The organism is Catenovulum sp. 2E275 (assembly GCF_025515275.1).
GTDB lineage: Bacteria > Pseudomonadota > Gammaproteobacteria > Enterobacterales > Alteromonadaceae > Catenovulum.
Map to the genome: position 1 here is coordinate 173,015 of NZ_JAOPFU010000001.1, position 115,343 is coordinate 288,357.

At 38.0% G+C, this 115,343-nt stretch carries 70 protein-coding genes and 1 pseudogene (2 of these 71 running past the window's edge); 25 read left to right on the forward strand and 46 right to left on the reverse strand.

Annotated elements, in window-relative coordinates:
• From N7931_RS00580 to N7931_RS00600, 5 genes are all read right to left on the reverse strand, one after another.
• Positions 1 to 137 carry the start of a circularly permuted type 2 ATP-grasp protein gene (locus tag N7931_RS00580; protein WP_262791298.1) on the reverse strand. The gene continues 1,321 nt to the left of window position 1, outside the view, so the window shows 137 of its 1,458 coding nt (coding positions 1-137); its start codon is at positions 135 to 137; the stop codon falls past the left edge of the window.
• Between the two features lie 56 nt (positions 138 to 193).
• The gene (locus N7931_RS00585; RefSeq protein WP_262791299.1) at positions 194 to 1,075 is read right to left on the reverse strand and encodes a transglutaminase family protein; all 882 of its coding nucleotides are present in this window, start codon (positions 1,073 to 1,075) and stop codon (positions 194 to 196) included.
• Positions 1,065 to 3,599: a circularly permuted type 2 ATP-grasp protein gene (locus N7931_RS00590; RefSeq protein ID WP_262791300.1), complete on the reverse strand. Its 2,535-nt coding sequence runs from the start codon at positions 3,597 to 3,599 to the stop codon at positions 1,065 to 1,067. Before N7931_RS00590 ends, N7931_RS00585 begins: the two co-directional genes overlap by 11 nt.
• A gap of 78 nt (positions 3,600 to 3,677) precedes the next feature.
• Positions 3,678 to 7,037, reverse strand: coding sequence for a DUF2126 domain-containing protein (locus N7931_RS00595; protein WP_262791301.1), 3,360 nt, complete (start codon positions 7,035 to 7,037; stop codon positions 3,678 to 3,680).
• A 308-nt stretch (positions 7,038 to 7,345) separates the two neighbouring features.
• The gene (locus N7931_RS00600) at positions 7,346 to 10,768 is read right to left on the reverse strand and encodes a GDSL-type esterase/lipase family protein (RefSeq protein ID WP_262791302.1); all 3,423 of its coding nucleotides are present in this window, start codon (positions 10,766 to 10,768) and stop codon (positions 7,346 to 7,348) included.
• A gap of 295 nt (positions 10,769 to 11,063) precedes the next feature.
• Here N7931_RS00600 and N7931_RS00605 point away from each other — a divergent pair, with 295 nt between their 5' ends.
• Together N7931_RS00605 and N7931_RS00610 are read left to right on the forward strand one after the other, a co-directional pair.
• Entirely contained in the window at positions 11,064 to 12,626 is a 1,563-nt protein-coding gene (locus N7931_RS00605; RefSeq protein WP_262791303.1) for an alpha-N-arabinofuranosidase, read from the forward strand.
• A 112-nt stretch (positions 12,627 to 12,738) separates the two neighbouring features.
• Positions 12,739 to 14,658: an alpha/beta hydrolase family protein gene (locus N7931_RS00610; RefSeq protein WP_262791304.1), complete on the forward strand. Its 1,920-nt coding sequence runs from the start codon at positions 12,739 to 12,741 to the stop codon at positions 14,656 to 14,658.
• 67 nt (positions 14,659 to 14,725) lie between these two features.
• Here the strand turns inward: N7931_RS00610 and N7931_RS00615 are convergent, their stop codons facing one another.
• The 6 genes from N7931_RS00615 to N7931_RS00640 form a co-directional block, all read right to left on the reverse strand.
• Positions 14,726 to 15,511, reverse strand: a complete 786-nt coding sequence (locus tag N7931_RS00615) for a 4'-phosphopantetheinyl transferase (RefSeq protein ID WP_262791305.1) — start codon at positions 15,509 to 15,511, stop codon at positions 14,726 to 14,728.
• Positions 15,512 to 15,797: 286 nt separating this feature from the next.
• Complete coding sequence (locus N7931_RS00620; RefSeq protein ID WP_262791306.1) at positions 15,798 to 17,477, reverse strand: glycoside hydrolase family 28 protein; 1,680 nt, start codon at positions 17,475 to 17,477, stop codon at positions 15,798 to 15,800.
• Positions 17,478 to 17,546: 69 nt separating this feature from the next.
• Entirely contained in the window at positions 17,547 to 18,734 is a 1,188-nt protein-coding gene (locus tag N7931_RS00625) for an AGE family epimerase/isomerase (RefSeq protein WP_262791307.1), read from the reverse strand.
• A gap of 18 nt (positions 18,735 to 18,752) precedes the next feature.
• Positions 18,753 to 20,231, reverse strand: a complete 1,479-nt coding sequence (locus N7931_RS00630; RefSeq protein WP_262791308.1) for an MFS transporter — start codon at positions 20,229 to 20,231, stop codon at positions 18,753 to 18,755.
• Between the two features lie 139 nt (positions 20,232 to 20,370).
• Positions 20,371 to 21,456 carry a glycoside hydrolase family 105 protein gene (locus N7931_RS00635; protein ID WP_262791309.1) on the reverse strand — a complete coding sequence of 362 codons (1,086 nt, stop codon included), beginning with the start codon at positions 21,454 to 21,456 and terminating at the stop codon, positions 20,371 to 20,373.
• 16 nt (positions 21,457 to 21,472) lie between these two features.
• Complete coding sequence (locus N7931_RS00640) at positions 21,473 to 23,935, reverse strand: hypothetical protein (RefSeq protein WP_262791310.1); 2,463 nt, start codon at positions 23,933 to 23,935, stop codon at positions 21,473 to 21,475.
• A gap of 386 nt (positions 23,936 to 24,321) precedes the next feature.
• Here N7931_RS00640 and N7931_RS00645 point away from each other — a divergent pair, with 386 nt between their 5' ends.
• Positions 24,322 to 25,356 (forward strand): LacI family DNA-binding transcriptional regulator, encoded by a 1,035-nt coding sequence (locus N7931_RS00645; protein ID WP_262791311.1) that lies wholly within the window; start codon positions 24,322 to 24,324, stop codon positions 25,354 to 25,356.
• Positions 25,357 to 25,420: 64 nt separating this feature from the next.
• On the opposite strand, the gene N7931_RS00650 is transcribed toward N7931_RS00645, so the two are convergent.
• The 3 genes from N7931_RS00650 to N7931_RS00660 all read right to left on the reverse strand — a co-directional run bounded on the left by N7931_RS00650 (position 25,421) and on the right by N7931_RS00660 (position 28,640).
• Positions 25,421 to 26,107 carry an outer membrane beta-barrel protein gene (locus tag N7931_RS00650; RefSeq protein WP_262791312.1) on the reverse strand — a complete coding sequence of 229 codons (687 nt, stop codon included), beginning with the start codon at positions 26,105 to 26,107 and terminating at the stop codon, positions 25,421 to 25,423.
• Between the two features lie 40 nt (positions 26,108 to 26,147).
• Entirely contained in the window at positions 26,148 to 27,164 is a 1,017-nt protein-coding gene (locus N7931_RS00655; RefSeq protein WP_262791313.1) for a LacI family DNA-binding transcriptional regulator, read from the reverse strand.
• A gap of 69 nt (positions 27,165 to 27,233) precedes the next feature.
• Positions 27,234 to 28,640 carry an MFS transporter gene (locus tag N7931_RS00660; protein WP_262791314.1) on the reverse strand — a complete coding sequence of 469 codons (1,407 nt, stop codon included), beginning with the start codon at positions 28,638 to 28,640 and terminating at the stop codon, positions 27,234 to 27,236.
• Positions 28,641 to 29,068: 428 nt separating this feature from the next.
• On the opposite strand from N7931_RS00660, the gene N7931_RS00665 reads away from it, so the two are divergent.
• A complete protein-coding gene (locus N7931_RS00665) occupies positions 29,069 to 30,484 on the forward strand; it encodes a family 43 glycosylhydrolase (protein WP_262791315.1) in 1,416 nt (471 codons plus the stop codon).
• Between the two features lie 118 nt (positions 30,485 to 30,602).
• Here N7931_RS00665 and N7931_RS00670 read toward each other — a convergent pair whose 3' ends face one another.
• Positions 30,603 to 30,818 carry a DUF2798 domain-containing protein gene (locus N7931_RS00670; RefSeq protein ID WP_262791316.1) on the reverse strand — a complete coding sequence of 72 codons (216 nt, stop codon included), beginning with the start codon at positions 30,816 to 30,818 and terminating at the stop codon, positions 30,603 to 30,605.
• A gap of 101 nt (positions 30,819 to 30,919) precedes the next feature.
• On the opposite strand from N7931_RS00670, the gene N7931_RS00675 reads away from it, so the two are divergent.
• A complete protein-coding gene (locus N7931_RS00675; protein WP_262791317.1) occupies positions 30,920 to 31,801 on the forward strand; it encodes a LysR family transcriptional regulator in 882 nt (293 codons plus the stop codon).
• Positions 31,802 to 31,846: 45 nt separating this feature from the next.
• On the opposite strand, the gene N7931_RS00680 is transcribed toward N7931_RS00675, so the two are convergent.
• The 4 genes from N7931_RS00680 to fusA all read right to left on the reverse strand — a co-directional run bounded on the left by N7931_RS00680 (position 31,847) and on the right by fusA (position 42,772).
• Positions 31,847 to 34,486 carry a CIA30 family protein gene (locus N7931_RS00680; protein WP_262791318.1) on the reverse strand — a complete coding sequence of 880 codons (2,640 nt, stop codon included), beginning with the start codon at positions 34,484 to 34,486 and terminating at the stop codon, positions 31,847 to 31,849.
• 98 nt (positions 34,487 to 34,584) lie between these two features.
• Positions 34,585 to 36,957: a glycoside hydrolase family 2 TIM barrel-domain containing protein gene (locus N7931_RS00685; protein WP_262791319.1), complete on the reverse strand. Its 2,373-nt coding sequence runs from the start codon at positions 36,955 to 36,957 to the stop codon at positions 34,585 to 34,587.
• A 166-nt stretch (positions 36,958 to 37,123) separates the two neighbouring features.
• Entirely contained in the window at positions 37,124 to 39,958 is a 2,835-nt protein-coding gene (locus N7931_RS00690; RefSeq protein WP_262791320.1) for a TonB-dependent receptor, read from the reverse strand.
• Between the two features lie 717 nt (positions 39,959 to 40,675).
• A complete protein-coding gene (gene fusA / locus N7931_RS00695; RefSeq protein ID WP_262791321.1) occupies positions 40,676 to 42,772 on the reverse strand; it encodes an elongation factor G in 2,097 nt (698 codons plus the stop codon).
• Positions 42,773 to 43,210: 438 nt separating this feature from the next.
• Between fusA and N7931_RS00700 the strand changes: the two genes are divergently transcribed.
• Entirely contained in the window at positions 43,211 to 46,603 is a 3,393-nt protein-coding gene (locus N7931_RS00700) for a HEAT repeat domain-containing protein (RefSeq protein WP_262791322.1), read from the forward strand.
• Positions 46,604 to 46,653: 50 nt separating this feature from the next.
• Positions 46,654 to 47,568, forward strand: coding sequence for a sugar phosphate isomerase/epimerase family protein (locus N7931_RS00705; RefSeq protein ID WP_262791323.1), 915 nt, complete (start codon positions 46,654 to 46,656; stop codon positions 47,566 to 47,568).
• Between the two features lie 124 nt (positions 47,569 to 47,692).
• On the opposite strand, the gene N7931_RS00710 is transcribed toward N7931_RS00705, so the two are convergent.
• From N7931_RS00710 to N7931_RS00735, 6 genes are all read right to left on the reverse strand, one after another.
• Positions 47,693 to 49,180, reverse strand: a complete 1,488-nt coding sequence (locus N7931_RS00710; protein WP_262791324.1) for an FAD-dependent oxidoreductase — start codon at positions 49,178 to 49,180, stop codon at positions 47,693 to 47,695.
• A gap of 281 nt (positions 49,181 to 49,461) precedes the next feature.
• Positions 49,462 to 50,208, reverse strand: coding sequence for a substrate-binding periplasmic protein (locus tag N7931_RS00715; protein ID WP_262791325.1), 747 nt, complete (start codon positions 50,206 to 50,208; stop codon positions 49,462 to 49,464).
• A 139-nt stretch (positions 50,209 to 50,347) separates the two neighbouring features.
• Positions 50,348 to 51,115 carry a triose-phosphate isomerase gene (gene tpiA, locus N7931_RS00720; RefSeq protein WP_262791326.1) on the reverse strand — a complete coding sequence of 256 codons (768 nt, stop codon included), beginning with the start codon at positions 51,113 to 51,115 and terminating at the stop codon, positions 50,348 to 50,350.
• Complete coding sequence (locus N7931_RS00725; protein ID WP_262791327.1) at positions 51,105 to 52,031, reverse strand: hypothetical protein; 927 nt, start codon at positions 52,029 to 52,031, stop codon at positions 51,105 to 51,107. Before N7931_RS00725 ends, tpiA begins: the two co-directional genes overlap by 11 nt.
• 564 nt (positions 52,032 to 52,595) lie before the next feature.
• Positions 52,596 to 53,888 carry an L-rhamnose catabolism isomerase gene (gene rhaI / locus N7931_RS00730; protein WP_262791328.1) on the reverse strand — a complete coding sequence of 431 codons (1,293 nt, stop codon included), beginning with the start codon at positions 53,886 to 53,888 and terminating at the stop codon, positions 52,596 to 52,598.
• Positions 53,889 to 53,920: 32 nt separating this feature from the next.
• Positions 53,921 to 56,113 carry a bifunctional rhamnulose-1-phosphate aldolase/short-chain dehydrogenase gene (locus N7931_RS00735; protein ID WP_262791329.1) on the reverse strand — a complete coding sequence of 731 codons (2,193 nt, stop codon included), beginning with the start codon at positions 56,111 to 56,113 and terminating at the stop codon, positions 53,921 to 53,923.
• Positions 56,114 to 56,354: 241 nt separating this feature from the next.
• Between N7931_RS00735 and N7931_RS00740 the strand changes: the two genes are divergently transcribed.
• From N7931_RS00740 to N7931_RS00755, 4 genes are all read left to right on the forward strand, one after another.
• On the forward strand, positions 56,355 to 58,010 hold the full coding sequence (locus N7931_RS00740) for a nucleoside transporter (protein WP_262791330.1): 1,656 nt from the start codon (positions 56,355 to 56,357) through the stop codon (positions 58,008 to 58,010).
• The gene (locus N7931_RS00745; RefSeq protein ID WP_262791331.1) at positions 57,994 to 59,400 is read left to right on the forward strand and encodes an FGGY-family carbohydrate kinase; all 1,407 of its coding nucleotides are present in this window, start codon (positions 57,994 to 57,996) and stop codon (positions 59,398 to 59,400) included. The genes N7931_RS00740 and N7931_RS00745 overlap by 17 nt, the downstream gene beginning before the upstream one ends.
• Before the next feature lie 78 nt (positions 59,401 to 59,478).
• On the forward strand, positions 59,479 to 60,783 hold the full coding sequence (locus N7931_RS00750; RefSeq protein ID WP_262791332.1) for a rhamnogalacturonan acetylesterase: 1,305 nt from the start codon (positions 59,479 to 59,481) through the stop codon (positions 60,781 to 60,783).
• A gap of 302 nt (positions 60,784 to 61,085) precedes the next feature.
• Entirely contained in the window at positions 61,086 to 64,736 is a 3,651-nt protein-coding gene (locus N7931_RS00755) for a hypothetical protein (RefSeq protein ID WP_262791333.1), read from the forward strand.
• Between the two features lie 106 nt (positions 64,737 to 64,842).
• Here the strand turns inward: N7931_RS00755 and N7931_RS00760 are convergent, their stop codons facing one another.
• Positions 64,843 to 65,283 carry an RrF2 family transcriptional regulator gene (locus tag N7931_RS00760; protein WP_262791334.1) on the reverse strand — a complete coding sequence of 147 codons (441 nt, stop codon included), beginning with the start codon at positions 65,281 to 65,283 and terminating at the stop codon, positions 64,843 to 64,845.
• Positions 65,284 to 65,410: 127 nt separating this feature from the next.
• Here N7931_RS00760 and N7931_RS00765 point away from each other — a divergent pair, with 127 nt between their 5' ends.
• The gene (locus N7931_RS00765; RefSeq protein WP_262791335.1) at positions 65,411 to 66,358 is read left to right on the forward strand and encodes an NAD(P)/FAD-dependent oxidoreductase; all 948 of its coding nucleotides are present in this window, start codon (positions 65,411 to 65,413) and stop codon (positions 66,356 to 66,358) included.
• A gap of 149 nt (positions 66,359 to 66,507) precedes the next feature.
• Here N7931_RS00765 and N7931_RS00770 read toward each other — a convergent pair whose 3' ends face one another.
• On the reverse strand, positions 66,508 to 67,731 hold the full coding sequence (locus tag N7931_RS00770; RefSeq protein WP_262791336.1) for an ABC transporter permease: 1,224 nt from the start codon (positions 67,729 to 67,731) through the stop codon (positions 66,508 to 66,510).
• Positions 67,725 to 68,405 carry an ABC transporter ATP-binding protein gene (locus N7931_RS00775; protein WP_262791337.1) on the reverse strand — a complete coding sequence of 227 codons (681 nt, stop codon included), beginning with the start codon at positions 68,403 to 68,405 and terminating at the stop codon, positions 67,725 to 67,727. The genes N7931_RS00770 and N7931_RS00775 overlap by 7 nt, the downstream gene beginning before the upstream one ends.
• 73 nt (positions 68,406 to 68,478) lie before the next feature.
• Here N7931_RS00775 and N7931_RS00780 point away from each other — a divergent pair, with 73 nt between their 5' ends.
• Positions 68,479 to 69,060 carry a DUF3299 domain-containing protein gene (locus tag N7931_RS00780; RefSeq protein ID WP_262791338.1) on the forward strand — a complete coding sequence of 194 codons (582 nt, stop codon included), beginning with the start codon at positions 68,479 to 68,481 and terminating at the stop codon, positions 69,058 to 69,060.
• Between the two features lie 114 nt (positions 69,061 to 69,174).
• Here the strand turns inward: N7931_RS00780 and N7931_RS00785 are convergent, their stop codons facing one another.
• Complete coding sequence (locus tag N7931_RS00785; RefSeq protein ID WP_262791339.1) at positions 69,175 to 69,624, reverse strand: PACE efflux transporter; 450 nt, start codon at positions 69,622 to 69,624, stop codon at positions 69,175 to 69,177.
• 83 nt (positions 69,625 to 69,707) lie between these two features.
• Between N7931_RS00785 and N7931_RS00790 the strand changes: the two genes are divergently transcribed.
• On the forward strand, positions 69,708 to 70,598 hold the full coding sequence (locus N7931_RS00790) for a LysR family transcriptional regulator (protein WP_262791340.1): 891 nt from the start codon (positions 69,708 to 69,710) through the stop codon (positions 70,596 to 70,598).
• A gap of 108 nt (positions 70,599 to 70,706) precedes the next feature.
• On the opposite strand, the gene N7931_RS00795 is transcribed toward N7931_RS00790, so the two are convergent.
• Both N7931_RS00795 and yeiP read right to left on the reverse strand, forming a co-directional pair.
• Positions 70,707 to 71,660 carry a pectinesterase family protein gene (locus N7931_RS00795; RefSeq protein ID WP_262791341.1) on the reverse strand — a complete coding sequence of 318 codons (954 nt, stop codon included), beginning with the start codon at positions 71,658 to 71,660 and terminating at the stop codon, positions 70,707 to 70,709.
• Between the two features lie 377 nt (positions 71,661 to 72,037).
• Positions 72,038 to 72,604, reverse strand: coding sequence for an elongation factor P-like protein YeiP (yeiP, locus tag N7931_RS00800; RefSeq protein ID WP_262791342.1), 567 nt, complete (start codon positions 72,602 to 72,604; stop codon positions 72,038 to 72,040).
• Positions 72,605 to 72,765: 161 nt separating this feature from the next.
• Between yeiP and N7931_RS00805 the strand changes: the two are divergent.
• Positions 72,766 to 73,868: pseudogene (locus tag N7931_RS00805) on the forward strand (ISAs1 family transposase).
• Between the two features lie 13 nt (positions 73,869 to 73,881).
• Positions 73,882 to 74,061, forward strand: a complete 180-nt coding sequence (locus N7931_RS19600) for an LOG family protein (protein ID WP_410369317.1) — start codon at positions 73,882 to 73,884, stop codon at positions 74,059 to 74,061.
• Positions 74,062 to 74,240: 179 nt separating this feature from the next.
• On the opposite strand, the gene N7931_RS00810 is transcribed toward N7931_RS19600, so the two are convergent.
• The 3 genes from N7931_RS00810 to N7931_RS00820 form a co-directional block, all read right to left on the reverse strand.
• Positions 74,241 to 76,376, reverse strand: coding sequence for a TonB-dependent receptor (locus N7931_RS00810; protein ID WP_262791343.1), 2,136 nt, complete (start codon positions 76,374 to 76,376; stop codon positions 74,241 to 74,243).
• Between the two features lie 732 nt (positions 76,377 to 77,108).
• A complete protein-coding gene (locus N7931_RS00815) occupies positions 77,109 to 77,693 on the reverse strand; it encodes a hypothetical protein (RefSeq protein WP_262791344.1) in 585 nt (194 codons plus the stop codon).
• A gap of 37 nt (positions 77,694 to 77,730) precedes the next feature.
• The gene (locus N7931_RS00820; RefSeq protein ID WP_262791345.1) at positions 77,731 to 78,483 is read right to left on the reverse strand and encodes an SDR family oxidoreductase; all 753 of its coding nucleotides are present in this window, start codon (positions 78,481 to 78,483) and stop codon (positions 77,731 to 77,733) included.
• Between the two features lie 114 nt (positions 78,484 to 78,597).
• Between N7931_RS00820 and N7931_RS00825 the strand changes: the two genes are divergently transcribed.
• Complete coding sequence (locus N7931_RS00825) at positions 78,598 to 79,077, forward strand: NYN domain-containing protein (RefSeq protein ID WP_262791346.1); 480 nt, start codon at positions 78,598 to 78,600, stop codon at positions 79,075 to 79,077.
• Between the two features lie 90 nt (positions 79,078 to 79,167).
• On the opposite strand, the gene rhaM is transcribed toward N7931_RS00825, so the two are convergent.
• The 4 genes from rhaM to N7931_RS00845 all read right to left on the reverse strand — a co-directional run bounded on the left by rhaM (position 79,168) and on the right by N7931_RS00845 (position 84,304).
• On the reverse strand, positions 79,168 to 79,482 hold the full coding sequence (rhaM, locus tag N7931_RS00830; RefSeq protein WP_262791347.1) for an L-rhamnose mutarotase: 315 nt from the start codon (positions 79,480 to 79,482) through the stop codon (positions 79,168 to 79,170).
• A 21-nt stretch (positions 79,483 to 79,503) separates the two neighbouring features.
• A complete protein-coding gene (locus N7931_RS00835; RefSeq protein ID WP_262791348.1) occupies positions 79,504 to 81,630 on the reverse strand; it encodes a beta-galactosidase in 2,127 nt (708 codons plus the stop codon).
• 325 nt (positions 81,631 to 81,955) lie between these two features.
• A complete protein-coding gene (locus N7931_RS00840) occupies positions 81,956 to 82,588 on the reverse strand; it encodes an RpiB/LacA/LacB family sugar-phosphate isomerase (protein ID WP_262791349.1) in 633 nt (210 codons plus the stop codon).
• Positions 82,589 to 82,765: 177 nt separating this feature from the next.
• The gene (locus N7931_RS00845; protein ID WP_262791350.1) at positions 82,766 to 84,304 is read right to left on the reverse strand and encodes an EAL domain-containing protein; all 1,539 of its coding nucleotides are present in this window, start codon (positions 84,302 to 84,304) and stop codon (positions 82,766 to 82,768) included.
• Between the two features lie 474 nt (positions 84,305 to 84,778).
• On the opposite strand from N7931_RS00845, the gene N7931_RS00850 reads away from it, so the two are divergent.
• From N7931_RS00850 to N7931_RS00860, 3 genes are all read left to right on the forward strand, one after another.
• Positions 84,779 to 85,531: a ParA family protein gene (locus tag N7931_RS00850; protein WP_262791351.1), complete on the forward strand. Its 753-nt coding sequence runs from the start codon at positions 84,779 to 84,781 to the stop codon at positions 85,529 to 85,531.
• On the forward strand, positions 85,528 to 86,562 hold the full coding sequence (locus N7931_RS00855) for a ParB/RepB/Spo0J family partition protein (protein WP_262791352.1): 1,035 nt from the start codon (positions 85,528 to 85,530) through the stop codon (positions 86,560 to 86,562). The genes N7931_RS00850 and N7931_RS00855 overlap by 4 nt, the downstream gene beginning before the upstream one ends.
• A 2,253-nt stretch (positions 86,563 to 88,815) precedes the next feature.
• Positions 88,816 to 89,925 carry a hypothetical protein gene (locus tag N7931_RS00860; RefSeq protein ID WP_262791353.1) on the forward strand — a complete coding sequence of 370 codons (1,110 nt, stop codon included), beginning with the start codon at positions 88,816 to 88,818 and terminating at the stop codon, positions 89,923 to 89,925.
• Positions 89,926 to 90,403: 478 nt separating this feature from the next.
• Here N7931_RS00860 and N7931_RS00865 read toward each other — a convergent pair whose 3' ends face one another.
• Positions 90,404 to 91,384 carry an aldo/keto reductase gene (locus N7931_RS00865; RefSeq protein ID WP_262791354.1) on the reverse strand — a complete coding sequence of 327 codons (981 nt, stop codon included), beginning with the start codon at positions 91,382 to 91,384 and terminating at the stop codon, positions 90,404 to 90,406.
• A gap of 99 nt (positions 91,385 to 91,483) precedes the next feature.
• Between N7931_RS00865 and N7931_RS00870 the strand changes: the two genes are divergently transcribed.
• Positions 91,484 to 92,395, forward strand: a complete 912-nt coding sequence (locus tag N7931_RS00870) for a LysR family transcriptional regulator (protein ID WP_262791355.1) — start codon at positions 91,484 to 91,486, stop codon at positions 92,393 to 92,395.
• Here N7931_RS00870 and N7931_RS00875 read toward each other — a convergent pair.
• On the reverse strand, positions 92,317 to 92,955 hold the full coding sequence (locus N7931_RS00875; protein WP_262791356.1) for an ACP phosphodiesterase: 639 nt from the start codon (positions 92,953 to 92,955) through the stop codon (positions 92,317 to 92,319). The two genes, N7931_RS00870 and N7931_RS00875, sit on opposite strands and share 79 nt — an antisense overlap.
• A 342-nt stretch (positions 92,956 to 93,297) precedes the next feature.
• Complete coding sequence (locus N7931_RS00880) at positions 93,298 to 94,170, reverse strand: inositol monophosphatase family protein (RefSeq protein ID WP_262791357.1); 873 nt, start codon at positions 94,168 to 94,170, stop codon at positions 93,298 to 93,300.
• 178 nt (positions 94,171 to 94,348) lie between these two features.
• On the opposite strand from N7931_RS00880, the gene N7931_RS00885 reads away from it, so the two are divergent.
• Positions 94,349 to 94,912, forward strand: coding sequence for a sugar O-acetyltransferase (locus N7931_RS00885; RefSeq protein WP_316250554.1), 564 nt, complete (start codon positions 94,349 to 94,351; stop codon positions 94,910 to 94,912).
• A gap of 71 nt (positions 94,913 to 94,983) precedes the next feature.
• Here N7931_RS00885 and N7931_RS00890 read toward each other — a convergent pair whose 3' ends face one another.
• Complete coding sequence (locus N7931_RS00890) at positions 94,984 to 96,990, reverse strand: RICIN domain-containing protein (RefSeq protein WP_262791358.1); 2,007 nt, start codon at positions 96,988 to 96,990, stop codon at positions 94,984 to 94,986.
• A 519-nt stretch (positions 96,991 to 97,509) separates the two neighbouring features.
• A complete protein-coding gene (locus N7931_RS00895; RefSeq protein ID WP_262791359.1) occupies positions 97,510 to 99,429 on the reverse strand; it encodes a bifunctional metallophosphatase/5'-nucleotidase in 1,920 nt (639 codons plus the stop codon).
• A 269-nt stretch (positions 99,430 to 99,698) separates the two neighbouring features.
• On the opposite strand from N7931_RS00895, the gene N7931_RS00900 reads away from it, so the two are divergent.
• Positions 99,699 to 100,226 (forward strand): YqaA family protein, encoded by a 528-nt coding sequence (locus N7931_RS00900; RefSeq protein ID WP_410369318.1) that lies wholly within the window; start codon positions 99,699 to 99,701, stop codon positions 100,224 to 100,226.
• 83 nt (positions 100,227 to 100,309) lie between these two features.
• On the opposite strand, the gene N7931_RS00905 is transcribed toward N7931_RS00900, so the two are convergent.
• The 3 genes from N7931_RS00905 to N7931_RS00915 all read right to left on the reverse strand — a co-directional run bounded on the left by N7931_RS00905 (position 100,310) and on the right by N7931_RS00915 (position 110,682).
• Positions 100,310 to 104,317 (reverse strand): CBM35 domain-containing protein, encoded by a 4,008-nt coding sequence (locus N7931_RS00905; protein ID WP_262791360.1) that lies wholly within the window; start codon positions 104,315 to 104,317, stop codon positions 100,310 to 100,312.
• A 571-nt stretch (positions 104,318 to 104,888) separates the two neighbouring features.
• Positions 104,889 to 106,904 carry an alpha-amylase gene (locus tag N7931_RS00910; RefSeq protein ID WP_262791361.1) on the reverse strand — a complete coding sequence of 672 codons (2,016 nt, stop codon included), beginning with the start codon at positions 106,902 to 106,904 and terminating at the stop codon, positions 104,889 to 104,891.
• Positions 106,905 to 107,442: 538 nt separating this feature from the next.
• Entirely contained in the window at positions 107,443 to 110,682 is a 3,240-nt protein-coding gene (locus tag N7931_RS00915; RefSeq protein WP_262791362.1) for a pectate trisaccharide-lyase, read from the reverse strand.
• A 444-nt stretch (positions 110,683 to 111,126) separates the two neighbouring features.
• Between N7931_RS00915 and N7931_RS00920 the strand changes: the two genes are divergently transcribed.
• Together N7931_RS00920 and N7931_RS00925 are read left to right on the forward strand one after the other, a co-directional pair.
• Positions 111,127 to 114,246: a TonB-dependent receptor gene (locus tag N7931_RS00920; RefSeq protein ID WP_262791363.1), complete on the forward strand. Its 3,120-nt coding sequence runs from the start codon at positions 111,127 to 111,129 to the stop codon at positions 114,244 to 114,246.
• Between the two features lie 341 nt (positions 114,247 to 114,587).
• On the forward strand, positions 114,588 to 115,343 hold the 5' portion of the coding sequence (locus N7931_RS00925; protein ID WP_262791364.1) for a TonB-dependent receptor. Its footprint extends 1,968 nt past the window's final position; 756 of the gene's 2,724 nt are visible here — the first part of the coding sequence; its start codon is at positions 114,588 to 114,590; its stop codon lies beyond the right edge, outside the window.

The following is a 115,343-nucleotide window of genomic DNA, read 5'->3' on the forward strand; positions in this document are numbered from 1 at the left end:
GCTGAGGTTAATTCCTCATCGGACAATCCCGCAAGGTAGCCAGCTAAATTATGGCTATGGCTTCTTGGCTTGCCCGTCTGGCTAATCAACTCATCATAAAATGGCTGACTTTTATATTTTTGCCAATTAATGCTCACGGCGGTCTCCTTTTTCCATCAAACACTTGCTAATACAGCAAGCACCAAATTACCCGTTAATCCCCCTGACGATTCATATCAACTGCAACTAATAGTTGATGTGTTCCTCCTCCAAATACAATGCCTTTTAATGGTGTTACATCCGCAAAATCTCTGCCAACAGCCAGTGTAATATGCTGATCATTCGGTAACACATTGTTAGTTGGATCAAAATCTATCCAGCCTAAATCCGGCACATAAATCGCAAACCATGCATGGGTTGCATCCGCCCCTTCTAATTTTACCTGTCCTTCTGGGGGCAAAGTTTCAATATAGCCGCTCACATAACGTGCTGCTAACCCTAAACTGCGTAAACAAGCGAGTGCAAAATGCGCAAAATCCTGACAAACGCCCTTTTTGTGTGCAAAGACTTCACTTAAAGGGGTGCTAATTGTGGTAAAACCAGATTCGTACTGAAAGTCATTAAAAATTCGTGCCATTAAATCTTCAGTTGCCTGAATAATCGCTCGCCCTGGTGTAAATGACTCAAAGGCATATTGTCTGATTTGCGGATCAATCGGCGTAAATACCGATGGCAAAGTAAACTCAGCCGCCTGTAAAGCCAGCTCATTTACCGGAAACTGCAACGCAGCCACCACTGACTCCCAAGTGATTTGAGCATCAAATAAACTCGCCTGCTGACGGTTAAAAATTTCAACTTCGCTAATGGCTGTCACAATCAAGTTTTCGTGCTGAGTTGGAATATCAAATACCGTGACTTTATTGCCAAAATAATCAACAAAAGTATCTAAATAATCAGCTGCTGGCGTGGTGATAACCTGATTACTAATACAGCGCTGAAATTCATTACTTATCGGACTTAACCTCGCCTGATTCTGGCACAGGCTAACAGGTTCGCTGTAGCTGTATGTTGTGCTGTGTTTAACCTTATACTTCACGAGGCTCTATACTCCCCAAGTTAGCATTAAGCGATACCGCTGCCTTAGTATGAGAAAAATATTGCACCATTAATACGTCAGAAAAATGCTCCAGAGTTTGATGAATTTTTTGCATCAAATCTGACAATTCTTGCCTTTTACCATGTTCAGCAACCGCAAGTTGATTGCTTTCAGCCAAATGGCAAATCGTGCGCATTTTTAATAATAATTTATGATGCGTGCTGAGTTGACCACCACTCACTTTATCTGGTAATTGCTTACACAATACTTCTAGCTGCTCAATTTGATACAGCAAAGACCGAGGATATTCAGCATCTAAAATCAATAATTCCAAGCCGGTTTCAATACTCTGATACATCCGATATCTGCGTTTATGCGTGATTAAACTCACCTGACAAGTCAGCACTGCTTCAAGCATATTGAGCTGCTCAGTTTCTAACATTTCGTCGGTTAACAATGCCTGACAAACATGAATTAATTGAGTGCTGCGCTCAACTCTGCGCCCAATATCCAGCATAAACCAGCCATTACTGTTTGCCATACTGTCAGCCGTTGAGCCGTTAAACGCCATAATATAACCAATGACACGATCAGCTGTTGCTTGCATAACCCGTGTAGAAACCGCAGCCGGTAAACGTTCAATTCGCTTAATTTCATCGCTAATGTCATCCACAATTCGCCAACTGTCAGACGATAATAAATCGCGGATCTGTAATGCACTATTCACTAAAGCCTGCAATGTATTGAGCAAACTGCCCGGCAGTTGTTTATCAAATAAGGTATTAGCCGCAATTTCGCGCGGGATATAAGACATGGTTTCATTATCAACAAACTGATAAGGCTGATACGGATAAATCACCGCTTGATTCACCGCTGCATCCACTAATCGGGTGACTATTTTTTTGTTATTGCTGTCTGGATAAATCGAAAACTCGGTATAGCGATCAATTAACAGCCGTAACATCCTCACTGTATTTTCACCGCGCTCTAAATATCGCCCAAGCCAAAACAAGTTTTCTGCCGTACGTGACGGCACAACACCATCCAATAAAGCTAAATCTAACATTTCGCTATTGAGTTTGGGTAATAATGGTGGGCTATCTTGTTGTTGTGTTGTTCTAACCCAAGTATCTTTAATCCACTGGGTTTTGGTTTCAGTTTGTCTGGCGAAACACAAGGCAGAAGGCAAAACTTCAACCCCGTTTTCGGTTAATAATGCAAAACAGCGGATAATAATTGGCTGGGCGACTAACTCATGATCGTCCCAAAAAGGGGCGGTACTTAAATTCGCTTTTTGGCGAAAATAATACGCATGGTTGTTTTCAGTTAACTTTTGGGCTATTTCAGCCGCCTGAGTATCGCCATCTAAGTTAAATTCTGGCTCTAAATAGCTATGTAAAGTAAAACCAGCCGGCTGATTAATTAATGCCTGCGCATTGGGATCAGTTGCCGCAAAGGTACTTAATTCTTGCAAAATCAGCGGCTCGGTTAACAATTGCTGAGCAATCCGGCTAATATTCGTTTTTACAATCGGGCTTTCCAGTACACCGCAGCCAATTGGATTAATCAACCTAACACTTTGTTTACGCACAGCCTGTAATAAACCGGCAATGCCGTCGATTGAATAATTATTTTGCTCAAGTGAATCTAATTGAGGATCAGCCAGCCAACGCACAATCACATCCACTTTACGTAAGCCTTTTAACGATTTTAGCCATACCTTGCCTTTACGTACGGTTAAATCAGCACTGCGAACTAAAGTGTAACCTAAATAAGCGGCTAAAAAAGCCTGCTCTGAGTAATACGCATCGCTCGGACCTTTAGTTAAAATAACCACTCTGGGATCGCGTAAACTTGGGGTCGATTCACTAATTTTACGCTGGAATTTTTTGAAAAAAGTCGCAATGCGCTGCACATTACATTCAGAAAACTCATCGCCCATTACCCGCCGTGCAATAATCCGGTTTTCGAGCAATAAACCTAACCCTTGCGGACTTTGTAGATGATCATCCAATACTTTAAATTGACCATCAGCATCACGAAAAATATCCACTGCGGCCAATACAACTTTTGGCTCACCTTGCTCAAAGCTAAAACATTCTCGAATAAATCCCTCTGTTGCCTGTAATTGCTGGCATGGAATCGCGCCATTTAACAATAATTGGCGCGGGCCATATAAATCATCGGCAATCATGTTAAGTAATTGAATACGCTGAGCAATCCCTTGTTTTAGCGTTTGCCAGTCGTTTTCAGATAACATTAAAGGTAAGGGATCAAGTCGCCAATTAGGTTGCGACTGCGCCGTTTGAGTAACGCCACTGTCTTGTAGCAATCGCTTAATTTCGTTGGTTCTTAAATGAATATCTTTTTCAGATAAATTTGCCAACCTTGCAAATAACACATCCCAATGTTCGGTATCACCCCCACAATGATGCTCAACTTCATCGTGCTGATGCGATCCATTTAAATACAAAGCTAGCCAATTAGGCATTTCAAGCATGTTATGTGATTCGCTGTAGTACAAAATATTCCCTCAATTATACACCTAAAAATGACAAAGCAATTATCGGTAAAAACTAACCTCTCAATAACAACTCATATTTTATTTAAATTTTGGCAGTGTCCTTAAATCCAGCGTATGCGGATATTCGTTATTAACAGATTCTTCCGGCGGCAAGGTAAAATCAACAATCGCCTGATGATGCTCAAGCTGATATTGCATTTGGCTCGGATGCCAACTGTTATCTTTATGCTGATTAAGCTGATGCTGGGTATTCGGGCTATGACCATGATCCCAAAACCGGGCTAAACGACGACCTTCGGCCTCAAACGCATTGACCGGAAAAGTAGCAAAATTACGCCCGCCCGGATGCGATACATGATACGTAAAACCACCAATTGAACGCCCTTGCCAGCTATCATGCACATCAAACACTAATGGCGCGTGCACACCAATCGTTGGATGCAGCGCACTGGCTGGTTGCCACGCGCGGTAGCGAATGCCACCCACCATAGTGCTTTTTTCGCCTGCGCTACGCATAGGCACACGCCGACCATTACAGGTGACAATATAGCGGTCACCTACCAAGCCTTTTACTTTAATTTGCACCCGCTCAAGTGAAGAATCAACATAACGAGAAGTACCGCTTGAAGTCGACTCTTCACCCAATACATGCCAAGGTTCAATGGCTGTTCTGAGTTCCAGTTCAACTTGATCAATTTGCCTGATCCCGCAGCGCGGAAATCGAAATTCAAAAAAGGGTTCAAACCAGTTTAAATTAAAATTAAATCCGGCTTGTTGTAAATCGCGGCACACGGTTGATATATCTTGTTTAACAAATTCGGGCAGCAAAAATTTATCGTGTAATTCAGTGCCCCAACGCACTAACGGTTTATGGTAAGGCTGTTGCCAAAACCAAACTAATAAGGTGCGCAGTAATAACATTTGCATCATGCTCATGCGCTCGTGCGGTGGCATTTCAAAGCCACGAAACTCAACTAAACCTAAACGGCCACTGGCTGAATCCGGTGAATACAGTTTATCAATACAAAATTCGGCTCTGTGGGTATTACCGGTTAAATCTACCAATAAATTGCGTAATAACCGATCAACCAGCCAAGGTTGTGGCACTTCACCTGCTGGCATGTGCGAAAACGCAATTTCTAGTTCGTATAACAGCTCGTCTCGGGCTTCATCAACCCTTGGCGCTTGGCTGGTTGGGCCGATAAATAAACCAGAAAATAAATAAGACAATCCGGGGTGATGCTGCCAATAAGTAATAAAACTTCTCAGCACATCAGGTTTACGTAAAAACGGGCTATTCAACGGGGTTTTTGCACCCATTGTGACATGATTGCCACCCCCTGTGCCGGTGTGGCGACCATCAATCATAAATTTATCTGTACCTAATCGGCATTGTTTTGCCAGCTCATATAAAATTTGAGTACGCTCAACTAGCTCACCCCAGTTATTTGATGGGTGAATATTCACTTCAATCACACCCGGATCAGGTGTTACCGCAAATTTTTCAATCCGGCTATCGGTTGGTGGCGTATAACCCTCAAGCACCACCGGCATAGTTAACTGCTCTGCGGTTGCTTCAATGGCATTAACCAGTTTTAAATAATGCTCACTGTGGCTCAGCGGTGGCATAAATAAATAAAGTTTACCGTTTCGCACCTCAACTGTGAGCGCAGTTTTTAATAAATCATCGCCAACATAACCATGTTGTTTGGCAAGATATGGTTTTTCTTTGCTAGGTTGTTTATTTTGTTTATCTACCTGCTCAAAACGCTCTGGAATTGAAAACGGATCACGTTCAATAAAAGGTTCAGTTCCGGTTAAGCTGGCTAAAGGCAAACGATACCCCATAGGCGAATCACCCGGTAATAAAAAACAATAACCGCGTTTAAATTGCCAAATGCATGACTGCCAGCAATTTTGATTAAAATCCCATTGCACAGGCAAAATATAACCGACCGGATTTTCTATTCCCTGCTCCATTTTTGCCAAAAAACCTTTGCGACTCATTGCGTGCAATAAATCCGGTTCATCTGGGCTTGGATCAAGTGGCATACAGCCCTCTTGCCATAAGTGATATAAAATATCCTCATACGCTGTAGTCACAGCCTTATCAGTAAAACCTAAGTTTGCTGCAAGCTGAGCGGCAAATCGCTGTGCATCTTTTGGGCTAAACTGATAATTTTGATTAATATCCGCCAATAACGCATTGTTATGCCAAATGGCTTCGCCATCTTTACGCCAGTAACATGCATATTGCCAGCGTGGTAAAGCTTCGCCCGGATACCATTTACCCTGACCATAATGGCGCAAACTCCCAATAGAAAACGCCTCCTGCATTTTCAAAAATAAATGATGTGCCAAGCGGCGTTTGTCTGCACCGTCTGCGGCGGTATTCCACTGCGCGCTTTCCATATCATCAATTGAAATAAAAGTGGGTTCACCACCCATAGTTAGCTCAATGCCTAACTGGTTAAGTTTCTGATCAACATTTAAACCTAATTGATAAATTTCGGCCCACTGTACCTGCGAATAAGGCTTAGTTACTCTGGGCATTTCGTGCAGGCGTTTTACCTTATTGGCAAATTCAAAATTCACGGTTTTACAAGGTTCAAGCGCTCCGGTGACTGGCGCAGCCGTTGACGGTTCTGGCGTACACGCTAACGGGATATGGCCTTCGCCAGCAAATAAACCAGAAGTTGGATCTAACCCAACCCAACCCGCACCGGGAATATAAATCTCAGTCCAAGCATGTAAATCAGTAAAATCGGTTTCTGGCCCGCTTGGGCCATCGAGCGACTTTTGATCTGGCGTGAGCTGAACCAAATAACCGGAGACAAAACGCGCTGCTAAACCTAAATTTCGGCAAAGCTGTACCAATAACCAAGCTGAGTCACGGCACGATCCCGACTTTTTCTCTAAGGTTTCATCAACCGTCTGTACGCCCGGCTCCATCCGAATACCGTAAGCAATCATCTGATAAATTTTTTGATTCGCCGCCACAATAAAATCAACGGTAGACGTGGCTTGTTTAGGTTTAAGTGAATCAATTAATTGCTGAAAAGGTTTGGAGACGGGTAAAGTTTCTAAATACGGCGCTAAATCTAGTTTTAACTGCTTGGGATACTCAAACGGAATTTTTTCGGCATAACTTTCCACAAAAAAATCAAATGGGTTAATCACGGTCATTTCTGCAATTAAATCGACCGTAAACCAAAATTTATCGGTTTTTTCGGGGAAAACGACCCGCGCCAAATAATTACCAAAAGGGTCTTGCTGCCAGTTAATAAAATGATTTTCAGGATAAATTTTTAACGAATAACTTTTAATGGGAGTGCGACAATGTGGTGCGGGGCGTAAACGAAAAAGGTGCGGGTCAAGTGTAATCGCTTTGTCGTATTCATATTCCGTGTGATGCGTAATGCCTACCGTAATGGTCATATAATTATCCTCTGGCCTTGTTGATATAGTTTTATCAGCAAATCTTATGCCTAACAATAGACCAAAGTTAAAATTAAAAAAAACTTCTTATTCAGTTGGTTAAAGAAAAGTTTGATTTATTATGCGATCGTGAATAAAGGAAAAATACTCTCTTATAAATATATCTATAGTGATAATACAGGCATAAATATTGATACTTAATAAAAAATAACAAACAGCTTCACAGCCGTTTGTTAAATATATCAAAGTCTATAAAACCTGTACTAACTGTATAAATACAGTTAGTACCTTTTATGGTTACCTAGCTACTAAGGAACGGTAATTTCACCTTCAACGCCAGTATCCTTGGTTTTTAAATCTTTAGTTAGTTTAAACATATACCAGTAAGTTTCACCACTCACTGCACCGTCATCAACAAAACTACCGGTTAAATCAGAAGTTCTTAAAACAGAGGTTCGTCCTCCTGCTTCTGGTTTATTATTTCTCATTAACTCAACAGCTGTGCCTTCTTGAACATTTTCAAGATCCCAAGTCACAACCACTTTACCATCGTCATTTAAACTGGTTGCTATATTGCTCACAATCGGTTTCTCAAGATCAATTAATGGTCCAGGAATTAAACCTTCTTCTGGAGGTGTTAATACCGCATCCGCAGAAATTGAAATTTCGCCTTCATACCCTGTACCGCCGGTTACTCCACCTTGAATTATTTTAAAGGTATACCAGTAAGTTTTACCCGGCTCTACCGCATCATCAACTAAGGTACCGGTTAATGGAGCACCTGCTGCAACTCGGCTACGACCACCATCTTCAGGTTTATCGTTTCTAATTAGTTCAAGATAAGTTACCTCCGGATCAAAATATTGTAGATCCCAAGAAACCTCAATGAGTGAACCATAAACCACTTTAGTTGTTAAATTAGTTACAGGTACTTCATTAACAAATGGCTTTCTAATTTCGCCTTCTGGATCTGTATTAGTCGTCTCTGCACCATGTACTACTTTAAACATATACCAGTATGTCTTACCTTCTTCAGCGGTATCGTCTGTATATGTGCCGCTAGAAGTTGAACTAGAGAAAACTCTCACTCGATCAGAATTTATTTCAGCAACTTCATTGCGATATACCTCAACATAGGTAATTTCACCAGCAAAGTTTTCAAGCGACCAATTTAAAACAATATCTGTACCATCTAACTCAGTTGTTAAATTAGTCATAATACTCCCCAAACCTTCACTGTTATTAAATACAGCTTCGTATTTGGTTTCCATATCCTGTGTATCAAACTCGTATAAATAAGCAGTTGAAACTTCAGCTCGATTATCATCTAACCACTGAGTAAATTCATCAGCTTCATTAGCCAGCGCTTTTAACGTAAATGGTGTACCGGCCGGATATTCAAACGCAGTTGTATAAACACCAGCCGCAGGCGTAGGGGAAGAAACACTCATTGAATAGGTTGGTTTTAGTGCACTAATTAAAGGCGCAACTGTTGCTGTACCGTCTAATTCTTTAATACCTTCTGCTACTAAACGCGCCATTTCAACCGCGCCTTGTTTTTGAAAATGTACAGTATCATCTTCAGCGGTTGCATTACCATATTGATTTGCACCAAAGCCCATGTAGTAGAATTCATTAGCATAGTTTTCACCAACTAATTCTAATAACGCTTTATTTTTAGCATTTAAATCAATTAACGGAACATTTAAATCTGTCGCTAGCTGACGGGTAACAACTGGGTGTTCATGATACGCATCATAAGGAACCCCTGCTTGCCAATCATTACGACGCACTGTAGTGACAAAAATTGGTATTGCACCTAACTCGCGACTTTCTTCAACAAAGTTAGTCATGTAGAACTCAAAAAAGCCTTCGGTTTTACCACCTGTTGGAGCTTTACGATCTTCGTCACTTGCGCGGTCATTAATCCCAAACTGAATAAATACATAATCACCTTCTGTGATATTGGCTTTTACATCTGTCCAATGATCATTATAGAAACTCTTAGAGCTACGACCACCTAGAGCGCGGTTATCAACCGTAATTTTGGCATCGTCTAGATAATGTTGAAAAACTTGTCCCCAACCGGTTTGTGGGTAATAACCATCTGCATAATTGGCAACAGTTGAATCACCAATTAAATACGCGGTAGCCGCTGGTGGTGTATAAGTTGGTACAACACCATTAAATGCTGCAACCATTGCAAACTTACCAGCTGGCATAGTTGTTTGGTAAAGATTGGTATCACTTGCAACTGTACCTGCATTATACCAAGCATTAAATGTATCGCCTTCTCCCGCTCTTACTTTAAATGTTAACGGGATATCAGCAGGGTATGAATTGCCTTGAGTATATAAACTATTAGTAGCGCCTTCTTGCTCAACAGTCAATTGATATCTTGGTTCTAAGCCTTCGATTAAAGTTGTTAAATCTGTATTAGCATTTAATTGCTCTAAACCTTCAACCACTAAGCGCGCCATTTCAACAGCACCAGACTCTTGGAAATGGGTACCATCAGCGCTCCCATCAGGGTAATTAGCATATTCACCAGCATCTAAAATCAGATATAAATAATGAGACGCTTGCTCTTGCCCTAGTGAATTAACTAATTCCCAAGATTTCGCATTTAAATCAATATAAGCAGCATCCATATCGGCTGCAACTTTTGCCATTGATACTGCATAATCACTACCATCTTCGGTAAATACATTACGTAATACACCATTCCGATAAGCATTCATCACCATAGGGCTAACTAAAATCGGTGTAGCACCTTTTTCACGAGTTTCATTTACATATTGAGCAATGTAAGTTTCAAAATCAGCAGGAGGTGTATAACGTTCAGCTTTTGAACGATCCCTGTCGTTATGACCAAACTGGATCATCACATAATCGCCTTCACCAACCTCACTTAACACATCATTCCAGCGCTCTTCTTCAATAAAGCTTCTTGAACTTCTTCCACCAATTGCTTTATTAACAATTTCTATTTCATCTTCTTCAAAATAATACTGTAATACTTGCCCCCAACCAGCTTGCGGATAGCTAGAAGCATTATAATTAGCAACAGTTGAATCGCCTACAACAAAAAGCTGTACTTCAGTATCTGGGACTTCAACTACAGGCGGAGTATAGGTACAAGTACCAGCGCTTAAACCAACCCCTGTAATGGTAAATGAATCGATATTAGGCATACCTTCAGCAGTATTTGAGCTAATAACAATATCATTAGCACCGGCTTTTAATGATATTGTGCCAGTTTGCTCAGCCCAAACATCCCAAGCGGTAGAAGTCGTAAATGCTAATTCAACATCAGCACCATTACTATTGATTGTTCCGGCTCTGTCTGTTGGTGCGGCATAGATAATATTAATGTCATAATCGCCGTCAGCTTCCGCTACAACCTGCCAAGTTATTGATGAATCAACTGCATTTACAACATTTGAGAAGCCGTCGCCTTCAAAACCTTCGTGATTGCTTTCGATAAAACCATCAATATTACAAAAACCAGCTTCATTTTCCTCAATCGTTACTACAACTGGTTCTTCTACCTCTTCTTCTGGTTCTGCCGGTTCTTCCACTTCTTCTTCCGGTTCATCAGGTATAACCGGAGCAGCCGGTATTTTTGGTATCTCAACATTATCAGGAATCGATCCTGAACCTAAATCTTCTCCTTCGTTACACCCTGCTAGAATGCCCGAAAGTAGCATAAGCCAAATATATTTATTCATGTTATCTCTCGATTATCTTTATAAATTTAACACTTTTGAATAAATTGCTAACCACAAACCCCATTGATTAACAATAAATATAATAATACCCCATGAACAGCCAATTACAATCACAAATAATCAAATATTTTTTAACAATGCTATTTAAAAACAAATAAATCAATCAACAGTACTCAAAACCAGACAATTATTAAGTATAATAAAAACAAATATTCAACAAATAATTAAAAACTTGTTGTTATAATTACACTTTATGGGAAGATTAAAGAGATTTATCATATAAAAAGGAAGCGACATGAAAAGCTTAAAAAAAATAAGTTTAGCTTTATCAAGCATTTTATTATGTGCAGCTCTGCCAGCAAATGCAGAGCATCAAGTTTCACTCACCATCAATACCGATCAGCAAGGTGCTCAAATTAATAAAAACATTTATGGTCAATTTGTTGAGCACTTAGGCCGTGGTATTTATGAAGGTATTTGGGTGGGCAACAATTCAGATATCCCTAATACTAATGGCTTTCGTAATGATGTAGTAACGGCATTAAAAGAACTTAAAGTACCGTTAATGCGCTGGCCTGGAGGCTGTTTTGCCGATGAATATCATTGGCGTGACGGGATTGGCGATCCGGCTAAAAGACCAACTAAAGTTAATACTCATTGGGGTGGCGTTGAAGAAAATAACGAATTTGGTACCCACGAATTTTTCCAATTAGCCGAAATGGTCGGTTCAGAGACTTATGTTAATGGTAATTTAGGGACTGGCACGCCAAGAGAAATGGCTGAGTGGCTTGAATATATGACCTCAGACAAAAACTCAACGCTTGCCAATGAGAGACGTAAAAATGGCCGCGATAAACCTTTTAAAGTCGATTATTTTGCCATAGGTAATGAAGCATGGGGATGTGGCGGCCATATGCGTCCGGCTTACTACGCAGATTTATATATGCACTGGGCGACCTTTTTGAAAGCGCCAAAAGGCCATACGCCTAAATTTATCGCCAGTGGCGGCAGCGGTAATGTCAGAGGTTTAGAGTGGACTGATGTGTTAAGTAAAAACATTACCCGCAATATGGATGCAATTTCGTACCACTACTACACCCTGCCAACCAATAAATGGGATGTAAAAGGTAAAGCCATTGGTTTCCCTGAATCTGAGTGGAATTCAACCATAGTTAATACGTTAAAAATTGATGAGTTTATCGCCCAAAACCTTGAAGTATTAGAAAAGAATGATCCTAAAGGAAAAATTGGTTTTTATGTTGATGAATGGGGCACATGGTACGATGCCGAGCCCGGCCGCGAACCCGGATTTTTATATCAGCAAAATACAATACGTGACGCTGTAGTTGCCGCAGCTAACTTTAATATTTTCCATCATTATGCCGAACGAGTACGCATGACAAACATTGCTCAAATGGTTAATGTTTTACAGGCAATGATTTTAACCGACAAAGAAAAAATGCTACTGACACCAACTTATTATGCTTACCAAATGTATATACCATTTCAAGATTCAACTCACTTAACGGTTGATATTAACCAAATGGATTATGAAAAAGTAGGTGAAGACAAGTTCCCGGCAGTGAGTGTATCAGCAGCAAAAGGGCAAGATGGGAAAACCTATCTAGCGCTCGTTAATTTATCAGCAACAGAAAGTTCAGAAGTTAAAGTTGATTTAAAAGGGCAAACAGCCAACTCTGCTCAGGGGCAACAGTTAACAGCCAATACTCTGGATGCGCATAATACGTTTAATAAACCGAATCAGGTCAAACCAAAAGCGTATAAGATTAAAGCTAAGTCGGGTAAATTCAGCTTCGATTTACCTGCCCGTTCAGTTACAGTCGTTAAACTGGATTAATATTTAAGCAAATTTACAATGGGTTTACTCAGGTAAACCCATTAGTTTTTTAGTTATAAGCTAATAAATCAAAGGAAATTTATTCAAATAATAATAAAACAGGATTAGAAAAATGAAAAAAACATGGATTTATCTGTTATTTATTTTAGCAATCCCTCTAAATGGATTTGCCAAAATCACCCATATACCCACAGAGGCTTTTGCTACCAAACCGGATATTAGCAGTATCAGAATATCACCGGACGGTAAACAAGCGATTATGCTAGCCAAAATTAATCAAAAAAAAGCGAAAGGTACAGCAATTAAATATATCGACCTCGTTTCTATGGGTACATTTAACCTCGCCTTTGCTGAAGATAAAGACTTTATTATCAGTGATATAGAATGGGCTAATAATGACGATTTATTAGTTGAAGTATTATACAACGACACTTTAGGCGCTTTAAGGCTAAAAAAAACCAGACTACTCAAATTTAATATTTTTGAGAAAAAGTTTAAGCCGGTTTTATCTCTACACTATATGGAAAACTTAAGCTATATCTCAAATATTATGTCAACAGTAGTCGATTATTTACCAAATGATCCAGATCATATCTTAATGTCATTATCTGGAGTATCGACCTCGGCAGAATACTATTTGCCAAGTGTGGTTAAAGTCTCTATTCATGGTAAAAATTACAATAAAGTAATTCAACCAGCAATGAATGATGTCACCAGATGGATAACCGATCAGCAACACAATGTTAGGATCGCTATTGCCAGAGAGAAAACACAATACAAAATCCTTGAACGAAATAATGAAAACCAAGATTTTCGAACCTTATGGACATTTTCCGCTTTCGATGAAGCTGAAATATGGCCTTTAGGTTTTGATGATAAACCCAATATTCTCTATGTAAGTGCAAATAAAGATGGCCGCAGAGCCGTATTCACTGTTGATTTAAACGACCCAAAACTTGAACTCAAGCATGTTTTTAGTAGCAGTAAATATGATGTATCTACGTATCTAGTTCGCGCTCAATCAACTAAAAAAGTTATCGGGGTTGGCGACTATATTTGGGACAAAGACAGAAAAAAGCTGATCAAACAAATCAATCAAGTATTACCGGATACAGAAAACGACATTATTGAAATCAGTCGAGACGATAATATTTATTTTGTTTTATCTACCAGCTCAACTGAACCAGGCGTTTATTTTATGGGCAACAGAAAAACCAATAAAATTGCTTTTTTTGGTACCCGCTATGCAGAACTTGCTCCAGAGAATTTAGCTCAAAGGCAAAAAATACATTACCAAGCCAGAGATGGTCTTAAAATTGAAGGTTTTTTAACTCTGCCCAAGAGCGATAAACAAAATAAACTACCTACGATTATCCTACCTCACGGCGGGCCTATTTCAAACGATACTGATGGTTTTGATTATTGGGCACAATTTTTTGCTAACCGAGGGTATGTTGTTGTGCAAATGAATTTCAGAGGTTCCTATGGCTATGGACTTGAGTTTTTACAGCACGGGTTAAAAGGCTGGGGGCAAGCAATGCAGGATGATATAGAAGATGCAACCAATTGGGCTATTAAACAAGGTTATGCAGACCCCAAAAGAATTTGTATTGTTGGTGCCAGCTATGGCGGTTATGCAGCTTTGATGGGCGCAATTAAAACACCGGATTTATACCAATGTGCAATCAGCTTTGCAGGCGTCAGTGATTTAGAAGAATTAGTTGATGCATCAAAGTTTTTTTCCAGTCATGAAATTGTCAAAAAAATGATTGGCGAAGATAGTGACTTTTTAGCTAACTACTCACCAATCAATCAAGCTGAAAAAATCAATATTCCTGTCCTACTCATTCATGGAACACAAGATAAACGGGTTTTACCAGAACAGAGTCAGGAAATGTATAAAGTGATGAAAGCTCGAAAAAAAGATGTTCAATATATAGAGCTAGAAGGTGCTAACCACCACTTATCTAACAGTGAAGATAGGCTCACCACATTTAAAGCTATGGAAAAATTTTTAAAGAGTCATTTATAACCATTGACCATCCATTGACCATCACTCAGCAATAAGAGAACCAATTTTGTTTAAATTGGTTCTCTTATTACACTGGTAATTTACCTGCCAATACCCAACAACACACTATTTTATGTTTTAGATTTGATTTTCCGCCCTCAATAAATTGCCAGTTTACTTTGATAATTTCAGGAATAATATTTAATAAGTCAGGACGCGTTAAAGAGATGCTTTGTTTAAAGCTATTATTAATTTTAAACATTAAATCTATTTTATTAAAACCGATGATAGATATAGCATCAAAGCCAAAAAAGGAATTAATCATTGGGTGATACGCTTTGTAAACAGCTTCTTTTGCAGAAAAGACCAAAGTTGCAAACAAATTAAAATCTAATAAAGACTCATTACTGTTAAGGTGATTATGGTAAAAATTAACTTCATCTGGATTCATAAATTGAAGATATAACCGTTCAGCTTTTTCGGTTGCTAACAAAACTTCTATATCGACTCCTAAATGCTCATACTCGTGAGATTTTTTTTTAATGATAACAACAGCATGATTATTTGAATGAGATATACTACCGCATATTTTTGCAGGCCAAATTGGCGCATTATCAGAACTAACCCCAACAATACAATCAATACCCAATTTTTGTAATGCTAAAAAAGCAAGATAACGACCAGCAACAAAATCAGCACATCGCTTTTGACGCATCTGCGATATATCAATATTGAACTCAGACAAAAAAAGTTGCCAAAAATGTGGACGGCATAACGCTTTATCAAATATAGCCAGCCAAGCCTCAACCCCTTTGTAGCCAGTTAATTCGACTAGACTTGTATCTTTAATAAAATCTGGCGTATGAGTAAACATTAAGTAAGCCACCTTTTTGTTTCATACAATAATAAAACCGTAAAAGAATTTTCAAAGTAGTGATTAGCTTAACTTAACCTAACATTTCAATCATTAAATTAATTTTTCACCTATGGTCTGTTAAGCCTTTTGAGTAAAATTTTGTAGCGGTTTGTTGGTATTTATTAAAGCCTAAATGTCACGCGCTAGACAAATGAGCTACAAACATATTGTATACTTCAAAAATGACGTTACTCCACATCCATGTGAAGATACAGAGCTAAATAAAACTAAAGTATTATTAGCGTTACTTTAACGCTAATGAACGACTATCGTCACTAATTAGATAAGCCGCATGAGTTAGTTTTATTTTATCAGTGTTAGCCGCTTGCTTATAAATATTAGTAAATTCTGCATTATCAACAGCATTTAAAGCTATTTGAATCTCATTTTGTGATGATATTTCACTCCCATTTAGCTTTAACTGTTTGACGTCAGTAAAAACATAAGCGGGTCTAAAATCTGATTCCCGCACTGTGAGTTTAATATTTTTAAGCGTTAAACCTGTTACGTGGCGGACAAACAATCCCCAAGAGGGTAACTCACCAAACATAGTATATTCCGGGTATTCGGCTCGCTCTTGCGGTACCAGAGAAGGTTGATCTGCTGGCCGATAAGCAAAGCCTTTGTTTGCTCTGCCAGGGTAACTGATTTCGATATTTTCTAATTTAATATTTTCAATATGAGCATCTGGTAGACCCGTTATTGAAGCCGGTATAGGATTAAAAAAGTTGTTAAGAGCAGGACCTCGAACTTCATAGTCAGCATCGGCTCGCAAAAAAGAAACATGCGCTTTAACGTTTGTAATTTCAATATTTTTTAATGTACCAACAGGTGTATTAGCCGGAACATCTCGATTTCTCTGACCGCGCCGAATAAAAATAGCACAACCAACATTATATGCCTCAACTTGATTTATCTTTACATTTTCCAGCTTGGCGCCATCAACCGTTTCCAATGCAATAGCACTACGGTAAGTATCAAAGACTCGAATATTTTCAATCTCAACATTAGTGAATCCCCACATAGATTCAGTACCAAACTTAATGCCATTAGAGCTTGAACGTAAAACACAATCCGCAATATAGACATGATTATTATGGAATTGGCCGCCAGTTGTTGATTTTAAACAAATAGCATCATCAGCTGCATTAACAAAACAACCCGTAATTCTCACATTTTCACAGTCATTAATATCAATCCCATCATTATTCCAAAATGCATCACTCTCTACTTTCATATTATCGATAAGTAGATCGCGACATCCAGCATAATGCTGTACCCAACTTGCCCCATTTTTAATATTAATATCATAAAGTTTTATAGACTCACAGTGATGGAATGCAATAACACTGGGTCGATTACGAGAGCGGTTACGGCGGTAATTAAAGTCAGCTTCAACTCTTTTACCTGTATGATGCAAATGGTTTATGTTTAAAGCAAGTTCACGCCCTCTACCGTCAATTGTCCCGGGGCCAGAAATAGCAATATTATAACACTCATCAGCTTCAAGCAGAGAATGCACTTTCCCATTAGTAGATTGATAATCATAAATGTTTGTACTTCCCAACAAGATTGCATCTTTCTCTAAATGCAGGTGTACATTATTAGCTAACTTTAGAGCACCTGTATGATACTTTCCGGCTGGGAAAACAACCGTTGCCCCTGTTTTATATCCGGCTGCTTTATTAATGGCAGCTTGAATTGATTTAGTATCCAGAGTTATACCATTTGCTTTAGTACCAAAATCTTGAACGTTTAACTTTGCTGTTTGCAATATAGGCGTACGCTTTGGATTTGCACTTCGGCTTTGCTCAAATTTTTCAAGGTATGCTTCTAATTCCCTTGCCGCTAAGCTAAAAGGTGTAAATTGAAAAGCAGTAAAAGTAGCTAAAGTGCTTTTTAAAAAATGTCTTCTATTTATCATCCGATCACCTGTTTCATTTTAACCCCTTCCATAGTTAAACATTTATAGTAAGGGGTTTTGTTTTTTAGCTTAAAGTCTTTTTAATACTTCAAAACAGGCACCTAATGTATGGTAATCACATTTTGCACCCGCACTGCTTTTCTGGTTGGAATATTTTTGATTATTCCGAGTTAAAATTCTGAACCAAGCACCATATTGGTGATCTATCATATTATCCCAACTGTATTGCCATAGCTGATAATACTGGGTTAAAAATTCAGGGTTATCAGTTGTTTTATATAACATGGCGGCGGCGGCAAAACTCTCAGCTTGAACCCAAAAATATTTATCAGTGTCACACCAGTTACCATCGGGTGAAAAACCATAAATAAGGCCGCCAAATTCATTGTCCCATGCTGTTTTATAAGCCTGTTCAAATAACATTTGTGCACGCGAAACTAACTCAGGCTGTGGACTGAACTCATGAATTGCTAATAATAATTTAGTCCATTCCGTTTGATGACCCGGTTGAAACCCCCATGGACGATATAAATTTTTTGGATCATCTTTGTTGTAATCCCAATCAATTAAAAACTCTGGTGTAAAGTGCTCCCAAATTAACCCTTGAGTTTGAGCGGCTTGCCTAACCGTAATATTTTCAGCTAACAACTGTGCGCGTTGAAGATAAGTATTTTCGCCAGTTGCATCATATGCAGCAATTAAAGCTTCGCATAAATGCATATTTGAATTTTGTCCACGATAATCACTTAAAATGCCAGTTGCACTTAATTCATCGGCATATAATCCATAATTTGCTTGCCAAAAGCGTTTCTCGAGTAAATCAAACACATTTTTTATCTGTGCTTCGCAGTTTTTAATTCCGGCTTTATGAACCGATGCATAGGCTAATAATACAAAAGCATATCCATAAGCCTGTTGAGTCAAATCCTGTGGTTTATGATCCTGTAATGTCCAAGCATAAGTTTGGGTATTCGGTTGCCAATGTACTTCTTCTAAATAGGCTAAACCGTGCAGTGCATAATCCTTATATTTCTCTTCCTTTAGATAAAAACTTGCCAGTGCATAGTTAACAATAATTCGGGTACTACTCACCAATTGGCGAAAACCCGGCTCAAAATAATCACCGTTATCTAAATAATTCTGGAAATATCCGCCTGTATCATCAATAACAATTGGATCGTAAAAATCCAAAATAGAACGGATATGCTTTAATAAAAACGATTTACTGTAAAAATCTGGATATGTTTGACTATTCATGATGACCCTTTTATTGACTTAACCACGATTTTTTCTTGCGGCTTTATTGCCCCATATATACTCGTAATCCCAGCCTGTTAATTGCTCAACAACAGCTTTAGATTCTGCATCAACTTGTTGTTTACTACCGCCGCTTTTTAATCTGTGAACTTCTTGAACCAATACTTCATGGTTTTGTTTATTCAATTTAAATCTGAGAGCACCATACAAAGCAATCACAGCTAGACAAGATGGCGCAATTAAAAACAACCAATAAATACCATTAATCGTATCCAAAGTTTGAGTTTCAGCACCTGATTCATATCCGAAATATTGCAAGCCAGCACTAGCAATTAACATAGCAGTGGCTTGGCATACCTTTCTGCCAAGCGTCATAACACCAGAGAATATACCAGCACGACGTTTTCCTGTTAAAACTTCATCTACATCGGGTATTGAGTTAAATACCACCCAAGGGATAAGGTAAATACCACCTCTTGCCAACCCAATAATCACGGCACCAATTAAAACAATAGTCATAACATCACCATTGCTACTTGGTACAAAAGCAAAATAAACAATACTGACTAACATTAAAATAATCGCCATGGCAAATGCTTGTGCATTACCGAGTTTTAAAGCTGTCCAAGTAAAAATAGCAACACCAATAAATTGCATTGCAGTCATCACACTCAGCGCGGTTCCCCCTTGAGTTGGAGTAATACCAACCACAAGTGTCATATAATGCATAAATAAAGAACCAAATATATCTAATGCAACTGAACCACCGATGTACATCATTAAATGAAAGCGGAAAGATTTTAAATGAAAGGTGGTTGCCATTTCTTTATACAAATGAACCAATGTCTGACCAAATGTATCAAGCTTTTCCTGTGGCGGGAGATCCGCAGGATCTAACTCCCAAGTATATTTATAAATAAATACCCAAGGCAGAGTAAATAGCACCGCAAATAAAGCCCCAATATATAAAAATGCTTGTGATTGATCAGGTACATACGCCATGATTTGACCAGGAATAAAGGTCACGACAAAAGCCGTAATTTGACCAAAAATCATTCGGCAGCTACTCATTTTAGTACGTATCTGGTAATCCTCAGTCATTTCATTTGGCAACGTGCTATATGGCGTCATGACAATGGTATTCATAGTGTTGAATAACAAATACGTGACTAAGTAATAACCAAAATCAAACCCTGATACAAACATTAATCCAAACACTAATAAAAACGGTGCACCAAATAAGATGAAAACTCGGCGTCGACCAAATTTAGTTCGGATATTGTCCGTTACATAAGCAACAATGGGATCTGTAAACCCATCCCAGACTTTTGCAACAGCAAAAATCAAACCAGCTTCAATGGGGGAAAGTCCTGCCACCTGCGTATAAAAATACAGCATCCATAGACCAATAATGGTACTGGCACCACTACCAAAGATGTCGCCTGAGCCCCATGCAACGATATTCTTCCAGCCTACTTTTCGATTAGAATCTACCACTACTTTACCCTTTATTATTAATGAATTATGTAAACCTAACTTAAACTTAGTAAGTAGTTATCTTTAATACCCAACCAAGTCGGGTATAATAAATTCAAAGAATTAAGTTAGTTACTTATATGTATAAATGAGTCGGCTATCAGCCCCATTCACCTTGAATAACTTCGGTAATACTCATCATTGCTAATGCCTGACCATAAGGCACTGGAGTATTCGGAATATCAAAATAATATTGAATGTCATGACCCATCGCAGTGCCGTCCGAAGCTTCAAGTAAAATGCCATGTTCATCAATACGCTCTATAATTGCCTTGATACCAAGCAAAGCGCTATTTTTAACCTGCTCGAATTTATCAGCCTCAATGAGATTTAACCGACAAGCGCATAACATCCCATATGCAATACCTGCAACTGCTGAGGATTCTTGAGGTGAGGTGTCATCGTCTAAAACGGTATGCCACATCCCATTATCACTTTGTAACGTAAGCAAGGCATTGATCTGTAATTGGAGTAAAGCAACTAAATGCTGTCTAATTGCAGGATTAATAAAATCACCTACTAACTGAATCAATTCAGGAATTGCAACTGTTATCCAAGCATTACCACGAGCCCAAAATGCACCAGCAAAATTATGCTTATCAACAGCTGTCCACCCATGAAACCAAAGCCCTGTTTTTTTATCTGCCAAAAACTGTGCATGAGCTAAAAACTGTAACTCTGCTTCATGAATTAAATCATTGCGTCCCAATAACTTACCTGCTTTTGCTAAAAATAAACCTGTCATAAACAAAGTGTCATCCCATAATTGACCTTCGTTTAATCTCTCCTTCACGACATGCTGAAAACCACAACCATCAACTCTTGGTAATGAAGTTAATAAATAATCAGCCCAGTTTTCAATAAGCTGATGCCAGTCTGTTCTATTCTGCTGTTCAGCTACTAAAGCAAGTGTAATCATAGGTGCTGTTGTATTAATTTGTGCCTTAGGTAAGCCTTTATCTATTTGTTGGCTAAACCAGACCTCTAATGCAGAAATTAACTGTTTATGACCCGCATAATTCGCATATTGATAGAGTCCATACAAACCAACGCCTATTTCCCATTCCCATTCTTCAAACTCAATGGAAATAGTCCCTGAGGCAGTTGGGTCAAAATCTCCAATACCTTTAAGGCTACATAACCCTGAGCTTAATTTTTGCAGTACTTCAAGATAATTATGATTCATGATGTTTCCCCGTTTACTACTTAATTAATGGGTTAAGACCTGCTTGCTCAGGAAATGCCCAAGCATGATGATTAACTAAACAATCACCGCTCCAGTTTAAACTGAATGATTGATTATCTGGGGTAACAATCTGTGCATGTAATGACTCGGTATGCTGTAAAGACAAGTCCACATTGTGCCACAGTGAAATAAGATGCTTAAATGTAAAAGTATCATTCAAGTTCCCTACAGAAACATACCAAGCCGTGGTTAACCCATGAGCTCGAATTTCTCGGCCTCGAGTTACACCTTGAGTTACTCGCTCTATTTTTTCTGAACAGCCAATTACAGCATAAGCATGACCACTTTTTACAATGCACCAGTGGTCATTAATAAAGATTTCATCTAACGCTTCAGCAGGTAAGTAAATATGAGTAAATTTAACTCGAGTGTCTGGCTCCAATTTAAATATCATCATGGCACTATTTTTATGCTGCATGACTCTGGGTAAAATACCGTTCCCAGCCCAATAAGATGGACGGCCTTCTCCGCCAGGTGTGTCTTCACCAGGATGATTAATCCAAACCCGAGCTTTAGGGTTCTGTGCAAATTGAATATCCAATACATGTTGCTGGTGCCCTTGTTCCCCAGTTAAATGATCAACAACACTAGACAAGGTTACCCCTGATTGTTTCCATGCCATCACTTTTGCACATTTGTCCATGCCTTGGGTGTAATACGCTTCTACCGTTTCACGGTTTTCTAATCTGGCAACTTCATTAGTTAGTTGAGATGGCTGATAACTGCTTAGGCAAAACATAGGTAAAGATGCACACATACGTGTATGCCACCCATCTCCCCATGCGATATGTCCAAAACCAGCTAATTCAGTCATTTCATTAGCCATAAGCTCTTTTTCATAAACTCGCCCCATGGTTCCGCTGGCAACGCCTGACTGGAAATGCAAAGCCCCCATTAGCATCAAACGATCGATGACGGTTTTTGCTTTTTGCCTTAACGATTCACATTCAGCCAATTCATAAATTGCAAATAAACCAATATAGTCAATTGGATAGTAACAAGAAGAATTCCACTCAGTTAAACCATTGTGTAGGATATGATCAAACCATAAATTAAGTCGCTTGGTTGCAATTGCTTGTTGCTCACGGCCTGTTCTACCTGAGCAGATAAATGTATCGCGAGGAAAAGTTTGCCCAGCTAATAGCTGAGAAACATGAAAACACAATACATGGTTTTCACTCCAAAACCACATTGAGTCGTTACCTGGCTCATCTAACCAGTAACGATAACCCAAAATAGAAGATTTTGTACGCTGCCAGAGCTTGTCAGGTAATTGAGTATAGCTGGCCATATTCCATGCCCACAGCACAGAAACCATCCAAAAGTCAGAACAATCTTCACGTAAGCTTATTTTTTGTAAAGTACGGTTTAAAATAGATTCAGCTTGTTTTGAATTAGACTGAGTTGCTAATAAAGCCAGTAACTTACCCGGAATATTCATGCCTTGTTCAGCAATAAAATCAAGCCCAGCTTGCTTTCGTTCGCTCAGTGTCTTGGCTGAAATCGCTTTGCCTTGCGGTACAATATTTATATGGCAAATTCTTTTAAGGACAACGCCTTGGTATTCAAAAGCCAATTCCAACGCGTAATGTGCTGCTTTTAAGGATTTAGGTAACCCAATAACAAATTGTCCATCTACTATTTCTACAGTTTGTCGGGTAACCTGTTGATTGACTTCTTCTTCATTAGACATGCCCCAAACTAACCCGCTAACCACCAATTGATTTTCAAGTTGAATATCTGAGTTCAGTAAGAATTTATGATTGGTTATATTTAAGTCATAAGACAAACCACCAACAAAATATTCAAGCTCAGCTAAAATAGTTTCATCCAAGCCTTCCAGGTGAGCTTCTAACTCAGCATTATCTAACAGTGTCAGTTCAAAAAAGTATTGAGTATCACGCTCAAACAAATCTTCGGCATGTACTACAATTTGATTTGCGCCTTGCCCTAGTGGTAAGTGGATTGTAGTTTGGCTGACCGTATTTCTTTTAAACGGAGTAAATTGTGTTACTAACTGCCCGTTTACCCAAATCCTGATACCTCCACAAGTACTTAAGTTAAATTGGTAAGTTGCAGAATGCTCACTATATAGACAAGTTTTAGCCCAATGCTGTACATGTGTAGGTGTATAAATAAATCCAGAAAAATCAACTTTACGTTTACCATTAGCAAAATAAATATTGTCGCAACGACTTTGCGAAGACAACTCTACCGTTCGATTTGCCATTTGCTTCCAAAATACTTTTCGACAAGGTAAGTCGCCTACATCGACAAACCCATTCTGAAATTTATACTGTAATTTATCTTCCATTATTTCATGATCTTCAAATTGACCAAATCGTTTGGTTATAGGATCTGAAACTAAAAACCGGGTTAAGGTTTCTCCCTGTTTAATTTTGTAGTTTGCAAATGTCATAAAGTTACTCAATTACTGAATTGTTTTTTTATTGTATATAAAATGTTTTTCAATGCAAATTTATTTTATTTTGCACTATTTGCATTATAATATAAATGAGATTCGAAATGGTATGCTTAAAAACAATCTAAAAGTCAGGTTTAACAGAGCAATTTCTGGAAATATTTTTAAGGTGTTGAAGTATTAACTACAAAGAAAAAGCATTTTATGTCTTATTTTTAATAGGGGGAATAGTGTTTTGCGTTCAGAGCTTTCTGAATTATAAAGCGAGCCAAGTTTAAATAAAAAACAAAATGCAAAATTTGCATTAATTTCACTATCTTTGCAAAAACAACTTTTTTAGTGATAAACTAATGTTACAAGATTAAAATAAATGGAATGATTTAGTGACTTTAAAAGAAATTGCACAACGTGCAAATGTTTCAGTCAGTACAGTTTCACGAGTATTAAATGGTACCGCCAAAATTAGCCAGCCAGTTAAAACTAAAATACTCGCAATTGCTCGTGAAACGGGCTATCTAGATAAAATACAGCAAGCGGGAGGCTTAAACCAATCCGCTTTTAGTGGTAAACAAATTTTATTAGTTACTCCAAGAGATGCTGTACTTAACCAAAGTGGTAGTATAATTTCCTATACTTTAGTTGAATCACTTAAAAGCTTGTGTGACGAACAAAATATACAGTTGGTTTCTTTTTTAACACAAAATGATCAGTCATCAGTACAGAAGCTTGAACAAGCCTTAACTCAACAAACATTTGATGGGATTATTGTTGTATGGGCTGATGAGTCAGATTTACTCGAGAAAATTAGCCAATTCCAAATCCCAACCGTTTTAATTAATGGCGAAGACAGAAGCATGAATGTAGACTCTGTTGGCTTTAGTAATCGTTACGGAGCAATGATGGCTGTTGATTATCTACTCAATAAAGGACATCAGCAAATAGGTTTACTCAGCTACAAAGGTCGACAGACGATTTATTTACGAGAAAGCGGCTATAGAGACGGTTTATATAATGCAGGCCAACTGTTGAATCCAGATTTTCATATTCAATGCGATAATTACAGTGATCTAGCCGCCGAACAAGCAGTCGAAAACTGGCTTAACACACATAAAACTCTCCCTGTCACTGCATTATTTTGTGTTACTGATGGACTGGCTTTAGGCGCCATTTCAGCTTTACAAAAACACGGAATAAATGTACCACAAGATATTTCTGTTATTGGTATGGATGGTATTTTTTCATTAGATCTAATTGAGCCGAAATTAACGACAGTGAAGCTCCCATTTGATGCGCTTCCATCTGAAGCACTACGAATTTTAGAAGTTCAGCGAACTCAGTCAAAAACTAGAAGTTATCATCTTCATGTAGAGTTAAGCTGTGAGTTACTAGAGCGGGATAGTGTCAACAATATTGAGTAATTTATTGATATACCCAAAATAAATTGGGTATATCAATAAAATGATAACTTCTATATACCTTATTTTAAAAATTAAGCCCTAGAATAAAAGAGACATCCTGAATCTGATGCTTATATGAGCCTAAAATGGTTGAATACTGGGGTTTAAATTTAGTGGTTTGCTCTATTTCTAGCATAGAGTATTGAACACCCACATAAAAAGTTTGATTGATTTGATAACGAGCCCCCAACGAATAATACATATCCTGACCACTTTCACCTGTGGTAAAAACATCTTCATTAGTTAAACTTTGTGGAGTGTAATCGTCGTATTGCCACATTGCGACCCCAAAACCAAGGTTTAGGTACAGGTCAGATAAAAACTCACGCTCTGCTTTTATCCCTAACTTATAAGCTTTCACTGAGATAGGTCTTTTATAAGTTTGTAGAGTCGTAAACTCTTCAGTTTCCCCATTGGCATTTTCAGAGGTTGAACTGGTACTAAAAGTTTGCTCTTTTATGGGTGTGCCATAATCCTGATGGCTTAGCTCCACCGCAAAAGTGTCATTAAAATAATAACCCAGCTTTAAACCCGGGGCGCTTGTGGTCTCGCTATTAGAATAATGATCGCTTTTGGTGAGTGTGTCACCCTGAATTGAAGATTCAATTTTGTGAAAAGCCTGCCCTGCTAAAAGCTCAATATAAAAATTATCTTGCGCTAACACGTTGCCAGAAGCCGCTAATAATACTGCGCTAATCAAGCACTTTTTCATATATTTCCTTTTTAAAACTAATTGGTTTTGAAGATTCCGTTTAACAATTGTTATTTTTTGCGTTAATTACTGATGCCCGTTCAATAATATCAGATAAAAATAAATGAGTCCGGTTGGTAACAGGTTTACTGGTATCGCTTAAATTAATCGCAAGCTCGGCTGCATAATAAGCCATTTCTTCAACCGGGTAATGCATAGTAGTTAATTTAGGCCGGCAAGCTTTAGCGATCGCTAAATTATCAAAACCAATCACAGAAACATCTTCCGGCACACGTAAACCGGCGTCAAATAAAGCGTGCATAGCCCCAATTGCCATTAAATCGTTATAGGCCAATAACGCTGTAAATTTAATGCCTTTAGCCAATAATTCTTTAACAGCCTGCTCGCCGCCTTCCATATTTGCGGTGGCTTCTGCAATGGCGTCTTTATTGAGCGATAACTCGTTTAATTTAAGGGTTTGTTTAATCCCGTTTACCCTAAGCATAGGATCGTTATTTTGATAAATACTGGTCACTACAGCAAAATCTGTGTGGCCTTTATCAATTAAATACTGAGTTGCTTGTTTAGCTGCACTCTCGTTATCTAACCACACACAGCGATTGGCAATTTTAGGAATATAACGGTTAATCAGCACCAAACCGGGAATTTTATCGGCCAGATCAATTAAGGTTTTTTCATCTGAATATTCACTGTGCAAAATAATTGCATCACAGTGATGATCACGCAGTGAGTTAATTGCATCAATTTCCGACTGCGTCTCATACATTGAGTTACTCATTAACAGCTTATAGTTTTTTTCTTTAGCCGCTTTTTCAACACCACAAGCTAAAGTACCAAAAAACGACATAGACAATTTTGGAGTCACTACACCTATGGTATTCGTACTTTTTTTAACCAAGGCTTGAGCATTTGTATTGGGTCGGTAGCCTAATTCCTCGATCACTTTTTTAACCCGCGCCCGACATGCATCACCGACATGCCCACCATTATGCACAACCCGGGAAACGGTTGCTGTTGATACACCAGCAACTCTAGCAACGTCCTTGATAGTAACCATTAGTGACCTCTTTGAAATATTTTTTTCATTTTTGCAGATACTAGCTAAAAACAGCCAAGTGGTAAACGTTTAACGCTCTATTTTCAGAAAACGTAATAAAATTAAACAAACCAAAGCACAAATTACCGTGCCAAATACCAAAATGAGCCGCATCATAAGTAAGCTTTGTTCTGTCTGCTGCTCAGCAAATTGCGCATTAAAACCAATTAAATTTAAACTCAACCCAGCCAGCATCAAAGCGCCTGCCCCGCTAAAATTATTGACCCAATTGTATAAAGCCACAAAAATACCTTCGCGTTTTAATCCGGTTTTTTGGTGATCAATATCAGTTAAATCGGCCAACATCGCCGGAATAATAATGGTCATAGCACTCCATATAGGTGCACATAAAACCGCATCCAATAATACTAACCACGGCCAGTTAGGGTTAAAAATAAACCATTTGGCAAAGCCGCCAAGTACAGTGACCATAAATACCCAGTTTAATACCCGCTTTTTACCGTATTTTTGTGCCAAATACGAAATCACAGCCGCGCTGACAATACCAAATAAAGCATGCGCGCTAGACAAACCGCCTTTTAAAATAGAGCCTTGCGTTAAGTCGCCGTCATACAAATAATAAACAATTAAATAATAATCAAAACTCGCGGCGAAAGCTGCACCACATACCTGCATCACACAGATTAAAAATAGAATTAACAAAGGCTTATAACTTAGTGCAGCCTTTACGCTGGTTGTAAGTGAGGTTTTATTTTGTTGCAACGGAAAACTTTGTTGGCTGCTTTCAGCCGTGCTTTCTTTAATTTTCTCTTTAATATTTTCGTTAATAAAAAGCGCAGGCAACATGCCTAATAAACCAATTAAAAATAGCCCGACACCCCAACCAACAAATTGAATACCCACAAAAATACTACTAAAAATAGCCAGTTGGCTCAGTGGAAAAATCCAGTGGTAAATTAAAGAAGCAAATCGTAAAAAGTAAGTTGTTAGCCCCATAATCTGGGTTCTTTGTTTAGGGTTTGACGTTATTTCGTAAGATAAACAAGTAGTTGGAACAATTAAAAAGGTGGAAAAAATATTAAATAAAGCAGAAAAAACAAAAAAGTAACTCAATTGCGCGGTTTGTGACCAGCCTTGTGGCACCATCCAAATTAAGCCAAAACTCACGGCACTAAGCCAAGCGGCAATAAAAATAAATGGTCTGCGACGACCATAACGACTCTGAAAGTTATCGGATAAATGTCCAACCCAAGGACCAATAAAACTGGCAATTAATACCGGCAAAGTCATCGCTAAACTCAGCAAAAAAGGATCAATAGCCAATGTCATCTGATAAAAAGGAATTGCTAAAATACCAATCCCTTGATTAGCAAAAAACATCGCAAAAAAACCCAGCCCTAGCGAGTATTTTTGTTTTAAGCCGATAGCTTGATTTGTCGTTTTAATGTGGGCGGAAAAGTGCTTTGCTTGAGTCAAAAATAAAAATACCGCTGTTGAATTAATTTACTCCCGCACTACTTCAAGCATTTTGAGGTACAGGTGTAGCTAAATCAGTGTAAGAATTGAACTAGATTATAACCATACTCAAATTAAGTTAACAGCCGAATCTACCGAGTTAAAAAACAGATGGCCATCAAATAATCCAACAGAAAAACAACATAAAAAACGATTACATTAAAGTTGAGTTCCTAAAAACACAAAACAATTGACTAACGGACATTTAAAAACAATAAATAACTAATTATTGATCAATAAGATAAATCACAACCTTAAAAATAAAATCAAAAAAATTAAACATTTTTTGCATTATGCCTTCCAAAAATAAGTATTACTATAGTATAGTATTTAATGTAAAAAATAAGTTAACAAGTAAAACATAAAACTAACTTTAATAAGAGGCGACTATGTACTCAGCACGTAAAAGCATATTGGGGCTAACTTGTGGTGTTTTGTCACTTGTAAGCTGGCAAGCTTATTCACTAGATAATGGTGTTTATACCATCACTTCAAAACACAGCGGTCAGTTAGTAGAAGTTGGTAGCGCAGCATCTACCGATGGGGCAAATATTAATCAGTGGCCGGGAAATGGTCATGATACTCAAAAATGGTTAATCACAAACACCGATGATGGCTACTATTCACTGATCAATTTAAGCAGTGGTAAAGCAATGGAGGTTTATGATTTCAGCACAGCTAACGGAGCAAATGTCAGTCAATGGGAATATGGTGCCAGCGATACTCAAAAATGGAATATCAACGATTTAGGTAACGGCCAATATAATTTAATCAATAAAAACAGCGGTAAAGCTTTAGATTTATTAAATTTTTCAACAAATAATGGTGCCAATATCGGCCAGTGGGATTATTGGGGCGGCGATGCTCAAATCTGGACATTAACTAAAGTGGGTAATATTGAGTCTTCTCCTTGGGATCCTTCAACAACCAATGGAGCAGCCAACCACTGGCCACTTACCGGAAACCTAGTAACTCATGATCCAACCATAGGTTATGAAAATGGTACTTGGTGGATATTTCAAACTGGCCCGGGGATCTATGGTAAATATTCTTCTGATGGAATTAACTGGAATGGTGCCTCGCCTATCTTCCCAAATGGGTTAAGCTGGTGGCAAAACTATGTTCCTGAACACGATGGTATGGATGTATGGGCACCAGAGTTAAAACATTATAATGGTCGCGCTTGGTTATATTATTCTATTTCTACCTTTGGCTCTCGTGTATCCGCAATCGGCTTAACCTCAGCTTCAAGCGTAGCTAACGGTGACTGGCGAGATGATGGCTTAGTTATTAATACGACAAACAGTGATAATTATAATGCTATTGATCCTGATTTAATTGTTGATAAAAATGGCGCGCCTTGGCTGGTTTTTGGTTCTTGGAATTCTGGTATCAAGTTAAAACGTATCAACCCGATTACCATGAAGCCTTATGGCCCATTATATTCTCTTGCCAGCCGCTCTGGTGGAATTGAAGCGCCAACCATTATTTATCGTCAGGGATATTATTATTTGTTCGTTTCTGTTGGTATGTGTTGTTCAGGTACAGATAGTACCTACCGTATTGCTTATGGCCGCTCAGCTGATATTCGAGGTCCTTATTTAGACAAAAATGGGGTTAATATGCTAAACAGTGGCGGCTCGATTTTAGATGCAGGCAATAGCACTTGGGTAGGCCCGGGTGGACAAGATATTTTAAATACAGATGTAATTGTACGCCATGCTTATGATGCAACCGACAATGGCACACCTAAGTTACTAATTAGTACACTGAACTGGGACTCAAATGGCTGGCCACGCTATTAGTCATTCAACTTAGTAGACAAAGACCAATAGCTTATTAAATCGTTTTTACAAATCTACTTTGACACGGGTTTGTACAAAGGGCATTGATTTTTCAATGCCCTTTTTTCTTGGCATTGGCCTAATATATTTTCGCTAACTTGTGTGCAAAAGCATGAATTGCAGGCCCCGAGATAAATGAAATAATACCAGCAGCGGGCCACGCTAATAGCCATGCATGTATCCAATAATCAATAAAGTTACTTATAAAACCTATATTTAAATAAGTCACCCATGCGGACATTAATAGACTTAAAACAAATGACATTAAAAATGCAAAAATAATTCTGTGCTTCATGTTCTCTCCAATGTATGTAAAACTCAAAACAACTGTATATAATTTCACAAATCAACTATAGAGTTAATTTTGATAACCTCAATTGCACATTTGAGAAGCTAATGCTTGATAATTTAAGAATCTTTATTTCTGCTGCTGAAAAAGGCAGCATAACAGAAGCTGCTTTAGAACTCGGATTAACCATTCCGACAGCATCAAGACGACTTGGTGACCTTGAAAAAAGTTTAGGCGTTGAACTTTTCTTACGAAGTAATAAAGGCTTAACATTAACATCTGCTGGTAAAGCCTATTTTAACGAATGTGCAGCCTATATTAAGGAACTAGAACTGCGTTTATCTAATTTGGATGCATCTATCAATCAACTCAAAGGCGAGTTAAAAGTAGCAGCCCCAACTAATATAGGATGTGGTCCACTTGATACATTTTGGCACCAATTTGCCACAAATTACCCTGAAATAAATTTAAAAATTCATTTAATAAACCCAAATGAAGATATCACTCATAAACCAGTAGATATTGCAATTTGCTCAGGAGAACAACAAGATTCAACACTTATTCAAAAGTATTTAGGTTTTATTCGGGCTATTCTAGTAAGCTCACCTGAATTTGCTCTTGGCCAGCCTAAAACGATTAAAGATCTAGGCAATCTACCGACAATATCATCCACTCCGTTTAATGAGTGGACCTTTACTTATCAAAATGAAAAATATACTTTAAAAGAGCCTCATTATACTCAGTGTAACGATATGGCTTTATCTCTTAACTTTGTAAAATCTGGACATGGAATTGGACTTTTACCCAAAAGCTTAGTACAAGCGCAAATAGAAAAAGGAAATTTAATTCAGATTTTACCTCATTGGAAAGGACCAATCCGAAAACTATATTTAGTATGGCCTTACCAAAGAGCAATGTCGGTTAGGGCTCAAGTATTTAAATCTAATTTAATAGCTTTCTTATCCAAGCAAAGCTGGTTTGAATATTAAAGCTGATGCCAAAATAAGCACCAGCTTTAGCCTCTTCAACACATTTTATCGTTTAATTAAACTCACTGATTCAATTTCAACTGCATGCCAGTTGCTTAAGTTTTGATATGCGCTTGCATCAAACGAAAGTTGGAATCCTTGGATATCCGTTAAATCATCTGTGCTAAACGTTTGAGCTTTAACTTTATCAGCAGAGTAAACTGGTGGCATAAACATAGGGTAAGCTTGAGGTAAAATAGTATCGACTGGTTTTAGTTTATCCAGTGGAATTAATACATATTGCCAGTCTGTACCTACTTTTACGCTTGCGCCATAAGCTAAGCCATGCTTATTTAATAGTGCAAATTGCAGATGCTCAGTCGCACTTGCCGATTTCACCTTTAAAACCAGTGTATTATAACCCGCTAATTGTTTATTCTGCATTGAGTTATCTTCCGCTAAAGTCGCTCTTAGTAGCGGGTTATGTGTTTTATCTAAACCATCAATCGATAATTGAAAAGCTAAACCATTCCCCATTTGACCGCTCACATAATGCCACTGAGCTTTAGCTTTCGCTGGGTAGACAAACGCATTTTGAACCTGATTAGCATCAAATAAAGTGACAGGTGCATCTTTGAGTTTTAAATTGGTTTTGTAATAAAGTGGGAAGTTATTCGCATCTTGCTTAACCACAAAATCCCAATCAGACGGTTTACCTTTTATATAGCCCGGTAAAGTCGTGGTTTGATTAGCTTGTTTTACCACAAACATATATTCTAATTGGCCAGCTTTATTCCAGTCTTGAGTATTTGGCAAGTTTAACTGATACCAATTACCATCGGCCTGTTGCATAGGCAGCGCGGTAAAGTCTCTGTGACCTTTGTATTTAACCCAAAGTTCAACTGATTCAATGGCTTGCTCGCTACTTACTTGAACCTTAAATACTTTTTTATCTGCCTGATTCATCTCACGCTGAGGCTGATGAAATACCGTAATTGAATGATGATGTGGGGTATTGTTAAGCTGCTTTACAGTTAACTCTGGTAAATTAAAGTCAGTATCAATTTTTGCCGTAATATTTGAGTCAACGGACTGCTTTTTACTTAACAGATAAATACCGGGTTTAATCTTAAATTCAGCCGACTTAGCTTGCGTCTGAAAATCATTATTTTCATTTAACCCTTTGATATAAAATGAATTACCTAACCCAACTAGCTCTAGTTTCATATTTTGTTCGGTTTGAAATAAACGACGAACTTCACGATGTTCACTTGAGTTTTGGTAAGGATCTTCTATCAACTGCATATCTGGATACACTTCAAGCTGCCAAACACCACTATCCAGTTTATCTAAAAAATAAGCGCCGCTACCGCTGTATTGAACCGCTTTAGAATTACCTGTACCGGCAATATGTTGCAGTTTTTTCGGACTAACTGGTTGGCTTTGAGTCGAGTTAGAATAATAAAAATGTGTTTCGCTGTTAAGCTCGCTTAAGTTATTAACCGGATCAATATTAAATTCACCAAATTGGTTATTTTGAGGGTAACTGCCTGCATTGGCTAATCTTTGCTGACGAGTAAATACTTGTGCTGCAATCATTAAGCTAATCGCTTTTTTAGGTGTGTAAAGCAGGTTGAGATAATGGGTATTATATTCCGAATTAGTATGCGCAATTACACCCGGATCATAGGCAAACTGTGTCGCCCATTGAAATCCAGCTTCGCGAAAACTTCGAGCCATAACTGGATAGGTGTAAGCATTGTCAATATCCGCAGCATCAAACTCATACACCATTTTGGCTTTATTTTCACATGCTTTAATATCAGCAAATGGATTGGTATAACGGGTGACAATAGGCAGCACATTTGAGTTAAAACGGCTATTTTTAACTAATCCAGTTGGATACCACTGAAAAGCGACACCATCAATGCTGGTTTCACATAAGGCTTTGGCAAAGTCGGGATCATATCCTTGTTCACTGGTGTTATAAAATAAAGGTTTTGTCACACCGGCATCTTTTGCCGTTTTAATGAGCTTTTCAATATACGCTGCACTTTTTTGCGGTGAAGCTGTATGTTTTGGCTCGTTAAATAATTCAAATGCAATTATGTTTTCGTCTTGTTGATATGTTTTGCCTGTATATGGATTAACGTGATTTAAAAATTGAGTCAGGTATTTTTGCTGTGCTTTGATTGCCTCTGGGTTTTGATTCATTTGATATTTTTCATATAGGCTTGAAAAACCCGGCTCGGTTGGATCGGGTTCAGGCCAGCCACTACCCCACCACGAAATTGTGGTAATAATCACTTTTATATTTTTTTCAGCAAATTTTTTAACCGCATAATCAAATAAATCCAGATGATCGTTACCGTCTTTTAAGGTTAATAAATTACCCTGATGATCACTAATTTGTCTGTCCCAAATATGGATTCGATAAGCCGTTAACCCCAAGCGGGCAATATGATCAACATCCATATCAATCGCTGTTTTATGGTCTATTCCTGCGCGTTTAATCGCCCGATAACCATGTGCAAAAGGCACATTATAATTTACCCCAAACAAGGCGACTTCATCGCCGTTTGTCCATTTTAAAACGCCGTCTTCAACATAAGTTGGACTATTTGACGCCGCTACAGGCGCATTAAATACAAGCGCTGCCGCGCAAGCAAAAGAAAGCTTTAATTTAGAAAAAGTTTTTAATTTCATGTTGTAACCTCTGGTTGTTACAGTAAAGTCACGATAAAAAAAGCTGAATCCAGTTACCTAAATTCAGCTTTTTATTCAAGTTCTCAACAATAATTTACTTAAAACAAGTTATCAGCCGTTGATACATTAAACTGTTTACTGGTTGCGGTAATTTTAGCTTGTTTAAAATCGCTGCCCGTTTTAATCACCGCAGTGGCAATGCCCTGCTCGGTAAACGGAGTTTGCGGATTAATCAGCTCGATATCACCTTGTGTGCTAAATTCAATTTCAACGCCATTAGCCGGAACCAAATGACCTTTAGCATCCAACAACTTAGCGTATACAAATACAACATCATTAGCCGCCGCAGCAACAGTGCTGGTATCTAAACTCAACTCAACACTTGCAACTTTACCCGGTGTAGTCACCTGATGTGTTGCAACCTGTTTACCATCAATAAAGGCTTTTGCAGTTAAGCTGCCCGGTTTAAATTCCGCTAGCTCAAATTCAAACGGCGGATGTGGTAAATGAGTCGATAATTTATCGCTATTTGGCTGTTGTTTAGCAATTAATTTATCATTTAACCAAAGTTCAACTTCTTCTGCGTTACTGAATACTCGTACGTTAGTCGATGAGTTTTCTGTCCACTCACTGGCGATATGTACCATAGGACCAGACTGATAAGCATCAGACTGAATATCAGCATCACGCTGGCTTTGATAAAAGTAATAACTATATTTTGGCAACCGATAAATGCTCATAATACCCGAGGCTTCTAAATCGTCAGCGTAACCACGGTTATAATCAAACATCACCCAATAACCATCGGCAAAAGCTGGCACTTGCAAGTTATCGTTATGTGCTTCTTGCAAGTTAGTGGCTTGTTGCAATAATGGTTTTTCGCCGGCACTTAATAGCTGTCGGCTGGTACGTTCGCTTTCTTTTAGATCTGCCCAGCTATCCTGATTTAAACCAGCATTTTGCGCATAGTATTCCCAGTCACCGTATTCAGATACATTGTAAGGGTAAGTAGGGGTTTCGTAATGTTTCATTCTGTGCTGACGCGCTTGCAGATAAATATCGTATCCTAATTGCCAACCAGCTGAATAAGAGTTTGGATATTCATCATCCACCGCCTGATTAAACTTGGCAATTAACTCATCTTTCATCCAAGATTCGTTTAATGAGCATTCCCATGCTAATACACTGGCATGATTGCGATCACGACGGATCATATCGCGACAAGTTTGTACTACCTGAGCTTCAAATTCAGGTGTTTCATTAACGTACTGCCAACCTAAAATCGCATCAATTAATACCAAACCTAATTCATCAGCGGCTTGCATAAATGCAGGTGAATGTGGGTAGTGAGATAAACGCACATAATCAAAACCAGCTGATTTTATTTTCACCGCATCACGGTAATCTGCTTGTGGTGAAGTTGCATAACCTACATGCGGATATTCCTGATGACGGTTTACCCCACGCAAAAAGGTTTTTTCGCCATTAATTAACAGTTCATGTTTATCGTTAAATTTAAATTCACGAATACCAATTTGAGTTTGTTTGCTTTCAACTAACTTATCATCCTGCCAAATTTGAGTTTCTAACTGATATAAATTAGGGGAATTAGGCGACCAAAGCTGTGCATTTTTAACTAAAACTTGCTGATTAATATGCTCTTTTTGACCAGCAGTTAACTGTTTATTTTGTTTAACTTCAGCAACCACTTCACCTTGATAAACTAATCGCTGAACTAAATCAAAACTGGCTGCTTGCTGGCTATCATTGGCAATTTCAGTTTGTACATTTACTTTTGATTGCGCTTTAGCAACTTGCGGGAAAGTCACAAAAACGCCACCACCGGCTTGAGTAGCTGACAGCATTTCATCGGTAATATGGAGCGGGTTTTTAATCAATAAATTAACGTCACGGTATAAACCACCGTAAGTATTAAAATCTAAAATATCTAAAGGTTTAGGACCCGTAATATCACTGTCGGTATTATCCAACTTTACTAATAAGGTATTATCTGAACCTGCTTGTAATTTATCCGTTAAATCTAGCGTAAAGGGTAAATACCCCCCTTTGTGGTGGCCAATTTTTTCACCGTTTAAATAAATATCCGCAATATTCATAGCCGCTTCAAAACGGATTAATACCTTTTTATTTTGCCACTCTGGCTTAAATTCAAGATTTTTTTGATACCAGACATAACCCTGAAATTGATCATTAACCAATAGGGGTTCAATTTTTGGCGTATGTGGTAAACCCACAGTTTGCCAGTTAAGGGCTGCTAGCTTGTCATTCGCTAAATTTTCTTCACTTTTAGCAAATTGCCAATTTTGATTAAAGTTAATTTTGACAGCTTGATTTTGTATTTGCTGAACTTGAGTTGCATCACTGGTTTTAACAGAAGGCGTTGAATTAATACAACCAGTTAAACTTGCTACAACTGCGAGTGCTAAGCCATTATAAATAAGTTTATGCACAATCTATATCCTCATTACAACATTGCCAAATGGCAATCGGATTGTGTTAAAAACCTCAATAATATTAATTAAACTAAAAACAGGTTAATCAATTAAATCAATTGAGTGCGCTAGAAAGATTAAAAATAAGGGGGATAAATCCCCCTTTAGTTGAAACTCAGTTAAATTACATTGAATATTGGAAGCCAACTAAATAACGGCGACCCCATTCAACACTATAAGCTGGTTTTGAATAGTCATTATCCCAATAGTTTTCTGATGATTCATTGGTTAAGTTTTGAGCTTGTAAAGTCAGTTTTAAATTCTCGGTGACAAAATAACCAATACTTGCATCAGCTGTTGTTTCAGATGAATTTAAGTTAACTAGCTGAGGATCCCAACTGTTTACACCTGTATATTCGCTACGATAGTTGACAGAGAAACGTGCATCAAACCCGTTTTTGTCATACCAAAGTGTTGCACTACCAATATGTTTAGACAAGCCACCTAAATTGTATGGATTATTTTCTGGTTTGAACTCTTTAACATCACTATCTGTATATGAATAGTTAGCATAAATACCTAAACCATCAAATGGTTCTGGTAACATATCAAACGACTGTTGATATAAAACTTCAATACCTTGAATTACACCACCATCACCATTCATCGTACCGGTAAAGGCATAGTCTTCACCATTAAAACTTACATTGCCTTCGGTTAAACCAATATGTGACTGTAAATCTTTAAAGAAATAGTTTACAGAAGCCATTGAGTTATCGCCCCAATAATACTCGTAACCTAAATCAAGCTGATTAGCAACATACGGATCAAGTTTAGGGTTACCACCACTCGCTGTATATGGCACACTTTGCGTATTAAAGCTAAAGCCTGTGCGCATTTCTAGTAATGGCGGACGCGACATGGTACGTGCCAAACCAAAACGAATCTGTGAATCGTCGGTAATATTAAATATCATATTTAATGACGGTAAAATTTCATCGTATTCATGCTTAACTGCGGTAGGTGTAATCACGATTGCTTCATACCAGTTGCCATCATCACCTTCATACCAATAACTATCCATTTCATGACCAATTGAATCGACTTCCGTTTTGGCATAGCGCACACCAAAATTACCTGAGTAAGGGATACCCGCTAAATCACCAACCATTTCAAATTGAACATATAAGGCCGTATTTTTTTCTTTTAATTTCCAAGAAGCTAAATCATCAACTTCTGCATCTGCTGGCGTGCCAGTTCCGCCAAATGCTGCACTTGCAACTTTATCCCAGTTTTTAAAAGTATATAAATGAGGCTCAAGGTCGTCTGACGTAATCTGATATTTATCAACCAATGCCTGCCAAGCTGGATCATTACCAAATACAGATGGGTCAAACGCGTAATCAGAGCCAATTGAATACACTTCACCAAAATCGGTTAAACCATGATCAACATTAGCTGTTTTTGTCCAATTTGCTAATTGCACATTCTCTTTAGTTCGGTCTGTAACACGTGCACCAAATGCAAATTTACTTAACACACCAAAGTCTAAATCACGTTCAAAATCTAAATTGATATTGCCCATTTCATCAGTTAATTCTCTTTGACTGTCACCTGTCATGGTTGCATAAGTAGTTTCAATTGTTGGTTCCCAAACATCTGGCGAAGTTTCATACCAAACCTCCTGCTGTGCACTAAACGCATAATTGGCCGGATCATTAACTCCACCAACCATTAAAGGCTGAGCTTTATCACCAGAAGCATTAAAGCCAACTAAATAATCACCACCAACATATACAGGTTCAATATTTATCCAAACAGATTCAATACTTGCCTCTGAAACACCAACATCGAACTTGGTTGTCCAAGTATCACCCACATAGGTCATTTTGATACCTGCACTTAGCATTTCATTTTTCTGGAACCATTTTGGAATAGATAACTGAGCACCACCCCATTCTTGAACACCGGCAACAACTTGTTCAGAACCATCACCACTGTCTTCAATTACAGGATTTAAACCCGCATTATGGTATAAATCATAACCATATCCTCGTGGACCACTACCATCGTCAGCCCAGTTGCCTAAATCATTTGGACCTTGCTGATCATCACGCTCTTGAATATCAAATTGGGAATAAAATAAGTCGCCTTTAATATTTAATGCTTCGGTAGGTTGAAACTCTAAAATTAATAAACCACCGGTACGCTCGTTATTACCACGTTTACTTTTTGCCATTACACCCCAAGGTGCATCTTCAACTTTACCATTTTCGTTCATGTCACCACGGTTTACGCCATTATTGTAATCCCATGATTGAACACCTTTTTCAATTGAAGGTTGATCTTGATAGGTTAAACCAAATGCATAACCAAATTTTTCTGAAACTTGATCAACAATACTAAAATTAGCTTTATAGCCGCCGCCATCAGCATCCGGTAAATCATCAGCTAATGTATTGTACATATAGCTTGCACCAAAATTGATTAACCGTTTATCTTTTGATAGAGGGCTAACAAAGTTCATATTAACTAAACCCGAAATACCACCTTCGGCTTTACTTGCTAATGGGCTTTTATATACTTCAACCCCATCAATTAGCTCTGCCGGAAATTGCTCAAAGCGGACATCACGGCTTGGTTCAGCCGAGACAATTTCACGGTTATTCATAGTCGCTACATTTAATCTTGGACCCATACCACGAATTGAGATTCGGCTAGCGTTACCACGGTCACGAGAAGCGGCAATACCAGGTAAACGCACTAAAGAATCAGTAATACTAACATCTGGTAATGTACCTAAATCGTCAGATGAAATAATCTCAACGGTTGAAGGTGAAAATCGTTTTTCACGTAAAGCTTTACCTAACGCGCCGCCAAAACCTTTAACTGCGATAACTTCAATGTCTTGATCTTCTGCTGTATTTTCCTGTGCATCTTCAGCTGCCTGTGCCATTTGTACATTAAGCACTTGTGAAACAGCTAAAGCTAATAAGCTTAATTTGATTGAATTTTTCATTATATATCCCCAATCGTGTGTTAAGTGTGTGTATTTACAAGCTCAAAAACAGCCTAAAATTTAAGCTTGTCACCGTATTGTTAAAATATACACGTTAGTTAAACGTTTACCAAGTGTTTTTTAATCTTTTTTTGTAACATTTTTTGTTTAAATCCTATTTGATTTTAGCTAACCAAATAAAAGGTCAACTAATTAATACACTAAATCTATCATTTCATTATTAAAATAATTAAATCAAGTCTAGCCAACCGAAAAAATAAAACAAAAAAATAACAAATATTTTTTATTGGGAAAACGGTTAACTCATTGTATAGAGTTAATAATAGAAAGGGGTTAAATGACAATATCTGGATAGGTAGACTTAACTCTCACCACCATTACTCTGTTTTAGGCTTTTCTTAACGAACCAGAATATGGATTAATAACAGCAGGTCTTTTAGGCAACTTTGGTATGCACCTAATGTGGCTATCTCCACTCTGTCAAATAATCACTCGAAAATAGAAATAAATTTAAACCAATCAACTAAAGTTAATTTTATTTTGTGAGTTTAGGTTAATCATGCCTTGTGTAATTTTTTACGGAAGGTAAACATCAATCTGAAAAATGAGAGAATATTTTATATAACTATGATTAATAATAAATAAAAGCCAATAAACAAAAACCCCGTTCAAACTAGGTTTGAACGGGGTTTTAGATAAATAATTAACTAGCAGTTATTATTTATTTTTAGCAGCTTTTTTCTCTTTTTCAGCAGCAATTACTGCATCAGCAACGTTTTGAGGACATGCTGAGTAATGAGAGAATTCCATTGAGAACTGACCACGACCAGAAGTCATAGTACGTAAGTTACCAATGTAACCAAACATTTCTGATAAAGGAACGTCTGCTTTAACACGAACGCCTGTTGCGCCAGCTTCTTGGTCTTTAATCATACCACGACGACGGTTAAGGTCACCGATTACGTCACCAACGTTATCTTCTGGAGAGAAAACGTCAACTTTCATGATAGGCTCAAGTAATTGAGGACCTGCTTTTGGCATAGATTGACGGAATGCACCTTTAGCTGCAATTTCAAACGCGATTGCAGATGAGTCAACTGCGTGGAAACCACCGTCGAATAATTCAACTTCAACATCTAATGTAGGGAAACCAGCTAAAACACCAGTTTTCATCATTTCTTTGAAGCCTTTATCGATAGCTGGGAAATATTCTTTAGGAACGTTACCACCAACAACTGTTGAAATGAATTTGAAACCTGAGTTTGGCTCACCTGGCTTGATGCGGTAGTCAATTTTACCAAACTGACCAGAACCACCAGATTGTTTCTTATGCGTGTAGCTATCTTCAATTTCTTTAGTGATAGTTTCACGGTAAGCAACCTGAGGTTGACCTACGTTTAACTCAACACCGTAAGTACGTTTTAAGATATCAACTTTAATATCTAAGTGAAGCTCACCCATACCTTTAAGGATAGTTTCGCCAGACTCTTCATCTGTTTCAACTTGGAAAGATGGATCTTCAGATACTAATTTACCAATTGCGATACCCATTTTTTCAGTTGAACCTTTATCTTTAGGTGCAACCGCGATAGAGATTACCGGATCTGGGAAGATCATCGGCTCTAACGTACAAGGGTTCTTAGGATCACATAATGTGTGACCAGTTTGAACGTTCTTCATACCAACAACCGCGATGATGTCACCCGCTTGTGCAGCAGAGATTTCAGTACGGTCATTTGCGTGCATTTCAACCATACGGCCGATACGTTCAGTTTTACCTGTTGCAGCGTTAAGGATAGTATCGCCTTTGTTCATTTTACCTGAGTAAATACGAATAAAGGTTAAAGCACCGAATCTGTCATCCATAATTTTGAATGCTAACGCACGTAATGGCTCATCAGCAGAAACGATTGCTTTTTCGCCTGTAGGCTCACCAGTTTCTTCGTCAGTTAAGTCTTGAGGCTCAACTTCTGTAGGAGATGGTAAGTAATCAGTTACCGCATTCAATACTAATTGAATACCTTTGTTTTTGTATGCTGAACCACAGAAAGTTGGGAAGAAAGATAAGTTATGTGTACCTTTTTTGATACAAGCTTTTAACTGTTCCATAGACGGCTCTTCACCTTCTTCAAGGTATGCCATCATTAATTCTTCGTCTTGCTCTAAAGCAGTTTCAATTAATGCTTCACGATATTCTTGAGCTTTATCAACCATATCAGCAGGAATATCTTCAACTGTGAAGTTTTCTGGTAAACCTGAGTCATCCCAGATATACGCTTTTTGTTCTAATACATCTACAACACCACAGAACTCATCTTCAATACCAATTGGTAAAGTCATAACTAACGGAGTTGCAGCTAATACGTTACGAACCTGATCAACTACGCGGTAGAAATCAGCACCCATACGGTCTAATTTGTTTACGAAGATTAAACGAGATACTTCTGAATCGTTCGCATAACGCCAGTTAGTTTCAGACTGAGGCTCAACACCACCAGAACCACAGAATACACCAATACCACCGTCTAATACTTTTAATGAACGGTATACTTCAACTGTGAAGTCAACGTGTCCAGGGGTATCGATGATGTTTAAGCGGTGATCATTCCAAAAACAGGTAGTAGCCGCTGACTGGATTGTAATACCACGCTCAGCTTCTTGTTCCATGAAGTCAGTTGTAGTTGAACCGTCATGAGTATCACCAATTTTATGGATTTTACCGGTTAACTTAAGAATACGTTCGGTAGTGGTTGTTTTACCCGCATCAACGTGGGCAAAAATACCAATATTTCTATATTTAGATAAATCAGTCATTGCTTTACTCTACTAATTATGTGTCAAGAATTTACACCCTTCCCCCTGAGAAACAAATTCAGACAGGACTTGGATGAATAACGCGCGATAGGATACAGGATTTTCAAAAAAATGTTTGAAATTTTTTTGTTTCAGACGCAAATTTGTTTTTAAATTTATCCAAAAATCAAATAATGCCCGTTTAAAACGCCCTTCCTAAGAATTTCTTAATTAAATAACCCAAGGTTAAATAAATTTCGGCGCGAGTTTAGCACAATTCTGCACAACACAAAATGACTCTTATTATCAAGCTCAAAAATGTATCTGCTGATTTTAGATTATCGCCAGTAAAAAATAGCTTATAGTAGGTTTAAATTTATCCATTTTTAACCTAATATGATCAACTCAAGCGCAATTTAGTTAACAAATATTACAATAAACATAGGAAAACCAATATCCATGTCTTCAATTAGGATTATCTCTCTTATTGCGATTTATCTGGGCTCTTCAGCTACTGTATCTTATGCCTCTGATGCAGAAGATAAAATTAAAGCTGATGCACAAAGCAGATTAGAGAATATAGTTGTACCCAATAGTTTGAAAGTGGATGTGTGGGCAGATCAAACGCTTACCCAAAATCCGACCTATTTTAATTTTGATAGCCAAGGCCGCATGTTAATGGCCGAAGTAGACCGAATCTACAAAGGCGTTGATGATATTCGGGCTTATCCGGTTGATATGCTTATTCAAGACATTGAAATTAAAACCCTGCAAGACAGAGTTAGCATGTACCAAAAACATGCTGAACGTGTGCCAATGAGTTATTACCAAAGCGGCAGCGACCAAATAAAATTAATTGCCGATACCAACCAAGACGGTAAAGCCGACAGCAGTCAGATTTTTGCAGACGGATTTAATGATACTTTAGATGGCTTAGGTGTTGATGTTATTGAACGCGATGGCAAAGTTTATTACACCAATATCCCGAATTTATGGCAGTTAGAAGATACCAACAATGATGGTACTGTCGATAAAAAAACCATCATACAAACCGGATTCGGTACCCGCGTGAGTTTTATGGGACATGATATGCATGGCCTGATTTGGGGGCCAGACGGCAAACTTTACTGGTCGTTAGGTGACAGAGGGTACGATATAATCACTAAAGAAGGTAAACATTTATTTGGCCCAAACTTAGGTGCCGTTTTCCGTGCTAATCCGGATGGTAGTGAATTAGAGTTATTTTACACTGGCCTTCGTAACCCGCAAGAGCTGGTTTTTGACGAATACGGCAATTTATTTACTGCTGATAATGATGGTGATAAAAGCGATATTGAACGGATTAATCATTTAATTGAAGGCGGAGATTCGGGTTGGACAGCCGGCCATCAAAGCATAATGAGTTTTAGCAAGCAGCTTGAACTTCGTTCTTATAAGTATACTAACGATGTTGATGTGCCTGTTAGTTGGCTGGTTAATGATATGTCTCGCCCTAAAAACGAGCATCAGCCTGCTTTTATTTTACCCAGCATAGGTGAAATTTTTACAGGCCCCTCAGGATTTGCCTATAACCCAAGTAATTATTTGGGAGAAGAGTGGAGAAATACTTTTTTTGTTGCATTATATGGTGGTACTTCAGAAGGCTCGCGTATTAGCAGCTTTAAAGTTGATCAAAATGGTGCCTCATTTTTAACAACCCCGATTACCAAAACAATTTATGGGTTTAATGCTACAGATGTTGGTTTTGGTCCAGATGGCCGCTTATATATGACAGAGTTTAACTATGGCGGCTGGTCATCAAAAGGCGAAGGCACGGTTTATGTGGTTGATGCAAAAAACACATCAGCGCAAGATAAACAACTGCACGATAGCTATTATCAAATACTCACCAGTGATTTAACTCAAAAAACAGATGATGAATTAATCAGTTATCTGGCAATGGATCATCAGCAAGTTCGTCAAAAAGCTCAGTTTGAACTGGCTAAACGAGGATTAAACTCATACAGATTGTTTAAAACGGTCGCATTTGACAGTAACCAACATCTTTTTGCCCGTATCCATAGTATTTGGGGGATAGGCCAGCTAGCGAATCAGGGTGATATAGATAGTCAATCGCTAAAATCTTTATTGCCTTTGTTAACTGACAAAACAGCGCAAATTAGAATTCAAACCGCGCGGGTATTAGGTGATAACGCTTTTGCCCCAGCTAACCGGGCTTTAATTACAGCACTGACAGATTCAAACCCTCAAGTAAAAATGTACGCAGCTCAAGGGCTTGGAAAAATAGGCAATAAAGCATCAGTTAAACCATTAATAGATGCAATTGTCGCCAACAATAATCAAGACCTTTGGCTACGCCATGCTTTAGCTATGGGTTTAAAAGGCATAGCTAAAAAACACTGGCTAAATGAGTATAAAGATCATTCATCTGCGGCGGTCAGAATGGCTCAGGTACTGACTCTAAGAATGCTCAACGATCCCGACTTAGCCCTGTTTTTAAATGATTCAGAGCCAAGTATTGTTAATGAAGCCATTATCGCCATCAGCGATAAACAAATCATTAAAGCCCGCGCGCAGCTAGCCGCAAAACTGTCGGCAGATTTACCAGCTAAATCTGCTCAGCAGGCTTATATTCACCACAGATTAATTAATGCTAATTTTAATTTAGGGACAACAGAATCTGCCCGCCGGTTACTTGAGTATGCAGCACAAACTCAACTACCTGAGCGGTTAATTAGTGAAGCATTGGCGGCGATTGAGGGCTGGAATGAGTTAAACCCTATCGATACGATTACCGGCCAACCTAGTTCAGCTAACCAAGAGCGAGCAAATATTAAAGAGTTAGTAAAAGCTCACTTACCTAAAATATTAAACTCAGCAACAGGTCAAGCATCAGTGCAGGCGATGCGCTTAGCCGAACATTATGACTACCAAATTCCGGCCGAAATCTTGGTGAATATTGTCACCAATCCAGACGCCAGTAGTGATATCCGATTACAATCACTTAATAGTTTAAAATCACAGCAAAACAATCAAGTCATCAGCTTGAGCCAAACTCTACTGAAAGAAAATAGCTCAGAGTTGATAAAAGCGGGGTTAACAAATATTTTTGAAAATGATGTTAATCAAGGCTTAGCAATTGTTGAATCTTATTTAAATGGCGATTCACTTTTACATAAAAAAATTGGGTTAAGCTTTTTAGTTAAATACCAAAGCACCCAAACCGATGTGCAAATTACAAACTATATGCAGGATCTTATTAATAACCAAGCCCCAACAGGTTTGATTTTAGAATTATTAGATGCAGCACAAGTTAGCCAAAATGCACAAATAAAAGCGCTTTTACAAACCTACCAGAGCCAACTTGCTAAACAGGATTTAATGACCCAATACGCCAGTACATTAGAGGGTGGCGACATTAAAACCGGACGTGAAATTTTTCACGGTGGCGGCGCGGCACAATGTATGCGCTGTCACAGAGTTAATGGCGAAGGTCAGTCACGGGTTGGACCAGATTTAACCGGACTTGCCACCCGCTACAACAGTGAATATTTGTTGCAATCACTGATTGAGCCGAGTGCTGCAATCGCACCCAAATTTGGTCGTTTTACGCTCAGTTTAAAATCGGGCAACAGCCTAACCGGTTTATTAATAGAAGAGACCGAACAAGCTATAACCCTTGAAGATGATAACGGCAAACAAACCCGTTACCTTAAAACCGATATAAACGAGATAAAACGCCCTATGTCAGGTATGCCGCCAATGGGTTATATATTAAATAAACACCAGATCCGCGATTTAATTGCCTATTTAAAGACACTTACGCATGTAAAACGAGTATCTGGACATTAACTTTAACCACTAACAAATACCAATAAAAGCATAAAATAAGAGAGTTAAGCATGAATCAATATAAAAAGTTATTATCCGCACTTTGCATTAGCGCGGGTTTAATTGCCTGCCAACAGGCTGAAGCACCGAAACAAGCAGCAGCGGCTAGTACAGATAAACCAGTCGTTGAAGTTAGTCATTTTGATGAAAAAATTCCACCCATCAGTGTTCAACTCTGGTCGGTGAGAGACGATGTAAAAAGTGATTTTAAAGGCACTTTAACCCGTATCGCCGCAATGGGGTTTAAAGGAGTTGAGTTTGCTGGTGAATTTGGTCCTTTTAAAGACGACCCGCAAGGGCTAAAACAATTTTTAGCTGAGCTTAGTTTAAAGCCCAGTGGCGCGCATGTACCAATCAATCAACTACAAGGCGATAACTACCGTAAAACCATCGACTTTTTAACCGAAGTAGGTGTGAATTTATTTATTATTCCAATTGATGGCCGAGCGTGGGATCCAGAAAAAATAGCAGAGTTAACCAATGAGTTAACAGAGCTTACCCAAAAACTCAGTCAGGAAGATTTATATTTTGGTTACCATAACCATGCTGAAGAATTTGGTGATTTTAATGATCAGACATTCTGGGATTATATTGCCCAAAACACCCCAGAAAACATGGTATTACAAATGGACGTGGGTTGGGTAAATTTTGCGGGTAAAGATCCAATCCATTATGTAAAAGCTTACCCAGAACGAACTATGAGTACCCATATCAAAATTAGAACACCAAACAATACAGCTGAAAATGTTATTATCGGTCAAGATAGCTTTGACTGGGCTGAATTGGTTAAAACCGATATTTTACATGGCGGAATTCAATGGTTGGTTATTGAGCAAGAGGAATATCCACAAGGTTTAACCCCTATGAACTCAATTAAAGCCTCAAAAGCAGGATTAGAAAAACACTTAGAAAAACTGACCAAATAGCTTGGTATACATTGATTACGGTTCTGGATATCCAGAACCGTATCTTTTAACCGATGCGAACAATACAATCACTCTATATCTTCATATACCCATGCTCCTTGAGATCGCACGAGTTAAAATGTGTTTAAATTTTGAGAGCTAAATCTTGCGGGTACCCTCTTTGCTCGGCAATTTTGCAAGCCAGTTCAACTACATTTTTCAAGTCAATAGATTGAGTTTTCGGAAAATAATGCTGATTAATATGCGCGGATATCGGCTGTTGGATTACACCACCAGCGATTAAATTCTGTAAAATGGTATCGGCAGCCTGCAAAGCTGAAGGTGCTTTAACGATTTCTGTACGCGCATAAAAATCACCATAAAAAGAGACATCACTGGTTCTTAATTTAGGATCATCTCCCGGTATTTGCTGAGCACCAAATAAAGGGTTAGCAGCCGGTCTTGCGCTTGAAAAAGCCTGCAAAAACTTCGCAACATGCTGTATCGCGCCTTGTGTACGCTGCTTAACCACAGGCTCAGGCCAACCTTTATCAATTTTATCTATGTATAGTGATGGTAATTCTGGCTGCGCAGTTTGTGCATTGCTGCTCACTAAACCGTCTTTGAATAAAGTAATATCTTGCGTCATTCCATGTAACTGAAAATAGCCGTTTGGATAAGGGGTTAATTGTGCCATCCCATTAGGCGTACCCCGCTCTCCATGAAACAAAACTTCAGGCCAATGACCTTGACAATGTTGCCAATGCGCCACATAAGCGGCCTTAAATTCAACTAGTCTTTGTCGTGGTGCTTTGAGCATATTATCGAGCAAACCGGTTCTAAATCCACAGGCATTAATTAAATAATCAAACGACAAGACTTCTTGGGTTAAATTTGTTTGATTTTCAATCGTAAGCTGCCAATGTTTTGAGCCTGCTTGTTCTGATAATGCCACTAATTTAGAGTTTAATTTAACCTGACAGTTTGGCATTTGCTGCGCTGCTAAACTCACAGTGGCTGAAAATCTGAAACCGCTTAGTCCATATTCCTGCACTAAAATCAGCGGATATTTAACCGAATCTAAATCTAAATGTTTAGCTAGCGGAATCAGCCAGTCAGAATTATCGGTTATTTGCTCAGGTAAATCTTTTTGTGCTAATGCTTCCAGCTCTGAACGCTCAAAAGTACAATAATAATCAGCCGGTTCGCCCAACACCTGTTTATCTGGCTGCACTGTAATTAAATCAGCATAATTTTTTTGGAGTTTTTTTAATCTGGGCAAAATATCAAACGGTGAGCCAGAATCAGCAATCGGTACAGCAATAACAGTCGGCCGAACATTTACAGCTTGCGGAAATACCCGCATCATATCAATTGACTGGTTGAGTAAAGTTAAGCATTGTTCATCGGTAATTTCACGATAAAAGCTGCCACCTGCATGTAAATGGCAAATCGGCGGCCCGTTCACTAAACTTGGGCCTTGCTCAAATAAAGTGACATCCAAACCTAGTTCAGCTAGTCTTAACGCAATAGTTGAACCAGCAACCCCACCACCAATTACAGCAATTTTGCGAGGTTCGGTACCGCTAAAACCTAATTGTGTTTTTGATGATAGTGTTTGTGAACTGCTCAAAATTAACCCATAAAATAGCTGATAATATGTCAGCATTTTACTGTGCTATTTTAATGCATGCACCTATTGATTAAACAAAACCAGCCTAATTTGTATCAAAAAAATATTTTTTATATTTTTTATACAAATTATAAACTTAGAACAATAAAGATATTAATGAATTATATTTTCAGATAACTATAAAGTTATTTTAAATCCGTTGTTAACGAGAAAGTGGTTTAATGTAATAAATACTGACATTGCTCTATTACAATTATTGATAGAGCTAAATCGAGACAAATTTATTGGTCGCGCAAATATTTATTTATAATAACTTCTCTACTCCCTGCATTAATAATCTTATCTAGTGCAGTTTGTATTTTCGCGACAACCTCATCGGCAGTTTCTTGATTTACAGCTATATAATAACCGCCTATATCCGATAAAAGAAAAGCTTGCTCCAAATCGGAAAAATTATACTCTGAGTTTTGCATTTGATACGCTAAATCTAAAGGATCTCCAGGAATTAGATCCGCTCTTCCCTTCGCAAGAAGTTTTAATAATTGTTCAGAAGTAGCGGTTAAAAAGTAATCTTCTTTTTCCTGGAATCCATTCGTTTTAAAAAACTGTTCAACTGATCCACCTAATAAAGCGCCTGTTTGATATTTTTTGATGTCTTCGATACTAGAAATTTGAATATCTGTTCTTTTCTTCAATCTATATAAATAAACAACCCTGGGATGTAATGGACCAATCCATTTAAATTTTGTTTCAAGTTGGGGGATCCGAGCAACCGTAAAAAACATCGTATTAGGGGTTGTTTGTGCTGTATATAAGGCTCGTTTAAATGGGTATAGCTGAAGTTTGTATTTGAAACCAGTCATGTGCAGAGCAGATTCAACTAATTCTGTACTAATCCCTGTAATGATATCTTGTTCTTTAAAATTATAGGGAGCCCACTGATGAGTCAAAATTGTTAATTCTTGGGCTTTTATATTCGTTGTTATAATTACGAATATAATGATGTTTAGTGTTATAAATCGCTTCATATTCCCCTACAGCTTAATTTATCTACAAAACTTTATCCTTACAACTAACCGAATATAATTACTTAAACTAGAACAATCACCTACTATTTCATTGAGAACTAATTAATCAATAACATGGCCTTTTTACCCATCTAAACAATTAATCCGTTGCACAATTTTGGCTAGCAATTACACAAATTTCCGCAAAATGTTCAGGCTCTAAACTAGCACCGCCAACGAGTAATCCACTCACATGCGGGATATTTAAAAATTCCCCCGCATTATGTTTATTTACGCTACCGCCATATAAAATTTGTATTTTACCAGCTATATCGGCATCAAACATGCTGGTTAGTTCCTGATAAATAAAAGTATGAATGTCAGCAACCATTTCAGCCGATGCAGCTTTGCCTGAACCGATAGCCCAAATTGGCTCGTAAGCAATACAAACCCTACAACCAGTTAAATCCAAACCGCCAAAAGATTCATTAAGTTGGCGATATAAAATGTCTTTCGTTAAACCAAGTTGATGCTGCTGTAAGTTCTCACCAATACAAACCACCGGCATTAACCCTGCTTTTAGTGCTCTTTTAATTTTAGTTTTGCAAGAAGCATTATTTTCTAAAAAAACTTGTCGCCTTTCTGAGTGACCGATTATACAAAATTCACAACCGACTTCTTTAAGCATTTGTGCAGAAGTTTCCCCAGTAAACGCGCCAGATTCAAATTTACTGACATTCTGACTACCAATCATAATTTTTGAGTTGCGCAAAAAATTAGCCATGTCGCTAATATAAACATAAGGCGGTGCAATTCCGATTTGAGCACAAAAATCGTGTTGTAATACCGAAGCCACAGAGGCACAAATTAAATCTGTACCACCATTTAATTTCCAGTTTGCAATTACAAGTGGTTGATTATTTTTCATTTTTGCAATTTCCCAAGCTAACATTGCTGTTATCAGCCATTTGTTTTATTTGTTCAAGTAAATACGCTTTATCCTGTTGGTATAAATCACAACTAATATTTGAGTTAGTTAAATAAATTATTTTTATATCGGGCCAACTTAAATATTCGAGTGTTTTTGCATAATATTTTTTAAACAGTTTATCTGCTTCTCCTGTTTGATATGCTCTATTTAAACCATAGGTTAATCGTGACTGTAATGGCGAATTTTTGGCAACAAAAAAATACATAGGTAAATAAGTAAACACAGCAAAGTTTTTAACAACTTCCAATTCAGGCATCATAGGTTTATAAAAAGCATATTCGGCTTCTACCTCATAAACACTTCGCATTAATAAGTTAAAGCGTTTAGCTTTTAACATTTTAAATAATGAATCAAGCTTGGTACTAAACACAACCTGATAGCCATTATTAAGTAATAATTCACTAGTTGACCAGCCATTCCCTTGACCAATTAGTACTTGTTTTAACTGGTCATCTCGCTGAATATTACTCAGTAACTCTAATTCCTCTTGGTACGCAAAAAACAACCTATAGCTCGCTAGTCCCCTCATAATTGGAATTTGGATAATTTGAGCTTGAGTTAACCAGTCTTGGGTTGGCATTGATGTTGCCACCGACAAATGACCGGTTTGCAATTCATATAATTGCCGTTTAATAACGCTTTCTTTAGTTTGAATTCTAAGCTGATAAGGACCAAATTTATCTTCAGATAGCTTAAGGGCTAAGGCGAGTAATTCCCGCCCAAATAGTCGATGAGTTGCCGGTACGTCCATATAAGGTATGATCACGACATCCGGTTCTTTATTTGACTCTACAGCATTCAGCTTAGCTGATATCAACAAGCATATTATAGAGATAAAAAACCTTAATCTCATCACAGATAAACCTTGTCAAAATTGTGTAAAATAAACTCAACATCATACCATACCAAGTTTAAACAAATGAGTTTTTTCGTGAATTTATATCCAAATTATTTGAGTATGAATCTGTTTAAAATTGTGGAGTTTTCGCGTCTTTAAATAAACCTCTCCTCTAACACACTCCAATACAGATTGCTTTTTGATTATTAGATACAGTCTTTCTATCCGTATACCCTTCTGGGGGTCTAATGTTGTTAAATGTAGGAATATTCCTGGCTCCACGTTGAAGGCTCAATGGGTTGAGCCAAAACACTTACAAAGAATAAAAAAGCATTTAAGGTGAATCTAAAATAGAAGCGTTTGTTTGTAGATATACAGACTAAAAAAACTGATGCTTGCAGGAACAGCAAAGCATCAGCTAGCAAAAGAATCATCAAAGATGACTATGACTAAAAAGAGGACGAATAATAAAAGCTGCCCGGTTATCTGAGTTTTTAAAGTGCCCGCCCAGTAGGTATAGGCAAACACTTCAGACCACTCAAATCAAACTCCCGGGGCAGGGAGTTGGGTCAAATGACCCTATACAATGCCAGAGCCAGAATGACCAGAACTTGGTCTTTCTTTAGCAGCACTCGCACGGTATCCGCTTGCACGATAAACTGCGATTGGGTCAATTGCCCCGCCTTTACGTGCACGAGCCATTTGCAGAATAGGTGATACATCGGTAATAAACGCATTTTTTAACGTATTACTTGCCATAATTGCATCATTGCTATCCTGATAGCCGTATAAAGTTTCACGATTGATTAATAACGCAGCTACGTACGAACGTTGTACACTTGCCGCTGAGTTCATTAAGCTTTCAATCGGATCAGTTACGTTGTGTGATTGGTCTAATAAATAGCCCGGACCAAAACCTTCCTGATTACGGTATTCAGCATCCACTAATTCATTGAAAATCAAGAATTGTTGGTACGGATGTAAACTACCGCTGTCTAAATCATCATCACCGTATTTAGAATCATTGAAGTGGAAACCACCTAACTTCTTGAACTGAATTAAACGAGAAACAATCATTTCAATGTTTACATTTGGCGCGTGGTGACCTAAATCAACTAATGATTTCGCTTTATCACCTAATTCCATTGCCGCTAAAATGTTGCTGCCCCAATCTTGGATGACAGTTGAGTAAAACGCAGGCTCAAACATTTTGTGTTCAATATGCATTTCCCAGTCTGACGGTAATTCAGCATAGATTTTTTTCATGCTTTCTAAATAACGCTCAAACGCACGTTGGAAATGTGATTGACCTGGATGGTTTGAACCATCACCAACCCAAACTGTTAATACTTTAGAACCTAAAGCTTCACCCCATTTGATGCAGTCAAGGTTATGCGCAATTGCAAGCTCACGTGACGCTTCAGACGTATTGCTTAAGCTGCCGTATTTGAAGCTGTGCTCCTGACCTGGTTGGTCTTGGAATGTATTTGAGTTAATCGAATCCCACGTCAATTCTAAGTTATCAGAAAAACCTTTTAACTCAGTGAAATCGTCAACTTTATCCCACGGAAAATGTGGCGATACAGCTTGTGTACATTGTGACAAATCATTGATCACTGCACAGTCTTCTAACTTTTCAAAAATGTTTCTTGGTTCACCAGTACCAGGGAAACGCGCAAAACGTGTACCACCAGTTCCTGTACCCCAAGATGGAACAGCTACTTGGAACTCAGCTGCTTTTTGGGTAATTTGCTCAATATCAATGTCTTGACGCGCTAATTTACGTGCCAATGCATCATAATCTTCTTGCACACCCGGCATTAACTTTTCGTTTTGCTCAGCAATAAACGCTTTATCGATACGTTGTGTCATTTAAAAATCCTCTCGATTATCACACTTCGAGCTTAACGCAAGAAGGCTTCATGTAAACCACCGTCAACACTAATAATTTGACCTGTAGTTTTACTTAACTGACCTGAAACCATTAAATAAGCAGCTTCTGCTTGATCTTCTGGCGTAATAGGTTGTTTGGTTAATGTACGCTGTGCATAGAATAATGCCAGTTTGTCACGTAATTCATCATCAGAATCTGATTCAGTAAACTCAACATTGTATTTAGTTAAAGAGGCAATTACACGATCTCTTGGGAACATAGTGCTGCCTTTAACCACAGTCGCTGGTGCCAAACCATTTACGTTAACTAATGGTGATAATTCAACCGCTAATTCGCGTACTAAATGGTTCGCTGCTGCTTTACTGGTATCGTAAGCTAATGAGCCTTTTTTCGATACAGCTGCGTTAACGCTGGTTGTTAATACCATGGCACCATGTAATTTTTGAGCTTTCCAGATTTTGTTTGCTTCAGTACCTACGATATAACCGCCTTTAACGTTTACTGCAAAACTCACGTCAAATTGTTGATCGTCACTCATACCAGCCTGACCCGGCGCTAAAAATACACCAGCAGTTACAATAACTTTATCAATACCGCCGTAAGCAAGTGTTACTTGTTCAAACATTTTTTGTACGCTTTCACGTTTTGTAATGTCTACTTCTAACGCAATTGCCGGACCACAACCTGAAATACCAGAACCTGCAACGCCAATTCCCTGACCATAAATGGCAGTTAATTCGTCTGCTGTTTTTTGCGCAGCTTCTGCACGTAAATCGGCACAAACCACATGCGCGCCTTCTTCTGCAACACGGTGTGCAGTTGATTTACCAATACCGTCACCAGCACCAATCACCACGACCACATCACGCGCTAATGGTTTTTCTTTTGGCATACGCTGTAATTTAGCTTCTTCAAGCGCCCAATATTCAATATCAAACGCTTCTTGCTGAGGCAGTGCTGTATATTCACTAATCGCTTCTGCACCGCGCATTACTTCAATCGCACAGTTATAGAATTCAGTGGTTACGCGAGACTCTGATTTATTTTTACCCCAACCGATAATACCAACACCCGGAATTAAAATAACCGTTGGGCTTGGATCACGCATGGCTGGTGAATCAGGACGCTTACAATTGTTGTAATACTCAATGTAATCTAAACGGTATTGCTCGATACCTGCATTTAATTTTTCAATTAAAGTATCAAAATCATCTTGCTGAGGATTAAAGTCTACATATAAAGGCTGAATTTTAGTACGTAAGAAATGGTCAGGGCATGAAGTGCCTAACTTAGCCAAACGAGGCGCGTCCACACTGTTTACAAAACGTAGTGCGTTTTCGTCAGACTGAACAGTACCAATAAATTTAACTTTGTTAGATAAAATGCCACGTGCAACCGGTAAAAACTTAGCTAATAATTCAGTACGCTCTGCTTCAGATAAGCTTTGATATTTAGCACCACCAAAAGTCATTTCACCTTTGTCGTGCTCTTCAATATAACGAGCCGCAGTTTCAATTACCCATAATGAGGTTTCGTAACAGCTTTTACTTTCTGAGTTCCAGTTAGTATGCCCGTGCTGACCTAATAAAATACCTACAATACTTGGATCTTGTTCGTAAGCATCTTCACATACTTTAGCTGCTTCCCACCCTGGACGCATCCAAGGTACATACGCCATTTTGCCGCCCCAAATTACTTCTGTTAATTCTTTTTGATCTTTACATGAAGCAACTGCGATTACCGCATTTGGATGAAGATGGTCAACGTGTTTTTCATCAATCATTGAGTGTAATGGTGTATCAATTGATGATGCTCTTGGGTTTAAGCAAAAGTTACAGTGCTTGAACATACCAACCATGGCATCTTCACCGGCTGATTTATAACCTTTATCCGGAAAGCTTTGATATTTATCATCTAAAGCAGTTAATTTTGATTGATATAAAGAAGAGAAATTCTCAACTTTAGCAGTTCTTAAATCACCGCCAGAACCTTTTACCCATAAAACTTCAACATCTTCGCCAGTTAAAGGATCTTTTTCAACAATCTTTGCAGAAGTGTTACCACCACCAGTATTAGTGATGCGTTGGTCGTCGCCTAAAATGTTAGAACGATATACTAAACTCTCTAAAGGGCTTAAATCTTGGGCATATTCATCATCCCAAGAATAATTTACATGCTTAAACTCGTCTTTACGATTAGCCATTTTGATATCCTATAATTTGCGAATTAAAACCAAAATCACGCGTTTGCGAAAATAATGTTTCGCATTAGACCACTATAAACAATCATTTTCAATCACTTTCTTGCATTTATTTAAAATTTTGTATAGAGTCTTAACATAAATATAAATAAAAATTTATTTATCTCAAACAGATTGAATCATTTTCGGTCATTTTTAACAAACTTAAAAATAAAGTTATCTAAAAATAATAAAAGAGGCAAAAGTGAGCAGTGTAGAATTTGATCGTAACCCAGTTGCACCGCAGCAACTTAAACCAGCAAAATATTTTGCAGCTAGTTATGCAGGCGAGCACGTTGCCGGTACTGAGTTTGTGATTGGCGCTATGTTTGTATCTTGGGGTGTGGGTACTTTAGATTTATTACTGGGTTTAATTATCGGTAATTTATTAGCAGTATTAACTTGGGGTTTAATCTGCGCACCAATTGCGACCGACACTCGTCTGACTTTATATGCTTATTTAGAAAAAATTGCCGGTCCTGGCATTATTAAACTTTATTCGATTGTAAACGGCATTTTATTCTGTGTATTGGCTGGCGCTATGATCACAGTTTCAGCCTCTGCTGTACGCATCTTATTTAACTTACCCGCTCAGGTGAATTGGTATCCAACCGATATTGCTTTTGTCCTAGTCGCTCTGGCGGTTGGCGCCGTAGTGGTTTTTATCGCCGTTAAAGGATTTAAAAATATCGCCCAGTTTGCCGAGGTTTGTGCACCTTGGATGATCTTAATGTTTATAGCAGGTGCCCTAGCGATTGCACCAACCTTAATAGCCGCAACGCCAGACCTAAATTCAACAACGCTCAATAACTGGTTAACCGTTGCCGATACTTTTATTTGGCAAGCTAATGAGCAAGGTTTAGGTTGGTGGCATGTGGCGGCTTTTGCATGGGTTTGTAATATGGCGATGCATGGCGCGATGTCAGATATGACCATTTTACGTTTTGCACGTAAATCCTCTTATGGTTTTTTCTCTGCTTTAGGTATGTTTATCGGCCATTTTATTGCTTGGATTTGTGCCGGTATTATGGGTGCTGGCGCGGCACTTTTATTAAAAACCGATGTCACCCAACTAGATGCAGGGGCAGTTGCTTATCAGGCATTAGGTGCCGCCGGCATTATCGCCGTGATTATTGCCGGTTGGACAACCTCCAATCCAACCATTTACCGTGCGGGTTTAGCTTTTCAGTCATTAAATAAAAATTGGGACCGCACTAAAGTCACCTGTATTGTCGGCATTATTACCACGATTATTGCCTGCTTCCCGTTTGTTTTTACCAAGTTAATGGATTTTGTCAGCTTGATGGCATTATTACTTGCTCCGGTTGGTGCGGTGATAGTATGTGAGCATTGGGTATTACCTAAGTTAGGGTTAACCCGTTATTGGTCTAACTACAAACAACAATATATTAATAAAGCAGCACTGATTAGCTGGCTACTCACGCTACTTGCCTGTTATTTATTTAACAGCCTTGGCATGCACGTATTTTATTTACCGGTTGTTGCTTGGTTTTTTGCTTTATTTAGCTATTTATTATTAGCTAGTTTTATGGGGGCAAAAGCGAACTACCATAAACCAGCAAAGTTGGCGGAAATTGCTGAGCTAAAACGCAAAAAACAAGAGCAAAGCTATTTAGCCAATCAGCTTGAGCAAACCACCACGGCCAAAGCGCCAAAAGCATTCAGTTTTTATCTAGCAATTTTAAGTTTAGTGATTTGTTTTGGTTTAGCATTAGCGGTTAGTTTTGAGCTAATCATGCTGAATAACTTTAAACAAATCATGATTTGGCCAACACTCATCTACTTTATTAGCGCAACCTATTATTCTGTTAAAGTGGCTGATAGTGACAACATTAGTTAGCGACGGAGCTTTACCACCCATGTATACCTTTATTTTTGATATAGGCAAAACAAATATCAAAGGCAATGTATTAAATGATCAGGGCGAAACCGTTTGGAGCGAATCAGCTTTAAACCAGTCAATTCAAGGCCCAGATTATACTTATATCGATGTTGAAAACGTTGAAACTTGGTTACTGAGTTGCCTTAAAAAAGCAGCAGATCAATTCGATATTAATGCAATTAATATTACCACACACGGTGCCTGTGCAGTATTACTCGACAGCTCTGGCAAACTTGCGTTGCCGGTTATGGATTATGAATGCGAAGTGGTTGAAAGCTGTAATCAGGCTTATAACCAAATTCGCCCTGATTTTAACCAAACGTTATCGCCTAATTTATCAGCGGGTCTTAACTTAGGCAGACAATTATTCTGGCTAAAACAACACTTTGCCGAACAATTTTCTCAAGTACAAGCAGTGTTAATGTACCCACAATATTGGGTATGGCGCTTAACCGGAAAATTAGTTAACGAAGTCACTTCTCTAGGTTGCCATACCGATTTATGGCAACCGGAAATCGCCGATTATTCAAGTTTGGTTGATACACTTAATATTCGCCATGCTCTACCTGCTTTAGTCAATGCCGATGAGGTAGTAGGTAAAGTTACGCCGCAAGTAGCAAACCAAACCGGATTAAATACAAACTGCCAAGTATACGCCGGCATTCATGATTCTAACTCCAGCTTTTCCCGCTATTTAGGCCAAAATAATGGCAAGCCTTTTACTGTGGTTAGCACGGGTACTTGGGTTATCAGCATGGCAATGGGCGCAGATATTCACGCACTTAAAGAAGAAAAAGACATGCTGGCAAATGTCTGTGTTTTAAACCAGCCAATCGCCTGCGCCCGTTTTATGGGTGGCCGTGAATTTTCACAAATTTGTGAACAAACCGGCGCTAAAACGTCAGATCCAATCAGCGCGGAAGATTTGCAAACCATAGTCAACGACAAAATTTTTGCTTTACCAGCGTTTTCAGCCGGTAGCGGCCCCTTTGTTGGCAAACAAAGTAAAATTACCGCCCAGCCGCATAATGGTAATGCATTAGCCACACTGTATTTAGCCTTGATGATAGATCACGAGCTAACGCTGCTAAATGCCAAAGGCGATATTATTTTTGGCAGTACCTCAAAGAAAAACCCATTAATGTGTCGTTTAATTGCCCAGCTTAGACCCGAGCAAAACGTAGTTTTATCTGGCGATAGCGCCAGTACAGTAAAAGGCGCATGGGTTATGACCAAATGGCAGCAATGGCAAGATCAGCCTCAAACCAATATTGAAATTGCTGAACCAGCAGGTATTGAAAACCTTGAAGATTACAAAGCTTTATGGCTTGCCGCCGCGCAAGCTTAACTTTTACAGCGGGGCAGGTTTTATCTGTCCCTGCTCCGCTGCTTTTTCTTTTTGTAAAGACCAAACCAAGGGTTAATAATGACTTATAAAACATTCAGCACTGGCTTGCAAAAAACAACAACCAAGCCACTCAAATCAGCCTTAGCTGCTGGTATATTCGGCGCAGCTTTATTCAATCCGTTACATGCAAACGAGCAAAATACCATGCAAGAGCATTATCAGTTTGACTTTCAAACCCAAACTGAGCTGTTAACCCAAAGCTATAATCAAAAATTGGGTTATGGCAAAGATAACTTTAAAAATTCAACTGAAAATGCGTTTTCGGTAAAAGCGCCCGAAGGTCAGTATAAAGTTGAACTCACGGTTGAAGCTAAAAAATCAACTGACTTTTTAGTATTCAGTGAAGACCGACGTGTAATGACTTCTGTTCAGCACTTAAATGCAAACGATACCAAAAACTTCACGTTTTATGTAGATATGAAAACCCCTTATCTGGATAAAGCAGAGCAGGATAAAACCGAAGATGAGCGCACTGGGCCAAAAGTAGGATTGCGTGGCGATGAAGATATTTCACGCAACTGGGATGATAAATTAACCATAGCGCTATCCAATCAGGATGTTGAGTTTAGTGAATTAAAAATTACCCCAAGCAAAGTTAACCGAATTTTAATTGCCGGTGATTCAACCGTTGCTGATCAGGCCTCCAGCGACTATGCAAGCTGGGGACAATTTATGCCAGCTCTGGTTAACAACAAACTCGTCATCAACCACGCCAGAAGCGGCGAAACCATGAAATCTTTTATATTTTCACTGCGCTGGGACAAACTCATGAGCCAAACTCAGGCCGGTGATATTGTGCTGATTCAGTTCGCTCATAATGATGAGAAAAAACAGTGGCCAAGAACTTACTCCGCAGCTGATGGCGCTTATCCTGAGTATTTACGGGCATTAGTTGCCGATGTTCGCCAACGCGAAGCTTATCCTGTGATTATTACCCCGGTTGCACGTCGCCACTATAAAAACGGGCAACTCATTAATACCCATGAAGGATATGATGCCGCAGTCCGTAAAGTAGGACGCGATATTAATGTACCCGTGATCGATTTAACTGCACAAACAACCGCATTTTATCAACAACTCGGGCAAGATTCGCCAAAAGCATTTGCCGCTCAGGGTAAAGACAAAACCCACCATAATCACTACGGCGCATGGGTTATTGCTAATATGGTTGCCCAAAATCTTCAAACCATTCACCCTGATTTAGTGAAAACAGCGCCAGTTGAACTAGATTTAACGGATCCAGTAAAACCGGAGCAAAAAGACTTTCCACCCGCTTTATGGCCAGATATGCGCCCAGTAAAAGTAAAAATATCGGGTAATTAAAAACGTCGTACAGTCGTAATAAAACCATTAACTCAATTACAGCAGCTTGTATTTTTGCAAGCTGCCGTTGTGCATTAAAAATGCAAATATTACAGATGATAACCTCAACTATTGCGACTCATTTTAGTAAAACACCACTTATTAATTTTGTTAATTAACAGCCAATTAATTAAAATTCAAACAAATATAAATTTAACTTTGTTAGCAACCTAATAGTCGTGTTTAACTTGATTGACAATCCCTTTACCCAAGGTAAACTCCATAGTTTTTGACGGATAAAATAAATATAAAGAAGGACACCTATGTTTAAACCTGTACATTTAATGATCACCTGTGCCGCCATTTCAGTCTTGTCAGCATGTGGCAGTGGGGGCAGTGAATCAGACAGCCAAAGTATTATTGATAACCCTCAATCGCATAGCGAATCTCAATTAATTGCTGCCTATAAAGATAAAGTTAATTCCCTCTATTCTGGCAATAAACAATCTGCTGAATTAAACCTTTCCACGGCAAATGATGCGTTTCATGCTGTGTGGGGGGTAGATCAAACACCAATTCCATATATCCCTTTTGAGGATATTATGTATATGCAGCAACAAACGGTCCAAGCTAAATCTGCCAGGCCAATTAACACGGATGGCAATTTTAGCAAACATCAAGTTACGTCATTGCAAAGTTTGGTAGCCGCAAGCGAAAGTGGTACATTTAATTGTGCAGAATCGGGCACGATTAGTATTGTTGCTGATTTAGATGAAGACAATGTTGGCTTGATCCAATATAAATTGAATAATTGTCGTCATAATTACCTATCAATACTGTCGGGTAAAGGTACTATCTCGGCGACTAAAGGTATTAATGACAGGCTTAACTTTGTTTTATTTTTTGATAATGTGACAAGCCAAACTCTGGATTATTATACTGACGAAACGGTTAAAACTTATTCCACATCTGGATATTTAAAAATTACTACGACACAAAACTACCCTGAAATCAAATATGAAGAATATTTAATTAACAGCTTCAATGGTAGAGATGTTGTAACACAACTAAGCGACTCATTTACTAACCCGTCGGGTGATGTGTATATCTCGGATATTGGTCATTTTAAGGTTGATTCAGATCTTGAAGGCAATTCGCCATTTTACCCAAGTGAAGGCTCCATGTCTTTCAGTGGGGAACAAGATATCCAATTTGAATTTAGCTACAACAATACTAAATATATTGTTGATACAGATAATGACGGTGAATATGATAGCGGCGCTTATTTAAGCCCTTTTTATAATATAGATAAAAAACAAGATACAACTGGAATAGCACTTGTTACTTTGGATAAATTAAGCTTACCTCCAGTTATTTCAGAGCCTCGGCTTAATTATTGGGATGATTATTACACCACCACACCTATTACAGTTCAGCCCGGCTATATTAGTGATGTAGACACCGAGCAAGAAGAGCTGGAAATTAGCTTTAACTGGTATATTAATGATGTTCTTGTTGAAGGTTTAACAACAGATACTCTACCCGCTTACACTGCTATTTTTGGCGATGAAGTAAAAGTATCTATGCTGGTTTCTGATGGCATTAATAATGTAGAAAGTGATTTCATCTCTTTGACAATTTCCGATTCACCTTCAACATTTACCGTGTCAAATTTGCCTGATAATGTAAAAGCTGGTGATGTTGTCCAGTTCAATGTCAATGTTAGCGACCCCGATTACCCCAACGCTGATAACTCAGCGATTAACTTTGAAATGTCGGGGGCACCAGATGGTGCCGTAATGGATGAAACAGGCTTAATTAAATGGACTGTTAATTCTGATCTAATTTTCCCAGAGCAAACTTTCAATTTTTCTTTCGCTATGCTCGGAGAAACCTCAGAAACTTCCCCAACCAATACCTTACCCATTGCTGTAAATACAGGTGGAAAAATGCCTATTGCCCGTTCAGGGATGGAAGTCCCCTATCAAAATGATTCAATTTGGATTGGTGATTTTACTGGCGATGGTAATAACGAAATTTTATCCACTGATAGCCGTAATCGTGTATTTTTAATTTCAGAAAATAATGATAACTATCAACAATTTTGGATGTATCCGTTTCAGTTACCAACAACGGGGCAAATCGTACAAGTTATTGGTAAAAATATAGATCAAGATGCTGAGTTAGAAATTATCGTTGCAACGGAACAAGGCCTTACATTAATAGATAATCAAACCGCTATGGCGAGTGTATTGCTTGAAACTCAAAACGATATATCCAAATTCAATATAATAGACTTAAACAACAATGGTGAATTAGCACTTGTGTTATTAACCAGTAGTAACTCGAGTAATAAATCATTAAGAATTTATGCTTTAAATGATTTATCAACAGAAGTATTTAGCACCAATGTATCTTCTGCAACGGATATGACTTTTGGCAACGTGGATAATGACAGCCAGTTAGAAATTATCCTCAATAATGGCAGAGTCTATGATGGTCAGTCATTTGCCAATCAATGGTTAAGCGGTACAGCGTTCGGCTCTCAAGCAGTAAAAGCAGCTGATTTAGATAATGATGGTTTAGATGAAATTATTGGGGTCGATTCGTGGGGACGAGCAGCTGTTTTTTCTGCTCAGGCAAAAGCGCAATTATATTCATTCGATAACTTTAATACCTGCTCACTGGAAACCAAAAACATTGATCAAGATCCAGCGGCTGAAGTTCTAATTGGCGATTGCCAATGGGGTAATATTACCGCGTACGATTGGAATACTACAGAGCAAATATTAGAACAAAAGTGGGCAATAGACATGCAAGGGCATGGTTCTAAGTCGATTGCTGTTGGCGACTCAGATAACGATGGTTCATTAGAAGTTCATTGGGGATCAGACCAAAGCTCGAGTGGAGCTGACAGTTTTGTTATTGCAGACATAGAACAAGAGACTGTTAGCTTAAAATTGGGGGCCGACTCACCACAACTTGACTCATATTCGAGCGCGGGTTGGGTAGAAGTAGAGCCAGAACAAGAGAAAGCCGTGTTTTTTGTCCCAAGTTCAGGCAGTGGATATGATAGCAGCAGACTTGTGTTAATGGATGCAAACGGCAATATAGAGATCAGCGACGAAATTTCATCTAACTGGGATAACAGTCAACATGCAGCCGTGACTGATTATGACAATGACGGCTATGGTGAGTTATTTGGTCCTGCAACACAAACTTACGATGGTGTTTTCTCTGTAGTAGAAATAAGTAATATGACTGAACAATGGTCGATAGAAGGCGACTATGACAGCAACATAGGTGTTGTTTCAGCCTATAAAATTAATAATGATGATTATGTCGATGCTGTTTATGCCGATAGCTCAATATTAAATTTACTAGATGTAGAAAACCAATTAATTATTGCTAATCATGCTTTTGACAGCAGAATATCTGATTTTGATATAGCTAAGCTTAATGACCAAGCCACTTTTGCAGTCAGTACCTATGACAGACTGCACTTGTTGCAATATAACCAAAATAAACTAACAGAATTGAGTTACCTTGACAAAGCATGTTCAAGAGTTGTCTTTTTTAACCAAGATGATGATTTAACACCAGAAATATTATGTGTTGCTTCATCTAGTTATTACAACAAAGGTCAAATTACGATTTATAAATTTGTCAATTCAGAATTAATTGAAGCTGGTAATTATCAGTTAAACCAAATTGTACGAGATGTAGTAGTTGACACATCTAGCCGAACTCAACAAAATTTCTTTGCGATATTGAGTGATGAGGAATACTCCGGCTATTACGATACACCCGCATCTTACTTAGCCAAGTTTAATGCAGGCGTTCAACAAATATGGGCGAGTCCAGCTCTAATAGGAACAACAAATATAAGGGGTTTAAAACATAGGTATTCAACTGAAAAAGGACACCAGTTTATGTTGTCCACCCGCCAAGCTATGTATTTAATTAACCCTTAGAGCATAACATTTCAAATGAGTAACAAAGCACCTAAAAATAGGTGCTTTAAATTTTAAGCATTAACCCCATTTGGCAGTACGACATATATATTGTTTAATATTTAAATTAATCTGTATTGTTGAGTTTAAACTCTTGGGCTAATGATTGAATTGTAATCTGCTTAAATCGACTCAACATTAACGCTTCGGCTTCGTTTAATACTTGGCTGAGTGATGTATTCACTGCAATCTCAATCGGACAATTGTTATGTTCATCTGTTAGCCCGATTGTAAATACCGAATTTTCCCCAACCAAAATGTGAATATCAAATAAGGTTATTTTGCTCAGCTCTGTATTTAAAGACCACCCGCCACTATGCCCTTTAACTGACGTTACATACCCAACTTGCTTTAATAACCCCATAGTTCGTCTAACAACAACGGGATTAGTATTAATCATTTTACCTAATTCTTCAGAAGTTGCTGGCCGCTCTAAAAAATTAAGATGGATCAAAATATGTAAAATTCTAGATAACCGACTGTCTTTACGCATGTACTTTCTCAGCATTCAAATTTAGCTCAGTATATCACGAAACTTTTAAAGTTACGTGTATTGCTTTAACGCTGATTTCGTGCAATGCTAATGTAACTTTAAAAGTTACATTAGCATTAAGCAGAACCAAAGAGGAAATAAAATGAATACTGAAGTCGCCATTATTGGAGGGAGTTTTGCCGGGTTATCAGCCGCTATGCAATTAGTACGTGGCCACAGAAAAGTCGTTGTGATTGATGATCAGAAACCAAGAAATCGTTTTGCATCATATTCTCATGGTATTTTTTGTTTAGATGGCAAATCACCGTCTGAAATTAAGGAAACAGCTTTACATCAGTTAAACCAATATCCAACTTTTAGCTTAATAAATGGTCGAGCCACTCATGTTGAAAACCAAGCAGAAAACGGATTTAAAATATTTTTAAACAACACAGAAACGCCTGATATATCCAACCATAAATCTCAATTTTCTTCCAATGCCAAAATAGTTATCGCACAAAAATTAATTCTGGCCACAGGATTACGGGATGAATTACCCAATATACCCGGCGTTGCCGAACATTGGGGACAATCCGTTGTACATTGCCCCTACTGCCACGGTTATGAATTATCGCATAGGGCACTTGGCGTGCTTGCCAGTAATCCACTTTCAGCACATCAGGCGGCCATGTTACCGGATTGGGGTGTAACAACTTTATTTACGCAAAATCAATTTATTCCAGATGCTGATCAGCTGGCATTGTTAACAAAACGAGGGGTAAAGATAGAAAATACACCGGTAATTAAAATAAATGGTAATGGCAAAGATATATACTCAGTTACCTTGGCAAACGGAACCGAACGCTCAATAGAAGGTTTATATGTTGCACCTAAAATACATGCAGATAATTCAATTGTCTCCACGCTGGGCTGTGAGTTAACTGATTCCCCATTGGGTAAAATAATCAAAGTTGATGAATTTAAACAAACCTCAGTTGCCAATGTATATGCAGCTGGTGATAATTCTAATCCGATGCAAAATGGAACATTTGCAATTGCTTCTGGTGTAATGGCCGGTGTGAGTGTGCATCAATCACTTATGTTTGGCTAACACCAGAAACTTAAGAAAGGAGTAATATTAAGTTAGTCTATTTAATCCCAACTCTGGATAAGAAATTAGCTAATATCTTAATTTATTGGATTTGGATTTTGATTTAATTTCACTTTTTAGTGAGGGTTGTTCTTGTAACTGCGTTGAGGTCATTTAGCCTGCTGATAGGCCTCATACGCCGGCAGACAAGCAGTTACCAAGGTAGCACCAAAAATCAATGCGAGAATCTCAAAAGTGGACTGGTTAAGTATATTTGTAGATAAAAACAAACCAAATTCAGCCGACAACCATCCATTAAAATACCATAGGGTCAAACTAATCACCCCAATTGCAGCTATCACACTCAGAACCAATAATAAAAAAGCTTCAATTAAAATAAGTAAAAATAGGCTAGCAGGCCCAGCGCCAATAATACGCAGCACGGTAAATTCAGATGCTCTTTGCTGCATACTTGCCAATAACATAGTGCAAAGCCCTATTAGCGATGAAATTAAAACTAAAAAGCTAATTACTCTTAAAATGTTTTCAACTGTTCCCATAAGTAGCCATAGCTCAGTCATGGCAACTCCGGGTAAAATAGCCATTAGCCTATCATCTTGAGTTTGATTAATAGCACGTTGCAGAGTAAAAATGGAAAATTTTGATTTTAAACTCAGCATCACAGAAGTTATGGTTTTTGGATGAATTTGCTCTAACGGTACTTTATCTAAATGCACGATTAACTGCTTTAAATGTGCTGGCGGTAAATGAACTGCTTCGATCCCTGCTAAAGTTACATGTACAGTTTTATCTAACGGAGTTCCGGTCGGCGCTAAGATACCACTCACAACAAAAGGTGACAGTTGATGCTCACTAAAACTGCTAGAGCCAATACCATGAGCAATAATAATTTGATCACCCACATGATAATTGAGCTTTTTAGCAACCTCAGCCCCTAAAACAGCGTCGAATACTCCCCTAAAATGCTGACCTACTTTAAAAGCGAGCTTTTGCTTATCACCATACTGATAATAATTAAAATAATCATTATTAGTACCAAGTACTCTATACCCTTTATGTGAGTCCCCAAGCGCAATGGGGATAGCCCAATTTATATCCTTATGCTTTTTAAGATTAATAAAACTTTGATACTGAATTTCATTAACCGGTGAACCGAGTCGAAATACAGAATAAAGCAACAAGTTAAGCTGGCCGCTGGGAGCGCCCACAATCATATCTATGCCAGACACAGTTCGATTAAAACTCTCTTTTGCTTGTGAGCGAATATGCTCGACACTTAATAACACAGTTAAACTAATTAACAGTGAAATAAAAGTAAGCATAACGGTTTTTCTTCTCGCTTTTAAACTCTGCCATGCAATTGAAACTAACATAGAAAAGACTCGGGGTGCTGTAACGTTTTAATATTAAGACTTGTCGAAAAATAGTGTTGTAAGCTTAAATCATGACTCACAAAAATCAGAGTGGTCGAACATTGCTGACACATCGCTAATAAAATATCCATAAATGCATCTCGAGCATTAGCATCCAATGCAGAGGTTGGTTCATCAACCAATAAAATATCGGGCTGATTAATCAAAGCACGCGCTATTGCGACCCGCTGCTGCTGACCAATACTCAAGGCTGAAGCTGGCTTTTCGCTAACAGAGGCATCTAATTTTAACTGTGTCAGCATTTGGGAAATTAACGACTGCTGAATACGCCGCCCGGCAAAATGTACCGCCAGCTCAATATTTTTCTGTACACTTAAATAAGGAATTAGATTAAATTGCTGAAAAACAACCCCAATGTGATTGGCTCTAAATTTATCGCGTTTTCGCTCAGATAATTCAGAAAAACTTTGTTTTAATATCTTAATTTCACCAGAGTCAGGCACTAAAATACCGGATAACAAATTTAATAAGGTCGATTTTCCACTACCTGAATCACCATATAAAAAGATTTGCTCCCCTTTTTTAACCTGCCAATGATTAATATTTAATCCTGCCTGAGCTTTTGGATAACTAAATTTTAGATTTTCAATTTGAATTGCAAGCGGTAGTGTCATTTAAGTTAACTTCCCCATTTATTTATGTTACGTTATAACATAAATAAATTTATAAATTCAAATGTCACCAAAAATGAAATTCAAATTATTTTCGCTGCCAATTATCCTATTACCGATTTATTTCGTTTTATCTCAACCTATTTGGGCTGCTCAAAATTTTGACCCAGCCTTTAAAATGATTGAATGGCCCGAGCTTCTGCCAAAAGACGATTTAGATGCCTTAATGGATCCACCAGATTATTTAACACAAATAATGGATGGTAGTGAAAATGATACTTTAGAAGCATTTAAGCAAACAGAAAAGCTGGACGACAAAACCAAGCGCTACCAACAAGCGCTAAGTTCACACCGAGTGATAGCTGAGTTTAATAATAAAAAAATCCGTATTCCCGGATTTGTTGTACCTATTTTTGTTGACCAATCACAAAAAGCGATAAGCTTTTTTATTGTGCCTTATTTTGGCGCTTGTCTACACATGCCACCACCTCCGCCAAATCAAATTATTTATGTCGATTATGAGCAAGGCCTAACCGTTAACAATTTATATGACCCGTTTTGGTTTGAAGGCACAATCACAATAGAAAACACGACAAACGACATTGCAGCATCAGCTTACCAAATGAATATTAAGCGAATATCACCTTACGATGAATAGCTATAAACGCCATTAATTAAAAAGCGATTTGCAAAATCTTGTGTACTAACTTATGCCATTTTAAAAGATTAGCCGCTGCCGTGTTTGCGTTCAAATTTATAGTTTAAAATGCTCTTAATCCATTTTTTCACCACAAAGTGATTTATTATTTATATTCGATTCAAATAATGAGTACTTGAGCTTGTCGTAAGACCAATTAAAAATGATCGCAAAAATTAAGAAAAAGATGATGATCCCTAGATCTAACTTGAGCGCATTTAGAAAATCTATATTTAATAGGTACATAATAATAGGTAGTGTAAGCACAACTAAACCGGCTTCAAATAAAACCCCATGTACAATACGTATTAATATTCCTCTATCTATCCGATTTTCACCAAAAAAATGATCAAAAATCTTGTTGTAAACAAAGTTCCAGCACATTGCTATAAGACCTAATGTAATGGTAATTACAGTCAGATTTTTAGTGCTGAGTTCACTTAATAGACTTCCTAACGGAATTAAAATTATTAATGCAACAATTTCAAACAGCATACTATGGAAAATTCGTTCTTTATTTGACATTAAAATCTCCTCAAAATTAGATTGAAGAAAATAATATCTATATTTAATATACATTAAAGTTAGTAACCATCTAAAAAACAGATATGTTAAGTTTACAACAATTGCGGGTTTTTGTTGTCTGTGCTGAAGAAGGCACATTCTCTTCAGCAGCAAGAAAACTAGGAAAAGCTCAGTCAGTAGTCAGTCATACGATAGCTAATTTAGAAATTGATTTAAACCTTGAGTTATTCGATAGAACGACTCGTAACCCTAAGCTAACCAAGCACGGAGCAAGATTATTACCTCATGCAAGAGCAACCCTACAACAATCACAAGAGTTTCATTCTGTTGCTCATTCAATGGACCTAGACAATGAAAGTGAGCTAGAAATTGCTGTCGATCCGTCTCTATTGTTCTCTAATCTTTATAAACTTTTGGATAGATTCAATTTGCAATTCCCTGAGACCAATCTCACTCTTAATGTAGCAAAAAGCTGTGATATCCCTCATTTAGTTAAATCAGGACAAACCCATTTTGGCTTAATGCTAATTGATGGAACTATGCCAACAGGCGTTGAGCTAGGCTTATTAGGACACTTACCTTTTTGTGTCGTCGCACATCATAACCATCCATTGAGTCAATTAAAAAGTGTTACTCGCTCTTCCCTGGCACTTCATCGCCAATTAGTTTTTCAAAGTACAGAAGGTAAACCCGCGGCGCTATTACCAGAAATATCACCGCACAAATACTGTAGTAATGACTTTACAGTCATCAGAGATATGGCTGAGCTTAATTTAGGATGGGGTTATTTACCGACTCATATATTAGAAAATATGCCTGCAAATAGCCCCCTCGTCAAATTACCAATCAGTTTTGACATTCAAACTTGGACGATACCCGTCGATAGAGTTATGCAAATTGATGGTATCAGAGGAAGCGCACTCAAATGGTTAGAAGCTGAATCAAGAAATTTATTTTCTGTTGCAGTAAAGTGAATACTCACTACCGCTTCATAGGCTCTGTATGCTTAAAAATAAACACATAGTGTATTTTATTAAAATAGCAGGCTCGGGCATAAAACCTGCTACAGGTATTAATACCACTTAAAAAGCTGGTTGCCAGTCACCTAAAATATTCTTTTTAGTGTAATCAGCCGCTTGAGAGGCAACCATAACTTGGCTCCAACTGGCTCGTTGCTTAGTTTGAGCGCCTTTGCCTGTATTACCGTATTCAGCATAAAACACGGTTTTTTCGTTTTCTGTGCTGTTCCAGTTATCCCAACCTATAGGTAAAATATGAGCACCAAACTCAGAGTTTATAAAAACGGTTTTTGCGTAACGGCGCCACGGGCGACCTAAATAAGCTTGATCGACACCTTTGGCTGCGGTTAATTTACACTGGTTAAATACAAAGCCAAATGGTTGGCCTTGTGGTGTAGAGGCGGCTGTCACAAATGAGTTACTCAGCGATTTAATTTCGCAGTTTTCAAACAGCGCAGTACCTTCGCCAAAAATAAAATCGGTTGTGCCTTCAACATAACAGTTTTTAAAGTAAGTACGCGCCCCCTCACCGGCTAGGTAAAGTGTATCTTGATTTCCTTTTAAACTTACATTTAAAAATGAGGCTCTGTCGGCTTCTACATGCAAGGCAACCGCTTGTCCAACCGGTCCGGCTGAATTAATCACCGTTAAGTTTTCGGCATGAAAATCATTACCCGCAACTTTTAGGGTAAAAGTGTGAAAAGTGCTGTTGCGGCCTTTATCAATTTTATCAAAATGATCGTTATAAGTGATGATGGTGCCATCGCGACTTTCACCAATCAGTGAAACTTTGGTATTCCATGAATACACTTCTACTTTCTCATTGTAGATACCATCTTTAATATAAATTTTGATCGGTACATCAGGGAAGGTTTTGGTGGCATAAATCGCTTGCTGAATTTGGCTAAAATCACCAGAGCCATCTTTAGCAACCACTAGCTCGGTTTTATAATTGACTTTGGCGTGTACGCCAAAGCTGGCTATGACTAATAAAACAGAAATCCAGATTGTTTTCATTCAAACACCTCACTTTATTATTTCAATTTTTATTGGATACTCGTAACGCTATAGTAAAACTAATTTAAATATAAAATAACAAGTTAAGTGAAAATATTGACTATAAAAATCACAACTGGTGGAAAAGTGCGGGTATTTCGTCTGATAAACCTGAACTTCGTATAAGAAATGTTGAAGTAAATTCCTCAACAATTGGATTAAATAATACCTAACTTATTTTACGTTCCAACGATGAGAGACGGAAAAATAACCCGTTGGGCAAATTTTATTACGCGCAGTTCAGGTTGATTAACCTTTGCTTAAGATAAGTAGTTAGCTATGTATTATCTTAAGCAGAGGTTAGTAGATTAGTTGTATCAATTTGAGCTTAAATAAAATTAAGCGCGGCCAGCAAATTTATACTCAACCGTATTGATTTTAATTTTATCGCCAGTAGAAATATGTTCCGGCACTTGTACCACTAAGCCTGTAGTTAATGTGGCAGGTTTTGTTCTAGCGCTGGCAGAGGCACCTTTAATCGACGGCGCAGTTTCAACAATTTCTAATACAACAATCCCCGGTAATTCAATGGCAACTGGTGCTTCTTTTATAATAACCACATGAATGCCTTTGGTTTCTTCGTTAATAAACTGAACTTCTTCGGCAATCACGTTTTTATTTAAATGGTAAGGTGTGTAATCTTCGTTATCCATAAATACATATTCGTCACCATCCACGTATGAAAACATAGCTTCGCGGCGAGTTAAATCAGCCAGATTTAACATATCCGAATCTTTAAATGTTTCATCTAACTTAGCACCCGTTATAACATCGTATAAACGCATACGATATAAGCTGCCGCCAGCACGACCTTGCGGTACAGAGCGGACAATATCATGTACCATCATGACACGACCATCGACTTCAATCGCATTATTCTTTTTAATTTCACTCGCTTTAGGCATAGGTTTAATCCTCAAAAAAATTTTGCTGGAAAATAGCAGAGTTTTTGCAACTCACCAATAGGCAAATGAAGAAATATTTAAGCCAATCACGGCAAGATCATACTTTACTTGCCCTATGTACCTAACTTGTGATCAAATCTAGCTTTTTACGGCTAGCCTCCATGTCTTTTATCGAACATTTCAGCAATCTTGAAGATAACCGCTCACATATTAATAAGAAATACGAACTACTGGATATTATTTTCCTCACAGTATCTGCCATGTTGTCGGGTGCTGAAGGATGGAAAGACATTAAGCAATTTGGTGACAGTAAACTCGATTGGTTACGTAAGTTCAGGCCTTTTGAATCCGGTATTCCAGTTGATGATACCATTGCACGTATCATTAGTGCTTTAGAGCCTGAAGCATTACTCACCTCTTTTGTGAATTGGGTAAACGAGTTCAGGGAGTATGAAGGCCAAGCAGTTATTGCCTTCGATGGCAAAACATTAAGACATTCGTTTGATGGAGATAGAAAAACAGCGATACACAGTGTATCGGCCTATGCTGTAGAACAAGGACTCGTATTGGCTCAATGCAAATCATTGAGTAAGAAAAATGAAGTATCAACTGTAATGGAGTTAATTGAACTACTTGAACTAAAAGGCCAAGTGGTGACAGCGGATGCGATGCATTGTTTGAAAAAAGTCACTAAAGCCATTGATAAAAACGGTGGTGATTACGCTTTACAAGTGAAGAATAACCAAGGAAAACTGATAAGTGAAATTAAGGCTTCCTTCCATAAGATACGTCGAGATGAACCTCAGTTAATTCAATCCTAATACACTGAGTATCACAAACGACGGTCATGGTCGTGTCGAGCATAGACAATGTGCAATTACCCGTTACAAACTGGTTAGAGGAGCGCAAAGGATGGTCGAAGCTAAGTTCAGTCGTAGAAGTGACGAGAACACGTTATATCAATGGAAAAGAAAGTACAGAAGCAGCGTATTACATAAGCTCATTGCCCATTGATTTACCACAAATTGCGAGAGTGATTAGAAGTCACTGGGCTATTGAGAATTCGTCACATTGGGTATTAGATGTCACATTCAAGGAAGATGATTCACGTATTAGGCGTGGAGATGCTCCAGAAAACATGGCTACCTTTCGGATATTTGCGATGAATTTAGCTCGTATAAGTCCTATCAAAGACAGCATAAAAGGAAAGCTCAAGCAGGCTGCTTGGTCTGATGAAGCAAGGGAACAACTCTTATTTGGTTGAAAAATGGGCAAGTATGATTTTGCCCTGTAATATATACGGATTTTACGGCCCTTTGATTGACATGATCTCAAAAATGTCGACTGAAGGATTTTTAAAACCAGAATACGCAAACATGCTAATTATCACGGATGATCCTGAAGAATTATTAACGTCAATCACCTCATATAAGGCACCAAAACAAAAATGGACCTAATTGAGTTTAGCCTACGGTGAGTATTTTAAGCTGGCTTGGGTATGAGTTTAGCTTAGCTCAAAACTCATACCCAGTTATTTGAAATAAATGCTTAGTACTTTGATAAGCGCTAAGCATTTTTCTAATTTTAGATTTTAAAACCTTAGATTTCAAAACACTAGACTTTAAGATGTTAGACTTTAAAAGCTATAGCTAACACCTAGATTTAAGTTTGCACCTGCGCCTTTGACGCTATATCCGGTGCCATAACGAAAAGCTTGCGCTCGCGCAGGGAAATAATCTTCATTAAGCAAATTTTCAATACCCGCAAACAACTGCCAGTTGTTTAATTGATAGTTTGCCGACAGATTTAACACATCATAACTGTCTATCGGTCCCTGATCGCCAGTATAAAACCCATCGGTATTTGGGTTAAAACGATTTCGGCTAAATACATGTAACCAATACAAACTTAAACTTAAATCATTATCTGCACGATATCGCACTGCGCTGGTTAATTTTGGCGCGCTAATTTGTCGAGCGCCAAGGTATACATCATTCTTGGTATCTTTGCCCTCAGTGTAACCATAAGCGGTGCTCAGTTGCCATGCATCCGACAAGCGATATTCAGCAGATGCTTCGTAACCCCAAATTTTTTGTGGTGCACGTACCGGTTTATATATACCCGTATCCGTATCTAACTGGCTACCTGTGCCCAGTTCTGATTTACTTTGGTATAACGCAAAATTGAAATACAAAGCATCCAATTGGCTACTAAAGCCAGCTTCATAATTTTTAATCACAGAAGCTTCGCTTTGAACTAGGTTAATATCGTTAACGGTTGCGGTACGCAGCAATAAACCGAGATCTGGCACTTCAAAGCCTTCGGAATAACTGATATACGGAGAAAATGCCTCAGACCAGCGATAGCGTAAACCTAAATTATAAGTAGTAGCATCATAGTCAATATCGCCACCCGTCACAGCCATAGGTGTAGAACACACCTCGGCACTTCGGCATAATTTTAGCGTATTGTAATCGTCAACTGACACACTGATAGATTCATTTCGAACACCCGCTTTAACTGTCCAATCATCACCTAATTCCCATTTACTTTGGACAAAAAACGCATTTGATCCCATATCCATTTCAGGCACCCAGATACGCCCGTCTAAAAATGGTTGTGAAGTCACATCTTGTAAAAAGTCGGCACCGTAAATAAAGGTTGCATAGACCTCACCCAAAGCAACTTGGCTGGTCAAAACAGCACGTAAGCCATTTTTTTCCGATAAAATGGCAGATTGTCCACCATCATATCCCAAATCTGGGTTGGCTAAGGTTGCAGACCAGAAAAAGACGTTATCCACTTTCTGACGGTACGCATCCACTGTCAGCGCTGTATTTTCAAACAAGGCATCATCTTTATATTTGAGCATCAGATTATAGTTGCCTTCAGGGCCTTGCGCCGCACCTTGTTTTGTTTCTCCAACTGCTAAAGGCACTGCATAGGTTTTTTCGCCAAGATCAATATTGCCGGCGATATCTCGGTAGTTAGCGTCCTGATCTGAGTCATAATAATTGTAGGTGAACTGTACTGAGCGATTATCGTCCAAACTATAGGCTAATTTAACAAATGCATCTCGTTGACGGCTGTCTGAAATACCATACTGTAGTCCAAGAATATCGCCCTCTGCATCTCGCTGAACACCATGTTTTTCTTGAGATAATTTAATCACATAACCTAGGTTCTGATTTTGACCATCTACGGAAATCACACTACGATAACCTAAACTATCTTCAGTATTAACTAAGCTCGTACGCACTGATTGCGAAAGCATGATATTCGCTTTGCCCGTGCCTGGTTTTTGGGTGATGTAATTAATCACACCGCCGGCCGCACCATTACCCCAAATTGAGGTAGCGCCATTCACTACTTCAATGCGTTCAATACTCGCCGCATCTAATGTGCGAATGCCTAAACCGCCATTTCGTAAAGGTGTATCCTGAGGTACACCATCAATCATGACTAATACATTACGGCCACGTAAAGTTTGACCAAAATTACTGGTACTGCCGGTACTCGGCGCCATACCCGGCACTAAAAGTGCCAATAAATTTTGCAGTTCAGAACTCACCTGAATATTGTCATTAATAGCTTGTTCGTCAATCAAAGTAATGCTAGCAGGCACTTCTTCCAAACTTTCAACAATACGGCTACCGGTTACTGTGATGCGCTCTGACTTTGTTTTGTCTTGAATATCATTTGCCAATGTCATGAATGGGCTTAACGCCAATAACACGGCTAAATAGCTCTGCTTGTGCGAATTAAATTTCATATATTCCATATTAATCAATGATCTAAATTACCATATTATAACCACCAAAAATCATTATTAACAATCATTATCATTTGCAATTTTAGCTATGCAAAATTGAGGTTAAATCGATGGAATTAAATAAATTAAGATTTTTAGCGTGATACGCTGACAAAAAATGTTAGCTGAAAAAGACATGTTGAAAATGCCAGATAAGGTCAAAGACTTTGTTAAACGAAACAGCATAGAGCAAAGATGAAAGATAGCTGAAATTAAATGATTTAATGCGGGGCAATAAAAAACCAGCAGCACAAATGTACTGCTGGCTAAAGTTTACTCAATTCGTAAAACTAAATACTCAGACGCGCCTTATATTCTGGAATTAGTTCAACTTTATCAAATGAGAGTTTGGTTTTTTCACCTGGTTTGAAACTTGGTTTGTGCTGTGGTGAAAACTCTTCTAAGAATTTTGCTGGAAAATAGCAGAGTTTTTGCAACTCACCAATAGGCAAATGAAGAAATATTTAATCTCAACTCTGGATAAGAAGTTAGTTAAAGCATTAAATTGACTGGCTGTTAGTTTAATTTCGTTTTCTAGTGAGGGATTTTCTCTTAGAACAAGGCGAATTCGCTAGTAATAGCTGGCTATTACTAGCGAATTCAACGCAGTTATCAGGAAAAATAGCCACTAGAAAGTAATTTGTTATCCAGAGTTGAGACTATTTAAGCCAATATCAAAAGAGATGGACAAATTTATTCGAGTTTTGTCAAAACATCATTAGCGAAACTTTGGTAATCTGAATATTTCCTAGGCCCCATATTCAAATGCTCTCCGCCTTCGTTCCATCCACCCACAACCCCCACAAATCCATACTCGCCAAAAGCCAAGGTACGTTCGTAGGTATGATAAATATAAGAATCTTTCGATTTTTGAATCATCACAAAATAACAATTGGGCGGAGTTTTTGGAGTAGCAAATATAAGTAAAATCGCGTTTTCTTCAAGGTAAGGCAGTATTTTTATTTGCTCGGCATATTGAGCCGATACAATCTCGGTTGCCGCAGCAATAAACTGTTGGTTATGTCCGTTCATCATTGCTTCAAAAAATGAGCCTTGCGTAGCATAAGTCCATTTGGGCAATAATTTATGTTCGAAATAATATATCCTTTCAGATTCAGGTATATCATCTTCTTTGGTTGTCTGCTCTTGTTTCAGGCCTGTTTGCTGGTCGCTAACCTGTGTTGAGTTTTTACTTGTGGGTAAATTGCTCTGCTCATCGAGCGTATTGCTTGCGTAAGCTGGTAAAAGTAGGGCAAGCAATACGATAAATGGTTTCAAGTTTGTAGTCCTTATAGCAAGCTATCAAACTTTGATATTAGTCTAGCTCTCGGTGTACGGCAAATCCGGCAAAGCTCTGGCGGGTGGGCATCATCTCTATTTTATTGATATTCATGTGTTTAGGTAACGCTGCACACCAGTAAATAGACTCAGCAATATCATCGGCCGTTAATGCTTGCATCCCCTGATAAAAGTCTTTGGCTTTTTTTAGGTCGCCTTTAAAACGCACTTCTGCAAATTCGGTTTCACAGAATCCGGGTTCCACACAAGTCACGCGAATATTTTTGCCGATTAAATCGGCTCGCATTTCAAGCGAGAGCATATTCACAAACGCTTTACTTGATCCATATACATTAGCGCCGGGATAGGGATAAGTGCCAGCCGTAGAGCCTAAATTAATAATATGGCCACTTTGCTGCTCAATAAATTTAGGCAATATCGCTTTGCTAACATACAAAAGCCCTTTGATATTGGTGTCTATCATGGTTTCCCAATCACTTAATTCGGCTTTGTCAAAACTCCCCAAGCCTAAAGCAAGCCCAGCATTATTAACCAGCGTATCTATGTTTTGCCACTGAGCGCTTAAACCGGATACGGCGTCAAATACCGCTTGTTTATCACAAACATCAAAACACAGTGGCAAAAATAGCTCACCTAATTGGGCTTTAAGTGCATTTAATTTTTCAAGGCGACGTCCTGTGCCTATCACCCGCCAACCTTCTTTTATAAACCGTTTTGCTGCGGCTTCACCAAATCCGGCCGTTACACCGGTAATAAACACTGTTTTCATTGCTATTCCTTAAATTAATTAGCACCCGTTGGCTGGTTAGTTTTACAAATATTTTCAATTAGTTAAAGCTTGGCGTAAACTTTAAAATAATCCCAATTTAATAAAGCTTTATTTATGCAAACCGTCGCTATTTTTGTAGATGTTCAAAATATTTATTACACCACAAAACAAGCTTATCAACGTGCGTTTAATTATCGTCATTTTTGGCAACACATTAGCCAACAGGCTGAGATAATAACTGCAAATGCGTATGCAATTGACAGCAGCGACGATGGGCAGCATAAATTTCAAAAGGCACTTAAACATATCGGGTTTACTGTAAAATTAAAACCTTTTATTCAGCGTTCAGATGGCTCAGCTAAAGGCGATTGGGATGTGGGAATAACTATAGATATGTTAGAAATATCGCCAACTGTAGACAAAGTAATTTTACTCTCTGGTGACGGTGATTTTGATTTGCTACTGACAAAAATTAAACAAAAGTATCAGGTAAAAACCCAAGTGTATGGCGTACCTGCCTTAACCGCACAATCACTGATTAACGCAGCTGATGAGTTTGTGGCTATTCACTCAGGCAGTGATTTTTTACTTTAAATTAAAAGCTGACAAATCCCCCTAAAAAGCGTAAAAAATAAAAAAGGGCTGATAACTCAGCCCTTTTTTTATGATATTAAAACGACAATATTAATCTAAATGAAACACCTGATTTAAATCAGTTACAACAGGACTATTATCAGGGTTAGCCTGCATTATATCGCCCATGTAAGCCCACCATTTTTGCATGACTGCCGTTGCCGGAAGCTCAGCCATAGTATGATCGGGTTTGCGTTTTAACACGGCAAATAACTGTAAAGTCTGCGGATGCAAAAAGATTGAATAGTCTTCAATACCAGCTCGTTTTAGCTCAGTGACTAACTCAGGCCAAATTTCATCATGGCGCTTTTCGTATTCAGCTTCACAACCTTCGTTTAGCTGCATCACAAATGCAATTTTTTCCATATTAATGCTCTATCAAAATTATTAAGAATTTGGATAAATTAAACGCCATTGGTAGGCTTTAATGTCCAGTTTATTGGCTAGTTTATTACCAGTTTGCGCATCAACTGAGCCTGCCGGTAAGTTAATTTCACCGCCTTTACCGTCCATATTTAATACAACCCAAAGCGCTTTACCATTTTTGTCGGTTCGTGGCGCAACAATTGTGCCTTGCGAGACTTGATAGTGCTGCTTAACACCAGCCTCGGCAGCATAATGATTAATTAGCTTATCAACCATTGCCTGGCCTTTGTCACCATGCGGCATAGCGCCTAAAATCACAATTTTCCCTTTGCCGATGGCGCGTTCAGTAATAAATGCGTTGCCCGCTGCAACACCATCATTAATTGAGCCAATCACTTTAGTGCCCGGTTTGGCTTGCATGGCTGCACACCAACCGCTTAGCTCAGAAGTTAAACCAAGTGCAGTTCCGGTAGAGCCAGTTTTAGTCAGTGGCACAACAAATTTAGTATCAACCCCTGCCATTTTATCGAGCAGTCCTAAACCGGCATCGGTTGGCACTGTATGCTCTTTGCCTCTGGTGCCCGTTACCGGACCTGCTATCCAAATACCACCATTATTGACAAATTTCATTACGCGGTTAGCAAACTCTTCACTCACGTATTGCATAGCTGGGGTAAATAATAACTTTAATCCGCCTAGTTCAGCACCTTCAAACCGAACGTCTCTGTGATAACCTAAGCTGGTAATGTTAGCTTGCCACATTTCAACAATGCCGCGATAACGACTTGGAAAACCTTCACGTTTATCCAAGTTTTCAGTTTCAAACATGGCACGAGCGTGATCTGAATAAGTGACTGCAATTTCTGGTACATCCAGCGTACTATTAACCAAAAACGGCTCAAGTTTAGTGCGCGACTCTCCCACTTTAATCACTTCGCTATAACCAATGCTTGGCTCATTCCATGCGCTTTTAACTGCACTGTGTGGTAATTCTGCACCAGTTCTTTGCTGACGCCATAACCAATAACAAAATGCTTCACCCCCTAGCGCATAAACCAATGAGGCTTCGGCTTGTAAAAATCCCGGTGGATGTGGTGGTTGATGGTTACCTAACCAGCCGTTATGCGACACACTGGTTTCCATTAACCAAAATGGACGGCCGGGAATTGCCGCGCGATACATATCAGAACGAAAGACTAAAGAGCCCCATTGTTCAAAGTTTGGATATGCGTCGTAAGAAGCAAAATCTTGCGCTCGCATTGAACGCTCGTGATGAATATTAAACGCCGGATTATCATTGTGAGTAATAGGTAAACTTGAATATTCACGAATAACATTGCTCTGATCCAGCATAAAATCGGCAACACTTTCACGGCAAAACATTTTATAAGCTGTGATTAACGAGGCATTATGTAAAAATGGCGTTTTAACTGAAGCCGGAACTTGCTCAAACGAGTGATAATATTGGCTCCAAATATGTGTGCCCCATTCTTTGTTCAGTTTATCAATCGTGCCAAATTTATTTTTTAACCATTTGTGCCAATTAACAATTGCTGCGTCACTATAATCTTCAGCGACATGCGCTTTCATCTCGTTATCTAACTGCCAACCAATTAAAGCCGGATGATCGCCTAACTCTTTTGCCATCGCTCGAATAATATTAAAACACGCTTTACGCACAGTCGGGTGCTCGTAACTGGCATGTTGACGCGCACCATGACTTAAAATGTCACCATCTTCATTTTTATGTAAGCGTTCAGGATGATTATGAGTTAACCAAATTGGAGGCGTTGCAGTTGGCGTACATAAAACCACATCGATACCGGCTTTATGCATTTTATCCATCACCATTTTAAATAAGCTAAGATCAATTTTACCTTCTTCGGTTTCCATTGTAGACCAAGCGAATTCCGCCATACGTGCTACATTAATACCGATTTTTTTCATTTCAGCGATATCATCGTCGATACCTTCAAGTGGCCAAAGCTCAGGATAATATGCAACCCCGTGATAAAGCTTTTTCATTTTATAATCTTTGTTCCGGTTTGGCATTGAACTGGCCGATAAAGCTAAACCTGAATTTAAGGCAACACCCACACCTAAACCCACGCCAGCCATTTTGAACATATCGCGACGACTTATATTCATTATAATTTCCTATTTAATACTTATTATTACTTAAATTTTTTTCTTAGACTGTTCAGCTGCTTAACACTTGCGTGTTTTATAATCTAAATAAAAAATATAAGTTACTTGAGCTCATTTTTAACAAGCGAGCATCATAAAGTTATAATAATTTAAAAAATAATAAACGTGGTATTACACAAAGTCAACACAAACCGAGCATTATCAATCAACAACAATCAGAACAATTACAATTAAGCGTGATAAATAAAACAGCAAGCAGAGATAATAGATAGGATGAGGAAAAGCGGCGATAAAATAAATAGCCGCTTAGATTAATAGCAGTATATTAAAGACGAGACTTAACAAATTCAGCTATTTTTTCATCTTTACAGTTTTCAAAGAAACAAGCCTGAAAACGCTCACCGCCAATAGCTTGTTTAATCAACTCAGGATCAAGCGACTCCATCGCTTCAAGATAATCTTTAGAAACAGCTGCTTTTACTTTAGATAAAATACCTGCATTTTCTACTTGCGATGCTTTACGCTCAGGCGGGTAACCCTGCCCTTTTACGCCCGTAAATGCTTTTTCAAAAATATAGCGGATATTTAATTCTGCGCCCCAACCAAACCCTTTGGCAAAAGGTAAAGCCAATGCATTACCATTGTTGATTTGTGCAAATAAATAAGCATCCGAAGGGTCGATACAATAACCACAAGTCACGCCAGGATAAGCGTTTAACGACATTAATGCGCCCTGTCCGGTACCACAACCAGACACAACAAAATCTACAGCGCCAGAATTTAATAATAAGCTCGAAATTATACCTAGGTGAATGTAAGTTAAACGATGATCATTATCGCCATTCATACCAACATTAAATACACTATGGCCTTGTTCAGCAGCAACACTTTCTAACTGTTCTAAAATTATCGGGTTTTTACCCGCTTGGCTAAACTCGTTCATTAATGCAATTTTCATATTCTCTCCAATTTATAAAATAGGCGTCACACCAAAAAGTAATCAACAATAACCAAAATCAATCAAACCATCAAGTTAACTTTACAGTATTTTAGCTTAGTTCATTGCCCTTCAATTCTTCACCTCGTTAAAAACATTTAGTTAGAACTAAGTTCGTACATTAAACTTCAACAGACGCTAACTTTGTTTATTTATGTAATCTTTAAATTCCTCAAACGGCATTGCTTTAGCATATCGCCAGCCTTGCCCATATTTTACACCAGCTGTCTTTAATATATCTTCCTGAGCTTTTGTTTCTATACCTTCTGCAACACATGTATAATTAAACTTCTCAACAAGAGACATTATATTTGGAATCATTGATGCTTTTAGTCCTTGAGTTTCAATATCTTGTACAAAGCTCCTATCTATTTTTAATTGATGAAAATCGAGCGTGCTTAAATTTTTTAAATTTGAATATCCAGTGCCAAAATCATCTATAGACATTATAAAACCAGCTTGTACCAATTGTTGCAGATATAAATGAGCTGAATTTGAGTCTAAATATTCATTTTCAGTAATTTCCAGACAAACTTTAAAATTTAATTCATTTATTTTTATTGAGTCTATTAATTTCGTGATTTTTCCAGTTTCTATATCGCTTGGGAAAATATTGAAAGATAATTTAAAGTTTTCAGGTATATTTTGAAACAGTTGGAAATCATGAATTACTTTTCGGAACATATACTCTGTAAATTCCCAAGTAATATTTTTATCTTGTAGAGTTTTAATAAACTCATCTGGATACAGCCAGCCATAATGATCTTTAAATCGAGTTAAAACCTCACAGCCAACTATATTTCCAGAATTTAATTCGACTATTGGTTGATATTGGAAGATAAAATTATTGTTTTTTATTCCATTTACTGTCCTATATTCAACTTTTCTTTTAGACATAAAATAGTAATTAAGCCCCAATGAAACAATAATTCCTATTAGCGTAATTAGAACAACACTAAATAATATGAATATCTTATTTTCACTAATGTATTTCTCCCAAGGCATAATAATAGCAGTGCAGTAATTCTTAATGCTATCGCTACATGTCATAAAATGTTCTAACTCAGTAATTTGACCTTGCTTTATTGTGTTATAAACACCAATATTCCCTGCTAGATGAAAATATGATTTGTCTTTTATATATACTAATTCCCAGTCTTCACCTGAAATAGCAGATTCATCAAATATGTTTGCAGCTAATACAACATTATAATTTTTTTTTCTAACTAATACGGCTTGTATATATTTACTATCAAATAGCTGTAGTTTTAGATGTTGGACATATCGAACAGATGTACCATCAGATAACTTGAAATCAGGATCAAAATCTAATAGCGGCTCTTTTAAATATCCAGCACCAGTAGTACAAACTAAATAGTTCCCTTCAAAGAACCCAATATCTTTTATATATCTAGCATCAAATAGTGCTCTTCTCATGTTTAATAAAATACTATCATTACAGATTTTATCGTCAGATGCATTTAATAATGTAAGTACAAGCTCCCTCTCTTTCGAAACATCATCAACTTTAGCTATTATCTTATTAGCTTTAATCTCCAACTGTTCTTGTAGATTCTTTACTGAGATAATAAAAATAAAAACCAAACACAAAAAAGAAGCACAACAACCGATCAACATAGAATAAATCGAATATTTTTTATCGCTTTGAAATCCCATTTCTCTACCTTTAAGTTTGCTATTATAAAAATAATTATATACCTATGATAGTTCATTAGCCGGTAGCCAATACATTGTAAATGGCTTAACACTCAGTATAACCTCTGAACTGTTAATCAGCTTAACACTCAGTATAGCCGCCTCTGAACTGTTAACCAGCTTAACACTCTATATAGCCTCTGAACTGTTAACCAGCTTAACACTCTATATAGCTTCTGAACTGTTAACCAGCTTAACACTCAGTATAGCCTTTGAACTGTTAATCAGCTTAACACTCTATATAGCCTTTGAACTGTTAACCAACTTAATGATCAACCTAGTGTAAAGCCGTTTAACACCTAAAAATATAAACGTAAAACTAGTTAACAGCTATACATTTATATAAAAGCAAAAATGAAGGTAATTATGTAAAAAAACTCATTGATTATATAAAAAAACAATTTAAACTTATAAAAAATATAAATGGAGGGTCAAATGGCATTTATAATTAGTATTTCATCAACTAAAGGCGGCGTAGGTAAATCAACTACCGCAGAAAACTTAGCAGCTGAAGGCGCTCGTAGAGGCTATAAAGTTTTAATTTATGATATGGATAGACAAGGTACTTCAACAAAATTTGGAGTCCGTCGTAATGAACTTATCGAACAAATGATTAATGATGGTCAACCACCCATCCCGGAAATCACACAAATCACAAGAAATCCGGGTGAAGAAGATGTACGTAGAACGATTAATACCTTATCGAACTCGTTTGATATTATCATTATTGATAACAAAGCAGACTCAGATGCAGACTTTCAAAGAACGGCTGTTATCTCGGATATTATCTTAACTCCCCTTTCGGTATCACATAAAGATATAGAACAAATTCCACGGATCGTAAAAATAATTCAAACCGCTGAAGAAACGATGAAATTAAGTGATCCAGATTTTACTGGCTTAGATCACAGATTAGTCATGAGCCGTTTGAAAAAAGTATCGAAAAAAAGAAATAATGAAGTTATCTCATTTTTAAAAGAAGGCTACAGTGAATATGTTTCCTTATCTTCTGTGATTATTTATGAGACAACCAGTTATGTTGAAACGGAAGAAGGCGCAACTGTAATCGACAAAAAAGCAAAAGGTGCAGCCTCTTTCCAAATGTTATTTGATGAATGTATTGGTAAAAGAAAACCCGCAATGGTTAGAAACTGCTTTGCTAATACTGAGCAGGAGATCGCACAATGATCAAAAAACGCAATGCTGCAATGGCAAATTTAATGAAAGAAGATCTAAATATGCTAAGTGGTTTAGGCAATAAATCTAAATCATCTGCGGTAGATTTAGAAATGGATACATTTGATCCAACAGAGATCCTGCCTAAAAAAGCAAATATAGCACCAGTTAATCAACCAGCTAAAAAAGTAATGGCTGATGTTGGTTCATTTTATATGTTGCCATCTGGTAAACGCACAAAATGTAAATTAATTTTAATTGATGAACCAGCAAGCCAAACTCAAGTGTGGCATGGCAACCCAAGATTTAATGAAGATCCACCGGTTGAAGATATCATTGAATCAATCGAATCAAATGGCACTAACGCTGAGCCAGTAAAAGTAAAACTTAATCACTCAGGTATTTACGAAGTCATTACAGGTTCGCGCCGTCGTAAAGCAACTATTGCAGCCAAAAAACCGTTAACCGCATTATTACTTGAAGAAATCAGTGATGATGACGCAAAAATGTTAGCCGTTATTGAAAACGAAGGCCGTTTAGATCCAAATCCATTTACGATAGCAGCCAGTTATTTAGCTTTATTAGCAGGAGATAATCCGGTTTTTGATAGTGTAACAACACTGGCAAAACGCTTAGGTAAATCCAGAACTTGGGCGAGCCAAGTTTTATCTATTAATGATTTACCAGAAATTATTGAAACGTCTTTATCTGAAAATGAAAAATATAAATTATCGATTAGACGAGTCGTGGAGCTAGCAACTCTATGGCGTAGAATCATTAAGGAAAACCTAACAGCTAAAGCTGAAAGTGAGTTAACAAAATTAGCTAAAATAGATTTAAAAAATTCAGCAGAGTGTTTTAAAAATTTATTAGAAGTTAAAAATAAGCCTAAATCTTTCAGTGTTAAAACAGAAAAAGATATTTCAGATAAAGCGAGCTTGATAAAAACGCCTGATGGTTTTGCAATCATGATTAAAGTTAACTCTGACAATGAATCAGACTTGTTAAGCAGTTTAAATGAAACCATTGAAAAATTATCATAAAACACCAAAAATTAGCTAAAAAATTAAATTTTTGGCGCTTTTAATAATTTAAATTTTACTGAATAAAGTATAAACAAAATAATAAAAATGGTTTTATCACATGCGATAAAACCATTTTCCTACCAAAATATTCAATTATTAATAAATCACTCCAATATAAAAACTTGGGTCAACAAATCTTTAAACCAGCAGGGCATTTATTAAATTAATAGCTGCCGGAATCATGCCGAAAATTTTAGTAGTGGTGATGCAGAGCTTTTATCTATCGAATGTTGGATGGGATATTTAACAACAAATAGAAATTGCGCCTATATTTATCCGTACCTGCTCGTCAGCAGCCATATTCCCTTTAAGCAGCCTTAATAACCATAAAGAGTAGCAAACCGGCCAGAGATTTAGATTTATGACCAGCAAACAGAAATTCATAAATGATGGATTCAGTAGACAAGTAAATAAGAGCGTAGATCAGTATTAGGTACTAATCTCTAAAAAGAAATAAATAGTACCTAATAAGTACCGTGATATAAGTATTAATAATCAATAACTTATAAGACCATTGTTTTGAATTGTACTTTGTCACCATACAAAAAATAAAACTAAACGCTTTTTTAGTACCTAAATAATCACATGGGATTCAAGATTACTACCTAACTAGACCCGCGATGAAAAATAACAGTTAAAAATAGTACCTGATACCGATCTTAACTCAGTTGAGAGACCAGAAAATACTACCTAAAACTGATCTATAGGTATTTATTAGTACCTTTTAAGCTACGTCAGTATTGTTCGAAAAAAATCTGCAAGCTATTTTACTACCTTATTAGCTACGTAGAATAAGTTCAGCCTGTATTTTTATAGTACCTAATAGCGATCTTGTGTGTTCTGGCGCTATCAATTAGGTACTAATCAAACATTTAGCTTACGTACTGTATGTTTAGTACCTAATTAGCCACTTAAAACTTTACAATATAAAAATCAATAAGTTAAAAATTATTAATTACTCGTAGCCTTTATTTTTTACTACTTAATACTGATCTTAGTTCAACACTAGACAGTGAAATTTACAAGCATAACAGCAGCTTAAATAATAAGTCTCATTTAAAAGCATAAACCTGTGATTACTACCTAACTAATACCGTCATATTGAGATATTTAATCATCTATCGCAGTATTCCCACTAAAGAAAAAAACAAATATCAAATAAAACAGTACGTTAGGTAATGGTTATTTATACAACTCGAATAATAAAAACAGGAAAGCGGGTAGGTAGGGTAATAAAGAATGAACGCATAAACAAAAACTCTTTTAGTACCTAGTTGATACCGTCTAATCAAATATCGAGCAGAACGCCTATAAAATAGTACCTAATAATGATTCTAATAGCTTGATTACTACCTTATTTGCTCCGTCAGCAGTAAATAACTAGATAATACTACCTAATTAGGCACTTACAGCCTCAAGCAAATTCAAAAGAATAAAAATATAAATTAAAACGAGTTTAGTACCTAAATAGGCACGTGCGAAAATCAGCAAATAGGATACGAAAAATCATTTAATATCATAAGGTTAAAAAAAACAGGGGGAATTCTGTAAAATATAGGCGAATAAACAGCTTGTGAATAGAGCAAATGAGATAGTACCTAAATCTGATCATAATCGATCAATTTAATGATCTAATGATACCTAATAAAGATCCGGCAAAACAAAAATTGTGGATAAGTTAACGAAAAAAGTCAATTATTAGTACCTAAATAGCCCACTTAGCAAGGATGAAATGTGGATAAGCCTTTATAGAATAGGAAAAAAATAAAATTAATACTACTTTAAACTGATCTCAAATAGTACCTTTTAAGCTTGATATTACTACTATAAAAATGAATCAATACTACTTAATAAAGATCTCAAAATTAGGTAAGCTACTGAAAATAATATAAAATTTTATAATCCCCATATTACCTAATACCTTTAAAGATCCCTAAAAAAACCTAAACCTATATTTAGATGCTAAAAAACGGAAATCAATATTAGGTACTAAAGTGCCAAATCAGCATTTTGCAAACACATAAATTCTACAAATTTAATAAAAATGCTACACAAAACAAAATATAGGTACCATAAACAGAGCAAAAAAAGGGCAGTATATTAAAAGATCAGTATTAGGTACTAAATGGATCACTAAAAAGCATTAAAGCAGAGTGGAAATAAATTTCAAAAGTATTAATCTGCAACAAGTCAAAAACTGGAGAATGACTTTTGGATACATCAATCGCCACAACAGAAGAAGAACTAAACGAGCTAAAAGACAACCGGCAAATGTCGTTGTTCTCAATGCTCGACGAAGCAGAAAAAAACTCAGAACAATATCTGGAGTATACAAACTCAATAGGTAGTATTGATATTATTCCAAGATTCTGGCGTGGCAAAAATGCAGTTTTTACTAAAGAAGAAGCGGCAAAACGCTCAATAAATTGCACTAATTCATACACTTTTTCAAACAAAAAATTTAAAGCGGTTATTTCTCCAGCTTTAGTTGTTCGTCAAACCACAACAGGTAAAACGGAAGAAGTATTTGCCTATCCGGGTGATCGCGAAGAACTGATTGAAAAGGTTTTGTTTTTAATTGCAGCAAAACAAGGATTAAACCGGGTAAAAGTTGGTAACCAAACACGTTACGGTATTTTCTTTTCACTTTATCAAGTACGTGAAGAACTTAAAAAGATAAATAAAACAAGAAGCTACGACGCTATTAAAGAATCTTTAATGATTTTAAAAGACTCCAGAATTAAAATCATATCAGAAGGTAATGATGGCGTAGATTACACAGTAACACATGATATTTTTAGTGATGCCATTTTAGAAAGCTCAGGTGTTGGCCGTGGTAAAAACCGTTATTGGATTGGCTTTTCTGATTATTTGGTAGGGGAAATATTAAAACTCAATTACCGTCAGGTACTTTATAGCCGTTTTACTACCTATTCCAGCGCGTTATCACGCTTTTTAGATTTATATTTAAGTAACGTTTGGAAAAATGCAACTTACCATGTCACAACCAAAATTAGTTTAAACCGAATCATGGAAAATTTTGGTAAAAAGCAGGTAAAGATAGACTCAAAACGTCGTGACATGCGCCAAGCTTTACTCGATTTAGAAAAAGCAGGTGTTATCCGCAATGTACCTTATGCCCAAAAAACAACTGATTCTGAGGGCAATGAAGACTATGTATATGAGCTTGAACCAACTAAACGTTTTGTTGATGAAATTATTAAATCGAATGCAAAACACAAAGGTTTAAAAAAGCTCAGCGAAGCTGTAGAGCAGGGCAATGCTCACTGGCTTGACGATAAAGGTGTAATGAAAGCCTAACGTTACCCGTTCAGTATATGGGTTAAACCTCGATTAAAAAGCAGTGCACAAGCACTGCTTTTTATTTTATAAACACTTATTAATTATTTTAATATTCAAAAACTTAACTTTAGATTCTGACTTAATTAGCGCTTAAATTCAGGATCTGCTTAATATTTACTTGCTTTAATCAATCACCACGGTACTAACTAGGTACTAAAGCCAAATCCAGCGATTCATCTCATCCTACAAAAACGTTTATTTGAGTCATTTAGCGCCAATTTATAGTATTGATACAACCCAAATAAAACAGTTTGAATTCGAATATGAATGATTAGTACCTAATTAGCTACGTGAGATAATCGTATTTTATATAGCGCTATTTAGCACTGAAAAGGCTTTAGAGATTAAAACTTAATTTTTGATAGGGAAGTAAGGTGTGTTGTTAATAAAGTTAATACGGTGCATTTTAATAGCAATACACCGTATTAATTAAAGACTAAATGCCACCACGGATATGCTGGTGAACAGTTTGCTGGTAATACTCAGTCAGCTTTGCGCTAAGCACTTTATCTAATGGTGGTAAATCCGAAGCTTGCGCATTGCTAATAACCTGCTCAACTTTAGTTGTACCAGCAATAATACTGCTAATTGCTGGTTGATCTAAAATCCAGCGCATAGCAGCTTGTTGAAGCGACATACCGTCAGGCAATAGCGTTTTTGCTTGCTCTGCTAGATCAATCGCTTTTTCAAACTCAATTCCATTAAAGGTTTCACCGACATGGAATGCATCACCATTTCGATTGTAATTTCGGTGATCTCCTTGCTCAAATACTCGATTTTTCTGCATTTTTCCGGATAAAATGCCACTCGCTAGCGGTAATCTGGCAATAATACCTACATTTTTCTCTGCGGCTTTAGGTAGCAATGCGGTTGTGGCATCTTGGCGGAATAAATTAAAAATAATCTGTAAGCTGGTTACGTTTGAATTATCTAAACAGAATTCAGCTTCATCCAACATTTCAACACTCGCGCCATAGTACCTAATTAGCCCCGTCTGTTGTAATTTTTCCATCCAATTAAAAATTTCACCGTCAAACAATACGTTACGAGGAATACAATGTAGTTGCACTAAATCTAACGTTTCAACACCTAAACGTTTAACAGAGCCTTCAATATTGGCTTTTACTTTGTCAAAAGTATAACCGTCAGGAAATAATGCACCGTCCCGACCCACTTTTGTCACCACGTAAGGTTTAGTATTTTGCTTTTTTAACCAAAGCCCAATACGCTCCTCACTTAAACCGCCGCCATATACATCGGCCGTATCTAAAAAATTGATACCTTTTTCGGTTGCGGTATCTAAAATTTGAGCTGCTGCTGAATCTTCTAATACCCCAAAGTCATTGCCTAATTGCCAGCAACCTAACCCTATTTCAGAGACCTGATAGCCGCTATGGCCTAATGTTCTTAATTTCATCTGTTTGCTCCTGTCTGTTGACCATTAATTTATTGTACGGATTTGGTGATTGTTTATATATAATCAACGATTAAACAAATTGGTTAGCTAAATTTTACAATGAAAAAAGGGTTAGTTGAGTTTATTCAAGTCGTTGAAGCCGGAAATTTTTCTGCCGCAGCAGAAAAGCTTGCGATTACTCGTTCAAGAATAAGTCAAATTATCAGTGAGTTAGAACAAAGTTTGGGCGTTGCTTTATTTAAACGCTCAACCCGTTCAATTGTACTCACCAGTGAAGGGGAACGTTTTTATCAGCAAGTTGTTGACGGCTTTAAGCTGTTAGATAACGCAATTGACGAGATAAAAACCGAACAACGTAGCTTAAAAGGTACTATTAAAATTAATTCTGTGGGCGGATATTTTGGTGAGCAAATTCTGGCACCTAAATTATTTAAATTTATGCAAATGTATCCCGACATTAGCATTAAGCTGGATTTTTCCAGTGCTCATATTGATTTAATTCGTGACCAATATGATTTGGCAGTACGTATGGGCGATTTACCTGATTCTAACCTAATTGCCAGAGCGTTAGCTTATTATCCGTCATTTGTTTGTGCAACAAAATCTTATTTAGATCAATATGATAGTATTATTCACCCTAGACAATTAACTGAACATAACTGTTTAGTTGGCAGTATGAAAAAGTGGCGCTTTATAAACTCCATCGATCAAACTCCATTTGATATAACAGTGCAGGGGCAATTTGAATGCGCTAACGGACATATTGCTAAGCAAGCTGCGCTGCAAGGATTAGGGATTATTCGTTTGCCCAGTTATTATCTGGATGCAGAATTAGGTAGTAAACTTTTAGTGAATGTTGTGCAAAATTGGCAAGCTAAAGGCAGTCAGGTTTCATTGGTTTATCCTAAAACTCAATATCGGGCTAGCAGAACTCAGCGACTAATTGAGTTTTTATGCGACAGTTTTTCAAGTGCGGACAATTCGATGCCCGGCTCAGGCCCAAATTGTTGAACCTGATAGGTAAGTTGTGGAAAAAACGCTAAAAATAGATGCTCAAACTCAGTGTAATGCACCTGAATATCTTGCAGACTGTTATTAAACTGGTTTTGAAAGCGGATCCGCCGGGCGATATTATCCAGCGCAACGCCTATCCCTTCTAGTTCAGCATAACTGCCAAACCAGTCGTGTTGGATGATTTGGCGGCTGACGGTTTGCATTCTGTACGGCATGTGAGCTATCCGGCTTGTTAATCTGGCATAACTTTGTTGTTTAAACTCTGCAAAACTCATATCTGAAAAACTATCCCAGTGTTTTATTAAAAAATAATCGAATAAAACATCAACTGCTATACCTGCAAATCTTTGTTTTTCCTTTGAAAATAATCTTTTCGCCTGTTTGATTAATGGGTGATTATCGGTAAATTTATCAACAAAATAATGGTTTTTAAGCCCATACAGCACAGTATTTGGCAAAGGTGTAATATCAACCCCTTTACGAAAATCGCCTAAAAGGTTGCCAAAATACGAATCGGCATTAGGTTTAGCTAAATATAAATGAGCTAGATAGTTCAAAATGAGTTACTTGACAAAAAATGATGAAATTGAGTGTAAACCCTAAATTAATGATTTAAAAACAGAAAATTTTTAGAATGGACATTTTTACTACCTAATTTATTACATGGGGCTAATTAGGTAGTAAAAACGCTTACTTTTTACCCAACTTCACGATTAAAGGGTTAAGTTAGCAAAGGAATTGTCAAAATAAGATGATTCCATCGCCAAAAAACAGTTTTTATTGGCTTATCAGGTACGCTAATCAGTTATCCACGTAGCTAATTAGGTAGTATTAACATCAGAATAAAGCACTATTAAAGCCCAGTGACAGCATTAATTAGGTACTATACCTGCGCTGCTTTAATGTTGATTGCTGACTTCACTGATGCAGCTCACCATGCTATTGCAAAATGACTGATGGCTTGAATACACCATAATCCCGCGAGATCTGACTTGCCCGCTTTGATAAGTTGAAAAATCAAAGTCTTGAGTGAGCTGATAACTGACAGACTGTCCGTTTTCAAAACCGATATAAAAACCAAGGTTACGCAAAACAGCCATACCGGCCGCCGCATCCCAGACATTTAAGCTGGCATAAATACCGGCCATTCGACCAAGTGCTAAATAAACATAAGGAAAAACAATGCTGTAATAAGTTGTTACCCCACGATTCAAGCCGGTAATCAGTTTAGTTTTGGCGGTAAGCTGGTTGATCACTAATACGCGTGAAGGGTGCTCACAATTGTCACTCAGTTTGGGAGAAATTTCAGTTAACTCATTAAATTGAGGTAACTTTCCGTTCCCCTTTGCATAATAACTCTTGCCATTTTGGGTGATAATTGCTTCGAATGTACCGGGCAAAATAATGCATCCTTCACTAATTTGTCCGTTTTGGGTAAAGCCAATTGAAATCCCCCACAAAGGCGTGAGCGAAGCGTAGGGTACGGTCCCGTCAATTGGGTCAATTATATAACAAGCATTTTCCAGAGCGCGTTGTAGCTCGTATTCGCTCCATTCTTTAATGGTTTCTTCACCTATTACACTGATATTATTTTGTGGATCTGCAAAAGCATCAATGGCTAACTGCTCCACCAGTTTATCAGCCTGAGTCACAATTGAGTTATCTGGTTTAATTTCTGTTGTAAGCTTGTGTTGCTCTTTGACCGCAACTTCCGCTAACTGACAAGCGGTATTAAAGACAAATTCGGCATTCCAAAGCAGATTATGATTCAAACGGAGACTCCAAAGCGAGCAAAATTCAGATTGTACCAGTGTAGTTTTAAATCAACAGAGCTTGATTAACAATTTTTTACTACCTAATTCGTCCGTGCATTCGTATGTTGTTATTGTTTTGTTGACTTTTATACTTAAGCTACGCAAGCTTAAATCAAAATTGACGAAGGGTGAAATCATGACAGAACTAGAAAAAATGCTTGCCGGTGAAAACTATAATCCATTGGATAAAACCTTGGTTAAGATGCGAAAAAGTGCGCGTTTATTGTGCGAAGAGTTTAATTTATCCAGCGTGGCTGATTTAGCGGCTCGCAAAAAAATCCTTAAACGTTTATTAGGCTCAACCGGTAAAGACTTTTACATTGAGCCGAGTTTTAAATGTGATTATGGCGCTAATATTCATGTTGGAGAAAACTTTTATGCTAATTTTGACTGCGTGATTTTAGATGTGGCCGAAGTTAAGATTGGAAAAAACTGTTTTATTGCGCCACAAGTTGGGATTTATACAGCAACACATCCAATTGATCCGGTTGAGCGCGCTAATGGTATTGAGTCCGCTAAACCTATCACAATTGGCGATAATTGCTGGATTGGGGGCAGGGCGGTGATTAATCCAGGGGTCGTTTTAGGTAGTAATGTGGTTGTGGGTTCTGGTGCTGTTGTCACAAAAAGTTTTGGCGATAATGTAGTTATTGCTGGCAACCCAGCAAAAGTGATTAAAGTCATTGAGCCGTCAAACTAATATACTAAATAAACTGAATAAAAACGGGTTGAACCAGCTGGCTCAACCCGTTTATTTTAACCTATTGTGAATTATTGACGGATTAATTCAAAAATCTGGTTATTTGAATTAGCAGTACAAGTCCACTGATTCAGATTTGCCCCATCGCTGGCTGAATTACCGGCCACATCTAAACACAACTCGCTGTTGCGGTTTACGATACGCCATTTGCCGCTACCTGCACTTTGGAAACGGAATTGCTGATTAGCGCCGCCCCAATAATCCCAAAGCATAATATTTGCGCCATTACTGGTTGAGAAAGAATCAACATCTAACCCTTTTGTTGGTGCATTCACTGGCGAAATTCTGTGCCAGATACCATCAACCGTGCTGATCGCAAATTTTTGACAATCGTTGTTTAACCAAGCCCATTGATTAAGGTTCGCACCATTGTCTGCGCCACAATTAGCTACATCCAATGATTTGCCGCTATGTAGCGGGGCAATACGGTAAGTACCATTTACTGTGCCATTGGTTTGTGAAGAACCTGAGCCGCTGCCAGAACCTGAACTGCTATCCGGCGCCCCATTGTAAACTTCAAACTCAGCAATTCTTGGCGTTGAGCTAGATGAGTGGATCACAAAACTCAATTTGTTCAAGTTTACATCATTAAAGGTGATTACTTCTGGCAGTGCATTACCATTGGCTAAAGTTGTGCCTGTATCGTAATTCACTAAAGACCAAGAAGTCACTCGGTTTTCACTGCCTGCTAACTCAACAATTTTGACAGCATTAACCGTTGTATTTAGGTTTTTCACATTAATTGTGCCAGTTGAAGAAGACGGTGACCAGTAAGTGCTATAGTCGCCGTCAATAACATTACCGTAACTGCTACCGCTGGCTTTTGAGCTGCCGTCTGCTCCGCCTGATAAGGCTAAATTATCACCTGATGGCTGTGGATCTGGAGTAGGATCTGGATCTGGCGTCGGATCCGGATCGGGTGTTGGATCAGGATCTGGGTTAGTTGTACCACAACTGCCATCTGAAACAGCTAGCCCTTTGTTTGCCCCTGCGGTGGCAGCCACTATGCTAGGTACACAGCTTGCGTTATCCATAGAATATGAATAAGGAATACTGACATAAGTGGTTGACGTTGGATTTGGACCAGCCGGATGCATATCGCTGTCATCATCGCTCCAGTCAATATTATCCCAAATATTGCCATTTACTTCCCAATAACCCATATCGTCAGTATAGAAAGTGCCTAACGGATCTTTTGAATCTTCAAAGTAGTTACGCTCGGCTTTCATTTCACCGCCAATACGCGGGTTCATCCCCGAAGAGACAATACCGTTGTAGTGGTTGTTATAGGCGTGCGCAGTTGCATGGCGTAATAACGGAGTACGGGAATTAATATTATCGTATAAGTTATGGTGGAAAGTAACAGGACCATTTTGGTCATCGCTGTCGCTCGAACCAACTAAACCACCGCGGCCAGAATTACGTAAAATGCTGTAAGATAAAGTGACATATTTGGTATTTGATTTCATATCAAATAAAGCGTCATACCCTTCGCTTTCTCCCCCACTGGCTTCCAGTGTTACGTGATCAACCCAAACGTTAGATACATTCGACTCCATCCCAATTGCATCGCCGCCGTTGGAGGTTGGTGAACCTGATTTTTTGACGTTACGAACGTGCACATTTTGAATAATAATGTTAGAAGCACTACGAAGGTGAATCCCTAATTGATCAAATAATGCACCACTACCAACCCCGATAATTGAAATATTGCTGACTTCTTTTATTTCGATTTTATCTTCAGCAGTATTACAGCTATCACCCGATACTTTTGAGGTATTACCATGATTGATTGTACCCTCAACCTGAATAATAATCGGTGTATCACTCGATGCTCGATTACATAAAGCTTCATGGATTTGAGTACCGGTTGTGGCGTAAACAACTTGTCCACCTTGACCACCAGTTGTGCCCCCATTTTGAGTATGAAAACCAGAAGCCATAGTGCTACCTGCATACAAAACACTTGCGACAGCCATTGCTCCGGCTGAATATTTAGATAGATTTTTAATTCTCATAAAATAACCTTTTGCTTGAGTTTATCCTTAACTGCCACCGGTGGCATTAGATTTGCTACCGGTAGCTATAATATGGAAAATTTTTAAGTGTTTTGGCTTTAACAAGATTGAGTAATTAAAACCAAAACAAACCGCATAAATTTTCGACAATGAGTGTAGGTGTGAAATCTTTGTAGATCAAATGTTAAAAAATAAAATGTGAAGCAGTTCACGTTAAATTTTTAAGGTGTTGAAACTATTAAATTTATTTATTCTGTTTTTTCAAAAGTTTCACTTTGTAGTAAAAATAACCGGAGGTCATTATTTTTTACCCAAAATTAAATCAACTGTTCGATAGGTTAAGTTAGCTATTTATAACAAAGTGATATATTTAAAGCTTGATGATGAGTTAGTAGGGGATTTGAATAATGGCTTAAAATGGTTGGCCGAGAATAAAATACCGGCATCTTAGCCGGTATTTTACAATGACTGAGTTAGCTCTATTTTGTGAGCACTCTATTTGTACTCTCAATACGGATATTAATAACCGCTACAATCAGTTGATGTTGTGTGATTACAACCGTCTCTACCTATATAGTTTTGGGTTGAATATTCTGCAGCGGGTAGTTTGTCCAAGGTTTGATTGTTTTCCGTTAGCATTTCCATATAATCAATAAACCCTTGTGCATATTCAGTGTAAGTGTTTACATACTTACCGGCATTATAAACTGTACCAAAAGTAGTGTAGCCATCCTGACCGCTGGCAATAAAGTCGTTCGTGACCAAAGTATAAGTGGCAGTTAAATCAATTGCTGCCCAATCACTACTCACTCTTGAATTCACCTCAAGATTGCTGATTCTATTACCTTTAGTTTGTGATGCATCTACATCAAAACGTAAACCAGAGGCATAAGGATATGCACCGTTTGAGCCGCCATTATCTAAGGTGCTGGATAATGCATCTTCCAAAACATCTTTAATTTGCTGGCCAGTCATATCCAAAGTGACCAACGTATTGGAGAAAGGCAATAAGGTATAAGCATCGGCAATACTGTAATCACCAGCTTTTACATCCACTCGAACACCACCGCCATTTTGAATGCCAATATCTGCCGTTGGGGTGACCATCATAAATGCTTTTGCGACTAAATTTGAAATATCGCTGCCACGGGCATAAGTTTGTGAAACCGGACAAACCGTTGAACGTACTTCACCAGGGAAACGTACCAAACATAAATCTGATGCTACTGTGCCAATGATAGTTTGAGTTAGTTCTGAAACTTGCTCATCGTATTCTGCAATTAAAGTGGTTGTTGCTGTATCTGGTTGAGTCACTACAACTTCGGAATGGCTGGTTAGTGCTTGAGTAACTAAAGTCATATCCTGATCAGTTAACGTGCGGGTTTCATCATCATTATATTGGTAGGTAAATTGATCTGAAATCGGCATTAAAGGCTCGCCCTGACAGGCTGAAACTTTACCGTTTTTATCAAAACTTACCTCTAATTTACCCATAATATGAGCATATTCCCAAGCTTGCACAATACACACCTGATTACCGGATTTATCGGTTACCCGGGTTGGATATTGTGCCGCAGGATTAAACCCTAAATCTGAAAAGGTTGAGTCACCTAATAGCGTATGAGAATCGCCACCAACAATCACGTCAACACCGTCTAAATTAGCTGCTAATACTAAGTCATTTTGATACTGATAATGTGTCATTAAAATAATTTTATTAATGCCCATTTCAGTTAATTCATCAATATATTGTTGGGCTGTGGTGGTTTCATCTAAAAACTGAGTCCCCTCATCTGGCTGGGATGAATTTTTAGTTTTTCCAGCGATATCTATACCGATAATACCGATTTTTTCGCCTTGCTTTTCAATAACAGTATAAGGCTGAATATAGCCATCTTTAATTGCCGATGTGTCAGCCGGAACCACATTGGCTGCTAAAGTCGGTGTATTACAGTCGGTTGAATTGAGCTCATCTAAAAAGCTGGCTAGACCTGCATCACCATCGTCAAATTCATGGTTACCTAACGCAAATGCATCAAAACAGATTTGGTTCATCACCGCGGCATCGGCTTCACCTTTGTATAAGCTGTAATAAAGTGTACCGGTAATTGCATCACCAGCATGTAATTTAAGGACATTTTGGCTGTTTTCGCTTTCGGTATTAAATAAGCTAACCAACATAGGAAAACCACCATAAGTGACGGATATCTCAGTTATGCTCTCATCGCTTTCTGTTTTAGCTGACAGGTTTAAGTTGGATACGTCATAATCAAAACGCTCGGCCGTTAGATGCGAGTGGTGATCATTTATGTGTAAAATGGTTAGATCAATCGCTTTTGACTGATCGTTATCATCATTTGTATTGATATCTATACTACAGCCGGTTAAATAAGCGGTGCAAGCTAAGCTGACTAGGCTTAATTTGAATAAACTTTTCATAAAAACTCCGTATTGATTATATTTGTCTGAATAATAATCAATTAAATAGGTCGCTAAAGTTGCAGATTTTTGAAGCTATTTTGACGGTTTTTATGAAAGACTACGGTAAACGGCTTATTCGCCATCCAATGCAAATAATAGGATAAAGACAGCATGCAAAAATAAGTGAAGTGATAGGGACAGATAATTATAGTATTAGCTTTGATATTGAGGTCAAAAAATTGAATATAATAGAACAAAAAACACGTCAGTTTATTCACTCCAAACACATGCTTAAAGCATTGACTATTGCCTCCTTTTTAGAGTCTATTATTGTGCCAATCCCGCTTGAGGCTGTGCTTGTACCTTTAATGCAAGCCAAAAGAGATAAGTTATGGCTATTGGCTTTATTTGCGACTTTTGGGTGTTTATTAGGGGCTTTACTTGGTTATATGGCGGGGTATTATTTATTTGATTTGGTCGGGGAGTGGGTTATTTCTAACTTTGCCGACGAACAAACTTTCCAGCAAGTTAAGCAGCAAATGCATACCGAAGGGTTCTGGTTTATTTTAATGGTTGGGGTGATCCCAATTCCTTTTCAAATCGCTATGTTAGCCGCTGGCGCGACAGAATATTCATTACCCTTATTTTTACTCGCCGCGGTGATCGCAAGATCAATCAGGTACTTTGGCTTAGCTGCTGTGGTTTATCTGGCGGGTAATCAGGCCGAACGCTTAATTAAGCAATATAAATGGAAAGCGGTTTTGGTATCTGCTTTGATCATTCTAATTTTATGGGCAGGTATAAAATTAATTTAAGCTTTGGTTTTAGAATTGACAGTGATATAAAAAACAGCCGGAATGACCGGCTGTTTTTTTAGCTTTAGTTAATAAAAGCAAGTTTATTGGCAGCTTGACGGCGCTGCTGAAATAATATTGCTTTGACCTTGTGAATACGCAGATACATAAGGGGTTAAACCGCCTTTACCCGCACTTGCCATTACATAGTTACGTAAATCAGCGCCGGCAGTTAAGCGATTCGCATAAATGGTGTTTTGCGAAATACCATTGTAATCAGCAAACATATTTGGAGCAGAGCCATCTTGTACATCTAAAGCGGCAGAAGCGCCAGCCGTTGTACAGTTTGCATCTGACTCATACACATAGCTGTTGACGACTTCTAAATTACCGTCGCGCACAGCACCATCAAATAATTCGATTTGCCAATCACCTAAGTCATCACCTTTAGAGTTAACCACATTATTCATAAATAAGTTATCTTCAACTAATGCGCTACCGCCAACCCGCACACTCATTATGTCTTTACGGTATCCATAAAATACATTGTTAAACATGTGGGTTTGACCACGGCGTAATAAAGGTACACGACGCATTGTATTGTATGAGCTTGAGCCAAAGTTATCGTCGGTGGTGATAAATAGATTATTATGAATGGTGGTTGTGATTTGAGAGTTAATTGCTCTGCTATCACTTGAACCATGCAAGGCGGCACGTTTTACATTGATTAATTTGTTAAATGAAACGCTGATATTGTAAGCGCCCACTTTCACATCAAATGCTGAATCACCTGTGGTATCAAATGTATTTTGATGGATCCAAATATCATGAGACTCACCGGTTGAGCGGATCATATCTGGGTCAAGATCATGATCTTCGGTATGACCAACCCCAACAAATTTATTGTTGGTAATAATCACATTTTCAGATTCATGGGTAGATGCGCCACTGCTGTCTGCACCAATTTTGAAACCGTTAAATACAAATGTTGCATTTGCACCACGGCCATCAATTGTGGTGTTACTGTCAATCATATAATTGCGAATAGGCAAATTACTGTCGTTTAATTCGCTATTAAAGAAAGTTTCTAAACAGTCTGACGATGAAACACCGTTAGCACTACACCAAGCTTGTGGGCTACGACAAGTTGCTTCGTCAACACCCAATGCTGATTGTAAAGATGAATCGGCACAATAAGGGCGGTACATCATAATTTCAGTTTCGCTGGCAAAATCCTGTTTATCAAACACAATCCAGTTATGAGCAGGCGAAGAAATGGCTGCTAAAATTTGATCTTCAGGATTATTGTTGGTGATAACCACTAAGTTACTGCCACCTGCCGGATTATAACCACCGGTTGCATTTTCACCATAACCAACAGGTTTACCTAACGAATTTGCTAAACATTCCACAATTTCCTGATCGGTTTGTAATGATGATTCACGCCAATTAATAGCCGGATTATTAATTAATTCAGCACAAGTTGCATTTGGGTAATTAACAACGCCATCACCATTATCACCGCCGTCTCCTGTACCTGAGTCACCACCATCACCAGTGCCAGAATCGCCGCCGTCTCCTGTACCTGAGTCACCACCGTCACCTGTACCTGAGTCACCACCGTCACCAGTGCCAGAATCACTGCCATTATTACCAAGGCTGATGTAGTACAGATTCATGGTGTCATCTTTGGTGATTGAATGGCTACCCGCAGAAAGGGAAACAGAAAGCACACCATTAGAGACTGAATGGCTAGTGCCATCAATATTAATGCTGCCACTTTCACCATCATTAAATACTAAGACTAAGTCACCATCAGCCGAGGATGTGAAGTTGATAGAGGTGCTAGATTCAATTTTTAACGCTTGAGTTAAAGTTAAACCATTGTAATTAACAGTGCCTTTTGAAGAAGAAAGGTTACCGCTAATATTAAAGAAATCACTGGATATACCTGATTCAGTAATATTTAATATTTCTGATGTTGTATCGGTATCACCGCCAGTATCACCACCAGTATCACCGCCAGTATCACCACCAGTATCACCGCCAGTATCACCACCAGTATCACCACCAGTATCTCCACCAGTATCTCCACCAGTATCGCCGCCAGTATCGCCGCCATCACCAATTTGACCATTACAGTCGCCCGGTGCTTGGCTTGAACCTGTTACTGTTATTGCATCAATATTAGCTAGACCTGCGGCATCTGTTGCCTGTAAGCGAATAAAGTTAAGGCCAGCGCTTAGGCTAATGGTTGTTCCGTTTACGGATGAATAATTTGTCCAAGCACCTGTAGATGGCATTGCTACAGTGCCAACTAAACTATCATTAACAATAATGGCAGCTGGGCGATCATTTGCACCATTAGCATATCTGGCACTTAATGAAAAATTACCACTTGCTGGTACATCTACTGCATAAACAATACCTGCGCCAGTTGTATTTTCAGAGTTAGCATAACCAACGCCAGTGTAACCTGTGTGGTCACTTTCTACAGCGCCCTCAACAAAACAGAAGCCGTTAGCATTTTCTTGTAGTGTAAGGCCCACCGCAGGGACAGCAGGCTCTTCAGGATCTGTCGGTTCTTCAGGCTCAACAGGCTGCTCAGTTTCTTCGCCATTATTATCAAGGCTGATGTAATACAGGTTCATCGTGTCATCTTTGGTGATTGAATGGCTACCCGCAGAAAGGGAAACAGAAAGCACACCATTAGAGACTGAATGGCTAGTGCCATCAATGTTAATACTGCCATTTTCACCATCGTTAAATACTAAGACTAAGTCACCGTCAGCTGAAGATGTGAAGTTGATAGAGGTGCTAGATTCAATTTTTAACGCTTGAGTTAAAGTTAAACCATTGTAATTAACAGTGCCTTTTGAAGACGAAAGGTTACCGCTAATATCGAAGAAATCACTAGATATACCGGATTCGGTAATATTTAATACTTGGGCACCGGTATCTGTACCTGGATCGGTCGGCTCTTCAGGATCCGTTGGTTCTGTTGGTTCAACCGGATCGGTTGGTTCAGGCACATACACTGAGCAAGAGCCATCTGAAACGGCTAAACCGGTATTTGCACCAGCTGTTGCGGCTAACATATTTGGAATACATTCTGCCGAATCTACTGAATAACTATAAGGCATAGTAACATCAGTGGTTGAGACAACATTAGGTCCTGCCGGGTGATTATCATCATCATCGGCTGTCCATACAACGCTATTAGCCCAAATGTTACCGCTAACTTCCCAATAACCCATATCGTTAGTGTAGAAAGTTCCCAAGGGGTCTTTAGCATTTTCAAAGTAGTTATTTTCAACTAGCATTTGTGCGCCAACACGAGAGTTGATGCCTGATTTATTAATACCATTAAAATGGTTGTTATAACTGTGACCAATACGACCACGCATGAGTGGTGCGCGTGAATCAATATTCTCATAAATATTATGATGGTAGGTTACTGGACCATTTTCAGTATCGCTTGAACTAGAGCCGACCAGACCACCGCGGCCTGAGTTACGTAAAATACTGTATGAAAGCGTTACGTATTTAGTGTCGGCTTTCATATCAAATAATGCGTCATATCCGTCTGACTCTCCACCTTGCGCTTCAAGCGTAACATGGTCTACCCAAACATTAGAGACGTTTGATTCCATACCAATAGCATCACCACCGTTTGAGGTCGGTGAGCCGGATTTTTTGACATTACGGACATGCACATTTTGAATGATAATGTTAGATGAACTACGAATATGAATGCCTAGCTCGTCAAATAATGCGCCGTTACCAACCCCAATTAGCGACACATTACTGATTTCTTTAAGCTCAATAACACCATCTGCGGTATTACAGCTATCTCCAGATACTTTACTGGTATTACCGTGGTTAATTGTGCCTTCAACTTGAATAATAATTGGCGTATCACTGGATGCTCGGTTACAAAGTGCTGCGTGGATTTCTGTACCTGTTGTTGCATATACCACATTACCGCCTGCACCACCGGTTGTGCCGCCATTTTGAGTATGAAAACCGGACGCTATTGCGCTACCAGTTGATAACACGCTTGCGATTGCTGCGGCTCCAACTGAATATTTATACGGAGTTTTGATTTTCATTAAAATCACCTTTTGCTTGAGTTTATTATTTATCCTAATTAATGCTACCGGTGGTAATTTAATTGCCACCGGTAGCATTAAGTTTGAAAACTATTCCAGCTTTATAAAAATATTTTCGCGCTGAATAAATTTTCGTCGATGAGTGTAGGTGTAAAATATTTGTAAATCAATTGTTGTTGGTCAGGGTGTGACGCTATTCACATTATTTAAAAGTTAACTTATTAATAAATATAAAGAAAAAAATTTGAAAAATTATTGTTCGTATAAATCATATATAACAAATTGTTTTTTATAACAAAATAGGCGTTTTATTTTTATTGTTTATCGAGCTAATTTTACTTTGATGGTGATGGCCTCAATCTAATTGAGGCTTGTTAGATTGGTTATCTTATAGGGAAATTATTGTTTTATAATAATCTGGCTAATGATGCTTTTGTTTTGGATAGGTAATTTTTTGGATAAATCTTATATATAAACTGATTGAGCTATAAAAAAGCCTGATTAAAAATCAGGCTTTTTAGCAATGAAACATGCATCTTGAGGTAGCACGGGTATACCAATTTAAACAGAATTAAAAATCGCGGATTTCTACACTGCTATTGTTAAAATTAAACTTATTGATTTTACCGCATTGGGCAAAATGATTGTTACTTGAGTAAGGCGCATTAACCTGAGCTATATTTGATTCCCAACCTTGACCGTTTTTCACAAACGCTTTTAACTCAAACCAGCCATTCACAGCTTTACTACAATCCATTTCAACATCAAGCATCCAATAATGTTGTCCCCAAATGTTAAGTGGCTCTGTGCCGTAACCATCTGTTGCAACTGTTTTTTCTGTACCCCAACTGGTTGGCCAAATATCTGTAGTCCAATCCATTGCTGTTCCTTCTGCTGACGAGCTTTGGCTCGCTTCAACACCATACCAATCTAAATAGTTGTCGTTAGCTTTCCAAGGGCTGGTTGTTGCATTAATCAGATTAAGATGACGTATTGGCATTGCACAATCAAAATTAGTGGTATCACAGTTGCGGCCTAATTGATTATTTGCATAATCGTGATCTATCCCACCGCGAATAAACATATCTTGTCCACTTTGGGTTTGTGCTTGAATAAAAATAACTGTACGTTGCCAGTCGTCGTTATTATCACAGTTTGGAGTACAACCAACAGGGATTATTTTAGCGTTATGGTGAATTGCGATAGCATCCCAAGGGGCAATATCTAAGTTAATTGTACCATTTTGGTTTACGGTAACTGTTTCACCGCTACAGCTTGCGCCATCTGAGCTTAGTTCACCTTTTAAAACGTTACAGTATGTACCAGGTTCCATATTGGTTTGAATGCTGGCTGTCATGTTGTAATCTTCTTTGTTAATTGCAACATGGCCTGACTCTCCTCGGCCAAATGCGATTTGATTATTACCATTATCCCACCAGTTAGTCGTTGTCCAGGTTGCGGTGGTATTGTTTCTGAAATCCACTGCACCGGCAATATACGACCATCTGTGTTCACATTTCCAATTGGTATCAAAACATTCAAGTGTACCGTTGTTGTGTACTGCTACGCCCGGACCACCTGCATCTGTATCGCCATGATAATCATAGCTAGACATGACTTTTGGATAACCATAAGGGTAAGCAAGCATAAATACGTTCGCTAAATCATAAAGCCGCCCATCTTCAAATGTAATGACATTACCTGCGCCGCCGTGGCCTCTTTGGTTATCGTGATTATCAACAAATACCACCGCAGATGAACTTGGCATAAATCCCCAAGCTTCGCCAAAATTACTTAACCAAGCTAGTGAACCATTGCGGAAAGTATTACCCAATTGGGTGCTGTATTTAAACTCGGTGACTAGCCCTGTACCAGTATATTCAGCAGCTGTGACCGCTTCGCCACCTTGATCAATAACTTCCATAAAAACTAGTGGCGTGCCATTAACTTTAGATAATATGCCCTGGATATCAGGTACAGACATGTGTTTTGAAGCATCGAATCTAAATCCGCTTACGCCGATATTTTGTAGGTCGTTTAGATATCCGGCAATGGTATCCTGGACATAACTTGAGCTGGTATTTAAATCTGGTAAGCCAACTAACTCACAGTTTTGAACGCGCCATCTGTCGCTGCCATAATCGCTTGAGTTGATTGTACAAGATGAATGAAAATCTTGCGGGCCATAAATTGGGAATTGGCGATTACCATAAGTGCTGCCTGCGGTACCTGTACCACTGCCTGCCCCCATGTGATTTATGACAGCATCAACATAAATTTCTACACCTGAGTTGTTACAACGCTCAACCATATCAATAAACTCGGCTCTGCTACCGCCACGGCTTTGTAATTGATAACTCACTGGTTGATAACGAGTCCACCACTGGCTACCCTGAATATGCTCATTAGGTGGTGAAACTTGTACTGCAGCATAACCTTTAGGGCCTAGGTATTGTTCACATTCCGTTGCTACGTCTTGCCACTTCCATTCAAATAAGTGAACAAAAGTAGTTGGATCAGCATGAAGGGGGGTAGATATTACAGAAACGCTCAGGGCTGCTATTAAATTTAACGTTATGTTTTTCATTTGATTTCCTTAGTACTTGGTTAGCTCTTTATGTTACTAAGGTGTAATTTTTATGTTTAATTTGTTTAACTTTCAAAATGAATACGTATGCAAATAAATCATCATACTTTTATTGCTTTGTAGTAAAAATAACTATAAAAATAAATTAAATATCCTGAGCTAGGACATATATGTAAATTTTCCTTACAGACTATACGACGGTATCTTATTGTACTTTACCACCAATACTTCAGCGATTTATCAAGGACACAGATATATCTTGATAGACAAAAGTAAACCTGATTGGACGTAAAATGACGGTAGCTTAATATTAATTAATTTAATATTGAGAGGGTCATTTATATCCCGCTTAGATTAAATAAAATCAGTAACTTGAAGCTAACTATCTCCTATATATTTAAAGTGTAAATAAGTTTTAATAACTCAGTGCGTCACCAAAAGTAGAGACAGGACAATAAAATATCTTAAATGTTAAAAAGACCTTATGAAAAAGTTCCCCTTAGCTTTAAGTATAATTTAAAGCCAAAGGGGTGATAGGTTATTGGCAACTACTGGCTGCTGCGGCAATAATGTTTGTTGTGCCGGCAGAGTAGCTGGATAGATAAGGCGGCATCCCATTTTTACCCGCACTTGCTATTACATAATCTCTGAGTGAGTCATTGGCTGTAAATAAGTTTTCGTTAATTGTATTTTGTGAAACAGAGTTATAATCGGCGAACATATTTGGCGTTGTGCCGACTTTAGTATCCAACGAAGCTGAATTACCCGATAGTTCACAATTTGCATTAGATTCAAAAACATAAGTGTTATTTATTTCTAAATTACCTTCTTTTACGGCCTCATCAAACAAGTTAGTTTGCCAATCAGTTAAATCATCGCCTTTTGAGTTGGTGGCATTATTGATAATTAAGTTATTGTCTAATAACGCACTGCCGCCCACGCGCACACTTAAAATATCTTTGCGGTAACCATAAAACACATTATTAAATAAATGCGTTTGACCACGGCGTAACAAAGGCACCCTACGTAAGGTATTAAATGAGCTGGCACCAAAATATTCATCGGTAGTGACAAATAAGTTGTTGTGAATGCTGGTTCTGATTTGTGAGTTAATGGCTCTACTGTCACTTGAACCATGCAGTGCGGCGCGTTTTACATTAATTAATTTGTTAAATGAAACGCTGATATTGTAAGCGCCCACTTTCACATCAAATGCTGAATCACCTGTAGTATCAAATGTATTTTGATGGATCCAGATATCGTGAGATTCACCGGTTGAACGGATCATATCTGGGTCAAGATCATGATCTTCGGTATGGCCAACTCCAATAAATTTATTATTGGTAATTATCACGTTTTCAGATGTGGTTGTGGCGGTACCGCTGCTATCTGCACCTATGGCAAAACCATTAAATACAAAGGTTGCGTTAGCACCACGCCCATCAATCGTTGTATTACTGGCAATGACATAGTTGCGAATAGGGAGTGCTGCATTGTTTAGCTCTGTGTTAAAAAAGGTTTCTAAGCACTGTGCATCACTGATATTATTTTTTTCGCACCAAGTTTGAGGTGAGCGACACTCGGTTTCGTTTAAACCTAATGCAGATTGCAAACTGGCATTAGTGCAATAAGGGCGATACATCATAATTTGAGTTTCAGTTTTAAAATCGGCTTTATCAAATACAATCCAATTGTAATCAGTTGACGAAATCGCAGCTAAAATTTGCTCTTCCGGCTTGTTGTTTGTAATGATAATTAAATGACTGTCTCCGCTATTATTATAGCCACCGGTGGCATTTTCACCATAACCAACTGGTTTACCTAAAGAGGTTGCCAGACATTCAATGATTTCCTGATCGCTTTGTAATGATGATTCACGCCAGTTAACTTCTGGGTTGTTGATTAACTCTGCACAATTTGCGTCAGGGTAATTAATCACTCCGTTATCATCGCCGCCAGCTTGATTACTGTTATTGGCTGTTTCATCGGTTGTTGAAGACGAATTATCCGTTGTGTCAGTTGGATCGAGTGATGAGTTATCTGTTGTTGAACCGGCTGAATTGCCTTGAGTGTAATACGTTTCAAATTCAGCTATTTGAGGTGTAGCATTTGCCGAATCTATATAAAAACTGATTTTGTTTAAACTAACAGCGGTAAAACTAATTAATCCGTTTAATCCTGTGCCAGAAGCAAGTTCAGCATTATTATCTTCATTGATAACCCGCCAAGTTTGAATACTGCCAGCTGAGCCGGAGGTTTCAATTATATTGATTGCATTAATTTGCGAAGATAAGTTTTTAACAGAAATTCGACCGGTCGTTCCATCTGGTGACCAGTAAGTTGTTAAGTCTCCATCTTTAACATTTCCATAGCTTGATCCGCTGGCTTTTGAGCTGCCGTCTGCACCTGCTGATAATGAAAAGTTAGTATCTGACGGAGTGGGTTGCTCTGGGTTTTCTGGATCTGGGTTTTCAGTATCCGGTTCTTGCGGTTCAGGGTTATTTGGCTCTGGTTGAGTGCTTTCCCCTGTACCTTCAATTAATGTGACGCCACAGCTTCCGTCTGAAATCGCCAGTGATTTATTCGCCCCGGCTGTATTATTAAGTAACTCTTTTACGCAACTTGCATCATCAAGCTGATAGTCGTATTCAATGGCAATGCTGGTGGTTGACTCCGGGTTTGATCCAGCTGGGTAGCTTTTATCACCTGCGGCGGACCAAGTGACAGAATCTGCCCAAATATTACCGCTAACATCCCAATAACCCATATCATTAGTATAAAAAGTACCTAACGGGTTTTTCGCGTTTTCAAATACATTATTTTCTGCCTTTATTTGGCCGCCGATTCTTGGATTCATCCCTGATTCATTTAAACCATCATAGTGGTTATTAAAAGCATGAGCGGTTGCATGGCGAAGTAAAGGTGTACGAGAATCTATGTTTTGATAAATATTGTGATGAAAGGTGACAGGGCCATTATTACTGTCGCCATCGGTTGAGCCGACCAAACCGCCGCGGCCTGCATTTTTTAAAATACTGTAGGATAAAGTGATATATTTGCTGTTGGCTTTCATGTCAAATAGCGCATCAAATCCCTCATTTTCACCGCCGCTCGCCTCTAATGTGACATGATCTACCCAAATATTGGATACATCTGATTCCATCCCGATTGCATCGCCACCATTTGATACAGGTGAGCCTGATTTTTTTACGTTTTTAACATGCACATTTTGAATAATAATGTTAGATGCTTTGCGAATATGAATCCCGATTTGATCAAATACAGCGCCACTGCCGACACCTAATAAAGTGATATTACTGATTTCTTTCAGCTCAATTACATCTTCTGCGGTATTGCAACTATCGCCCGATACTTTGCTGGTATTGGTGTGATTAATGGTGCCTTCAATTTCAATAATGATAGGGGTATCACTGGATGCACGACTACAAAGTGCCTGATGGATTTCGGTTCCTGTGGTTGCTTTGACCACTAAACCGCCTTCGCCACCTGTTGTTCCACCGTTTAAACTGGCTGCTCCGGTTGCGGTGTAAGCTTTATCTGCGGTATCCGGATTATCTGTTGGTGTCTCTGGTTCTTCAGGCTCGGTTGGGGTTTCGTTATCAGTATCTTCAGTATTGGTATTCGTATTATTATTATTTTGATTACCGTTTTCGGTTTGTACTGAATCTTTTGTATCTGTATCAGACGAACCACCGGAGCAAGCTGTTAACAAACCAGCAGATACGATAAATAAAGCATTTAAATAGAGTTTATTCATTTATATTGATCCCTGTTAGCTGTTTGGGGCTTTATATCAATAAAGTTTATCAGCTAAGTGAGTTAGAGGTTTTGCATTGTAAAACAATTGCCACCGGTAGCAAATTGTTTTTGTTTAAAAAATGTATTTATTTTGTATCTTCTTAATCTAGTTAAATTAATTACAGATGTAAATGTCTAGGGGGGCGTATTTTTAAATTTCCCCTCTCGATGATAATTTAAAATACTTGTTAAATAACAGTTCGTTATGTTTTCTACATTAAGATAATTTATACTTTAAATTGGCTTTGTTTGTTTTTTGTTAATATAAATGTTGCATTTTTGGGGTTTGAAAATATAATGCCACCGGTAGCAAATTGGGCAGGTTTATTAAGAAAAGTCTATTTGTTACTTACTATAAATAATTCAAGCATATTTTTATTACATTCGAAGGAAGAACAAACGCATGAGAGATACTAAAGCATTTAACTACAGCAAAATATTTGCTGGTATGTTGTTAACTGGGGCGCTTGTGCCTTTAGGTGCGTCAGCTGCAGAAAAAGGAGCTGATGAAGCCGAGGTGATTCAAGTAACTGGTTTTAGAAGTAGTTTGAATGCCGCCCTGATGTCAAAACGTGATGCTGTTGGGTCACGTGACGTTATATTAGCTGAGGATATCGGTAAATTTCCTGACTTAAACGTGGCTGATTCACTTGCTCGTGTTCCAGGGATCTCAATGGAAGAAGATGGTGGTGAAGGTCGCCAAATTACGATTCGCGGTTTAGGCTCTCGTTTTGTTAAAACAACAATAAACGGTATGGAGTCAGCTTCTGCTGGTTCTGGCTCTGATGCGGGTGGTGGTTCCAATAAATCACGTGCTTTTGATTTTAATATTTTTGCATCAGAATTATTTACAGAAGTAACGGTCGATAAATCACCATCAGCAGAACTTGAAGATGGTGGTATTGGTGGTAATGTTAATTTGCAGTCAGCAAGACCATTCCAATACCAAGGCACTAAGTTGTCTTATAATGTTAATGCTCGCTATAACGATATTGCAGCAGAAACAACACCTCGTATGTCTTTTATGGCAAGCCAAAACTGGGATAATAAATTTGGTATTTTAGGCTCGGTTGCTTATTCAAAAGGGGTAGTCCAATCAGAAGGTTCATCAACTGTTCGCTGGACTGTGCTTAACCCTAAACATAATGGTGAAAAAGGTGATACGGATGCTTATGGCGATCCTAATTTACTCATAGAGCCACCAAAAACGATTATAGATGGCGATGAAAACGGAATTTATGACGATGATTATTTAGATGGGAAATTTGTTCCGCGTATTCCTCGTTATTCAATTTATAGCCAAGAAAAAACACGCTTAGGTATTACAGGTGCCGTTCAATATGCACCGACGGAAGATCTGACCATGAGCCTAGACTGGTTACATGCTAAGTTAGAAACAGACGTTAATGAATATCAATATTCGGTGCTAATGCGTGATAATAAAGGTACTGCCCCGGCTATTTATCCTGAGAATTTAGTTGCAGATGCGAATGGTAATATTGTCGCTGGCGCTTTTTCTAATGCACCTATTCGTTCAGAAGCACGTAAAGATAACTCTGAATCGACATTTAATCAGTTGTCTTTTAATGCTGATTGGTACATTAGCGATAAATTAAAAATGGAATTTTTAGCAGGTGTTGGTACATCTGAACTTGATGTACCGTATCAGAATACATTTGCAATTGACTCAAATAATTCAGTTGTTGCTTATAGTTATGACAGTTCTGTTGATCCTATGGATTTGATTAATAATCAGGGGACAACTACAGCAACTGGGCAAATGAATATGGATATGCCATCATTTGCTTTTATTCCTAATCAACCTCAATTTGCTGACGGTTCTTATGCTGGTGGAAGTTATACTTTAGAGCAGTCAAAAGAGGCGATGACAAATGGTTCTAATTATGACGTTGCATTAACTCGTACCGCTAGCCAAACTATCGAAAGTGAAAACAGCACACTCAAATTAGATTTCAGTTACGAGTTAAATGAGGAGTTTATCTTAAAGTTTGGGGTTAATTCACGTTCATTTGAAACAGAGCAGCACTATTATCGTAACTATTACAAACGTTTAAAAGATACAGAAACTCGTGCAGCAAATGATCCTAAAGCCAGTACAACGGGTAACCGAGCGGAAACTTGGGCTGTTGACTATGATGCTGACGAGCAAGGTAATCCATATACAGGAATTGATTTAAACGGTGCTTTATATGCTACTACGCTTGATCAGCTAGGTATTGAATTTGGTAACTCAGTTTCTGTACCGGGCAGCTCTGCTCTCACTCAATCAACTTGGGTTGCTGCTGATTTTGACAAAATGATGGCTGCATTTGGTGATAAAGAATTTATGCAACGTCGAGAACGTTTTGATCAAACCTATAAATTAAAAGAAGAAGTAGATGCAATTTATTTCCAAACTGATTTCAATGGTGAAGTGGGTGGATTTGATGTTCGAGCGAATTTAGGTTTCCGCTATTTGGATAACAAAAATACCTCCTCAATAGCAAATAAAGATCATTATAATTCAAATACTTTATTGGCAGGTTTTGGTGATGGTGCAAACTATAAAAATGGTTATGGCTGGGTGACAACTGTAAGTACCAGTAATAACTTTTTACCATCATTAAATATTGCTGTTGATTTAACCGAGGACTTAGTTGGCCGCTTTAGTGCTTCAAAAGCAATTACTCGCCCAGCTTTATCTGATTTAGCTTCATCTGTTTCTGTGAGCGTGCCGTCAACTAATGCCGAGACTGGAGAAGAAAGTGGTGGTTCAATTAAAGTGGGCGCAGGCCCTTCTTTAAAGCCTTATGAAGCCACTCAGTTTGACCTAGGTTTAGAGTGGTATTTTGATCAAGAAGCTTTATTAGGCGCCGTTGTATTTTATAAAGATATTTCTGGTCTATCTAAAACAACTAAAAATACAACTTTAAGCCGAGAATTTCTTGAAGGGCTAAATGTTGATGTGGACGGTAATGAATTAATTACACCTGATACGGTTTGGTCTATTCAGAGCCTTGAAAACACACCAGCAGAGGGTATGTGGGGTTATGAGTTAGTTTATCAGCAACCATTTACATTCCTACCAAAAGGGTTTGATGATTTTGGTATTATCGCTAATTATACTTACATTGATTACACTCGTGATGTTGAAGACCCATTCACTGGTGAAATATTAAATTTAGTTGAGGAAGAAACTTCAAAAAATACTGTTAATACAACTCTTTATTATGAAGGTGATAAGTTTAGTGCTCGTGTTTCCTATAACTACAGAGAAGGTTATAACAAGCAGTATTTAAATGAATATAAAGACGAAGGGACTTTTGTCCGTGGTTATGATGACAAAGGTACTTGGAAATTCTCATCTCGTTATAAATTAGATGAAGATATGTCTGTGTCTTTTGAAATTATTAATTTAACGAACGCAGAAAAGAAACAGTGGGGTAATATTTATAACCAACAACCAATGGAATATTTTGTAAATGGCCGCCAATTCTTAATTGGTTTACGTGGTTCATTATAAAATTCTGTTTGTTATAGGTAGTTATAACACTTTTTTCTGAACTATATTCAAGGCTGTGTACATACACAGCCTTTTTTCATTTTTTAAATAATCTTCTTAGTTATCATTGATTAAAATACAATCTAAAAAATTTAAAAAATGTTATTTTTTTTATTGCCACCGGTAGCATTGTGGTGTATGGTTAAAAAAATGTTATTCATTTTGTTGTTTAATGTTTTAGCCCAACTTATTTTTAGGGCTGATTACATTAATCTAAAATGTAAGTTTTAAACTGTTTTTTAAACAAAGTAGTGAATTTATAAATTACAACGCCAAGTACTAAACACAGAGGAGATATAAGTATGCAACGTGTTTTTAAAAAGAAAAAACTACTCACTTGTATGGGGCTTATTTTAGGTCTAAGTCCACTTACAAATACTATTGCTCAAGAAGCAGGGGCAGAAGAAAATATCGAAACCATTGAAGTTAAAGGTTTTCGGTCTTCATTAAACAAATCATTGGCAACTAAACGGGTGTCTGTCAACGCCAGAGATTCAATTGCTGCTGAAGATATTGGTAAGTTCCCTGATTTAAACATTGCAGAATCACTTCAGCGTGTTCCTGGTGTGGCAATTTCGCGTGAAGGTGGTGAAGGTCGCCAAATTACGTTACGTGGTTTAGGCCCATCATTTACTCGTACTACCTTAAATGGTATGGAAGTGCCAGCGAGTACTGATGGTACTGACTCTGGTGGTGGTGTAAACGGTGGTCGTTCGTTCGACTTTAACGTATTTGCTTCCGAATTGTTTAACCGCGTAGATATTCAAAAAACTTCAACTGCAAAAGCAGAGGAAGGTGGTATTGCCGGTACTGTTGATATGTATTCTGCTAAGCCATTTGATTCGCGTGGTTTCCATGTTGCGGCATCTGCACAAGGTGGCTATAACAGCATAACCGAAGAAATTGATCCTCGTATGTCCTTTATGATCAGTAATACATTTGCTGATGATACTTTTGGGGTCTTATTCTCAATTGCTAAATCTGAAAGAACTGTTCGTCAGGAAGGTTTTGGCACAGTGCGTTGGACTACACCAGCTAAAGATGGAAGTGGTCCGTAT

Bases quoted from the DNA above. Each gene is read 5' to 3' on its own strand.
- N7931_RS00785 (WP_262791339.1), bottom strand. From the start codon at position 69,624: ATGTCAAATAAAGAACGAATTTTCCATAGTATGCTGTTTGAAATTGTT.
- N7931_RS00675 (WP_262791317.1), top strand. From the start codon at position 30,920: ATGCTTGATAATTTAAGAATCTTTATTTCTGCTGCTGAAAAAGGCAGC.
- N7931_RS00900 (WP_410369318.1), top strand. From the start codon at position 99,699: ATGCTTAAAGCATTGACTATTGCCTCCTTTTTAGAGTCTATTATTGTG.
- N7931_RS00680 (WP_262791318.1), bottom strand. From the start codon at position 34,486: ATGAAATTAAAAACTTTTTCTAAATTAAAGCTTTCTTTTGCTTGCGCG.
- N7931_RS00750 (WP_262791332.1), top strand. From the start codon at position 59,479: ATGACTTATAAAACATTCAGCACTGGCTTGCAAAAAACAACAACCAAG.
- N7931_RS00595 (WP_262791301.1), bottom strand. From the start codon at position 7,037: ATGACCATTACGGTAGGCATTACGCATCACACGGAATATGAATACGAC.
- N7931_RS00845 (WP_262791350.1), bottom strand. From the start codon at position 84,304: ATGGGATTTCAAAGCGATAAAAAATATTCGATTTATTCTATGTTGATC.
- N7931_RS00795 (WP_262791341.1), bottom strand. From the start codon at position 71,660: ATGAAAACAATCTGGATTTCTGTTTTATTAGTCATAGCCAGCTTTGGC.
- N7931_RS00735 (WP_262791329.1), bottom strand. From the start codon at position 56,113: ATGGCTAATCGTAAAGACGAGTTTAAGCATGTAAATTATTCTTGGGAT.
- N7931_RS00650 (WP_262791312.1), bottom strand. From the start codon at position 26,107: ATGAAAAAGTGCTTGATTAGCGCAGTATTATTAGCGGCTTCTGGCAAC.
- N7931_RS00620 (WP_262791306.1), bottom strand. From the start codon at position 17,477: ATGATAAATAGAAGACATTTTTTAAAAAGCACTTTAGCTACTTTTACT.
- N7931_RS00905 (WP_262791360.1), bottom strand. From the start codon at position 104,317: ATGAAAATCAAAACTCCGTATAAATATTCAGTTGGAGCCGCAGCAATC.
- N7931_RS00625 (WP_262791307.1), bottom strand. From the start codon at position 18,734: ATGAATAGTCAAACATATCCAGATTTTTACAGTAAATCGTTTTTATTA.
- N7931_RS00840 (WP_262791349.1), bottom strand. From the start codon at position 82,588: ATGAAAATTGCATTAATGAACGAGTTTAGCCAAGCGGGTAAAAACCCG.
- N7931_RS00820 (WP_262791345.1), bottom strand. From the start codon at position 78,483: ATGAAAACAGTGTTTATTACCGGTGTAACGGCCGGATTTGGTGAAGCC.
- N7931_RS00865 (WP_262791354.1), bottom strand. From the start codon at position 91,384: ATGAAATTAAGAACATTAGGCCATAGCGGCTATCAGGTCTCTGAAATA.
- N7931_RS00715 (WP_262791325.1), bottom strand. From the start codon at position 50,208: ATGAAGCGATTTATAACACTAAACATCATTATATTCGTAATTATAACA.
- N7931_RS00775 (WP_262791337.1), bottom strand. From the start codon at position 68,405: ATGACACTACCGCTTGCAATTCAAATTGAAAATCTAAAATTTAGTTAT.
- N7931_RS00895 (WP_262791359.1), bottom strand. From the start codon at position 99,429: ATGAAAAGTTTATTCAAATTAAGCCTAGTCAGCTTAGCTTGCACCGCT.
- N7931_RS00690 (WP_262791320.1), bottom strand. From the start codon at position 39,958: ATGAAAAATTCAATCAAATTAAGCTTATTAGCTTTAGCTGTTTCACAA.
- fusA (WP_262791321.1), bottom strand. From the start codon at position 42,772: ATGACTGATTTATCTAAATATAGAAATATTGGTATTTTTGCCCACGTT.
- N7931_RS00665 (WP_262791315.1), top strand. From the start codon at position 29,069: ATGTACTCAGCACGTAAAAGCATATTGGGGCTAACTTGTGGTGTTTTG.
- N7931_RS19600 (WP_410369317.1), top strand. From the start codon at position 73,882: ATGATTTTGCCCTGTAATATATACGGATTTTACGGCCCTTTGATTGAC.
- N7931_RS00885 (WP_316250554.1), top strand. From the start codon at position 94,349: ATGACAGAACTAGAAAAAATGCTTGCCGGTGAAAACTATAATCCATTG.
- N7931_RS00835 (WP_262791348.1), bottom strand. From the start codon at position 81,630: ATGAATATAAGTCGTCGCGATATGTTCAAAATGGCTGGCGTGGGTTTA.
- N7931_RS00755 (WP_262791333.1), top strand. From the start codon at position 61,086: ATGTTTAAACCTGTACATTTAATGATCACCTGTGCCGCCATTTCAGTC.
- N7931_RS00810 (WP_262791343.1), bottom strand. From the start codon at position 76,376: ATGAAATTTAATTCGCACAAGCAGAGCTATTTAGCCGTGTTATTGGCG.
- N7931_RS00670 (WP_262791316.1), bottom strand. From the start codon at position 30,818: ATGAAGCACAGAATTATTTTTGCATTTTTAATGTCATTTGTTTTAAGT.
- N7931_RS00780 (WP_262791338.1), top strand. From the start codon at position 68,479: ATGAAATTCAAATTATTTTCGCTGCCAATTATCCTATTACCGATTTAT.
- rhaI (WP_262791328.1), bottom strand. From the start codon at position 53,888: ATGACACAACGTATCGATAAAGCGTTTATTGCTGAGCAAAACGAAAAG.
- N7931_RS00635 (WP_262791309.1), bottom strand. From the start codon at position 21,456: ATGAATCATAATTATCTTGAAGTACTGCAAAAATTAAGCTCAGGGTTA.
- N7931_RS00855 (WP_262791352.1), top strand. From the start codon at position 85,528: ATGATCAAAAAACGCAATGCTGCAATGGCAAATTTAATGAAAGAAGAT.
- N7931_RS00725 (WP_262791327.1), bottom strand. From the start codon at position 52,031: ATGAGATTAAGGTTTTTTATCTCTATAATATGCTTGTTGATATCAGCT.
- N7931_RS00790 (WP_262791340.1), top strand. From the start codon at position 69,708: ATGTTAAGTTTACAACAATTGCGGGTTTTTGTTGTCTGTGCTGAAGAA.
- N7931_RS00890 (WP_262791358.1), bottom strand. From the start codon at position 96,990: ATGAGAATTAAAAATCTATCTAAATATTCAGCCGGAGCAATGGCTGTC.
- N7931_RS00700 (WP_262791322.1), top strand. From the start codon at position 43,211: ATGTCTTCAATTAGGATTATCTCTCTTATTGCGATTTATCTGGGCTCT.
- rhaM (WP_262791347.1), bottom strand. From the start codon at position 79,482: ATGGAAAAAATTGCATTTGTGATGCAGCTAAACGAAGGTTGTGAAGCT.
- N7931_RS00850 (WP_262791351.1), top strand. From the start codon at position 84,779: ATGGCATTTATAATTAGTATTTCATCAACTAAAGGCGGCGTAGGTAAA.
- N7931_RS00915 (WP_262791362.1), bottom strand. From the start codon at position 110,682: ATGAATAAACTCTATTTAAATGCTTTATTTATCGTATCTGCTGGTTTG.
- N7931_RS00655 (WP_262791313.1), bottom strand. From the start codon at position 27,164: ATGGTTACTATCAAGGACGTTGCTAGAGTTGCTGGTGTATCAACAGCA.
- N7931_RS00705 (WP_262791323.1), top strand. From the start codon at position 46,654: ATGAATCAATATAAAAAGTTATTATCCGCACTTTGCATTAGCGCGGGT.
- N7931_RS00605 (WP_262791303.1), top strand. From the start codon at position 11,064: ATGAAAAGCTTAAAAAAAATAAGTTTAGCTTTATCAAGCATTTTATTA.
- N7931_RS00770 (WP_262791336.1), bottom strand. From the start codon at position 67,731: ATGTTAGTTTCAATTGCATGGCAGAGTTTAAAAGCGAGAAGAAAAACC.
- N7931_RS00610 (WP_262791304.1), top strand. From the start codon at position 12,739: ATGAAAAAAACATGGATTTATCTGTTATTTATTTTAGCAATCCCTCTA.
- N7931_RS00920 (WP_262791363.1), top strand. From the start codon at position 111,127: ATGAGAGATACTAAAGCATTTAACTACAGCAAAATATTTGCTGGTATG.
- N7931_RS00600 (WP_262791302.1), bottom strand. From the start codon at position 10,768: ATGAATAAATATATTTGGCTTATGCTACTTTCGGGCATTCTAGCAGGG.
- N7931_RS00640 (WP_262791310.1), bottom strand. From the start codon at position 23,935: ATGACATTTGCAAACTACAAAATTAAACAGGGAGAAACCTTAACCCGG.
- N7931_RS00910 (WP_262791361.1), bottom strand. From the start codon at position 106,904: ATGAAAAACATAACGTTAAATTTAATAGCAGCCCTGAGCGTTTCTGTA.
- yeiP (WP_262791342.1), bottom strand. From the start codon at position 72,604: ATGCCTAAAGCGAGTGAAATTAAAAAGAATAATGCGATTGAAGTCGAT.
- N7931_RS00825 (WP_262791346.1), top strand. From the start codon at position 78,598: ATGCAAACCGTCGCTATTTTTGTAGATGTTCAAAATATTTATTACACC.
- tpiA (WP_262791326.1), bottom strand. From the start codon at position 51,115: ATGAAAAATAATCAACCACTTGTAATTGCAAACTGGAAATTAAATGGT.
- N7931_RS00765 (WP_262791335.1), top strand. From the start codon at position 65,411: ATGAATACTGAAGTCGCCATTATTGGAGGGAGTTTTGCCGGGTTATCA.
- N7931_RS00870 (WP_262791355.1), top strand. From the start codon at position 91,484: ATGAAAAAAGGGTTAGTTGAGTTTATTCAAGTCGTTGAAGCCGGAAAT.
- N7931_RS00615 (WP_262791305.1), bottom strand. From the start codon at position 15,511: ATGTTTACTCATACGCCAGATTTTATTAAAGATACAAGTCTAGTCGAA.
- N7931_RS00760 (WP_262791334.1), bottom strand. From the start codon at position 65,283: ATGCTGAGAAAGTACATGCGTAAAGACAGTCGGTTATCTAGAATTTTA.